Origin of the sequence: Streptococcus sp. S1, from assembly GCF_034137685.1 — a bacterium.
In the GTDB taxonomy this organism is placed as follows: Bacteria; Bacillota; Bacilli; order Lactobacillales; family Streptococcaceae; genus Streptococcus; species Streptococcus dentalis.
This window is the reverse complement of the sequence record NZ_CP139418.1, coordinates 1771879-1887221: the sequence shown is the minus strand read 5'-3', so window position 1 is coordinate 1887221 and position 115343 is coordinate 1771879. Positions and strand designations below refer to the sequence as shown.

At 43.1% G+C, this 115343-nt stretch carries 109 protein-coding genes, 11 tRNA genes, 3 rRNA genes, 6 pseudogenes and 1 other annotated feature (1 of these 130 running past the window's edge); of the genes and pseudogenes, 110 read left to right on the top strand and 19 right to left on the bottom strand.

Going from position 1 to position 115343, the window contains the following annotated elements:
* The 15 genes from hpf to SM121_RS09215 form a co-directional block, all read left to right on the top strand.
* Positions 1 to 352 carry the 3' portion of a ribosome hibernation-promoting factor, HPF/YfiA family gene (gene hpf / locus SM121_RS09285; protein ID WP_320910891.1) on the top strand. 191 nt of this gene lie to the left of the window's left edge, so the window shows 352 of its 543 coding nt (coding positions 192-543); the start codon falls outside the window, past its left edge; its stop codon occupies positions 350 to 352.
* 300 nt (positions 353 to 652) lie between these two features.
* Positions 653 to 2198 (top strand): 16S ribosomal RNA (locus SM121_RS09280).
* A 53-nt stretch (positions 2199 to 2251) separates the two neighbouring features.
* Positions 2252 to 2324, top strand: a tRNA-Ala gene (locus tag SM121_RS09275).
* 123 nt (positions 2325 to 2447) lie between these two features.
* Positions 2448 to 5347, top strand: a 23S ribosomal RNA gene (locus tag SM121_RS09270).
* Positions 5348 to 5426: 79 nt separating this feature from the next.
* Positions 5427 to 5542: ribosomal RNA gene (rrf, locus tag SM121_RS09265) — 5S ribosomal RNA — on the top strand.
* Together the 16S, 23S and 5S rRNA genes with 11 tRNA genes alongside form the textbook arrangement of a ribosomal RNA operon.
* A 133-nt stretch (positions 5543 to 5675) precedes the next feature.
* Positions 5676 to 5748, top strand: a tRNA-Val gene (locus SM121_RS09260).
* A 2-nt stretch (positions 5749 to 5750) separates the two neighbouring features.
* A tRNA-Asp gene (locus SM121_RS09255) sits at positions 5751 to 5823 on the top strand.
* Between the two features lie 24 nt (positions 5824 to 5847).
* A tRNA-Lys gene (locus tag SM121_RS09250) sits at positions 5848 to 5920 on the top strand.
* Positions 5921 to 5926: 6 nt separating this feature from the next.
* A tRNA-Leu gene (locus tag SM121_RS09245) sits at positions 5927 to 6008 on the top strand.
* A gap of 17 nt (positions 6009 to 6025) precedes the next feature.
* Positions 6026 to 6098, top strand: a tRNA-Thr gene (locus SM121_RS09240).
* A gap of 23 nt (positions 6099 to 6121) precedes the next feature.
* Positions 6122 to 6193: transfer RNA gene (locus SM121_RS09235), tRNA-Gly, on the top strand.
* 7 nt (positions 6194 to 6200) lie between these two features.
* Positions 6201 to 6286 (top strand) — tRNA-Leu (locus SM121_RS09230).
* Positions 6287 to 6305: 19 nt separating this feature from the next.
* Positions 6306 to 6379: transfer RNA gene (locus tag SM121_RS09225), tRNA-Arg, on the top strand.
* 36 nt (positions 6380 to 6415) lie between these two features.
* Positions 6416 to 6489: transfer RNA gene (locus SM121_RS09220), tRNA-Arg, on the top strand.
* Between the two features lie 19 nt (positions 6490 to 6508).
* A tRNA-Pro gene (locus SM121_RS09215) sits at positions 6509 to 6582 on the top strand.
* Positions 6583 to 6680: 98 nt separating this feature from the next.
* Here SM121_RS09215 and ntdP read toward each other — a convergent pair.
* Both ntdP and recX read right to left on the bottom strand, forming a co-directional pair.
* A complete protein-coding gene (ntdP, locus tag SM121_RS09210; RefSeq protein ID WP_003005798.1) occupies positions 6681 to 7214 on the bottom strand; it encodes a nucleoside tri-diphosphate phosphatase in 534 nt (177 codons plus the stop codon).
* A 95-nt stretch (positions 7215 to 7309) separates the two neighbouring features.
* Positions 7310 to 8092 (bottom strand): recombination regulator RecX, encoded by a 783-nt coding sequence (recX, locus tag SM121_RS09205; RefSeq protein ID WP_320910890.1) that lies wholly within the window; start codon positions 8090 to 8092, stop codon positions 7310 to 7312.
* A 37-nt stretch (positions 8093 to 8129) separates the two neighbouring features.
* Here recX and rlmD point away from each other — a divergent pair.
* From rlmD to SM121_RS09140, 13 genes and pseudogenes are all read left to right on the top strand, one after another.
* Positions 8130 to 9488, top strand: a pseudogene (rlmD, locus tag SM121_RS09200) (23S rRNA (uracil(1939)-C(5))-methyltransferase RlmD).
* Positions 9489 to 9514: 26 nt separating this feature from the next.
* Positions 9515 to 9751, top strand: a complete 237-nt coding sequence (locus SM121_RS09195; RefSeq protein WP_003014300.1) for a DUF1858 domain-containing protein — start codon at positions 9515 to 9517, stop codon at positions 9749 to 9751.
* Positions 9748 to 11094 (top strand): DUF438 domain-containing protein, encoded by a 1347-nt coding sequence (locus SM121_RS09190; RefSeq protein WP_155125432.1) that lies wholly within the window; start codon positions 9748 to 9750, stop codon positions 11092 to 11094. The genes SM121_RS09195 and SM121_RS09190 overlap by 4 nt, the downstream gene beginning before the upstream one ends.
* A gap of 2 nt (positions 11095 to 11096) precedes the next feature.
* On the top strand, positions 11097 to 11351 hold the full coding sequence (locus tag SM121_RS09185) for a DUF1912 family protein (protein WP_155125434.1): 255 nt from the start codon (positions 11097 to 11099) through the stop codon (positions 11349 to 11351).
* Between the two features lie 180 nt (positions 11352 to 11531).
* Positions 11532 to 11879 carry a helix-hairpin-helix domain-containing protein gene (locus SM121_RS09180; RefSeq protein WP_003011968.1) on the top strand — a complete coding sequence of 116 codons (348 nt, stop codon included), beginning with the start codon at positions 11532 to 11534 and terminating at the stop codon, positions 11877 to 11879.
* A 266-nt stretch (positions 11880 to 12145) separates the two neighbouring features.
* Entirely contained in the window at positions 12146 to 12724 is a 579-nt protein-coding gene (locus SM121_RS09175) for a flavin reductase family protein (RefSeq protein WP_155125436.1), read from the top strand.
* Complete coding sequence (locus tag SM121_RS09170; protein ID WP_155125438.1) at positions 12711 to 13280, top strand: GNAT family N-acetyltransferase; 570 nt, start codon at positions 12711 to 12713, stop codon at positions 13278 to 13280. The genes SM121_RS09175 and SM121_RS09170 overlap by 14 nt, the downstream gene beginning before the upstream one ends.
* A gap of 30 nt (positions 13281 to 13310) precedes the next feature.
* Entirely contained in the window at positions 13311 to 15962 is a 2652-nt protein-coding gene (locus SM121_RS09165) for a valine--tRNA ligase (RefSeq protein ID WP_155125440.1), read from the top strand.
* A 105-nt stretch (positions 15963 to 16067) separates the two neighbouring features.
* A complete protein-coding gene (locus tag SM121_RS09160; RefSeq protein WP_320910889.1) occupies positions 16068 to 16694 on the top strand; it encodes an AAA family ATPase in 627 nt (208 codons plus the stop codon).
* Positions 16695 to 16756: 62 nt separating this feature from the next.
* The gene (locus SM121_RS09155) at positions 16757 to 17806 is read left to right on the top strand and encodes an AAA family ATPase (protein WP_407073052.1); all 1050 of its coding nucleotides are present in this window, start codon (positions 16757 to 16759) and stop codon (positions 17804 to 17806) included.
* Between the two features lie 2 nt (positions 17807 to 17808).
* Positions 17809 to 18654: a DNA adenine methylase gene (locus SM121_RS09150; protein ID WP_155125444.1), complete on the top strand. Its 846-nt coding sequence runs from the start codon at positions 17809 to 17811 to the stop codon at positions 18652 to 18654.
* 86 nt (positions 18655 to 18740) lie between these two features.
* Positions 18741 to 19961, top strand: a complete 1221-nt coding sequence (dcm, locus tag SM121_RS09145) for a DNA cytosine methyltransferase (protein WP_155125446.1) — start codon at positions 18741 to 18743, stop codon at positions 19959 to 19961.
* Positions 19962 to 20038: 77 nt separating this feature from the next.
* Complete coding sequence (locus tag SM121_RS09140; RefSeq protein ID WP_320910888.1) at positions 20039 to 21613, top strand: hypothetical protein; 1575 nt, start codon at positions 20039 to 20041, stop codon at positions 21611 to 21613.
* Positions 21614 to 21679: 66 nt separating this feature from the next.
* Here the strand turns inward: SM121_RS09140 and SM121_RS09135 are convergent, their stop codons facing one another.
* The gene (locus tag SM121_RS09135; protein WP_320910887.1) at positions 21680 to 22294 is read right to left on the bottom strand and encodes a TVP38/TMEM64 family protein; all 615 of its coding nucleotides are present in this window, start codon (positions 22292 to 22294) and stop codon (positions 21680 to 21682) included.
* Between the two features lie 182 nt (positions 22295 to 22476).
* On the opposite strand from SM121_RS09135, the gene SM121_RS09130 reads away from it, so the two are divergent.
* The 12 genes from SM121_RS09130 to SM121_RS09075 all read left to right on the top strand — a co-directional run bounded on the left by SM121_RS09130 (position 22477) and on the right by SM121_RS09075 (position 30525).
* Positions 22477 to 23004, top strand: a complete 528-nt coding sequence (locus SM121_RS09130; RefSeq protein ID WP_320911330.1) for a YqeG family HAD IIIA-type phosphatase — start codon at positions 22477 to 22479, stop codon at positions 23002 to 23004.
* A gap of 2 nt (positions 23005 to 23006) precedes the next feature.
* Positions 23007 to 24113 carry a ribosome biogenesis GTPase YqeH gene (gene yqeH, locus SM121_RS09125; RefSeq protein WP_049472983.1) on the top strand — a complete coding sequence of 369 codons (1107 nt, stop codon included), beginning with the start codon at positions 23007 to 23009 and terminating at the stop codon, positions 24111 to 24113.
* Positions 24114 to 24336: 223 nt separating this feature from the next.
* Entirely contained in the window at positions 24337 to 24648 is a 312-nt protein-coding gene (yhbY, locus tag SM121_RS09120) for a ribosome assembly RNA-binding protein YhbY (protein WP_003005853.1), read from the top strand.
* A gap of 21 nt (positions 24649 to 24669) precedes the next feature.
* Positions 24670 to 25302 carry a nicotinate-nucleotide adenylyltransferase gene (locus tag SM121_RS09115; protein ID WP_003012335.1) on the top strand — a complete coding sequence of 211 codons (633 nt, stop codon included), beginning with the start codon at positions 24670 to 24672 and terminating at the stop codon, positions 25300 to 25302.
* Positions 25299 to 25895 carry a bis(5'-nucleosyl)-tetraphosphatase (symmetrical) YqeK gene (gene yqeK, locus SM121_RS09110; RefSeq protein ID WP_155125456.1) on the top strand — a complete coding sequence of 199 codons (597 nt, stop codon included), beginning with the start codon at positions 25299 to 25301 and terminating at the stop codon, positions 25893 to 25895. The genes SM121_RS09115 and yqeK overlap by 4 nt, the downstream gene beginning before the upstream one ends.
* On the top strand, positions 25896 to 26396 hold the full coding sequence (locus tag SM121_RS09105; protein WP_320910886.1) for a cysteine hydrolase family protein: 501 nt from the start codon (positions 25896 to 25898) through the stop codon (positions 26394 to 26396).
* A gap of 14 nt (positions 26397 to 26410) precedes the next feature.
* Positions 26411 to 26764 carry a ribosome silencing factor gene (gene rsfS, locus SM121_RS09100; protein ID WP_003005865.1) on the top strand — a complete coding sequence of 118 codons (354 nt, stop codon included), beginning with the start codon at positions 26411 to 26413 and terminating at the stop codon, positions 26762 to 26764.
* Between the two features lie 284 nt (positions 26765 to 27048).
* Complete coding sequence (locus SM121_RS09095; protein WP_320911329.1) at positions 27049 to 27789, top strand: class I SAM-dependent DNA methyltransferase; 741 nt, start codon at positions 27049 to 27051, stop codon at positions 27787 to 27789.
* A 6-nt stretch (positions 27790 to 27795) separates the two neighbouring features.
* Complete coding sequence (locus SM121_RS09090) at positions 27796 to 28890, top strand: nucleotidyltransferase (RefSeq protein ID WP_320910885.1); 1095 nt, start codon at positions 27796 to 27798, stop codon at positions 28888 to 28890.
* A 231-nt stretch (positions 28891 to 29121) separates the two neighbouring features.
* Positions 29122 to 29376: a type II toxin-antitoxin system Phd/YefM family antitoxin gene (locus SM121_RS09085; RefSeq protein WP_003014291.1), complete on the top strand. Its 255-nt coding sequence runs from the start codon at positions 29122 to 29124 to the stop codon at positions 29374 to 29376.
* Positions 29377 to 29379: 3 nt separating this feature from the next.
* Complete coding sequence (locus SM121_RS09080; RefSeq protein WP_155125464.1) at positions 29380 to 29634, top strand: Txe/YoeB family addiction module toxin; 255 nt, start codon at positions 29380 to 29382, stop codon at positions 29632 to 29634.
* A gap of 174 nt (positions 29635 to 29808) precedes the next feature.
* On the top strand, positions 29809 to 30525 hold the full coding sequence (locus SM121_RS09075; RefSeq protein WP_003005873.1) for a YebC/PmpR family DNA-binding transcriptional regulator: 717 nt from the start codon (positions 29809 to 29811) through the stop codon (positions 30523 to 30525).
* A 52-nt stretch (positions 30526 to 30577) separates the two neighbouring features.
* Here SM121_RS09075 and SM121_RS09070 read toward each other — a convergent pair whose 3' ends face one another.
* From SM121_RS09070 to SM121_RS09055, 4 genes are read right to left on the bottom strand one after another with little or no spacing between them, the layout of a single operon-like run.
* The gene (locus SM121_RS09070; protein ID WP_037606622.1) at positions 30578 to 30904 is read right to left on the bottom strand and encodes a DUF5960 family protein; all 327 of its coding nucleotides are present in this window, start codon (positions 30902 to 30904) and stop codon (positions 30578 to 30580) included.
* Positions 30885 to 31256 (bottom strand): hypothetical protein, encoded by a 372-nt coding sequence (locus SM121_RS09065; RefSeq protein ID WP_155125466.1) that lies wholly within the window; start codon positions 31254 to 31256, stop codon positions 30885 to 30887. The genes SM121_RS09070 and SM121_RS09065 overlap by 20 nt, the downstream gene beginning before the upstream one ends.
* The gene (locus SM121_RS09060) at positions 31253 to 32665 is read right to left on the bottom strand and encodes a Y-family DNA polymerase (RefSeq protein WP_320910884.1); all 1413 of its coding nucleotides are present in this window, start codon (positions 32663 to 32665) and stop codon (positions 31253 to 31255) included. The genes SM121_RS09065 and SM121_RS09060 overlap by 4 nt, the downstream gene beginning before the upstream one ends.
* Positions 32666 to 32667: 2 nt before the next feature.
* Positions 32668 to 33345, bottom strand: coding sequence for a helix-turn-helix domain-containing protein (locus SM121_RS09055; RefSeq protein WP_004219840.1), 678 nt, complete (start codon positions 33343 to 33345; stop codon positions 32668 to 32670).
* Between the two features lie 159 nt (positions 33346 to 33504).
* Between SM121_RS09055 and asnA the strand changes: the two genes are divergently transcribed.
* The 14 genes from asnA (at position 33505) to trpB (ending at position 46248) form a co-directional block, all read left to right on the top strand.
* Positions 33505 to 34497, top strand: coding sequence for an aspartate--ammonia ligase (asnA, locus tag SM121_RS09050; RefSeq protein ID WP_003005888.1), 993 nt, complete (start codon positions 33505 to 33507; stop codon positions 34495 to 34497).
* A 21-nt stretch (positions 34498 to 34518) separates the two neighbouring features.
* Positions 34519 to 35133, top strand: coding sequence for a 16S rRNA (guanine(966)-N(2))-methyltransferase RsmD (gene rsmD / locus SM121_RS09045; protein ID WP_371605830.1), 615 nt, complete (start codon positions 34519 to 34521; stop codon positions 35131 to 35133).
* Positions 35123 to 35611, top strand: a complete 489-nt coding sequence (gene coaD, locus SM121_RS09040) for a pantetheine-phosphate adenylyltransferase (protein ID WP_155125470.1) — start codon at positions 35123 to 35125, stop codon at positions 35609 to 35611. Before rsmD ends, coaD begins: the two co-directional genes overlap by 11 nt.
* The gene (locus tag SM121_RS09035) at positions 35595 to 36677 is read left to right on the top strand and encodes a SepM family pheromone-processing serine protease (protein ID WP_049517992.1); all 1083 of its coding nucleotides are present in this window, start codon (positions 35595 to 35597) and stop codon (positions 36675 to 36677) included. Before coaD ends, SM121_RS09035 begins: the two co-directional genes overlap by 17 nt.
* Before the next feature lie 162 nt (positions 36678 to 36839).
* Positions 36840 to 37550: a thiol-disulfide oxidoreductase-associated membrane protein CcdA2 gene (gene ccdA2 / locus SM121_RS09030; RefSeq protein ID WP_003012254.1), complete on the top strand. Its 711-nt coding sequence runs from the start codon at positions 36840 to 36842 to the stop codon at positions 37548 to 37550.
* A gap of 26 nt (positions 37551 to 37576) precedes the next feature.
* Entirely contained in the window at positions 37577 to 37912 is a 336-nt protein-coding gene (locus SM121_RS09025) for a hypothetical protein (RefSeq protein WP_003012061.1), read from the top strand.
* Positions 37913 to 37971: 59 nt separating this feature from the next.
* Positions 37972 to 38532 (top strand): redoxin family protein, encoded by a 561-nt coding sequence (locus SM121_RS09020; protein ID WP_320911328.1) that lies wholly within the window; start codon positions 37972 to 37974, stop codon positions 38530 to 38532.
* 11 nt (positions 38533 to 38543) lie between these two features.
* A complete protein-coding gene (gene msrB, locus SM121_RS09015) occupies positions 38544 to 39665 on the top strand; it encodes a peptide-methionine (R)-S-oxide reductase MsrB (RefSeq protein ID WP_004219819.1) in 1122 nt (373 codons plus the stop codon).
* A gap of 58 nt (positions 39666 to 39723) precedes the next feature.
* Entirely contained in the window at positions 39724 to 40458 is a 735-nt protein-coding gene (locus tag SM121_RS09010) for a response regulator transcription factor (RefSeq protein ID WP_003011571.1), read from the top strand.
* Positions 40455 to 42167, top strand: coding sequence for a cache domain-containing sensor histidine kinase (locus tag SM121_RS09005; RefSeq protein ID WP_155125478.1), 1713 nt, complete (start codon positions 40455 to 40457; stop codon positions 42165 to 42167). Before SM121_RS09010 ends, SM121_RS09005 begins: the two co-directional genes overlap by 4 nt.
* Positions 42168 to 42451: 284 nt before the next feature.
* On the top strand, positions 42452 to 43027 hold the full coding sequence (locus tag SM121_RS09000) for a YutD family protein (protein WP_045759156.1): 576 nt from the start codon (positions 42452 to 42454) through the stop codon (positions 43025 to 43027).
* Between the two features lie 6 nt (positions 43028 to 43033).
* A complete protein-coding gene (gene rlmN, locus SM121_RS08995) occupies positions 43034 to 44122 on the top strand; it encodes a 23S rRNA (adenine(2503)-C(2))-methyltransferase RlmN (protein ID WP_003005918.1) in 1089 nt (362 codons plus the stop codon).
* Positions 44109 to 44636 carry a VanZ family protein gene (locus SM121_RS08990; RefSeq protein WP_155125480.1) on the top strand — a complete coding sequence of 176 codons (528 nt, stop codon included), beginning with the start codon at positions 44109 to 44111 and terminating at the stop codon, positions 44634 to 44636. The genes rlmN and SM121_RS08990 overlap by 14 nt, the downstream gene beginning before the upstream one ends.
* Before the next feature lie 67 nt (positions 44637 to 44703).
* Positions 44704 to 44939 (top strand) — a binding site (T-box leader).
* 121 nt (positions 44940 to 45060) lie between these two features.
* On the top strand, positions 45061 to 46248 hold the full coding sequence (trpB, locus tag SM121_RS08985; protein ID WP_155125482.1) for a tryptophan synthase subunit beta: 1188 nt from the start codon (positions 45061 to 45063) through the stop codon (positions 46246 to 46248).
* Between the two features lie 7 nt (positions 46249 to 46255).
* Here the strand turns inward: trpB and SM121_RS08980 are convergent, their stop codons facing one another.
* Positions 46256 to 46915: a prepilin peptidase gene (locus SM121_RS08980; protein WP_155125484.1), complete on the bottom strand. Its 660-nt coding sequence runs from the start codon at positions 46913 to 46915 to the stop codon at positions 46256 to 46258.
* Between the two features lie 87 nt (positions 46916 to 47002).
* Between SM121_RS08980 and SM121_RS08975 the strand changes: the two genes are divergently transcribed.
* Together SM121_RS08975 and SM121_RS08970 are read left to right on the top strand one after the other, a co-directional pair.
* Entirely contained in the window at positions 47003 to 47221 is a 219-nt protein-coding gene (locus SM121_RS08975; protein ID WP_003017930.1) for a YqgQ family protein, read from the top strand.
* On the top strand, positions 47221 to 47604 hold the full coding sequence (locus tag SM121_RS08970; protein WP_049503555.1) for a rhodanese-like domain-containing protein: 384 nt from the start codon (positions 47221 to 47223) through the stop codon (positions 47602 to 47604). Before SM121_RS08975 ends, SM121_RS08970 begins: the two co-directional genes overlap by 1 nt.
* A gap of 43 nt (positions 47605 to 47647) precedes the next feature.
* Here SM121_RS08970 and SM121_RS08965 read toward each other — a convergent pair whose 3' ends face one another.
* The gene (locus SM121_RS08965; protein ID WP_155125486.1) at positions 47648 to 48373 is read right to left on the bottom strand and encodes a 16S rRNA pseudouridine(516) synthase; all 726 of its coding nucleotides are present in this window, start codon (positions 48371 to 48373) and stop codon (positions 47648 to 47650) included.
* A gap of 178 nt (positions 48374 to 48551) precedes the next feature.
* Between SM121_RS08965 and typA the strand changes: the two genes are divergently transcribed.
* From typA to ileS, 14 genes and pseudogenes are all read left to right on the top strand, one after another.
* Complete coding sequence (typA, locus tag SM121_RS08960) at positions 48552 to 50399, top strand: translational GTPase TypA (RefSeq protein ID WP_003011633.1); 1848 nt, start codon at positions 48552 to 48554, stop codon at positions 50397 to 50399.
* Between the two features lie 23 nt (positions 50400 to 50422).
* Positions 50423 to 50677, top strand: coding sequence for a DUF3165 family protein (locus SM121_RS08955; RefSeq protein WP_155125488.1), 255 nt, complete (start codon positions 50423 to 50425; stop codon positions 50675 to 50677).
* Between the two features lie 72 nt (positions 50678 to 50749).
* Positions 50750 to 52030, top strand: a complete 1281-nt coding sequence (locus SM121_RS08950) for a hypothetical protein (RefSeq protein WP_320910883.1) — start codon at positions 50750 to 50752, stop codon at positions 52028 to 52030.
* Between the two features lie 754 nt (positions 52031 to 52784).
* Positions 52785 to 54134 (top strand): UDP-N-acetylmuramoyl-L-alanine--D-glutamate ligase, encoded by a 1350-nt coding sequence (murD, locus tag SM121_RS08945; protein ID WP_320910882.1) that lies wholly within the window; start codon positions 52785 to 52787, stop codon positions 54132 to 54134.
* A gap of 1 nt (position 54135) precedes the next feature.
* On the top strand, positions 54136 to 55218 hold the full coding sequence (locus tag SM121_RS08940) for a UDP-N-acetylglucosamine--N-acetylmuramyl-(pentapeptide) pyrophosphoryl-undecaprenol N-acetylglucosamine transferase (protein ID WP_155171416.1): 1083 nt from the start codon (positions 54136 to 54138) through the stop codon (positions 55216 to 55218).
* Positions 55202 to 56425, top strand: a complete 1224-nt coding sequence (locus SM121_RS08935) for a cell division protein FtsQ/DivIB (protein WP_320910881.1) — start codon at positions 55202 to 55204, stop codon at positions 56423 to 56425. Before SM121_RS08940 ends, SM121_RS08935 begins: the two co-directional genes overlap by 17 nt.
* A 142-nt stretch (positions 56426 to 56567) precedes the next feature.
* Positions 56568 to 57956, top strand: a complete 1389-nt coding sequence (gene ftsA / locus SM121_RS08930; protein ID WP_150905500.1) for a cell division protein FtsA — start codon at positions 56568 to 56570, stop codon at positions 57954 to 57956.
* A 15-nt stretch (positions 57957 to 57971) separates the two neighbouring features.
* A complete protein-coding gene (ftsZ, locus tag SM121_RS08925) occupies positions 57972 to 59237 on the top strand; it encodes a cell division protein FtsZ (RefSeq protein WP_003005955.1) in 1266 nt (421 codons plus the stop codon).
* Between the two features lie 2 nt (positions 59238 to 59239).
* On the top strand, positions 59240 to 59908 hold the full coding sequence (locus SM121_RS08920; RefSeq protein ID WP_003011742.1) for a YggS family pyridoxal phosphate-dependent enzyme: 669 nt from the start codon (positions 59240 to 59242) through the stop codon (positions 59906 to 59908).
* A gap of 9 nt (positions 59909 to 59917) precedes the next feature.
* Positions 59918 to 60547 (top strand): cell division protein SepF, encoded by a 630-nt coding sequence (locus SM121_RS08915; RefSeq protein ID WP_003011597.1) that lies wholly within the window; start codon positions 59918 to 59920, stop codon positions 60545 to 60547.
* Between the two features lies 1 nt (position 60548).
* Positions 60549 to 60812: pseudogene (locus SM121_RS08910) on the top strand (YggT family protein).
* Positions 60813 to 60818: 6 nt separating this feature from the next.
* The gene (locus SM121_RS08905) at positions 60819 to 61610 is read left to right on the top strand and encodes a YlmH family RNA-binding protein (RefSeq protein ID WP_320910880.1); all 792 of its coding nucleotides are present in this window, start codon (positions 60819 to 60821) and stop codon (positions 61608 to 61610) included.
* Between the two features lie 9 nt (positions 61611 to 61619).
* On the top strand, positions 61620 to 62447 hold the full coding sequence (locus SM121_RS08900; protein ID WP_155125502.1) for a DivIVA domain-containing protein: 828 nt from the start codon (positions 61620 to 61622) through the stop codon (positions 62445 to 62447).
* Positions 62448 to 62700: 253 nt separating this feature from the next.
* On the top strand, positions 62701 to 65493 hold the full coding sequence (gene ileS, locus SM121_RS08895; protein WP_320910879.1) for an isoleucine--tRNA ligase: 2793 nt from the start codon (positions 62701 to 62703) through the stop codon (positions 65491 to 65493).
* A 102-nt stretch (positions 65494 to 65595) separates the two neighbouring features.
* Here ileS and SM121_RS08890 read toward each other — a convergent pair whose 3' ends face one another.
* The 3 genes from SM121_RS08890 to SM121_RS08880 all read right to left on the bottom strand — a co-directional run bounded on the left by SM121_RS08890 (position 65596) and on the right by SM121_RS08880 (position 68784).
* Positions 65596 to 65898, bottom strand: a complete 303-nt coding sequence (locus tag SM121_RS08890) for a DUF1827 family protein (RefSeq protein WP_003012157.1) — start codon at positions 65896 to 65898, stop codon at positions 65596 to 65598.
* Positions 65899 to 65965: 67 nt separating this feature from the next.
* Positions 65966 to 66415, bottom strand: coding sequence for an NUDIX hydrolase (locus tag SM121_RS08885; RefSeq protein ID WP_155125506.1), 450 nt, complete (start codon positions 66413 to 66415; stop codon positions 65966 to 65968).
* Positions 66416 to 66525: 110 nt separating this feature from the next.
* Entirely contained in the window at positions 66526 to 68784 is a 2259-nt protein-coding gene (locus SM121_RS08880) for an ATP-dependent Clp protease ATP-binding subunit (protein WP_320910878.1), read from the bottom strand.
* A gap of 248 nt (positions 68785 to 69032) precedes the next feature.
* Between SM121_RS08880 and SM121_RS08875 the strand changes: the two genes are divergently transcribed.
* The 20 genes and pseudogenes from SM121_RS08875 (at position 69033) to SM121_RS08785 (ending at position 86409) form a co-directional block, all read left to right on the top strand.
* The gene (locus SM121_RS08875; RefSeq protein ID WP_003011913.1) at positions 69033 to 69263 is read left to right on the top strand and encodes a DUF1797 family protein; all 231 of its coding nucleotides are present in this window, start codon (positions 69033 to 69035) and stop codon (positions 69261 to 69263) included.
* Between the two features lie 165 nt (positions 69264 to 69428).
* A complete protein-coding gene (locus SM121_RS08870) occupies positions 69429 to 70283 on the top strand; it encodes a bifunctional methylenetetrahydrofolate dehydrogenase/methenyltetrahydrofolate cyclohydrolase (protein WP_003012104.1) in 855 nt (284 codons plus the stop codon).
* A 13-nt stretch (positions 70284 to 70296) separates the two neighbouring features.
* Entirely contained in the window at positions 70297 to 71070 is a 774-nt protein-coding gene (locus SM121_RS08865) for an HAD-IIB family hydrolase (RefSeq protein WP_003012261.1), read from the top strand.
* A gap of 50 nt (positions 71071 to 71120) precedes the next feature.
* Entirely contained in the window at positions 71121 to 71996 is an 876-nt protein-coding gene (locus tag SM121_RS08860) for an NAD(P)H-hydrate dehydratase (protein ID WP_003011660.1), read from the top strand.
* A gap of 9 nt (positions 71997 to 72005) precedes the next feature.
* Positions 72006 to 73460: a glycoside hydrolase family 32 protein gene (locus tag SM121_RS08855; protein ID WP_003011892.1), complete on the top strand. Its 1455-nt coding sequence runs from the start codon at positions 72006 to 72008 to the stop codon at positions 73458 to 73460.
* A 236-nt stretch (positions 73461 to 73696) separates the two neighbouring features.
* Positions 73697 to 75037 carry an exodeoxyribonuclease VII large subunit gene (gene xseA, locus SM121_RS08850; protein ID WP_003011714.1) on the top strand — a complete coding sequence of 447 codons (1341 nt, stop codon included), beginning with the start codon at positions 73697 to 73699 and terminating at the stop codon, positions 75035 to 75037.
* The gene (locus tag SM121_RS08845) at positions 75015 to 75227 is read left to right on the top strand and encodes an exodeoxyribonuclease VII small subunit (protein ID WP_003006013.1); all 213 of its coding nucleotides are present in this window, start codon (positions 75015 to 75017) and stop codon (positions 75225 to 75227) included. The genes xseA and SM121_RS08845 overlap by 23 nt, the downstream gene beginning before the upstream one ends.
* Positions 75224 to 76099, top strand: coding sequence for a polyprenyl synthetase family protein (locus tag SM121_RS08840; RefSeq protein WP_003011916.1), 876 nt, complete (start codon positions 75224 to 75226; stop codon positions 76097 to 76099). The genes SM121_RS08845 and SM121_RS08840 overlap by 4 nt, the downstream gene beginning before the upstream one ends.
* A complete protein-coding gene (locus SM121_RS08835; protein WP_003011643.1) occupies positions 76092 to 76910 on the top strand; it encodes a TlyA family RNA methyltransferase in 819 nt (272 codons plus the stop codon). Before SM121_RS08840 ends, SM121_RS08835 begins: the two co-directional genes overlap by 8 nt.
* Positions 76900 to 77334: an arginine repressor gene (locus tag SM121_RS08830; protein WP_003012247.1), complete on the top strand. Its 435-nt coding sequence runs from the start codon at positions 76900 to 76902 to the stop codon at positions 77332 to 77334. Before SM121_RS08835 ends, SM121_RS08830 begins: the two co-directional genes overlap by 11 nt.
* Positions 77335 to 77340: 6 nt before the next feature.
* Positions 77341 to 78999, top strand: coding sequence for a DNA repair protein RecN (gene recN / locus SM121_RS08825; RefSeq protein WP_003012099.1), 1659 nt, complete (start codon positions 77341 to 77343; stop codon positions 78997 to 78999).
* 20 nt (positions 79000 to 79019) lie between these two features.
* Entirely contained in the window at positions 79020 to 79748 is a 729-nt protein-coding gene (locus tag SM121_RS08820; RefSeq protein ID WP_003012337.1) for a metallophosphoesterase, read from the top strand.
* A gap of 89 nt (positions 79749 to 79837) precedes the next feature.
* Entirely contained in the window at positions 79838 to 80671 is an 834-nt protein-coding gene (locus SM121_RS08815) for a DegV family protein (protein ID WP_003011558.1), read from the top strand.
* A gap of 110 nt (positions 80672 to 80781) precedes the next feature.
* Positions 80782 to 81057, top strand: a complete 276-nt coding sequence (locus tag SM121_RS08810) for an HU family DNA-binding protein (RefSeq protein ID WP_003006038.1) — start codon at positions 80782 to 80784, stop codon at positions 81055 to 81057.
* Positions 81058 to 81560: 503 nt separating this feature from the next.
* Complete coding sequence (locus SM121_RS08805) at positions 81561 to 82007, top strand: Fur family transcriptional regulator (RefSeq protein WP_195529680.1); 447 nt, start codon at positions 81561 to 81563, stop codon at positions 82005 to 82007.
* Positions 82008 to 82151: 144 nt separating this feature from the next.
* Positions 82152 to 82844 (top strand): phosphoglycerate mutase, encoded by a 693-nt coding sequence (locus tag SM121_RS08800; RefSeq protein ID WP_003012031.1) that lies wholly within the window; start codon positions 82152 to 82154, stop codon positions 82842 to 82844.
* Positions 82845 to 83107: 263 nt separating this feature from the next.
* A complete protein-coding gene (gene metG / locus SM121_RS08795) occupies positions 83108 to 85099 on the top strand; it encodes a methionine--tRNA ligase (protein ID WP_320910877.1) in 1992 nt (663 codons plus the stop codon).
* Positions 85100 to 85351: 252 nt separating this feature from the next.
* Positions 85352 to 85438 (top strand): annotated as a pseudogene (locus SM121_RS09745) (DUF6287 domain-containing protein); the annotation flags it as partial.
* 90 nt (positions 85439 to 85528) lie between these two features.
* Positions 85529 to 85678: pseudogene (locus SM121_RS09765) on the top strand (DUF6287 domain-containing protein); the annotation flags it as partial.
* Between the two features lie 275 nt (positions 85679 to 85953).
* Entirely contained in the window at positions 85954 to 86409 is a 456-nt protein-coding gene (locus tag SM121_RS08785) for a hypothetical protein (RefSeq protein WP_320910875.1), read from the top strand.
* A gap of 198 nt (positions 86410 to 86607) precedes the next feature.
* On the opposite strand, the pseudogene SM121_RS08780 reads toward SM121_RS08785, so the two are convergent.
* The 3 genes and pseudogenes from SM121_RS08780 to SM121_RS08770 form a co-directional block, all read right to left on the bottom strand.
* Positions 86608 to 87948, bottom strand: a pseudogene (locus SM121_RS08780) (IS1182 family transposase).
* Between the two features lie 192 nt (positions 87949 to 88140).
* Positions 88141 to 88347 (bottom strand): helix-turn-helix domain-containing protein, encoded by a 207-nt coding sequence (locus tag SM121_RS08775; RefSeq protein ID WP_003006064.1) that lies wholly within the window; start codon positions 88345 to 88347, stop codon positions 88141 to 88143.
* A gap of 10 nt (positions 88348 to 88357) precedes the next feature.
* Positions 88358 to 88879 (bottom strand): DUF2975 domain-containing protein, encoded by a 522-nt coding sequence (locus SM121_RS08770; protein ID WP_151379158.1) that lies wholly within the window; start codon positions 88877 to 88879, stop codon positions 88358 to 88360.
* A gap of 248 nt (positions 88880 to 89127) precedes the next feature.
* On the opposite strand from SM121_RS08770, the gene SM121_RS08765 reads away from it, so the two are divergent.
* The 4 genes and pseudogenes from SM121_RS08765 to SM121_RS08750 form a co-directional block, all read left to right on the top strand.
* On the top strand, positions 89128 to 90390 hold the full coding sequence (locus tag SM121_RS08765) for a DUF6287 domain-containing protein (protein ID WP_320910874.1): 1263 nt from the start codon (positions 89128 to 89130) through the stop codon (positions 90388 to 90390).
* A gap of 16 nt (positions 90391 to 90406) precedes the next feature.
* Positions 90407 to 91390 carry a Gfo/Idh/MocA family protein gene (locus SM121_RS08760; protein WP_320910873.1) on the top strand — a complete coding sequence of 328 codons (984 nt, stop codon included), beginning with the start codon at positions 90407 to 90409 and terminating at the stop codon, positions 91388 to 91390.
* Between the two features lie 353 nt (positions 91391 to 91743).
* Positions 91744 to 92679 (top strand): metal ABC transporter solute-binding protein, Zn/Mn family, encoded by a 936-nt coding sequence (locus SM121_RS08755; protein WP_320910872.1) that lies wholly within the window; start codon positions 91744 to 91746, stop codon positions 92677 to 92679.
* Positions 92680 to 92686: 7 nt separating this feature from the next.
* Positions 92687 to 95152: pseudogene (locus tag SM121_RS08750) on the top strand (pneumococcal-type histidine triad protein); the annotation flags it as partial.
* A gap of 853 nt (positions 95153 to 96005) precedes the next feature.
* Here the strand turns inward: SM121_RS08750 and SM121_RS08745 are convergent.
* Positions 96006 to 97190 carry a DUF2974 domain-containing protein gene (locus SM121_RS08745; RefSeq protein ID WP_155171453.1) on the bottom strand — a complete coding sequence of 395 codons (1185 nt, stop codon included), beginning with the start codon at positions 97188 to 97190 and terminating at the stop codon, positions 96006 to 96008.
* Positions 97191 to 97358: 168 nt separating this feature from the next.
* Here SM121_RS08745 and SM121_RS08740 point away from each other — a divergent pair, with 168 nt between their 5' ends.
* From SM121_RS08740 to SM121_RS08720, 5 genes are all read left to right on the top strand, one after another.
* Positions 97359 to 98036, top strand: a complete 678-nt coding sequence (locus tag SM121_RS08740) for a response regulator transcription factor (RefSeq protein WP_320910870.1) — start codon at positions 97359 to 97361, stop codon at positions 98034 to 98036.
* Complete coding sequence (locus tag SM121_RS08735; protein WP_155171457.1) at positions 98029 to 99003, top strand: sensor histidine kinase; 975 nt, start codon at positions 98029 to 98031, stop codon at positions 99001 to 99003. The genes SM121_RS08740 and SM121_RS08735 overlap by 8 nt, the downstream gene beginning before the upstream one ends.
* A 115-nt stretch (positions 99004 to 99118) precedes the next feature.
* Positions 99119 to 99247 (top strand): hypothetical protein, encoded by a 129-nt coding sequence (locus tag SM121_RS08730; protein ID WP_004219855.1) that lies wholly within the window; start codon positions 99119 to 99121, stop codon positions 99245 to 99247.
* Positions 99248 to 99262: 15 nt separating this feature from the next.
* A complete protein-coding gene (locus tag SM121_RS08725; protein ID WP_201089321.1) occupies positions 99263 to 100021 on the top strand; it encodes an ABC transporter ATP-binding protein in 759 nt (252 codons plus the stop codon).
* Entirely contained in the window at positions 100022 to 102007 is a 1986-nt protein-coding gene (locus SM121_RS08720; RefSeq protein ID WP_320910869.1) for an ABC transporter permease, read from the top strand.
* A 124-nt stretch (positions 102008 to 102131) separates the two neighbouring features.
* On the opposite strand, the gene SM121_RS08715 is transcribed toward SM121_RS08720, so the two are convergent.
* Positions 102132 to 102395 (bottom strand): SemiSWEET family transporter, encoded by a 264-nt coding sequence (locus SM121_RS08715; protein ID WP_003012241.1) that lies wholly within the window; start codon positions 102393 to 102395, stop codon positions 102132 to 102134.
* A gap of 287 nt (positions 102396 to 102682) precedes the next feature.
* Here SM121_RS08715 and SM121_RS08710 point away from each other — a divergent pair, with 287 nt between their 5' ends.
* The 8 genes from SM121_RS08710 (at position 102683) to SM121_RS08675 (ending at position 109116) form a co-directional block, all read left to right on the top strand.
* Complete coding sequence (locus tag SM121_RS08710) at positions 102683 to 102940, top strand: SemiSWEET family transporter (RefSeq protein ID WP_003006102.1); 258 nt, start codon at positions 102683 to 102685, stop codon at positions 102938 to 102940.
* A 259-nt stretch (positions 102941 to 103199) separates the two neighbouring features.
* A complete protein-coding gene (locus SM121_RS08705) occupies positions 103200 to 103577 on the top strand; it encodes a YbgA family protein (RefSeq protein WP_254732670.1) in 378 nt (125 codons plus the stop codon).
* A complete protein-coding gene (locus tag SM121_RS08700; protein WP_254732668.1) occupies positions 103578 to 103943 on the top strand; it encodes a TIGR02328 family protein in 366 nt (121 codons plus the stop codon).
* A gap of 126 nt (positions 103944 to 104069) precedes the next feature.
* Positions 104070 to 104408 carry a nucleotide pyrophosphohydrolase gene (locus tag SM121_RS08695; RefSeq protein ID WP_320910868.1) on the top strand — a complete coding sequence of 113 codons (339 nt, stop codon included), beginning with the start codon at positions 104070 to 104072 and terminating at the stop codon, positions 104406 to 104408.
* Positions 104405 to 106135, top strand: a complete 1731-nt coding sequence (locus SM121_RS08690; RefSeq protein WP_320910867.1) for a DUF2075 domain-containing protein — start codon at positions 104405 to 104407, stop codon at positions 106133 to 106135. The genes SM121_RS08695 and SM121_RS08690 overlap by 4 nt, the downstream gene beginning before the upstream one ends.
* An 81-nt stretch (positions 106136 to 106216) precedes the next feature.
* A complete protein-coding gene (locus SM121_RS08685) occupies positions 106217 to 107092 on the top strand; it encodes an Rpn family recombination-promoting nuclease/putative transposase (RefSeq protein WP_320910866.1) in 876 nt (291 codons plus the stop codon).
* A gap of 153 nt (positions 107093 to 107245) precedes the next feature.
* The gene (locus SM121_RS08680) at positions 107246 to 108169 is read left to right on the top strand and encodes an L-lactate dehydrogenase (protein WP_021152814.1); all 924 of its coding nucleotides are present in this window, start codon (positions 107246 to 107248) and stop codon (positions 108167 to 108169) included.
* 407 nt (positions 108170 to 108576) lie between these two features.
* On the top strand, positions 108577 to 109116 hold the full coding sequence (locus SM121_RS08675; protein ID WP_049518098.1) for an NADPH-dependent FMN reductase: 540 nt from the start codon (positions 108577 to 108579) through the stop codon (positions 109114 to 109116).
* Positions 109117 to 109144: 28 nt separating this feature from the next.
* On the opposite strand, the gene SM121_RS08670 is transcribed toward SM121_RS08675, so the two are convergent.
* Entirely contained in the window at positions 109145 to 109840 is a 696-nt protein-coding gene (locus SM121_RS08670; RefSeq protein WP_049473149.1) for a VIT1/CCC1 transporter family protein, read from the bottom strand.
* Positions 109841 to 110271: 431 nt separating this feature from the next.
* Positions 110272 to 111666 carry an MFS transporter gene (locus SM121_RS08665; protein ID WP_320910865.1) on the bottom strand — a complete coding sequence of 465 codons (1395 nt, stop codon included), beginning with the start codon at positions 111664 to 111666 and terminating at the stop codon, positions 110272 to 110274.
* A gap of 328 nt (positions 111667 to 111994) precedes the next feature.
* Here SM121_RS08665 and SM121_RS08660 point away from each other — a divergent pair, with 328 nt between their 5' ends.
* The 3 genes from SM121_RS08660 to SM121_RS08650 all read left to right on the top strand — a co-directional run bounded on the left by SM121_RS08660 (position 111995) and on the right by SM121_RS08650 (position 115331).
* Positions 111995 to 113287, top strand: a complete 1293-nt coding sequence (locus SM121_RS08660) for a PTS transporter subunit EIIC (RefSeq protein WP_320910864.1) — start codon at positions 111995 to 111997, stop codon at positions 113285 to 113287.
* Entirely contained in the window at positions 113274 to 114131 is an 858-nt protein-coding gene (locus SM121_RS08655) for an alpha/beta hydrolase (protein WP_023917525.1), read from the top strand. Before SM121_RS08660 ends, SM121_RS08655 begins: the two co-directional genes overlap by 14 nt.
* An 81-nt stretch (positions 114132 to 114212) precedes the next feature.
* Positions 114213 to 115331 (top strand): DUF4767 domain-containing protein, encoded by a 1119-nt coding sequence (locus SM121_RS08650; RefSeq protein WP_155125558.1) that lies wholly within the window; start codon positions 114213 to 114215, stop codon positions 115329 to 115331.
* The last annotated feature ends 12 nt before the right edge of the window (positions 115332 to 115343 follow it).

Genomic DNA, 115343 nt, shown 5'->3' with positions numbered 1-115343 from the left:
ACTGCGTGCAGAAGATGTCTCTCAAGATATGTACGGTTCAATTGATCTGGTTGTGGATAAAATTGAACGTCAAATTCGTAAGAATAAAACAAAAATCGAAAAGAAAAATCGTGTTAAATCTGGTGCAGGTAAATTGTTTACCGATGTAGTTGTAGAAGAAGCAACAACCACAGATAAAGTTGTTCGCTCAAAAACAATTGATCTAGAACCAATGGATATAGATGAAGCGATCCTTCAAATGGATCTATTAGCACACGATTTCTTCATTTATCGTGATGCAGAAGACAACACAACTAATGTTATCTACCGTAGAGAAGACGGAGATATCGGTCTATTGGAAGTAAAAGAATAGAGATCAAAAAGAGATTGAAAACATCAATTAAATTATAGAGGAATCAGGGGTATTGATGCTCCTGATTTTTTTATATAAACAAAAAACTTTCAAGAAAGTAAAAATTTTTGAAAAAAAGTGTTGACAGTAAGTGTAGGTCATGATATACTAATATAGTTGTCGCGCGAGAGCGACAAAGACCTTTGAAAACTGAACAAGACGAACCAATGTGCAGGGCGCTATAACTAAGGTTATAGTAACTGAACAATAAAGAAACAATAAATCTGTCAGTGACAGAATGAGTTTAAGACAAACAATTATTTTAATGAGAGTTTGATCCTGGCTCAGGATGAACGCTGGCGGCGTGCCTAATACATGCAAGTAGAACGCTGAAGGAGGAGCTTGCTCTTCTGGAAGAGTTGCGAACGGGTGAGTAACGCGTAGGTAACCTGCCTCTTAGCGGGGGATAACTATTGGAAACGATAGCTAATACCGCATAAAAGTCGACATTGCATGATGTTGACTTGAAAGGTGCAATTGCATCACTAAGAGATGGACCTGCGTTGTATTAGCTAGTTGGTGAGGTAACGGCTCACCAAGGCGACGATACATAGCCGACCTGAGAGGGTGATCGGCCACACTGGGACTGAGACACGGCCCAGACTCCTACGGGAGGCAGCAGTAGGGAATCTTCGGCAATGGGGGCAACCCTGACCGAGCAACGCCGCGTGAGTGAAGAAGGTTTTCGGATCGTAAAGCTCTGTTGTAAGAGAAGAACGAGTGTGAGAGTGGAAAGTTCACGCTGTGACGGTATCTTACCAGAAAGGGACGGCTAACTACGTGCCAGCAGCCGCGGTAATACGTAGGTCCCGAGCGTTATCCGGATTTATTGGGCGTAAAGCGAGCGCAGGCGGTTAGATAAGTCTGAAGTTAAAGGCTGTGGCTTAACCATAGTACGCTTTGGAAACTGTTTAACTTGAGTGCAGAAGGGGAGAGTGGAATTCCATGTGTAGCGGTGAAATGCGTAGATATATGGAGGAACACCGGTGGCGAAAGCGGCTCTCTGGTCTGTAACTGACGCTGAGGCTCGAAAGCGTGGGGAGCAAACAGGATTAGATACCCTGGTAGTCCACGCCGTAAACGATGAGTGCTAGGTGTTGGGTCCTTTCCGGGACTCAGTGCCGCAGCTAACGCATTAAGCACTCCGCCTGGGGAGTACGACCGCAAGGTTGAAACTCAAAGGAATTGACGGGGGCCCGCACAAGCGGTGGAGCATGTGGTTTAATTCGAAGCAACGCGAAGAACCTTACCAGGTCTTGACATCCCTCTGACCGCTCTAGAGATAGAGTTTTCCCTCGGGACAGAGGTGACAGGTGGTGCATGGTTGTCGTCAGCTCGTGTCGTGAGATGTTGGGTTAAGTCCCGCAACGAGCGCAACCCCTATTGTTAGTTGCCATCATTGAGTTGGGCACTCTAGCGAGACTGCCGGTAATAAACCGGAGGAAGGTGGGGATGACGTCAAATCATCATGCCCCTTATGACCTGGGCTACACACGTGCTACAATGGCTGGTACAACGAGTCGCGAGTCGGTGACGGCAAGCTAATCTCTTAAAGCCAGTCTCAGTTCGGATTGTAGGCTGCAACTCGCCTACATGAAGTCGGAATCGCTAGTAATCGCGGATCAGCACGCCGCGGTGAATACGTTCCCGGGCCTTGTACACACCGCCCGTCACACCACGAGAGTTTGTAACACCCGAAGTCGGTGAGGTAACCATTTGGAGCCAGCCGCCTAAGGTGGGATAGATGATTGGGGTGAAGTCGTAACAAGGTAGCCGTATCGGAAGGTGCGGCTGGATCACCTCCTTTCTAAGGAAAAGGAAACCTGTACGTTGGTCTTGTTTAGTTTTGAGAGGTCTTGTGGGGCCTTAGCTCAGCTGGGAGAGCGCCTGCTTTGCACGCAGGAGGTCAGCGGTTCGATCCCGCTAGGCTCCATTAACACTATAAGGGTGTTAAGATTGAACATTGAAAATTGAATATCTATATCAAATAGTAACAAGAAAATAAACCGAAACGCTGTAAATATTTAAAGAGTTTAGGTCGCAAGACCAAAAATAAGGTTAAGTTAATAAGGGCGCACGGTGGATGCCTTGGCACTAGAAGCCGAAGAAGGACGTGACAAACGACGAAATGCTTTGGGGAGCTGTAAGTAAGCGACGATCCAGAGATGTCCGAATGGGGGAACCCACTAGCTAATGGCTAGTACTCCTATCTGTTAAGGATAGGTAGAGGAAGACGCAGTGAACTGAAACATCTAAGTAGCTGCAGGAAGAGAAAGCAAAAGCGATTGCCTGAGTAGCGGCGAGCGAAACGGCAGGAGGGCAAACCGAAGAGTTTACTCTTCGGGGTTGTAGGACTGCAATGTGGACTTAAAGATTATAGAAGAATGACATGGGAAGGTCAGCCAAAGAGAGTAAGAGCCTCGTATTCGAAATAGTCTTTATACCTAGCAGTATCCTGAGTACGGCGGGACACGAGAAATCCCGTCGGAATCTGGGAGGACCATCTCCCAACCCTAAATACTCTCTAGTGACCGATAGTGAACCAGTACCGTGAGGGAAAGGTGAAAAGCACCCCGGGAGGGGAGTGAAATAGAACCTGAAACCGTGTGCCTACAACAAGTTCGAGCCCGTTAATGGGTGAGAGCGTGCCTTTTGTAGAATGAACCGGCGAGTTACGATATGATGCGAGGTTAAGTTGAAGAGACGGAGCCGTAGGGAAACCGAGTCTGAATAGGGCGCAATAGTATTATGTCGTAGACCCGAAACCATGTGACCTACCCATGAGCAGGTTGAAGGTGAGGTAAAACTCACTGGAGGACCGAACCAGGGCACGTTGAAAAGTGCTTGGATGACTTGTGGGTAGCGGAGAAATTCCAAACGAACTTGGAGATAGCTGGTTCTCTCCGAAATAGCTTTAGGGCTAGCGTCGACATTAAGATTCTTGGAGGTAGAGCACTGTTTGGGTGAGGGGTCCATCCCGGATTACCAATCTCAGATAAACTCCGAATGCCAATGAATTATGGTCGGCAGTCAGACTGCGAGTGCTAAGATCCGTAGTCGAAAGGGAAACAGCCCAGACCACCAGCTAAGGTCCCAAAATAATTGTTAAGTGGAAAAGGATGTGGGGTTGCACAGACAACTAGGATGTTAGCTTAGAAGCAGCTATTCATTCAAAGAGTGCGTAATAGCTCACTAGTCGAGTGACCCTGCGCCGAAAATGTACCGGGGCTAAAACAATTTACCGAAGCTGTGGATACCTTTATAGGTATGGTAGGAGAGCGTTCTATGTGTGGCGAAGGTGTACCGTGAGGAGCGCTGGAACGCATAGAAGTGAGAATGCCGGTATGAGTAGCGAAAGACAGGTGAGAATCCTGTCCACCGTAAGACTAAGGTTTCCAGGGGAAGGCTCGTCCGCCCTGGGTTAGTCGGGACCTAAGGAGAGACCGAAAGGTGTATCCGATGGACAACAGGTTGATATTCCTGTACTAGAGTATGTAGTGAAGGAGGGACGCAGTAGGCTAACTAAAGCGTGCGACTGGAAGTGCACGTCTAAGCAGTGAGGTGTGAATTGAGTTAAATGCTTAATTCTATAACATTGAGCTGTGATGGGGAGCGAAGTTTAGTAGCGAAGTTAGTGACGTCACACTGCCAAGAAAAGCTTCTAGCGTTAATCATACTCTACCCGTACCGCAAACCGACACAGGTAGTCGAGGCGAGTAGCCTCAGGTGAGCGAGAGAACTCTCGTTAAGGAACTCGGCAAAATGACCCCGTAACTTCGGGAGAAGGGGTGCTGGCTTTCAGTCAGCCGCAGTGAATAGGCCCAAGCAACTGTTTATCAAAAACACAGCTCTCTGCTAAATCGTAAGATGATGTATAGGGGGTGACGCCTGCCCGGTGCTGGAAGGTTAAGAGGAGTGCTTAGCGTAAGCGAAGGTATGAATTGAAGCCCCAGTAAACGGCGGCCGTAACTATAACGGTCCTAAGGTAGCGAAATTCCTTGTCGGGTAAGTTCCGACCCGCACGAAAGGCGTAATGATTTGGGCACTGTCTCAACGAGAGACTCGGTGAAATTTTAGTACCTGTGAAGATGCAGGTTACCCGCGACAGGACGGAAAGACCCCATGGAGCTTTACTGCAGTTTGATATTGAGTGTCTGTACCACATGTACAGGATAGGTAGGAGCCATTGATATCGGGACGCCAGTTTCGATGGAGGCGTTGTTGGGATACTACCCTTGTGTTATGGCCACTCTAACCCGGTAGGTTTATCATCTACGGAGACAGTGTCTGACGGGCAGTTTGACTGGGGCGGTCGCCTCCTAAAAGGTAACGGAGGCGCCCAAAGGTTCCCTCAGAATGGTTGGAAATCATTCGCAGAGTGTAAAGGTATAAGGGAGCTTGACTGCGAGAGCTACAACTCGAGCAGGGACGAAAGTCGGGCTTAGTGATCCGGTGGTTCCGTATGGAAGGGCCATCGCTCAACGGATAAAAGCTACCCTGGGGATAACAGGCTTATCTCCCCCAAGAGTTCACATCGACGGGGAGGTTTGGCACCTCGATGTCGGCTCGTCGCATCCTGGGGCTGTAGTCGGTCCCAAGGGTTGGGCTGTTCGCCCATTAAAGCGGCACGCGAGCTGGGTTCAGAACGTCGTGAGACAGTTCGGTCCCTATCCGTCGCGGGCGTAGGAAATTTGAGAGGATCTGCTCCTAGTACGAGAGGACCAGAGTGGACTTACCGCTGGTGTACCAGTTGTCTCGCCAGAGGCATCGCTGGGTAGCTATGTAGGGAAGGGATAAACGCTGAAAGCATCTAAGTGTGAAACCCACCTCAAGATGAGATTTCCCATGATTTTATATCAGTAAGAGCCCTGAGAGAAGATCAGGTAGATAGGTTAGGAGTGGAAGTTGTGTGAGCAATGGAGCGGACTAATACTAATAGCTCGAGGACTTATCCAAAGAGTCAGAAGATATTGACAACGAAAGGTTAACTTGTTAGAATATAGATGTTCAATTTTGAATGTTTAATCATTCAGAGTTAAGTGACGATAGCCTAGGAGATACACCTGTACCCATGCCGAACACAGCAGTTAAGCCCTAGAACGCCGGAAGTAGTTGGGGGTTGCCCCCTGTGAGATAAGGTAGTCGCTTAGCAAGAGATTGAGCCTAGTAGATACTAGGCTCATTTGGGAGTTTAGCTTAGTTGGAATGGAGAGGGAATCGAGATTCCAATCGGCGGAAAAGAGAAACGAAGTTTCTGACCGTTGGCTGAGTTAAACGACCATAAGGGAGTTTAGCTCAGCTGGGAGAGCATCTGCCTTACAAGCAGAGGGTCAGCGGTTCGATCCCGTTAACTCCCATAGGTCCCGTAGTGTAGCGGTTATCACGTCGCCCTGTCACGGCGAAGATCGCGGGTTCGATTCCCGTCGGGACCGTTAAGATAATGAAAATTATTTTAAGACTCGTTAGCTCAGTTGGTAGAGCAATTGACTTTTAATCAATGGGTCACTGGTTCGAGCCCAGTACGGGTCATATTTTGCGGGTTTGGCGGAATTGGCAGACGCACCAGATTTAGGATCTGGCGCTTTACGGCGTGGGGGTTCAAGTCCCTTAACCCGCATAATAGAATAATAATGAGCCGGCTTAGCTCAGTTGGTAGAGCATCTGATTTGTAATCAGAGGGTCGCGTGTTCAAGTCATGTAGCCGGCATTTTTTTATATAAAGAAAGCAATGCGAACGTAGTTCAGTGGTAGAACACCACCTTGCCAAGGTGGGGGTCGCGGGTTCGAATCCCGTCGTTCGCTTGAGGAGGCCGGGGTGGCGGAACTGGCAGACGCACAGGACTTAAAATCCTGCGATTGGTAACGATCGTACCGGTTCGATTCCGGTCCTCGGCATAGACAAAGGTTGAAAGAAGCACCCTTAGCTCAACTGGATAGAGTACCTGACTACGAATCAGGCGGTTAGAGGTTCGACTCCTCTAGGGTGCATGGTCGGAAGGCTATGTAATAATTGAATAGGAATGAGCACCCTTAGCTCAACTGGATAGAGTACCTGACTACGAATCAGGCGGTTAGAGGTTCGACTCCTCTAGGGTGCATAAAGCGGTAGCTTTAGATCGGGAAGTAGCTCAGCTTGGTAGAGTACTTGGTTTGGGACCAAGGTGTCGCAGGTTCGAATCCTGTCTTCCCGATAGTGTATCGAAAAAGTCTAATGGTTGTCATTAGACTTTTTTTTGTAGTTATTTTTTTATTAATTTAAAAGAAAAAAGAGCTTGCGCTCTTTCCAACTTTATTTATTTCGCAGTTCAACATAACGGTTATACCAAATTTTGATATATTCCTCAGAAAAGGGACCTTTGTTTTGGTTTATCCAATCTACTAGAACCTTAACATTTTCCTTTAAAATAAAGTCGATGTCATCTGAATAGTGCATTTTTTCTTTATGCTGCTCGTATTCTTCAACATCTAACAATTTTTTTTCACCATTGGTAAAGACCTTGACATCGAGATCATAGTCGATATATTTTAAGGCTTCTTGGTCAATGTGAAAAGGACTTGCTAGGTTACAGTAGTAAGACACACCATTGTCACGAATCATGGCGATGATGTTAAACCAATATTTTTTATGGAAATATACGATCGCTGGTTCACGTGTAATCCAACGTCTACCATCACTTTCAGTAACAAGTGTATGATCATTTACTCCAATAATTGCATTTTCGGTTATCTTTAATACCATTGTGTCACGCCATGTACGGTGTAAACTGCCATCATGTTTATAACTTTGAATTGTAATAAAGTCGCCTTCTTTAGGTAGTTTCATAACTTACCAACTTTCTACAATCTAAGTATATCCTCTATATTGTATCATATTTTTTCAAATTTTTTCTTATTTTTCTATTTAATTTTCAATTTGGTTTATGAATCTAAAAATTCTCTAATGGCTGATGTTATATCACTATAATCGTAGCCTTTTCTGGCCAGTGCTTGGGTTAAACGTTGTTTTAGGTCATAGCCTTCATATTTTTTACTGTATTTACGGTATTGTTTTTCTAACTCTTTTAGAATGAGCTCATTTGTTGTTTCTTCATCTGCTTCTAGTTCGAGATTTTGGGATGCTATCTTTGCTTGGTTGTAAGCAAAGCCTTTTGAAATGAGTGCTTGGATGATTTTCGTTTCAATAGCTTTTAACGGGTATTTTCCTTGGTATTTTTTTAGGAGTTTTATTGCGGTACGGTCGATCACTTCTGAGAAATCATAGTCTGCAAGAATTTCTTGAAGGATAGATTTTGGGATCCCTTTTTGTTGAATTTTTTGTTGTAATAAGGCAGGTCCCTTATCGCCGCTGAGAAGGTTGGCCTCTATCAGGGTTCTTGCATATTGACGATCATCTAACCACTTGTCTTCTTTTAGGTGTTGGACCACTTTATCAATCATGCTACGATCAATCTCATATTTTGTTAGGTAGTCTCGGACTTCTTTTGTTGTTCGGGCTTTAAAAGAAAGATGATAAAGGGCCAGGTTTTTACCATAGGAGTATTGTGCAAACTCTTGGATTTCTTTTAGTTCTTCTTCACTGATTTCTTTCTCTTTGGAAAGGAAATATTTGACGATGGTGTCTTCTGTAATATAAAGTTTTTGATCGTTGTCTAATTCAAGGAGGTAGAGTCTTTTTTTCTTTTCTAGTTTTGTAATTTTCATGTTTTTATTATACCGAAAAATGTGTTAAGATAGGGATATGAACGTTAAAGTAAAACAAAAAATTCCTTTGAAAATTAAACGAATGGGAATTAATGGAGAAGGGATTGGCTTTTATAAAAAAACACTTGTCTTTGTGCCAGGTGCTCTGAAGGGAGAAGATATCTTCTGCCAAATTACAAGTGTCAAGAAAAATTTTGCGGAAGCCAAACTCCTATCTGTGAATAAGGCCTCTAAGTTTCGTGTGACGCCCATGTGTGATATCTATGAGACCTGTGGTGGTTGCCAAATCATGCATTTGAAGTATGACAAGCAACTGGAGTTTAAGACAGATTTGTTGCAACAGGCCTTGAAGAAGTTCTCACCTGAAGGATTTGAACAGTATGATATTCGGCCGACAATTGGAATGCAGGAGCCGCTTTACTATCGGGCAAAATTGCAATTTCAAACAAGGAAATTCAAAGGTCAGGTGAAGGCGGGCCTCTATGCTCAAAATTCACATTATTTGGTGGAATTAAAGGATTGTTTGGTTCAAGATCCGGTTATTCAAGCTATCGCCAACGATCTAGCGGATTTACTGACCTATTATCAGATTCCGATTGCTGATGAACGTAAAGAACTGGGTGTTAGAACCATGATGATTCGACGGGCTCGGAAGTCTGGTCAGGTTCAGATCATTGTGGTTACCAGTCGTCAGATTAACCTAAATAATTTGGTGCAAGACTTGGTCACGAAACACCCTGAGATTGTCACAGTTGCTGTTAATAAAAATACGTCTCGATCCAGTGAAATTTATGGGGAACAAACGCAGATTATTTGGGGAGAAGAAGCCATTTTGGAAGGGGTTTTGGATTATGAATTCTCCCTTTCTCCTCGAGCCTTTTACCAGTTGAATCCGGAACAAACTGAAGTATTGTATAGTGAGGCTGTCAAGGCTCTAGATGTTTCTCCAGAGGATCATTTGATAGATGCCTATTGTGGGGTTGGAACGATTGGGTTTGCTTTTGCTAATAGAGTGAAAAGTGTTCGGGGGATGGATATTATTCCTGAAGCGATTGAAGATGCCAAATACAATGCTAAACGGATGGGATTTGAGAATACCCACTATGAGGCTGGTACAGCAGAGGAGATCATTCCTCGCTGGTACCAAGAAGGCTATCGAGCTAATGCTGTGATTGTGGATCCACCTCGTACGGGCTTGGGTACAAAATTAATCGAGACCTTGTTGCAGTATGCACCTGAAAAGATGGTCTATGTCTCTTGTAATGTCTCTACTTTGGCACGCGATCTAGTGGCTTTGACGAAGGTTTATTAGGTTGAATATATTCAATCAGTGGATATGTTCCCCCATACTGCACGCACAGAAGCAGTTGTGAAATTAGTGAAGAAGAGAAAATGAACAGAATGAGTGAAGGAAATAGGAAAATGGACAATGTTATTGATGTATCGATTCCAGTGGCTCAAGTCATTGATCAACATCCGGAAGTATTGGATTTGTTGGTGGAGTTGGGCTTTAAACCCTTAGCCAATCCGATCATGCGCAATACAGTTGGGCGCAAGGTTTCTTTGAAACAAGGATCAAAATTAGAAGGTACGCCTATGGAGAAGATTGTGCGAACGCTAGAGGCTAATGGCTATGAAGTAGTGGGGCTAGACCAATGAGTGATGAACGAATTCATGTCTTAAGAGATATCTTATTAGAGCTTCATCATGGAGCTTCCCCTGAATCGGTTCAGGAACGGTTTGATGCGACTTTTGCAGGGGTTTCTGCGATTGAGATCTCCCTTATGGAGCATGAACTGATGAACTCCGATGCAGGCATCACCTTTGAGGATGTCATGGAGCTGTGCGATGTCCATGCCAATCTCTTTAAGAATGCGGTTCAAGGGGTCGAAGTAGCAGATACCGACCACCCTGGTCATCCTGTTCAAATCTTTAAACAGGAGAATCTAGCCCTTCGTGCGGCTATGATGCGGGTACGCCGCTTGCTAGACAATTATGAGACGACTGAGGATCCTGAGATGATTCAGGAGATTCATAAGGGATTGTTACGTCAGCTGGGTTTGGTGGGTCAATTTGACCGGCATTACCGTCGTAAGGAAGAGTTGATGTTTCCGATTATGGAAAAATATGGGCATGATTCCCCACCAAAAGTGATGTGGGGAGTGGATGACCAGATTCGGGAACTCTTTGCGAAAGTTTTGGATGTGGCCAAGAAATTACCGGATTCTAGTATCTTAGAAGTCAAAGAGCTCTTTGAAGCCTTTGCGCAAGAATTTGAGGGCATGATCTTCAAGGAAGAGTCGATTCTCTTGATGATTTTGTTGGAGGCCTTTACCCAGGATGACTGGCTCTCCATTGCAGAAGAAAGTGATGCTTATGGTTATGCCATTATTCTCCCAAGTGAGAAATGGGTGCCGAAACGCGTGGACTTCAAGGAGGAAGCGTCTGAAGAGTCAGAAGGTTCAACTGAACCGCTTTCTTCTTCAAATGGAGACGAGCACCGTCAGGTCATTGAGACTCCTGAGGGACAGTTGACGATTACCTTCACGCCTAAGAAAAAAGAAGAGAATTTCGATCGCAACCAACCTCAACCGTTTGGTAATGGCTATTTGTCAGTGGAGCAAGCGAATTTGATCTTGAATCATCTGCCGATGGAGATCACCTTTGTCAATAAGGATGATATTTTCCAATATTACAATGATGCTGCGCCTTTTGAGGAAATGATTTTTAAGAGGACGCCATCACAGGTAGGACGTAATGTTGAGCTGTGTCACCCTCCGAAATACTTGGAGAAGGTCAAAGCCATCATGCAAGGGCTTCGTGAAGGGAAAAAAGACAAGTATGAAATGTGGTTCAAATCAGAATCGCGTGGGAAATTTGTCCATGTCACCTATGCAGCCGTGCGTGATGAAGCAGGGGATTTTCAAGGTGTCTTGGAATATGTTCAGGACATTCAACCTTATCGGGAGATCGATACGGATTTTTATAGAGGAATGGAGTAAAGATGAGTTACGAAACAGATTTTATGAAGGAGTTTGAGGAGTGGATCAAGACTCAAGTCATGATCAATGAAATGGCTCTCGAAGAAAGTAAGAAGGTTTTTGACGAAGACCAGGATGAGCGAGCTAAAATTGCTATGATTCGCTATGAAAGCCGTTTGGACGCTTATCAGTTCTTGCAAGGGAAGTTTGAAAATTTCCATGCTGGAAAAGGATTTCATGATTTACCAGATGGCCTCTTTGGTGAAAGAAAATATTAAAATGGCCTTATTGAAGGCGTTTTACTGGCTAGATTTACCTGAAAATTGAGCAATGACTTGATTTTTTAGGGGATTGTGATACAATAAAAAAGTTGAAATGACATCAACGGATTATTGAATGGAATTATGGTGATGAAACCTTGTTGCCTTAGGAATTGATCACTGAATTTAGGAGGAAAAATGGCAAAGAAGAACGTAAACCGTGCGAAACAATACAAACATCAAAATAGACATCTTTTGAAAAAAGCTGTCGCAACTGTAACTGCAGCTGTGAAAGAAGCACCTAAAAAGGTTGAGAAAGCTACAAAAGCAGTGGCGAAAGAAGTGAAACAAGCAGCTTCTTCAGTGGAAGAATTTGCTGCAAGTTTGGAAGGTGTGGCACTTGATCGTGCGCAAACATTCTATGATGAAGGTATTCGCTCTGTTGCGGACTTCGCAAACTGGACAGAAAAAGAGTTGTTGGCCCTTAAAGGAATCGGCCCAGCTACAATCAAGAAATTGAAAGAACTAGGCGTTAAATTTAAATAATCGCTTTTATGATTTCTTGCTATTTCCAGGAAAACTTGCTAAAATGAACCTATTAGAGGTGTTTTGAATCCCACATTTTACAGAAAGTGGCGGTGCTGAGAAGTCCACAAATGTGTCAGAACTAGTTGCTAATGGATGAAAATGAAATAAACAAAGTTGCGGGCATTGCCCGAAATTGGGTGGTACCGCGGATCAACACATTCGTCCCTGTCAGATTAATGACAGGGACGATTTTTCTTTTATCCCGCTAGCTGAAGGAGCTTGTCATGAAACAATCTTTTAACACCAGCAAACTCTACTACGGTTTTCCGATTTTCATCTTGGGGTATCAGGACCAGAACTTTGGGGACAATATCACGACTTGCAGTTCCTCTTATAGCTTGGGAGATTGGCTGGTCATCGGTGTTGGTAGTGAGGAAAATGCGGCTGACCAGATTAAGCATTATCAACAGTTCACTGTCAACATCCCTGATGAAAATCTCATGCTCCAGATGGAGCAGGCTGGTTTTATCAGCCATAGGGAGAAATTGAAACACTTGGGCCTTGACTATGAGATTTCTGAACGAACTCAGGCACCGATTTTAGAAGCTTGTCCAGTCGTTTTGGATTGTCAGGTGGATCGGATTATTGAGGAAGATGGCATCTGTCATATTTTTGCCAAGATTCTCGAGCGACTGGCTGATCCAGAGCTCTTAGATGACAAGGGGCATTTTAAAAATGACCGCTTTGCGCCAACTTACTTTATGGGGGACGGGCACCAGCGTGTTTATCGTTATCTAGATGACCGAGTCGATCCCATGGGGAGCTTTATGAAGAAAGCGAGGAAGAAGAATGACAAGAGCTGAGTTGCCAGATAAAATCGAAACGGATCGACTGGTCTTGCGAGTCCGAACAGTGGCGGATGTTGAAGATATCTTTGACTATGCTAGTCGTCCAGAAGTCTCTTACCCAGCAGGTTTTCCACCTGTCAAGACCTTGGAAGATGAGATTTATTACCTAGAACATATCCTTCCCGAGCGCAATGAAAAGGACAATCTCCCAGCTGGTTACGGCATAGTAGTTAAAGGGACCGATACAATCATTGGTTCTGTCGACTTCAACCATCGCCACGAAGATGATGTGCTGGAAATTGGCTATACCTTGCACCCAGACTATTGGGGCCGAGGTTATGTGCCAGAAGCAGCGCGAGCCTTGATTGACTTAGGCTTTAAAGAATTGGGGCTTCACAAGATAGAACTGGTCTGCTTTGGATACAACCTTCAAAGTCAACGAGTCGCGGAAAAGCTTGGCTTTACCCTCGAAGCTCGCATAAGAGACCGCAAAGATGCCCAAGGCAATCGCTGTGATGATTTGAGGTACGGCTTGCTGAAGAGTGAGTGGGAGACTCAAGATCAACACTAAAGAATAGAAATAACTAGAAAGGACACACACATGTCTAAAGAACTTTCACCTAAATACAATCCAGCCGAGGTTGAGGCTGGTCGTTACCAAAAATGGCTTGACGAAGATGTTTTCAAGCCTTCTGGCGATAAAAAGGCTAAGCCTTATTCCATCGTTATTCCACCACCAAACGTAACTGGGAAACTTCACCTTGGTCACGCTTGGGATACAACTTTGCAAGATATCATCATCCGTCAAAAACGTATGCAAGGTTTCGATACGCTTTGGCTTCCAGGGATGGACCACGCTGGGATTGCCACTCAAGCTAAAGTAGAAGCGCGTTTGGCTGAGGACGGCATCTCTCGTTATGACCTCGGTCGTGAGAAATTCCTCGATAAGGTTTGGGAATGGAAAGACGAATATGCGACGACTATCAAGGAACAATGGGGCAAGATGGGGCTCTCTGTAGACTACTCTCGTGAGCGTTTCACCCTTGATGAAGGGTTGTCAAAAGCCGTTCGTAAGGTCTTTGTAGAGCTTTATAAGAAGGGCTGGATCTACCGTGGTGAATTTATCATCAACTGGGATCCGAAAGCCCGTACTGCCCTTTCTGATATCGAGGTTATTCACAAGGATGTTGAAGGTGCCTTCTACCACATGAACTACATGTTGGAAGACGGTTCCCGTGCCCTCGAAGTAGCGACAACTCGTCCGGAGACTATGTTTGGGGATACTGCCGTAGCGGTTAACCCAAATGACGACCGTTATAAAGACTTGATTGGTAAAAATGTTATCTTGCCAATCTTGAACAAGCCAATCCCAATCGTAGGGGACGAACACGCAGACCCTGAATTTGGTACTGGTGTGGTGAAAATCACTCCTGCCCATGACCCTAACGACTTCTTGGTTGGTCAACGTCATAATCTTCCGCAAGTGAACGTCATGAACGATGATGGCACCATGAATGAATTGGCTGGCGAATTCAACGGTATGGATCGCTTTGAAGCTCGTAAGGCTGTTATCAAGAAGTTAGAAGAAATTGGTGCCCTTGTTAAGATTGAGAAGATGACCCACTCAGTTGGTCACTCAGAGCGTACAGGGGTTATGGTTGAGCCACGTTTGTCTACACAATGGTTTGTGAAGATGGATCAATTGGCGAAAAATGCCATTGCCAACCAAGACACAGATGATAAGGTTGAATTTTACCCACCTCGTTTCAACGATACCTTCCTTCAATGGATGGAAAATGTCCACGACTGGGTGATCTCTCGTCAGCTCTGGTGGGGTCACCAAATCCCAGCTTGGTACAATGCTGAGGGTGAAATGTACGTTGGCGAAGAAGCGCCAGAAGGTGACGGATGGAAACAAGACGAAGATGTCTTGGATACTTGGTTTAGTTCAGCCCTTTGGCCATTCTCAACTATGGGCTGGCCGGATGTCGACTCAGAAGACTTCAAACGTTACTTCCCAACTTCAACCTTGGTAACAGGTTACGATATCATCTTCTTCTGGGTGTCTCGTATGATCTTCCAATCATTGGAATTCACAGGTCGTCAGCCATTCCAAAATGTCCTTATCCACGGTCTCATTCGTGACGAGCAAGGACGCAAGATGTCGAAATCTCTTGGTAACGGTATCGACCCAATGGATGTTATCGAGAAATACGGTGCCGATGCCCTTCGTTGGTTCCTTTCAAACGGTTCCGCACCAGGTCAAGACGTGCGTTTCTCTTACGAGAAAATGGATGCGTCATGGAACTTCATTAACAAGATTTGGAACATCTCTCGTTACATCCTCATGAACAATGAAGGGTTGACCTTGGATGCGGCACGTGAAAATGTAGCCAAAGTGGCTGCTGGTCAAGCAGGTAACGTGACAGACCGCTGGATTCTCCACAACCTCAACGAAACGATCGGTAAGGTCACTGAAAACTTTGACAAGTTTGAATTCGGTGTGGCTGGTCACATCCTCTACAACTTCATCTGGGATGAGTTTGCGGACTGGTATGTTGAGTTGACTAAGGAAGTGCTTTATAGCGATAATGAGGCCGAAAAAGTCATCACTCGTTCTGTCCTTCTTTACACCTTGGATCAAATCTTGCGTCTCCTTCATCCAATCATGCCATTTGTGACTGAAGAAATCTATGGCCAAATCTCTGAAGGAACGATCGTGACTGCGGAATACCCAGTGGTTCGTCCAGAGTTTGAAAACGAAGAAGCAGCAGCCGGCGTTGAAGCTCTTAAAGATGTGATTCGCTCTGTTCGTAACTCACGTGCAGAAGTGAACGTAGCGCCAAGCAAATCAATCACTATCTTGATTAAGACAAGCGACAGCAAGCTCGATGCCTTCTTCAATGATAACGTCAACTACATCAAACGCTTCACAAACCCAGAACACCTGGAAATTGCAGCAGATGTAGAGGTACCTGATTTAGTTATGTCAAGCATCATCACAGGTGCAGAAATCTACTTGCCACTCGCTGACCTTCTCAATGTCGAAGAAGAATTGGCTCGTCTTGAAAAAGAATTAGCCAAATGGCAAAAAGAACTGGATATGGTCGGTAAGAAGCTCTCTAACGAACGCTTCGTAGCCAATGCCAAACCAGAAGTCGTCCAAAAAGAACGCGACAAACAAGCCGACTACCAAGCGAAGTACGATGCGACCGTAGCACGGATTGATGAGATGAAGAAGTTGGTGAAATAAATAAACCTTAAGCAGATTCTGATAAATTAGTCTAATATCAGAACTGCTTTTTTAGTTGATATATGTTATAATTACCGATGAAAACAATTATAACAGGAGTCAGATATGATAAAGATTTCCCGATTAAAAATTAGTAATTTTAGGTCATTTACCAATGAAGAGAATACAATTGACGACCTTGATGTTTTAAATATTTTTGCAGGTCGAAATAATGTTGGGAAAACGAATGTTTTAAGAGCTATTAATTTATTTTTTAATCCTAAGTCCTACAATCCAAGTATTGATAGAAATGCTATTAAGGAAATTACTAAAGGTGCTAGTAAAGATCCTGTTATTACCGTAGACTTTATTGATGATGAATTAGAAACTGGTAAAGAAAGTAAGTATCAAATTTATTGCAACCTTAATAAAGAAGAGTCGGAACTTTACAAGACGAATTCAAAACATGCAAAATTAAACTCGAGTAGCAAAATAAAAAAATATCTAAACGCCAAATTTAAATGTGTGTATCTAAGTACAACAGACCAAGACTTGTCTAGTCAGGCATTTTCTTTGTTAAACGATATGGTACTACAGTATTTTAAGAAAAAGCATAAAAAAATTAAACAAACTGTAGAAGAGTTTGAAAGACAGTATGATTTGTTACTAGGTACTTTTAAAGAACATATTAATGACATTGAATCAGATTTAGATAATGAGTTTAATTATTCAGAGAAAACCATATTGAAATAAAACCGAAATTAGTAATTGATGATCAAGCAAAAATTACAGAATTTCTCCTGAAAAATATTTCTTTGAAGTTAGATGATGATTACGCTCAGATTATTGATGCTAAAGGAGCAGGGGTACAAAGAACATCTGTCATTTTGTTAACATTCTTTTTACTAAATGAGATTTTTCAGACACATAATAAAATAATTCTATTAGATGAACCTGAGGCCTTTCTATACCCACTTTTAACAACAGGTTTAAAAGATTCTATTTTAGAACTAGTGAATAATGAAAACAATAAATCACAGTTATTCATAACTACTCATTCACGAGAATTTTTAAAAGAAGTGAATAATCCTATCTTTAGATTTTATAACATTCAGCAGAGTAAAAGGAAGCAATCATATCAACGAAGTAAGAATGATTTTGATATTGTGAAAAATTCTGTAGTTAGCAAGTTTACTAATGAAATTAAAAATCAAGTATTAAAAAATTATGGTTTATTAGATGAAGTAGATGACCACAGAGAAATTATAATATGTGAAGGAAAGACGGATAAAAATTATATTGAATATATTTTAGAGTCAAAACCATATCGACCGCAAATACGATATGAAAAATATAAGAACGATGAAAATGATTTAGATTTTAATTTTGTCGGAAGTGGAGCAGAATCAGTAGTATCAATTCTAGTGTATTTAGATAAAGTAAGTCAGGTACATAGAAAGATATTTATCTTGTTAGATGGTGATCCAGCAGGGGAGAAAGCAAAGAAAAAGATTAATAGCGAAAAAAGTAAATTTAGAAATTTTGAAATTGAAGTTTATAGTATTGATAGTGGTAAAGAAATTGAAGATATGGTATTTGATGAAAATTTACTGGTTGAAACATTAAAGAAGACTTCTGAAGATTTTTCTGCAAAACAGCAAGAATTTGTTAGGTTTTTATCTAGCAAACATGGACAGAAAAACCTTATGGATTTAACTAAAGAATTTATCTCGTATCACAGTATTAATTATCCAGAAGGAAAAATGAAATGTGACCTTTCTCAAAATATAGATAGAGAAAGAATGAATAAAAGTTGGCTTTTAGATAGACTTAATTCATTTTTTTATTCTGATGAGGTATTTTAGTGATGGGAACAACTCGATTAAAACCTATTTTAAAATGGGCAGGAGGGAAAAGACAGTTACTAGATGTAATCAGAGAGCATTTACCTACTGATATTACTGTTTATGTTGAACCTTTTTTAGGTGGAGGTGCCTTATTATTTGATCTACAGCCTAAGCGTGCGATTATTAATGATTACAATTCAGAATTAATGAATGTTTATAAAGTTGTTAAGGAAAATCCTCAGGCTCTCATTGATAATCTTTATAATCACAAAAATAATAATTCTAAAGATTATTTTTACAATATTCGAGAATTAGACAGGTTGGAATCTTTTAGTGAATTAACAGATGTAGAAAGAGCTTCTCGAATTATTTACTTAAACAAGACATGTTACAATGGCCTTTTTAGAGTAAATCAACTGGGTCAATTCAATACGCCCTATGGTAGACATAAGAATCCCCAGATAATAAATGAAGAAATGATTAACGGTATTTCTTATTACTTCAATACAGCTGATTTAAAAATGATGACGGGAGATTATAAGTTGGCACTAAAGCATCTAAGGAAAGGAAGTTTTGTATATTTTGATCCACCCTATTTACCACTTAATTCCTCTTCATTCACGGGATACACAGAATTAGGATTCCCAATTGAAAAACAAAAGGAGTTAAGAGATATTTGTATTAAGCTTCATAAAAGAGGGATTAGATTTCTAGTATCTAATTCATTTACTGACGAAATATTAGATTTATATAGTGATGATAGTATATTTAAAATAAAGCAAATTAATGTTCCTAGAAAAATTAATAGAAATGGATCTTGTAGAGTTCCAGCAAGTGAGTTAATTATTTATAATTACGATATTTAATGTGACTTCGTCATTTGAATTTTTTATTTTGCAATATATATTTTTAGTCTGATAAAAGTCAATATTTTTAGAAAGCAGGTTACTACATGACAAATTCTGTAAGTTCGAACCGCTCTGAGAAGTACAACATTGCAGCCTTCTTCTCAGGTGTTGGGGGAATTGAGTTGGGCTTTGAACAGACCAACGAGTTCAGAGTGGTGTATGCCAATGAATTTGATAAGTATGCGCGTCAGACTTATCGTTTAAATTATCCAAATACGTATTTGGATAGTCGTGATATTCATGCGGTACAGCCGGAAGAAATTCCTGCTGAGCGTGTGGATGTGATTATGGGAGGATTTCCTTGTCAGGCCTTTAGTATTGCGGGGTATCGCAAGGGGTTTGATGATGATCGTGGCGATCTTTTCTTCGAATTGCTTCGTATGATTGAGGGGCGCAAACCTCGCGCTATCTTCATCGAAAACGTCAAAAACATGGTCGGTCATGACCATGGGAATACCTTCAAAGTTATTCGTGAGGCCTTGACTGAGAATAACTACTTTATCAAGTGGAAGGTCCTCAACGGGAAAGACTATGGAAATATCCCACAAAACCGTGAACGGATCTACATTGTTGGTTTTGATACAAAAGAAGCCTATGACTTGTTTGAATTCCCAGAGGAAATAAAGCTGACAACGACTTTGAGTGATGTTATTGATTTTGGTGCCAAGCCAGATGAAGCCTACTATTATCGAGAAGGCAAGCAAAATTTCTATGCTGATCTCAAGGCCAATGTGACCAGTCAAGATACGGTCTACCAGTGGCGTCGTCAATACGTTCGTGAGAATAAAAGTGGCGTTGTTCCGACCTTAACGGCCAATATGGGAACAGGTGGGCACAATGTCCCTCTGATCTTAACGGATAGTGGGGAGATTCGTAAGTTAACACCGAAAGAAACCTTTAATGTACAAGGTTATCCAAAGACCTTTAAGTTGCCTGAAGGGGTTTCCAATGGTCAACTCTATAAACAAGCTGGAAATAGTGTGGTTGTCCCTGTGATTAAACGTATTGCAGAGCGGATTGCTTTTGCCCTTAATGAGAGCAATGGGGCGTCTCAACTGGATCGCTCCGGAAAATTCGCGATTATCTATACCAAGATGAATGGCCAGTTTGAAGGCCAGTCTTATGTGAAAGATTTTGTCTCCACTTATGAGGAAGCAGAGAAGAAGATTGCCTCTTATGAGGATGGTCTTGCCATTTTATCAGATGAAGATTATTTCAGATTGGTAAAAAAACGTGGCAATTTGGAGTTTTACAGCATTATTTAACGAATTATATAAGTAAGAGGACTGGTGAAAATCTAGTCTTCTTTTGATATACTTAAATAAGAAGTGAGGATGAATAGATGTGGGAACACTTAAAACAAGAACAAAAAGAGAAATATAAGACGCTCATTACCAATTTTGCTAGTCTGAGTGAAGCTTTTTCTCAAAAGGCAGAAGCCGAAGATTCTAATGATCGAGAAAACTACGTTGCTCCGATAGTCAATTCAAAATTCCAAGAGACTGTTTTTCAGAAGGCTTTTCATGCTGTTGGTGAGGATATTGCCAACACCTCTTATGATGCTTCGCTGGTCGTTGATGAGCAACATAAGTATTTAGTTGGGATTAAATCCTTTGGTTTGGATTCAGGGGATCAAAAAATTGCTCAATTCAAGAAAGATTCACAGTCTTGGAACGAGCTGTTGAGTGAAATTCGATTTCATGCTGATATTTCGCCGGACAAAGAAACAGCTGATAAAGAAAATAGAGCTCGCTATGAGAAAATGGCTAGGGAGATTGCGACCTTGCGAAATCAACGGATTGAATCATCTAAAGCTCTCATTAAGGGATTTCATTCTGATGCTAGTCATGTGGAAGCCGTCTATCATGTCTTGATGCCGACTTCGAAAGGACACAAGCCTCAGATCCATGTAGGAGAGACGACTTATCTGCCGGTTGACCTAGATAATCTCAAAATTCTAGGCTCAACGACTAAGAACAATCCGACAAATTTCCGTTTCACAGATGGTCATCATGACTACAAGTACACGGCCGCAGATAGTCAGCTCCATATGACCTTTAGGAATAAGGAGATTGTGGTTGATACTTGGGATGTGAATTATGTCGAAGATCCCTTTTATCTCTTTGAACACCTTCACTTATTGACCTCAGAAAAAAGTGATTCAGAGATTCTTGAGACGGTGTCGTGGGTGATCACAGACAAGCATGGAAATGTAGAAGAAAATTCTGGCTTTAATGCTTTTAATGGTGGATCAAAGTTGGCCAAAAAGGATCGCTTGCCACGGATTTTAAAGATTCAGGACAAATTTAAAGATAGCCTCGCTCCAGAAGAACTAGCTTTTGTGACCTTTTCTTTAGAAGAAATCCTCTTGAAAAAATGGTCTACCAAGGAAGAAAAAGCCCAGATGAAATCTATTCGCGAGGACTTGATTCGCTTTGTACACGAGACGGGGAATGAAAAACTAATCAAAGAAATTGAACAGCTGGTGTATCGTCCAGTCAGTGAAGTGTATATTCCTCTTCCAGACTCCAAACATTTTCATGAGGAGCGTCCAGACTTTTTTGGTAAAGATATTGGAAGGTTTGAGCCAGGTACAAGTAAACTTGTGCTCCCAAAAGAAGAACGGACCTTTAAGCTACGATTTCTATCATCAGGTGATGTGATTACTGCCTATATCAACCAAGAAGCTGGGAAGGCCATTCAATCAACTGATAAGCAAGAAATTCTTGGCAATTGGATTCTTCGTGGGGTCTTTCAACTAAAAGATAGAGAGATCTTAACGGGTAAGAAACTGTCTCAACTAGAAATCAATGGTATCCGTCTTTCCAAATTCAAAAACGGTGAAATCGGCATTGACTTCATCTGGATTGATGTGGACAATCCTCCTGCAGATGCGATTGGTTGGGTTGCGAAATAGAGAGTAAGAAACTATTCATAGGACTACAAAAACACCACCTCCTAGTCTTAGGGGTGGTGTTATGCTTTAGACCATTTTCCAGAAATAATCGATGATATAGGTCAGACCATAGGTGTAGATGACGAGGGTGATGGGTTTGCAGAGGATGATGATAGTCATGTAGCGTTTGAAGGTCATATTGGTCAGACCTGCCAGCATACAGATGAAGTCGGCAGGACTAACTGGCCAGATCATCATGAAGATAAAGAAGCGATCGAACCGCTTGCCTTCATTGAGCCAGCCAATGTACTTGTCATAGGTCTTCTGACTGACCATGGATTGGACGAATTTAGGCCCGTACATTCTCGCAAGGTGGAAGATAATGGCACAGCCAATCACGATCCCGATGTAGTTGTAGATGGTCCCAATGATGTGGCCATAGATAAAGACACCAGCGACAGATGTCAGGGCGCCAGGAATAATAGGGACCACTGTCTGAAGGATCTGAAGAAAGATAAAGAGAGGTGGTCCAAAAATACCTGCTTGCAAAATAAAGGCAGACAGAGTTTCCTTGGATTGAAGGATGCCAGAAAAGTAGGCCCAGATGCAGAATGCAAGGGTTGCGAAGGCCCCAATGATGGATGACCAATTGATGATACGCTGGAGAAGAGGTGAGACCTCTTTTAAGCTTGTTTGTTTCATAAAAAATTCCGAATTCTTTTTCTTCTACTATACCATGTTTTTGGAACTTTGTAAGGATTTTGTCTATTTTTTGAGTAGTGAAAGCGACCTGATTGGAGTCTGTAGCTGTTTTAGTCGTGAAGCGGGTGCAAAATGGGCCTTTTTATGCTACAATGAAAGGAGTATAAAAAATGGAGAAAAACGTGTCAATCGAAAATTACAAACCAGATTTTGCGGTGGAAGCAGCCTATGATCTCACCGTTGCAGACTTGAAAAAACAGGGTATCAAGGCGGTCCTTGTGGATTTGGATAATACCTTGATTGCTTGGAATAATCCGGATGGAACTCCTGAGATGCGCCAGTGGTTGCATGACCTTCGTGATGGAGGGATTCGGGTTATCGTGGTGTCTAATAATAGTCCTAAACGGGTCAAGCGCGCTGTTGAGAAATTTGATATTGACTATGAAGCCTGGTCGCTTAAGCCCTTTACCTTTGGGATTGATCGTGCCCTCAAACGTTTCCGCTATGAGAAAAATGAAGTGGTAATGGTCGGGGATCAACTAATGACGGATATCCGAGCTGCCCATCGTGCAGGAATTCGTTCGATTTTGGTCAAGCCTTTGGTTGAGCATGACTCCATCAAGACCCAGATCAACCGGGCGCGTGAACGCCGTGTCATGAAGCAAATGGCCGAAAAATATGGTCCAATTGTATATAAAAAAGGAATTTGAGAATGGAAGAATTATTCTGTATTGGCTGTGGAGCCCCCATTCAGACAGAAAACAAAGAGGGGCTAGGCTATACTCCCCAATCAGCTCTTGAAAAGGGCTTGGAAACAGGAGAAGTTTATTGCCAACGCTGTTTTCGTCTCCGTCACTATAATGAAATCACAGATGTGCATCTGACAGATGATGATTTCCTAAAACTCCTTCACGAGGTAGGAGATAGTGATGCTCTCGTGGTCAATGTAGTGGATATTTTTGATTTTAATGGATCCGTTATCCCTGGCCTACCACGCTTTGTAGCAGGGAACGATGTCCTCTTGGTCGGAAACAAAAAAGACATCTTGCCCAAGTCTGTCAAGGACAGCAAAGTAACCCATTGGTTGATGGAGCGGGCCCACGAAGAAGGCATGCGTCCTGTCGATGTGGTCCTCACCTCTGCTCAAAACAAGAGTGCTATCAAGGACTTGATGGAAAAGATTGAACAGTACCGCAAGGGCCGCGATGTCTATGTGGTGGGTGTGACCAACGTTGGGAAATCGACCCTTATCAATGCAATCATCCAAGAAATCACTGGAGACAAGGATATCATCACGACCTCTCGCTTCCCAGGGACGACACTGGACAAGATCGAAATCCCACTGGACGATGGATCCTACATCTATGATACACCAGGGATTATCCATCGCCACCAGATGGCTCATTACTTGACGGCGAAAAACCTCAAGTATGTCAGCCCTAAAAAGGAAATCAAGCCCAAGACTTATCAGCTCAATCCAGAGCAAACCCTCTTCTTGGGTGGCTTGGGACGCTTTGACTTTATTAAGGGGGAAAAGCAAGGCTTCACTGCCTTCTTTGATAACGAACTCAAGCTTCATCGAACCAAGCTAGAAGGAGCGACCGCCTTTTATGACAAGCATGTTGGTGGCTTGCTAACTCCACCTAATAGCAAAGAAAAAGAAGAGTTCCCACCCTTGGTTTCTCATGAGTTTACCATTAAGGACAAGACAGACCTCGTCATCTCAGGCCTCGGCTGGATCCGCGTCAATGGAGAAGCCAAAGTAGCCGTCTGGGCACCAGAAGGCGTCGCCGTCGTTACCCGCAAAGCTATCATTTAAAAAAATAGGAAAAAATATATCTGAAGAGCGAACAAAGTGAGCTCATAAAGAGATCGTTATTGCCGTGGTGTAGTTGCCAATCGTGAGATTGGCAAGGGCAAAATGGAGACCAAGGCTCCATTTTGAGGTGAGGAAATCCATTTTTCAAAGATGAGATCTTTGAAAAATTAGTTCCGGCCGTCCCCACCACTTAAAATAACGATCAAAAAAAGGAAGTAAAAACATGACATTAACATCTAAACAACGGGCTTTCCTCAATAGCCAAGCCCACAGCCTCAAACCCATTATCCAAATCGGGAAGAATGGGCTCAATGACCAAATCAAAACCAGTGTGCGCCAAGCGCTAGATGCGCGCGAACTGATCAAGGTGACCCTTCTTCAAAATACGGATGAGAATATCCATGAAGTAGCAGAAATCTTGGAAGAGGAAATCGGTGTGGAGACGGTCCAAAAGATTGGTCGGATCCTCATCTTGTTCAAGCAATCGAGCAAAAAAGAAAATCGTAAAATTTCAGCGAAGGTAAAAGAAATTTAGGACATCGAGGAGAGCAAACCTATGGCAATTGAACTATTGACTCCCTTTACCAAGGTAGAGTTAGAGCCAGAGATCAAAGACAAGAAACGCAAACAAGTTGGTATTTTGGGTGGAAATTTCAATCCGGTCCACAATGCCCATTTGGTCGTTGCGGATCAAGTGCGCCAACAATTAGGGTTAGATAAGGTGCTCTTGATGCCTGAGTATGAGCCGCCGCATGTCGATGCCAAGGGGACGATTGCAGAGCATCATCGCCTTAAGATGCTGGAATTAGCCATTGAAGGCATTGAAGGTCTGGAAATCGAGACGATCGAGCTCGAACGAAAAGGGATTTCCTATACCTACGACACCATGCTCTTGCTCAATGAACGGGATCCAGACACCGATTATTACTTTATCATTGGTGCAGATATGGTGGATTATTTACCAAAATGGCACCGCATCGATGAATTGGTGGAGATTGTGCAATTTGTCGGGGTACAGCGACCACGCTATAAAGCAGGGACTTCTTATCCGGTGATCTGGGTGGATGTTCCTCTGATGGACATCTCCTCTAGTATGGTGCGTGATTTTGTGGCCAAAGGCCGGACGCCGAATTTTATGTTGCCAAAACCAGTCTTAGACTACATCAAGAAAGAAGGATTGTATCAATGACCTATGAAAACTATCTAGGCTTTTCTCGTGAGGTCTTGCTTGAAAAAATGCGTCAAATCCTGCCAGAAAAGCGACTCACTCACTGTTTAGGGGTTGAGAAGGCTGCGCGTGACTTGGCCAAACGCTATGGGGCTGACGAAGAGCAGGCTGGCCTAGCAGGTCTCTTACATGACTACGCCAAGAAATTATCAGATCAAGAATTTCTGGACTTGATTGATCGCTATGAGCTGGATCCAGCATTAAAAAACTGGGGCAACAATGTCTGGCATGGGATGGTCGGGATTTACAAGATCCAAGAAGACCTCGGACTGACAGATTCAGCCATTCTTCGCAGTATTGAGATTCACACCGTGGGGAGTGGACAAATGTCAACCTTAGACAAGATTGTCTATGTGGCAGATTACATTGAGCACAACCGGGCCTTCCCGGGAGTGGATCAAGCACGTGATATCGCCCAAGTCTCCTTGGATCGTGCCGTGGCCTATGAGACGGCTCGCACAGTCGAACACCTGGCCCACCAAGGATTGCCCATTTATCCCCAAACCCTTGAAACCTACAATGCCTTTGTGAAGTATTTGAAAGAGGAGCAATGAGTGAAAACAGCTTTAATCATTATTGATGTACAAAATATCCTCGTGGAAACAGGTTTTGAGACAGAAAAGCTCTTAGAGAAGATTGCTTATTTGCAAGATCAGGCTAGAAAAGAGCAGATTGAAATTATCTACATGCAGCATATTGAAACGCCAGAGGCTTTAACTTCAGAAGATTGGCAATTATCGCCCCTGTTGAAGAGGCAGGCAGATGAGAAGGTATTTCAGAAGCGATACAATAGCATATTTAAAGAGACAGGATTAAAAGAATACTTGGATCAACTAGGGATTGAACAACTGGTCCTGTGTGGTATGCAGACAGAATATTGTGTCGATACATCCGTCAAAGTGGGGTTTGAATACGGCTACAAGCTGGTCATTCCAGAAGGAGCTGTCACAACCTTTGATGGAGAGGATATTCCGGCAGAAACGCTTAATGAATTTTATGAAAATATTTGGGCAGAACGTTTTGCGGATGTCTTAGATTACAAATCAATTTTTTAAGGAAAGAGGATTACATGAAAGAAAAAGAACTACTTGAACTAGTTGTCAAAGCAGCAGATGAAAAGCGTGCGGAAGACATTGTCGCTTTGGATGTTCAAAGCTTGACTAGCGTGACAGACTACTTTGTCATCGCAAGCTCTATGAATAGCCGCCAGTTGGAAGCTATCGCTGAAAATATTCGCGAGAAGGTCGTTGAAGCTGGTGGCAATGCCAGCCACGTCGAAGGTGATTCAGCTGGAGGTTGGGTCCTTCTTGACTTAGGTAGTGTGGTGGTCCATGTCTTCTCAGAAGAAATGCGTGCCCACTATAACCTAGAAAAGCTATGGCATGAAGCAAGTGCTGTCGATCTTTCAGCGGCCCTAGCATAAGCAGGTGAACTCAGTTGGTAGCAACTGAGTTTTGTTGGTTAAATTGAAATTCTATGGAAAGAAAGGATGGGGCCTCGTGTTTGGTTAATTTGATAATTGAACACGAGCTAAAAGCTGTGAGAAAGAGAAAAATTTTCTCTTTGCTTTTAACGCTCTTTGTATCTTAGAAAGGATTTGAACCCGTCCTGTAATCCTCGGAAAATAGATAGCTCTCCTTGGAGCTTAGCTCCATCGTCGTGCTCCTAATTTTCGATCGGATTACGGGCGGACTTGGTATCATGAATATGGCGACTTATGAAACGTTTGCGGCGGTCTACGATGCGGTCATGGATGATAGTCTGTATGATTTGTGGACGGATTTTTCTCTCCGGCATCTCCCTAAAAGCAAGGACCGGAAAAAATTGCTAGAACTGGCTTGTGGGACAGGGATTCAGTCTGTTCGCTTTTCTCAAGCTGGGTTTGATGTGACAGGGTTAGACCTGAGTGCTGACATGCTGAAAATTGCTGAAAAAAGAGCTGCTTCAGCCAAGCAGAAGATTGATTTTATCGAGGGCAATATGCTGGACCTGTCGCAAGCAGGCACTTATGATTTCGTGACCTGCTATTCCGATTCTATCTGCTACATGCAGGACGAGGTGGAAGTAGGAGACGTCTTTAAAGAAGTTTATAATGCCCTCAATGAGGACGGAGTCTTTATCTTTGATGTCCATTCGACCTACCAGACGGATGAGGTATTCCCAGGCTACTCTTACCACGAAAATGCAGAAGACTTTGCCATGCTCTGGGATACCTATGAGGATGCAGCCCCTCACTCGATCGTCCATGAGCTGACCTTCTTTGTGCAAGAAGAAGATGGTTCCTTTAGTCGGCACGATGAAGTTCATGAGGAACGCACCTATGAAGTTTTAACCTATGACATTTTATTGGAGCAGGCTGGCTTTAAATCTTTTAAATTGTATGCAGATTTTGAAGATAAGGCGCCAACAAAGACCAGCAAACGTTGGTTCTTCGTAGCACAGAAGTAGGACAGCATGACAGTTACAGGAATTATTGCAGAATTTAATCCCTTTCATAATGGACACAAGTACCTGCTGGAACAGGCAGAGGGGCTGAAGATTGTGGCCATGTCCGGAAATTTTGTTCAACGTGGCGAGCCTGCCATTGTAGACAAGTGGACACGGGCGCAGATGGCTCTGGAAAATGGAGCGGATCTAGTGGTCGAGCTCCCCTTTCTCGTGGCTGTTCAGTCGGCTGATCATTTTGCCAAGGGAGCGTTAGAAATCTTATCCCGTCTGGGAATCGACCAATTGACCTTTGGGACAGAAGCGGTCTTAGATTACCAAGCGATTGCGACTGTTTATTCGGAGAAAGAAGCGGAAATGGAAGCTTTCCTGCGAAGTCTTCCAGAAGATTTATCCTATCCACAAAAGACCCAAAAAATGTGGGAAACCTTTGCTGGAGTGGAGTTCACAGGAGATACTCCCAATCATATCCTGGGATTGGCCTATGCCAAAGCTTGTGCTGGGAAGGGGATTGTGCTCAAGCCTATTCAACGCCAGGGAGCAGGCTACCATTCGGAAGAAAAAGAGGTAGTTTATGCTTCTGCCACTAGTCTACGCTTACACAAGGAAGATCAGGACTTTGTCGCTAGATTCATGCCTAATAGCCAACTCTTTCAGTCGGCTCCACAGGTATCTTGGGAGGATTATGACCAACTGCTCCGTTATCAAATCTTAACCCATCCAGATCTGTCACAGATTTTTCAAGTCAATGAAGAACTGGCCCATCGGATAAAGGATGCGGTTCGAAGTGCTAGCTCTGTGGAAGAGCTGGTGGAGAAAGTCGCAACCAAGCGCTATACCAAGGCACGTGTGCGCCGCATCTTGACCTACATCTTGGTAGGGGCGATGGATCAAGCTCTTCCCGATGCCATTCATGTCTTAGGATTTTCCGCAAAGGGACAAGCTCACCTCAAAGGCTTGAAAAAATCAGTAGAAATCGTGACTCGAATCGGTAAGGAACCTTGGGAAGACTTGACCCAGCAAGCCGATCAGGTGTATCAACTAGGCCATCCCCAATTGCCAGAGCAGATCTGGGGTCGGGTGCCAGTGAGAGTGGAAGAATAAATGGTTTTACCTACCCTCTCTGCCCACATTCACGTAAGGCAAGAAAGTGATGATGTGCGGAAACAGTGTTTATCTACTGTCTAAAAAATCTTTTTAGACAGTAGATTTTTTTACCAAATTTAGAAACTTTTTACGAATAATTAAGTGAAGAGGGAAAAACTTGTACAAGTTCCTGACAAGTTTTTCTTTTTCATGTATAATAAAAGAAAAGAGGTAGAATGAGGTATGGTCATGGAAGCAGTCGTTTATTCAACATTCCGCAATCATTTGAAGGATTATATGAAGAAGGTGAATGATGAGTTTGAGCCTTTGACGGTTGTAAATAAGAATCCAGACGAAGATATTGTGGTCATCTCTAAGAGCGAGTGGGATAGCCTACAGGAAACCCTGAGACTAGCTCAGAACAAGGAATTGTCAGATAAGGTCTTGCGGGGCATGGCAGAAGTCCGAGCTGGTCAGGTTCAACTCCATGAGATTGAGGGGTAACGGATGTTACTCAAGTTTACAGAAGATGCCTGGAAGGATTATTGTTACTGGCAAAGTCAGGACAAAAAGACATTGAAGCGAATCAATAGACTTATCAAAGAGATACAGAGGGATCCATTTGCTGGGATTGGTAAGCCTGAGCCCTTGAAATATGACTTTCAAGGAGCATGGTCAAGACGGATTGATGCAGAGAATCGCCTGATTTATATGCTAGATGAGTCAGGTGTCGCTTTCCTCTCTTTTAAAGATCATTATTAAGTCTTTAAAAGAGGATCTTTTTGATAGTTAGGATAGCTCTTTAAAGTTTCCAGCTCGAAGAAAATTCCTATAAAATCCCCTTTCTAAAAATAGAAAAATCTAGTCTAACTTTGATGATTTGTGATATAATGTTAAAGATTGAAAATAATTTGAAAAAATTTAAGGAGAATCCTCATGGGACGTAAATGGGCCAATATTGTTGCCAAGAAAACTGCCAAAGATGGTGCCAACTCAAAAGTGTATGCCAAATTTGGTGTGGAGATCTATGTAGCTGCTAAAAAGGGTGAACCAGATCCAGAACTAAATACTGCTTTGAGATTCGTTATTGACCGTGCGAAACAAGCGCAAGTGCCAAAACACGTTATTGATAAAGCGATCGATAAGGCAAAAGGAAACACTGACGAAACCTTTACAGAAGGACGTTACGAAGGGTTCGGACCAAATGGTTCGATGTTGATTGTTGATACTTTGACTTCAAACGTTAACCGTACAGCTGCCAATGTCCGTGCTGCTTTTGGTAAAAACGGTGGGAACATGGGAGCGTCCGGTTCTGTATCTTACCTCTTTGACAACAAGGGTGTTATCGTCTTTGCTGGTGATGATGCCGATGCAATCTTTGAACTTTTGCTTGAAGCAGATGTGGATGTAGATGATGTCGAAGCAGAAGAAGGAACGATCACCGTCTACACTGCTCCAACTGATCTTCACAAAGCAATCGTTGCTTTGCGTGAATCAGGTGTCGAAGAATTCCAAGTAACAGAATTGGAAATGATTCCTCAATCAGAAGTTGAGTTGTCAGGTGAAGATTTGGAAACATTTGAAAAACTTTACAGCGTTCTTGAAGATGACGAAGACGTACAAAAAATCTACACAAACGTAGATGGATTCTAATCACTCGTAAGGACTGTAGTGAATCCCATAAATCAAGAAAAAGGATAGCTTCTTAGATCAAGCTATCCTTTTTCTCTGTCTGATGAGGATCTATCTTTTGTAAGTGATGTCCTGTATAAGCGTAAATACGGGTCAGGGGTGATTGGGAGAGTGTGGAAACTTTAAAATAGAAATAATGGTCTCGATGATCCCGACTTTTGGTGTGGTGAAGACGAAAGTAATTTCGCTGGCCTGCTGCCATGGAGTGGAGAATATCATCTTCTAAAAAGACGAGCGGTGTAGAAGTAGCTGCCCACTTGTAAAACTCTATCTCAAATTGGTGGTAATTCTCCGAAAAATAATCAAATTGTAATTCGTGTTTAGTCTGAATAGGTTTCATAGGATGTTTCCTCAGATTCAATAAAAATGATAGAGTCTACGAGGAGACGGTGATAGTGGCCATCGCTTTTGAGAAGAACCTCAGAAGCAGATAAGGTGTGAATCGAAGCTGTGTAGGTTGCAAATTGATTCCCCTCTAGAGTTGTGATCGAAATCGTCGTTTGTTGTTGAAAGGCCTGCTCCAGGAGCTGGATCTGTTCAGCAAGTGGAAGAATTGTGAGCTGACTGCGGTCAATTTCTTTTGTATGCAGGGCAGTTGTGTGCTCGGATAAAAAGAAGCCAGCCCATTTGGCCATGCCACGATCTTGAAATTCGCGGGCGGATTGATAAGGGAGATAAGAACGGTCGATCATGTTAATCCATCTAAGCCTCCTGCGGAATGTCCGCCTGTTAGTTTACTGCGTGCAATGGCGCGTGAGTTTTTTAGTAATGAGGAGCCTTTCTGAAGAGAGGTAAAGCCAAATTGATCCCGAATGCGGTCAATGGTCTGCTGGAGTTTCTCCTCTTTTTCCAAGTCTACTGGGTCATCGAAGAGAGAAAGGAGTTGAAGAGACTCCTCGACAAGTTCTCCATAAAAAACACCAATCTGCCGAATGGCGCCTCCTTCGTACTTGGAGCGAAAGAGCCGCAGAACCGTATCGGATAAAACCTTGGTGGATTGGGTAGGCTCAATCTTTTGCTGGCAGTGAATGGACGGAAGCCCCTCGATTTTGGAGTAGGAGGCATGAATGGAGACCAGTTGGGTCTTCTTTTTTTTCCGTCGCAAGCGAATAGCCACCTGTTCAGCCATCTCCCGAAATACCAGTTCAATGTCGGTTTGTAGATGGTAGTCATAGGGCAAGATTTGAGAGTTACCAATACCTCGTGACTTCGGATGATAAGGCTTGTGGACATTGCTTTCATCAATGCCATGAGCATGGAACCACAGTTGAAGGCCCATGACTCCAAATTCTTTCTTTAAGAGATCGGGGTGAGTTTGAGCCAGTTCGGCAATAGACGTGATCCCGATCTTTTGCAATCGTTTTTCAGTGCGACGTCCAATGCCCCAAAAATCAGTAAGCTGGGGCAGTTTCCAGACCTTACTTTCTACATCTTCATAAGACCAATTGGAGCGCATATTTCGGCAATGCTTAGCTTCATTGTCCAAGGCTAGCTTGGCAAGAAGGGGATTGGCATTGCTGAGGCCGATGGTAGAGTAGATTCCAGTTTCCTGCCAGATCCTTTTTTGGATTCTGGCAGAAAGGAGATCCAGTTTTTCCTTTCGAGAGAGGGAGGGATCTGGAATAAAATAATTTAAGGAAGAAGTCAGATCGATAAAGCCTTCGTCAATCGAGTAAGGAAAAATATCATCTGGTGCCGCAAATTCCTGAAAGACCTTCTGAATTTCCATATTGACCTGAATATAGGCATTCATCCGAGGAGGTACAATCAGGGTCCTCTTGGCCCAGGATTCAATGGATGCAATAAAGGCTGGATCTGTGGGCAATCCTTGCTTTTTAGCGACGTAGCTATTAAATTTTCTGGTTTTGATGTCAAAAGGTAGGTCGTAGCTACGGCTGACATTTTTCTTGCCAAAGACTTGTTTGAAAACGGGAGAGCTCGCCAAAATCAGGCCAGCAGAATTGTCGCTTCGACTCATGACGCAAAGAGAAGTCGTCAAGGGATTGAGCCCTAGACGGACACATTCACAACTGGCATAAAAACTTTTCATATCCACAAAAGCAATATCAGAATGAGGCTCACGTGAATAATCAAATAGCATATTTAAACCTCAAGTGGGAGAAAATGCCCGACCACAATACCGACGATTTTGGGCTCGTCTTCATAGGGAGCAAATAAATCATCATAGTCAGGGTTGATGGATTCTAAGCGCAATCCTTCAGCTTCCCGATAGACTTTCTTGATGTAGGTTTTTCCATTCCAGATGAGGGCGTAGACAGCCCCATCATAGTCAAAGCCAGTCTGCTTCATGAGGGCAACAGAGCCGTTGGGATAGAGAGGTTCCATCGAATCACCTGATACCCAAGAAGCGAAATCGTGCTGGATCTCTTGGTCAAAATAGACGGTTTCATAGTCCGTTTCGTTGTCATAAAAGGTGTGTCCTAAACCGGCTGCTAGCTCAATTGAAAGAACCTTATAAGCTGTTAAGGAAACAACTTTTTGCTGCTGTTCCAATAACTGGCTGGCCAACTGGTCGACTTTCTTTTGATGAGGTGGGGTTAATAAAGGGTAGGTGTAGAGTGCGGAGTCTTTGTTAATAAAGTAGTCCTCTTTAACGGAGAGGCGCTTGGCCAACCTCCTGAGATTTTTTTCGTGTGGCTCCGCTAAGCCATTCTCCCAACTGGAGTAAGTCTTGCGAGAAATCTTGAGATCCTCGTAGACATCTGCTTGGGTCAAGCCTTTTTCCAGGCGTCTTTCTTTTAGTTTTTTTGCATCAAACATGTCAGTTCTCCTATGTAACGTTTTAAAAGTTACATATAGTTTATCAAAAATGAATCCTTTTTGCAAGAGAAAAATTCAGTTGAAAACGAATGAAAAGACTTGATTTTGATTGAAAAAAGAGTATAATCATTTCTAAAATGTCTATAAATGAGGAACTATATGAAAAAAAGTTTTATCCACCAACAAAAAGAAATTTCATTTGTTAAAACGACGTTTACGCAGTATTTAAAAGATAAATTGGACATCATTGAAGTCCAAGGACCGATTTTGAGCAAGGTCGGAGACGGGATGCAGGATAACCTTTCTGGGATTGAACATCCGGTATCTGTAAAGGTCCTTCAAATTCCTGATGAGACTTATGAAGTCGTGCATTCACTTGCAAAATGGAAACGCCATACCTTGGCACGTTTTGGTTTTGGCGAAGGAGAAGGTCTCTTTGTCCATATGAAGGCTCTTCGTCCAGATGAAGATTCGCTAGACGCTATCCACTCTGTTTATGTAGACCAATGGGACTGGGAAAAAGTCATCCCAAATGGTCAACGCAACATCGCCTACCTCAAAGAAACGGTTGAAAAAATCTACAAGGCGATTCGTTTAACAGAACTAGCAGTAGAAGCGCGCTATGATATTGAGTCAGTTCTTCCAAAACAAATTACCTTCGTTCACACAGAAGAGTTGGTGGAACGCTATCCAGATTTAACTCCAAAAGAGCGTGAAAATGCCATTGCCAAAGAATTCGGAGCTGTCTTCTTGATCGGGATTGGTGGAGAGCTTGCAGATGGCAAACCACACGATGGACGTGCACCTGACTACGATGACTGGACAACAGAGTCTGAAAATGGCTACAAGGGCTTGAATGGCGATATCCTCGTCTGGAATGACGTTCTAGGTTCAGCCTTTGAGCTGTCTTCAATGGGAATCCGTGTCGATGAAGATACGCTTCGCCGTCAAGTTGCGATTACAGGGGACGAGGATCGTCTCCAATTAGAGTGGCACAAAGCTTTGTTAAATGGTCTTTTCCCACTTACAATTGGTGGAGGGATCGGACAATCTCGTTTGGCGATGTTCTTGCTTCGTAAGAAACATATCGGTGAAGTCCAAACCAGTGTCTGGCCTCAATCTGTCCGTGATGAATATGAAAATATCCTATAAGGAAAGAAAGAGTCGAGCAGAGTGCTCGGCTCTTTTAATTGTCGCTTGACCATATCAAATTGCAATTTTCTGATTTTTTTTGGTATAATGGTCCCTATGAAAATAGTATCTGGAACCTATGGAGGACGTCCCCTCAAAACACTTGAAGGAAAAACAACCAGGCCGACTTCTGATAAGGTCAGAGGGGCCATGTTCAATATGATTGGTCCTTACTTTGATGGTGGAAGAGTGCTGGATCTCTATGCAGGAAGCGGTGGGCTCTCTATCGAAGCAGTTTCTCGAGGCATGTCAGAGGCCGTTCTAGTGGAAAGAGATCGTAGAGCGCAGGAGATTGTAGCAGCCAATATTGCCATGACCAAGGAAAAGGAACGGTTTCAACTGCTAAAAATGGAGGCCAAGCAGGCCTTAGGGCTTTTAACGGGCACCTTTGATTTGGTGTTCTTAGACCCTCCTTATGCCAAGGAAGAGATTGTTCGCGATATCGAAACCTTGTGCGAGCGACAACTCTTGTCAGAGGAGATCATGATTGTGTGCGAAACTGATAAACACGTAGAACTTCCTGAGGAAATCGGACAAGTGGGAATCTGGAAAGAAAAAATCTATGGAATTAGTAAGGTAACAGTATATGTCAGATAGAACTGGATTGTTTACAGGATCGTTTGATCCGATTACCATTGGGCATGTGCAATTGATCGAGCGAGCTAGTCGCTTGTTTGACTGTGTCTATGTCGGAATTTTTTATAATCCGGAAAAAGTCGGACTCTTTTCCATTGAGCAGCGCGTGCGCATGGTGAAAGGGGCCTTGGCTCATTTGGAAAATGTTGAAATTGTGACGTCGACTCAAGAGTTAGCTGTGACAGTGGCGCGCAATCTTGGGGTCATCACCTTGATCCGGGGCTTGCGCAATGCACAGGATCTAGTATACGAAGCCAATATGGATTATTTTAATCACCAGTTGGCGCCTGAATTGGAGACGGTTTATCTCTATACCCAGCCTCCTTACCAGGCCATTAGTTCAACACGTATTCGAGAGTTGCTGGCTTTTCAGCAGGATATCTCACCTTATGTCCCAAAGAGTGTAATGGAGGAAATCAAAGATGACACAAGCGAATAAACCAAGCTTGACCACTAAAAAGAAAAAGGGACGGTTGAAAGAATACCGATGGCCGATTGCAGGCGTTCTTTTCTTGCTCCTTTTGCTAGCTGCTTTTGTGATTCGCCTTCCCTATTATATTGAGATGCCAGGAACGGCAGAAGATATTCGATCCGTCATGACAGTAGATGGAAAAATGGATACCAAGTCAGGGTCTTATGACTTTGTAACCGTGGCAGTGAAAGAAGCGACTCCGGCTGATTTGATCTATGCTTGGGCGACACCTTTTACAGATATCTACTCTGCAAAGGATATGACAGGTGGTAGTTCGAGCCAAGAATTTACGCGGATTAACCAATTCTATATGGAAACCTCGCAAAATATGGCCATCTACCAAGGATTGAAGACAGCTGGGAAAGAAACCCAGATGGACTTTCTAGGTGTTTATGTCATGCAAGTGGCAGATGATTCGACCTTTAAGGGAATCTTGAACATTGCAGATACCGTCACAGGTGTGAATGGCAAGACCTTTAAGAGTTCCAAAGAATTGATTGACTATGTTGGTTCTCAAAAAATTGGCGATCCCGTTTCAGTGACCTATATTGAGGATGGACAAACCAAGACAGCAGATGGAAAGATCATCAAATTGTCCAACGGGAAAAACGGAATTGGGATTAGCTTGATCGACCGGACTGAAGCCAAAGGCGATGTTCCTGTCCAGTTTGCGACCCAAGGGATTGGTGGACCAAGTGCCGGTATGATGTTTAGCCTAGCCATCTACACCCAAGTGGCTGATCCAGATCTTCGTCAGGGACGCCATATTGCGGGGACAGGAACCATTAACCAAGATGGAACGGTTGGCGATATCGGTGGGATTGACAAGAAAGTCGTTGCAGCCGATAAAGAAGGAGCAGAAATTTTCTTTGCCCCTAATAATCCAGTTTCCAAAGAAGAAAAGAAAGCCAATCCCAAGGCCAAATCAAACTATGAAACAGCGAAAGAAGCCGCGAAACAAATTCATTCGAAGATGAAAATCGTTCCCGTCAAAACCCTTCAAGATGCTATTGATTATTTGAAAAAGAAGTAGAAGTATCTTGTTAGATCAGTCTCGTACTTGAAAGTACGAGGTAGAGTTGGCAGATAGGAAGATTCACCTTCTAATCAAATTCAAGTTTTTGCTTATCAATCTCTCTATTTTTAGAGGGATTTTTTCTTTATACTGGTATCAGAAAGAAAGGGAGGTAGTGAAATGATTCAAAGCAGTTTGTTTTCCATTTCAGTATTCTTAGCGGGAGTTCTATCCTTTTTCTCCCCATGTATTTTGCCACTGATGCCAGTCTATGTAGGGATTCTATTGGATTCTGAACGCGTGAAGACGGTTCGAATTTTTGGAAGAGATATTTCTTGGTATGGTCTGGTGAAGACGCTTTGTTTTATCGCAGGTCTATCAACTGTTTTCCTGATTCTAGGATATGGTGCAGGGGCCCTTGGCCAGGTGCTTTATGCTCCATGGTTTCGCTATCTGCTAGGAGGGATTGTGATCTTATTAGGGATTCACCAAATGGACGTAATCAATCTAAGACAACTCCAAAAGCAAAAGACCATCCAACTCAAAAAGAATCAGGAACGCAATGAATTCTTCAATGCTTTTCTGATAGGGGTCACCTTCAGTTTTGGTTGGACCCCTTGTGTCGGACCAGTTTTGAGCTCTGTTTTAGCCATTGCAGCTTCTGGAGGAGATGGTGCATTGCAAGGTGCTCTCCTGATGCTGGTCTATACATTAGGCTTGGCTCTTCCTTTCTTGCTTTTGGCCTTGGCTTCTAGCTGGGTTCTACAACATTTTGCTAAACTCAAGCCCCATATGGGAACCTTGAAAAAAATTGGTGGTGCCCTCATCATCTTGATGGGCATCTTGCTGATGCTAGGAAATCTTAATAGCCTCGCATCCCTGTTTCACTAATCTTGAATGATTAAAGGAGAAAAATCATGAAAAAAATTCTTGCACTTTCTATTGCTACACTTAGCATCGTCACTTTAGCAGCTTGTTCTGGACAGAAATCAGATTCAGACATGAAAAAAACGGACGATAGTAGTATGATGAAGAAGGACGATATGAAGAAGGATGACATGAAGAAGGATGACATGAAGGATTCGTCCATGTCCGATGATAAAATGAAAAAAGAAGACATGAAAGATTCATCTATGATGTCTGACAGCAGTTCTGAAATGAAGGACGACATGAAAAAAGATGAGATGAAATCTAGCGATTCAGAAATGAAAGATGAAAAGAGTGAATCATCTGATATGAAATCAGACAACTAATGAAAGAAGGGAGAGGTCATCTGAGGATGACTTTCTCCTTATTTAAAGAGGTAATAATGATGAAGAAATTAGCTTTAGTAGCTGCAGGATTCTTGTGTACTGGACTTTTGGGGGCTTGCTCTAATCAAGGAATGGGATCATCCAACAAAAGTGAGACTAAGCAGACATCCACAACGGGACCTTCAGAGCAAGCTGGAAAGAAGGTTCAAGAGTTTAACCTGCAAGGAGTAGACGGTAAGACCTACCGCTTATCCGATTACAAGGGAAAGAAAGTTTACCTCAAATTTTGGGCTTCCTGGTGCTCAATCTGTCTTTCAACATTAGGCGACACAAATGATTTAGCAAAGGCAGAGGAGGGTAAGGATTATGTGGTCTTATCCGTTGTAGCTCCAACCTTTAATGGTGAAAAATCGGAAGCAGATTTCAAAAACTGGTACCAGTCTTTGGATTACAAGGATTTCCCGGTCTTGCTAGATAGTAAAGGGGAACTGCTAAAAGAGTATGGGATTCGTTCATATCCATCGGCGCTCTTTATCAATAGTGATGGGACTTTAGCAAAGAGTCATATTGGCTATATGAATAAAGAGGATATCCTCAAGACCCTAGAGAACATGCAGTAAGGAGATAGACAATGGAAACAAAATGGAAAGTGTTTGCTATCCTTCTCGTTGGCTTACTATTCATTGGTTTCTTTTTCTTTAGTAAGGGATCAAACGGAATGGATCAATCAGAAACAAGCACTGAGATGATTAAAAAAGCATCGATGAGTCAGACTCCAGTAGCCAAAAAGGAAACAAATGAAAAGGTTGATCCAAAGGATCAGCGTGAAATTTATTTGGCTGGTGGTTGCTTCTGGGGCGTAGAGGAATATTTCTCCCGTGTTCCAGGTGTGATTGATGCTGTATCAGGCTATGCCAATGGAAAGGGAGAAACAACCAAGTATGAATTAGTCCCTCAAACAGGCCATGCTGAAACAGTTCATATCACTTACAATGTCAAGCAGGTATCTCTGAAAGAATTGCTCCTGCATTATTTCCGGATTATCGACCCAACGTCGAAGAATCGTCAAGGAAATGATCAAGGAACTCAATACCGAACAGGTGTCTATTATGTCTCCCAAGAAGACCTTCCAACTATTAACCAAGTCTTTGAAGAGGTAGCAAAAAAATACGACAAACCGTTAGCGGTGGAAAAAGAGCCACTGACTAATTTCATCAAGGCTGAGGACTACCACCAGGATTATCTAAAGAAACATCCGAATGGGTACTGCCATATCGATGTCAATCAGGCTTCTTATCCTGTTATTGATGCTAGTCGCTACTCTAAGCCAAGCGATGAGGAAATCAAAAAGAAGTTATCTCCTGAAGAGTATGCGGTGACACAAAAAAATGATACCGAACGGGCCTTCTCCAATCGTTACTGGGATCAGTTTGATGCCGGTATTTATGTAGATGTCGTGACCGGTGAGCCACTCTTTTCCTCTAAGGATAAATTTGATTCTGGTTGTGGTTGGCCAAGTTTCAGTCGTCCTATTAGTCCTGATGTGGCAATCTATAAGGAGGATAAGAGTTTCAATATGACGCGGACAGAAGTTCGGAGCCGTGTGGGAAATTCCCATCTGGGCCATGTTTTTACCGACGGTCCCAAGGAAAAAGGCGGCCTTCGCTATTGCATCAATAGTTTGTCTATTACCTTTATTCCCAAAGCAGAAATGAAAGAAAAGGGCTACGGTTATTTATTGGACTATGTCTGAGACATTTGGAACCACAATTTGCTATAATAAGTATAGCAAAGACAAGTAGGTAAAAGACATGTATGCGATCATGATTGTGGAAGATGAAGAGCTTATCCGGCAGGGTCTGACTTCCTTAGTAGATTATGAACAGTTTGGAATGACTGTCATCAACCAGGCAGAAAATGGCCGTGAGGCTTGGGAAAAGTTTAAAGAGCAACCAGCCGATATCCTTCTAACCGATATCAATATGCCACAAATGAATGGCCTGGATCTGGCCCATCTCGTCAAAGAGCAGTCTCCGTCTTGTCATATCATTTTTTTGACAGGTTATGATGACTTTGAGTTTGCGAGGAAAGCCATCAAGTTAGGTGCAGATGATTATTTGCTGAAGCCTTTTTCAAAAGATGATATTGAAGAGATGTTAGCAAAGGTGAAAGGAAAACTTGATCAAGAGCGTAAGAAAGCGCAAGTCGAAGATTTGGTCAGTCATGGTTATTCGACAGACTTGGAAGAAGCCATTCATGCTCGTTTAGCAGACTCTCAGTTAACTCTAAAGGATCTGGCCAATCAACTTGGTTTCAGTGCCTCTTATTTAAGCGTATTGATCAAGAAAAAATTGGGACTCCCCTTCCAAGACTACCTCATCCAGGAGCGAATGAAGAAGGCTCAACTCTTGCTTCTTACGACAGATCTAAAGATTTATGAGATCGCCGATCAGGTTGGTTTTGAAGATATGAACTATTTTTCTCAACGCTTTAAGCAGGTTGTTGGGGTGACACCAAGGCAGTACAAAAAAGGAGAGCATGAATGAAACGATATCCCTTGCTGATTCAGCTGGTCCTCTACTTTTTTCTCTTCATTCTCTTGCTGTTTGGTCTTATTGGTAGTCTTTACTATCAAACTAGTTCAGGGACGATCCGCCAGCAAACAGAGCGGACGACAAGAAATAGTATCGATCAAAGCAGTCAGTTCATCACCTCCTATCTAAAAAAATTAAAGCAGACTACCACGGTTCTTAGCAAAGAGCAGGCTGTTCGCCAATTTGCACAAGACAAGAGTGCGAATCAAGAAACGGTTCAACACCTGATGCGAACGATGATTGAAACGGATCCGGACCTAGTCTCAGCGGTCTTGGTGACCAAGGATGGACGTCTGGTAGCGACAGATTCCAAAATCAGCATGCAGACTTCCTCAGATATGATGAATGAAAGTTGGTATCAAGAGGCGATTAAGGAAAGAGCCATGCCGGTCTTGACGCCAGCTCGAAAGGAATCCTTGACCTCGGAAAAAGAAAAATGGGTGGTTTCTATTACCCAAGAAGTGGTCGATCAGACTGGCCAAAATCTCGGAGTAGTACGCTTGGATATTGGTTACGATAGTCTTCAGGCTTACTTGGATCACCTTCAACTAGGGAAACAAGGCTTTAGTTTTATCATTAATCAAAAGCATGAGTTTGTCTACCATCCCAAAAAAGCGGTTTATTCTTCCAGTCAAGAAATGCAGGCCATGCAGCCCTATATTGCTGTGAAAGATGGTTATGGCAAAGGAGAGAAGAATTTTATCTATCAGGTTCCGATTCCAGATAGCGATTGGACCTTGATTGGAGTGGCTTCACTTGAAGGACTTCAGATGCTACAGTCGCAGCTCCTATACTCTTTCATTGGCCTAGGATTACTAGCTTTGATCATGTGTTTAATAGGGATTGGCTTTGTTCTGCGTTTGTGGATCAAACCCTTACGAGACCTTCAAACCATCATTTTGAGGATTGGAGCAGGAGATGCCCACTTGAGGGCTGTAGCCAAAGGATCTCCAGAATTGGTGGACCTCGCTCAAGCTTTTAATGCCATGTTGGACCAAATCGATCACCTTATGCAACAGGTCAAGGAAGAGGAACAGAACGCACGGCGGTACGAGTTGCGGGCACTTTCGGCTCAGATTAATCCGCATTTCCTCTACAATACCTTGGATACGATTGTCTGGATGGCGGAGTTTAATGATAGTCGGCGCGTGGTCGACATCACTAAGTCTCTGGCTCAATATTTTCGACTGGCTCTTAACCAAGGCCAGGAACAAATCCTACTGAGAGATGAAATCGACCATGTCCGCCAGTATCTTTTCATTCAAAAACAACGTTATGGTGAAAAGCTCAACTATGAAATTCTAGAAGATGAACGGTTGGGCGACTATCAGCTTCCAAAATTAGTGCTTCAGCCTTTAGTGGAAAATGCGATTTACCATGGCATTAAAGAGATCGATCGGCCAGGTCTCATTCGAGTGACAACTGAAGTCAGTGGAGACTACGCCTGCGTATCGATTTTTGACAATGGACGAGGGTTTGACCGATCAGGATCAACAGACCAAACCCTTCTTCGTTTAGGAGGTGTTGGCTTGAAAAATGTGGACCAACGATTGCATCTTCAATTTGGCGAAGCCTATCATATGGAGATTGATTCTAAGGCAAATAGCTATACCAAAATTACTCTTTTTTTGCCACTTGCATCCGGCAATGAATATTCATAGAGGCTGGGACAAAAGTCCTAGCCTCTCAATTATTTTTGGATTGTCGAGCAAGACGCAGTGGTTGAGTGGGCTCTACTACGCTGATTTCATCAGCTTTTACAGCCCTACTCAACTGTGCGGAGGTGGGACGACGAAATCGAATTCTAACGAGTTACCGATTTCTATCCCACTCTCTTTTTGCTCTCAAAGGAATTTCAACTCTTTTCTAGTCAAATCTGACGCAAGTCATCAAATTTATGATAAAATAAAGTGTTACAGTAAATAGATTTTGATGAAGGAACACTATGCGAAAAGAGATTGACCCTGAATTATATAATTACAATAAATTTCCTGGACCTGTCTTTCATCAGGTAGGAGACCAAATCCGTTCAGAAAACCTCTCCTTTGAGCTCTTGAAAAATGAGAAGGAAGCTTTTGATGCGACTGTTTTTGGTCAGCGATTTTCTGAGATTTTAACCAAGTTTGATTACATTGTTGGTGATTGGAGCAATGAGCAGTTGCGCTTGCGTGGCTTCTATAAGGAAGAGCGCGATGTTGCAACGATGGATAAACTAAGTCGTTTAGACGATTATTTGTTAGAATATTGTAGCTATGGTTGTGCTTATTTTGTCCTTGAAAATAAGGAACCTCATCGTGCTTCTTTTGATAAGAAATCACCGGTCAAAAAAGCTCAATCAGAAGAAAGAGAGCCCAAGAAGCGTTCGCGCAATCGCAAACAAAAAGATCGTTTCCAAAAACGAGAACGCGACAAGGGACAACCAGCCAAAAACTCGAAAAAAACAAGACCGTCTGCTGAGACTAAAAAGACAACGAAGACAGACAACAAACGTCATTTTGTGATTCGACAAAAAGAGGAGTAAGAAAGAATGAAACCATCCATTTATAGTTTAACACGCCAAGATATGATTGATTGGGCGGAAGAAAACGGCGAAAAGAAATTCCGTGCAGCACAAATCTGGGAATGGCTCTATCGCAAACGCGTCCAGTCTTTCGAAGAAATGACCAACCTTTCTAAGGATTTGATTGCAAAGTTAAATGATCAATTTGTCGTCAACCCACTTAAGCAACGGATCGTGCAAGAGTCAGCAGATGGAACGGTCAAGTATCTTTTTGAATTGCCAGACGGCATGTTGATTGAAACCGTCTTGATGCGTCAGCACTATGGATTATCTGTCTGTGTAACGACTCAGGTCGGATGCAATATCGGTTGTACCTTCTGTGCTTCTGGTTTGATCAAAAAACAACGCGATTTGAACAATGGGGAAATCGTGTCTCAAATCATGTTGGTCCAAAAATACTTTGACGAACGTGGCCAAGATGAACGGGTCAGTCATATCGTTGTCATGGGGATCGGAGAACCATTTGACAACTATAACAATGTCTTGAAATTTATCCGGACGGTCAACGATGACAAGGGATTAGCGATTGGTGCTCGTCATATTACCGTGTCAACTTCTGGTTTGGCTCATAAAATTCGTGACTTTGCAAATGAAGGTGTGCAAGTCAATTTGGCAGTGTCTCTTCATGCTCCAAACAATGACTTGCGCTCTAGCATCATGAAGATCAACCGGGCCTTTCCAATTGAAAAATTGTTTGCGGCGATTGAATACTATATTGAGACTACGAACCGTCGGGTGACCTTTGAGTACATCATGCTCAATGAAGTCAATGACGGGGTCGAGCAAGCCTTAGAGTTGGCAGAATTGCTCAAGAATATCAAGAAATTGTCTTATGTTAACTTGATTCCTTACAATCCTGTCAGTGAGCATGACCAATATAGCCGGAGTCCCAAAGAACGGGTCATGGCCTTCTATGATACCTTGAAAAAACAAGGTGTTAACTGTGTAGTGCGTCAAGAGCACGGTACGGATATTGATGCAGCCTGTGGCCAATTGCGTTCAAATACCATGAAACGGGATCGGGAGAAAGCGATTGTTGAACATGCGCAACCTTAAACAAGGGCTGATCGATCATACAGAACTAACAAAAAGAGGAAGAAGGCTGTTACGGAGTGGCAGCTTCTTCTATTTTATCCTTTTGTGTCTGATGTGTTTTTTGCCCCAACAGCCAGAGCCGGGTATGGAAACACCGGGTATTCAACATTTCGGTCGCATCGTCGTCCTGCTGGTTCCTCTTAATTCGGTGATGAATCTTGGTCAGATCACCAGTGTCATCCAACTCATTAAGGTCATTCTCCAAAATATAGCCAATATCTTTTTGTTAAGCCCGCTGGTCTTTCAACTTCTCTGGCTATGGCCCTGGTTGAGGAGTCGCAAACGGGTCTTGTGCTTCGGTTTTGCCATGAGCTTGTGGATTGAATGTAGCCAAGTTCTGTTAGATCTCTTGTTTGATGCCAATCGTGTCTTTGAGCTAGATGATTTGTGGACCAATACCTTAGGCGCTTATCTAGCTTATTTAGGCTTTCAGTATTTCCGAGCACGATTGCTAGCAAAAAATGGTGAAATGTAAAATCCGAACATTTTAGTGTCTTTTTGAAATTTTTGTTGACAAAATCAGAAGCGGGAGCTATAATATCTTCAAGACATCAGAAAAGTAGAGATTTTTCTCACTTCCAGGGAGCTTGTGGTGATTGCGAACAAGCAGTGGTGAATCTTGAAATGGGCTGATGTGTTTATGATGATGAATTTGAAACAATAAAAATTCGGTGAGCACACCTTATCGTGCACCCTGTTGTTAGACAGGTCAGAGATGTAGGAGAAAGAATAGCTTCCTACAATTGAGGTGGCACCGCGGTATCGAATCGTCCTCACACAGATTTTTCTGTGTGAGGTTTTTTGTATCTCAAAGGAACCCAATGAGACTGCAGCTCAAAGGGCCCGCGAGAGAAAAAGATCATAAACAGGATTAAAGATATAGAAAAGAGGACACAATCATGACAGAAACAAAAGGCTATTTCGGACAATTTGGTGGATCTTTCGTACCAGAACCGATTCAAAACTTGCTCAATCAATTAGAGGAAACCTTTGAACAGTATAAAAATGATCCAGAATTTATTGCAGAATACAAACATTATTTGAAAGATTATTCTGGTCGGGAAACACCGCTCTACTTTGCGGAAAGTTTGACAGAACATTTAGGTGGGGCAAAAATTTATTTGAAGCGCGAAGACTTGAATCACCTAGGTTCGCATAAATTGAATAACGTTTTGGGGCAAATCCTCTTGGCCAAACGCATGGGCAAAACGCGTGTGATTGCTGAAACAGGGGCTGGTCAACACGGTGTAGCTACAGCAGCTGCGGCAGCTAAGTTCGGTATGGCCTGTGATGTTTACATGGGAGCAGAAGACGTTGAACGTCAACGTCTCAATGTCTTCCGCATGGAAATGATGGGGGCAACCGTCCATGCGGTTGAAACCGGGACTAAGACCTTGAAAGACGCCGTTGATGCTGCCTTTGGAGCATGGATGGCGGATCTGGATGCCTTTTACGTTTTGGGTTCTGCTGTTGGCCCTCACCCTTACCCAACCATTGTGCATGAATTCCAAAAAGTGATTAGTGAAGAATCTAAACGTCAAATCTTGGAAAAAGAAGGCCGTTTGCCGGATTATGTGATTGCCTGTGTCGGTGGTGGCTCTAATGCCATCGGTGCCTTTTCTGAGTATGTTGCAGAAGAGGAAGTCGGCTTGGTTGGGGTAGAAGCAGCTGGACATGGCTTGGACACCGATCAACACGCAGCGACCATGACCAAAGGGACTATCGGTGTGGTTGATGGGATGAAGACCTATGCAGTCTTTGGCGAAGATGGAAAAGTAGCGCCAGTGTACTCGATCTCTGCTGGTTTGGACTACCCAGGGGTTGGTCCAGAGCATGCTTTCTTTAAAGATTCTGGTCGTGTCAAATATGTAGCAGCGACAGATGATGAAGCAGTAGAAGCTCTTCTTCTTCTCAGTAAGACAGAAGGGATCCTCCCAGCCATTGAAAGCTCACACGCGATTGCAGAAGCGGTCAAACGTGCTCCACAATTGGATAAAGACAAGATCATTATCATCAACGTTTCCGGACGTGGGGATAAAGATGTGGCTGCCATCGCCGATTATCTAGAAGCGAAGGCTGCAAAATAAAAAGAATTTATCTGCAAAACATCGTATAAAGCAGTAAAGCGTGATAACTGAGAAAGAGACAGGGAACAAAGGGAATCCGGTCTCTTTCTTTTTTGAGAGCAAAGACGAGAATGCCTAAGATGGATGCGATCTGAATGAGAATGAGGATCTGGGTAGAAGAAAAGCTTAGCGAAAAGGTAGCTAGTAAGAGAAAATCTCCTGCTCCCATTCCGATAAAGAAAAAGTGAGCTCCGATCGCAAGGAGTAAAAAGACCAGCATGAGGAGATTACTACCGGATAAAAAGAGGACCAGGGCATGGAGACAGCACCAGATGAATAAAGGGTATTCCATAAAGCGAAGGTCATAGATGGCTAAAACGGCAGCTCCCAGTAGTGTTAGAAGTTGAGGCAGGGAAAGGTAACCATTGGCGCAGGCTAAAAAGAGCAGGCCACTCCAGACCTCAAAAAGGCAGTACCAAAATGGGTAGATCTGATGACAATAGCGACAGCGAAAGCGATGCAGGAGTTGCGAGAGGATAGGGATGAGGTCCCAAACTCCAAGGACGTGCTGGCATTGATCGCAATGACTGCGAGGAGTGAGAATGGATTGGTTTGGAAAACGATCGACTACTAGTCCCAAAAAAGAGGCGATGCAAGTACCGATGGTAAAAAAATAAAAGTTGATCATACTTATTTATTCGTAAAGCAATCGGAAAATTTCATCATTTGCTTGAAAATCTTGTAAAGCCTTTCTAAATTTGATACAATAATGAACATGAAAAACCTGTATGATGTTCAACAATTTTTAAAACGTTTTGGAATCATCATTTACGTAGGGAAGCGCCTCTATGACATCGAATTGATGAAAATTGAGCTTCAACGTCTTTATGATGCAGGCCTGATGGAGCGGCTCGATTATTTAGAAGCCGATACCGTTTTAAGAAGAGAGCACAAGCAAGAATTAGAATTTTTGAAAAAGAGTGAGGTAGAGTGATGGGAAATATCATTTTTTGGTTGGTTGTTTTAGGAGCATTTGGATGGATGGCGTTTAATTATTTCCGCATCCGTAAAGCTGCTAAATTTGTGGACAATGCTACTTTTGAAGAGCTGATTCGTAAAGGTCAGTTGATTGACTTGCGAGAGCCAGCTGAGTTTCATGCCAAGCATATTTTAGGAGCACGCAACATTCCTTCAACTCAGTTGAAATTGAGTCTTGCAGCCTTGCGCAAAGACAAACCAATTTTGCTCTATGAGAATAGCCGTAGTTCTCGAGTAACCAATGCGGCTCTCTATCTTAAGAAACAGGGCTACACAGACATTTATGTCTTGTCTTATGGTCTTGATTCTTGGAATGGGAAAGTGAAAAAAGATGCTTAATAAAAAGAGCTCTAACTGCACCAGCTGTGTAGTTAGAGCTTTTTTATCTCGTTTTTTCAAGGGACTCTTTGACCCATGTGAGCTCCACCTCATTCAAAGGTCGGCTTTCTCCAGGGGCTAACTGAGGATCCAAGGTGAAGGGACCAAAAGACAAGCGGTTTAAGGTCATTACTTTGACCCCTATGGCTAAAAACATTTTTTTCACTTGGTGGTATTTTCCTTCTGAGATCCGGATCTGGGCCTTGCTGTAGCTGAGGGTGCTTTCTAGAATGGTTAAGGAGGCGGGCTTGCAGATAGGACCGTCTGTGAATGAAATTCCATTCTGAAATTGCTCGATGTGGGCTGCATAGAGCGGACCATTGACTTCTACCTCATAGACCTTCTCCACATGGTATTGAGGATGGAGCAGTTGAAAGCCTAAGGGACCATTATCTGTGATGAGGAGCAGACCACTGGTGTCGCGATCGAGGCGACCAAGAGGATAGAGGTCTGGGTACTCTTGCTGGGGGTCCACTAGCTCGATCACCGTTGGATGGTGGGCGTCTCTTTTGGCGGTCACGGCCCCGATTGGTTTGTGGAGCATGTAGTAGTGGTGACGCGGTTCTTGAATGATCCGATCCCCTATTTGAATCTGTTGGAGTCCAGGGTCGATGTTTTGGGATAGCTTTTGAGCTGGTAGGTGATCGACCAAGATTTGCCTTCGAGCCAGAAGTTGTTTGATGTCTTTGCGAGAGTACTGATGGTCTGCCATCAATTGATCTAATCTCATGGGAGCCTCTTTTTCTGTAAGTCTTATCATTAGTGTATCATGAAAAGAAAAGGAAATCGAGTCGGAGAAAAGAAATGAAGATGAAAACATTTACAACTAGCTGAACTGTGTTTTTTAGATAGGACTGTGGTATAATTGTTCAGTTAGAAATATTATTTAAAATTTTATAGAGGAAATCATGACAAAATTAAGAGAAGATATTCGTAACGTTGCGATCATTGCCCACGTTGACCATGGTAAAACAACCTTGGTAGACGAATTGTTGAAACAATCGCACACCTTGGATGAACGTAAAGAATTGCAAGAACGTGCAATGGACTCAAACGATCTTGAAAAAGAACGTGGGATCACTATCCTTGCTAAAAATACAGCCGTTGCTTATAACGGAACTCGAATCAATATCATGGACACACCAGGACACGCGGACTTCGGTGGAGAAGTGGAACGGATCATGAAAATGGTCGATGGGGTTGTATTGGTCGTTGATGCCTATGAAGGAACCATGCCTCAGACGCGTTTCGTATTGAAAAAAGCCTTGGAACAAGATCTTGTTCCGATCGTTGTAGTCAACAAAATCGATAAACCATCTGCTCGTCCAGAAGAAGTTGTAGACGAAGTTCTTGAACTCTTCATCGAATTGGGTGCGGATGACGACCAATTGGAATTCCCAGTTGTTTATGCATCAGCGATCAACGGAACCTCTTCACTTTCAGATGATCCAGCTGATCAAGAGCACACAATGGCACCGATCTTTGATACCATCATTGATCACATCCCAGCCCCAGTTGATAACTCAGATGAGCCACTTCAATTCCAAGTATCCCTGCTTGATTACAACGACTTCGTTGGACGTATCGGTATCGGACGTGTCTTCCGTGGTACTGTAAAAGTTGGGGACCAAGTAACCCTTTCTAAATTGGATGGAACGACTAAGAACTTCCGTGTTACCAAACTCTTTGGTTTCTTTGGTTTGGAACGTCGTGAAATTCAAGAAGCTAAAGCGGGTGATTTGATCGCTATCTCTGGTATGGAAGATATCTTCGTTGGAGAAACGATCACACCGACAGACGCAGTTGAAGCTCTTCCAATCCTTCACATCGATGAACCAACGCTTCAAATGACCTTCTTGGTTAACAACTCACCATTTGCTGGTCGCGAAGGAAAATGGGTGACCTCTCGTAAAGTTGAAGAACGCTTGCAAGCGGAATTGCAAACAGACGTCTCTCTTCGTGTTGACCCGACTGACTCACCTGATAAATGGACAGTTTCAGGACGTGGGGAATTGCACTTGTCTATCTTGATCGAAACCATGCGTCGTGAAGGATACGAATTGCAAGTATCTCGTCCAGAAGTTATCATCAAGGAAATCGATGGTGTTAAATGTGAACCATTTGAGCGCGTGCAAATCGATACACCAGAAGAATACCAAGGATCTGTTATCCAAAGCCTTTCTGAACGTAAAGGTGAAATGTTGGATATGATTGCAACAGGAAATGGTCAAACTCGTTTGGTCTTCCTAGTTCCTGCTCGTGGTTTGATTGGCTACTCAACAGAGTTCTTGTCAATGACACGTGGTTACGGAATCATGAACCACACCTTTGACCAATACTTGCCAGTGATTCCAGGAGAAATCGGTGGACGTCACCGTGGTGCTCTTGTCTCAATCGATAACGGAAAAGCAACCACATACTCTATCATGTCTATCGAAGAACGTGGTACGATCTTTGTCAATCCAGGTACAGAAGTTTACGAAGGAATGATCATCGGGGAAAACTCTCGTGAGAACGACTTGACCGTAAACATTACGAAAGCCAAACAAATGACCAACGTTCGTTCAGCTACTAAGGACCAAACAGCGGTTATCAAGACTCCTCGTATCTTGACCTTGGAAGAATCTCTTGAGTTCTTGAACGACGATGAGTACATGGAAGTAACGCCTGAATCTATCCGTTTGCGGAAACAAATCTTGAACAAAGCAGAACGCGAAAAAGCAAATAAAAAGAAAAAATCAGCAGCTGCTGAATAATACGGAAAGAAAGGAGAAACAAAATGGTCTATTTTATCTTAGGAATTTTGATTCTCCTTTTTTACCTTTTTATGACACCAAAAAGCATTCGTGGCACGTTAGATAGTGTGGTATTGGTTATTTTGATCGTCTCGATTATCGTATTAACCTGTCTCGCTGTTTTTCAGATATTCCAATTACCATCTGAGTTTTTTGTCGGCGCCTTACTAGCCTTCGTTGGCTACCTGGCTTTGGTGGATATTTCAAGATTACCAACCGAGTTAAAAAAACGGAAATAGTAGAAGCTCAATATAAATCGTTAGAGTTATAAAAGGGAAATTCTTCTCTTTTGTAACTCTTTTTTCTTTGGTATGAGCCAAAAAGTACTTCAAACAATGAAAAAGGAGCACACCTTGATCGGTTTGCTAATTGATTGTGCTAAGGGTATAATAAAGGAAAGAAATAAGGAGGGAATAGAGATGAAATCAAAAATGATTCGAAATCTGTTTCTGATTCTTGGTGGGATTAGTGTTTTACTCTTAGGATCTTGTAGTTGGAACTCTATACCAAAAAAATCTTCTGACGAGTTTTCACAGTATGACTATGCTGTTAGCTTTTATTCCTATCGCCCAAAGGGCAAAAGGGATATCCTAACGAAGATTTTTTTCATTGACAAAAAAGGAGAACAAAAAGAATATTCTCTAAAAGGGTATAATGTTGGTACGCTTTTCCAAAAAGGAAATGAACTCTATGCCTACTCTTTTGGAACTAGACCTCATTTGGTGTTCAAGTCCCCTTCTACTTATTTCGTTTATCCAAGTCAAATTTTCTCTATGGGTTCGACTACCTATTCTGTTCGATTTGTTTCAAAGGGACAGAAAGGGCCGATTGAAGGATTATCTGTGGAGGATGGGAAGGTAGGTGTGTTGCGAAGTCGCATCCGCTACACCAACTCTAAAAACAAGCAGGTACTGTCACCAGAGGTTGATCTGAGCCTTGATAAAGGAATCGAAGTCAATTCAAAAATTTTTGTTACAGGATTTGATTTAGTTGGTGATGATATGCGTTTTCTCTACCTAGATGAGGAAAAGAACGAATTTGAGTTTATTGAGTTGCAGGATCCGTCTCAGTCTGATTTTCAGGAACTTTTATTGGTAGACGGGAAAGTGATAACCGTTGGGAATCCTAAATTTACTCGCTTTGATGATGAGGAGAAGCGAGAGGAAAAGAAAAATAAAATTAGCCTGACAAGTGTTGATCCAGAGACGTTAGAAGTAAGCGAAGAGACCTTTGAAGCTGAGAGAGTCCTCACTGCTTATCCTATTCATAATCACTTTCGCTTTGTGACATCAGATCATCGATTGCTAGAATATACAAGTGACTTAAAACTTGTTTCGGAAAAAGATTTATCCGGAACTGATTTTATCAAGCTTTTTAGTGATAAAGGTCTAAAAGTCCAAAAAGTTTGTTATACGGATGATAAGGTCGTAGTCTTAGCAACTCCAGCAAAAGCTTCCACTAAAGAAATGGGGACCATTGTCGAATTTGATGCTGCAACCTTAGAGGTGAAAAAACGGATTATGATTCCACTCTCTGAAAAAACAGAATGGGAGACGGATTCCGCTGATTTGCTTCTTATTGATCATCCCTAAAATTTTTTGCCAAGAAATATAGAAAAGAAAGACGGGCTAGAGTAGACGGAGCTTTAACTTTCATTTCTAATATAGACAACACCTACCGGTAAGTAATCACTTATTACTTTTCGGTGGGTGTTGTTTGACTCGGACTGTAGGAGTCGAAGCCAATAATAATGGTTTACGTTTTCTTTATTGATCTAGCCTTAGATGATTGAGGTTATCCTACCAATTCGCATGAATTGTCCTACTCATGGGATTATCTAGTTGCCTTTAACAATCATGGACGATGGGATGATACAAGAGCAAAGTTCTATGTATATATGATGCCTGAAAGCTCTTATATGCCTGCAATATCCTTTAACCTCAACTTTTCTTTTGATGAAAGATAGATTCTACAAGGGACACCTTTAAAAAAATCTAAGCAGAGTAGATTTGATGTTCTCTATCGTCTAGACAATATAGGAATGGGGTATAGTTGAGGATTGTCAGAAACTGAAACAAGCTATTTACAAGGCTTATCTCAAGGAATCTAATGAGTTTAGAGGAGTCTGTCTATACTTCATAAAAAACAAAAGAACCTTGTAACAAAGCAGAAATTAAACTAGGAATGCCTCTTAGATAGTTAGTGAAATAGATAGAGGTATAAGAATGAGAAATAACATCAGTTGAATGGATTTAATCGGATGTTGTTTCTTTTTCTGTCTTTGGGCTTTTTAATTTTGCTAAAAAAAGGTAAAATAGAGAGTGATAAAAATGGAGCGAAGAAATCATGAAATTTGTGAAACAATTTGAAAATAAAAAGGTTCTTGTGTTGGGTTTGGCTAAGTCCGGCGAGTCAGCTGCTCGTTTGTTGGATCGCTTAGGAGCGATTGTGACCGTCAATGATGGCAAACCTTTTGAAGAAAATCCAGCAGCACAAAGTTTACTGGAAGAAGGGATTAAAGTCGTGACAGGAGGTCACCCTCTGGAATTGTTGGATGAAGACTTTGCAGTCATGGTCAAAAATCCAGGGATCCCTTATTCTAACCCGATGGTCGAAAAAGCGCTTGAAAAAGGCATTCCAGTCCTTACTGAAGTAGAATTGGCCTATCTGATTTCGGATGCGCCAATTATTGGGATTACAGGATCAAACGGAAAAACGACGACGACAACCATGATCGGGGAAGTCTTGACGGCTGCCGGCCAAGGTGGTCTATTGTCTGGGAATATCGGTTTTCCAGCTAGCCAAGTTGCACAAACAGCGACCGAAAAGGAAGTCCTGGTCATGGAATTGTCTTCTTTCCAATTGATGGGAATTGAATCCTTCCATCCAGAGATTGCAGTGATTACCAACCTCATGCCAACCCATATCGACTATCATGGTTCTTTTGAAAATTATGTAGCTGCCAAATGGAATCTTCAAAAGAATATGACAGAAAAAGATGTCATTGTCTTGAACTTCAACCAAGACCTGGCCAAGGAACTGGCTACAAAAACCAAAGCAAGGGTCCTTCCATTTTCAACGGTCGAAAAGGTGGACGGTGCATATTTGGAAGATGGACTTCTCAAGTTTAAGGGAGAAGTTGTTATGCGTGCAGATGAACTGGGTGTTCCAGGTAGTCACAATGTAGAGAATGCCTTGGCAACGATTGCTGTTGCAAAAGTCCGTGGTGTGGAGAATGAGGTCATTAAAGAAACCTTGTCAGCCTTTGGAGGAGTGAAACACCGTCTTCAATATGTGGATGAAATTCAAGGTGTCAAATTCTACAATGACAGTAAGTCGACCAATATTTTGGCGACACAAAAAGCCCTTTCTGGTTTTGATAACAGCAAGGTGATCTTGATTGCAGGAGGGCTCGATCGTGGCAATGAATTTGATGAATTAGTGCCTCACATTACTGGCCTAAAGGAAATGGTGATTCTCGGGGAATCAGCTCCTCGAGTGAAACGCGCAGCCGATAAAGCAGGCGTCCCTTATGTCGATGCGGCAGATGTAGCAGATGCTACAAAGAAAGCCTTCGACTTGGCTAGCCCTGGCGATGTTGTACTACTAAGTCCTGCCAATGCTAGCTGGGATATGTATCCGAATTTTGAAGTGCGTGGGGATGAATTCCTTGCTACAGTAAAAGGGTTGAAATAAGATGAAAAAAATAATGTTTACTGGTGGGGGAACCGTGGGACATGTGACCCTTAATCTCCTCTTGATTCCAAAATTTATCGAAGATGGATGGGAAGTCCATTATATTGGGGACAAAAAAGGAATCGAATACCAAGAGATCAAAAAGTCTGGCTTAGACGTACGCTTCCATTCAATTGCAACAGGGAAATTGCGTCGCTATTTCTCTTTCCAAAATATGATGGATGTGTTCAAGGTGGCTTGGGGAACGCTCCAGTCCATTGCAATCCTGCTTCGTGTGCGCCCACAAGTTCTCTTCTCAAAAGGGGGATTTGTCTCGGTGCCACCAGTGATTGCGGCTAGACTCACGCGTGTACCTGTCTATATCCATGAGTCCGATCTTTCTATGGGATTGGCCAATAAAATTGCTTATAAATTCGCTACCAAGATGTACACAACTTTTGAGCAAGCACATGGTTTGACAAAGAGTGAGCATATCGGTGCGGTAACCAAGGTCACAGATCATATTCCGACAACTTCTGAAGAATTAGAAGAAAAAACAAAAGGTTTCCGAAAAGACTTGCCGACCCTTCTCTTTGTCGGAGGATCAGCCGGTGCGCGTGTCTTTAATGAATTTGTGACAGAGCACAAAGCAGAGCTCTTGCAGCACTACAATATCATCAATTTGACGGGTGATTCAACATTGAATCAGGCTGGGGGCGGCTTGTATCGAGTGGATTATGTAACCGATCAGTATTTACCCATGCTCCAGAAGGCTGATTTAGTGGTGACTAGAGGTGGAGCCAATACCTTATTTGAACTCTTAGCCATGAACAAACTCCACCTGATCGTACCGCTAGGAAAAGAAGCCAGCCGTGGCGATCAGATTGAAAATGCCCAATATTTTGTGGATAAAGGTTATGCAGAGCAATTGCAGGAAGATCAATTGACGCTCGAAACCTTCAATGAAACCATTCAAGAAATGTTGAAGCAAAGCCAAGTCTACCACCAAGCAATGGAAAAATCGACAGAACTCCTTTCACTAGACGATTTTTATGGCCTGCTTCAAAAAGATATCAGTAAGGGAAAAGATGACGGACGACAATAAAAAAACGCCAACGGATGACAAAATTACAGAATTGTCAGCCTGGCAAAAAAGAAACAAAGAATATTTAGAAAAAAAAGCGCTTGAAAAAGCGGAAGAAGCTGAAACAGAGGGAACTGAAAGCGAAGAAGCAAAAGAAGACGAAGACCTTTCAGAAAAAGAGACAGCTTCCGTCTCAGAGGAAGAATCTGACGAACGAAAAGAGTCTGAAGAAGAAGATGAATCTGAGGCCGAAGAGGATCCAGAAGCAGATGGAGAAAGTTCAGAAGGAGAAGAGGATGATCCGGCTGTAGAGGAGCTAGGTCCTTCAGAGGAGCAAGAGAAAAAACCTTCATTTTTTAAAGGCTTGAAGACGAAAAAACCAAAGAAGGAACCGACAGTGGCAAAACGCCACATCTATCGTGCCCTTCCGGTTATCGGAATCAGCTCGATTGTCGCCCTTCTCTCGATCTACTTTTTAAGCCCCTTATCCACACAGAAAGTCATTGAATTTTCAGGGAACAAGGCGGTTGACCAGCAACTCTTGTATGAAAAAAGTCGCATCAAAGAAGAAGATTATACTCTGACGACTTTCCTTCATAAATCGGTCTATGAACAAAATATGAAAACGGCTAGTCCATGGATCAAAGAGGTTCACATGCATTATCAATTCCCGGTGACCTTTAAAGTCAATATCGTGGAACACAAAGTGGTTGCCTATTATGTGACCGGAGAAGACCACTATCCAGTATTGGAAAATGGAGAAGTCGTTGAGACAGTAACTCCAACTTCGGAATTGCCGTCCTCCTATATTAGTTTAAAATTCTCAGATCGAGAATTAGTTAGACAATTTGTCCAAGAAATGAAGTCTATTTCTTCTTCCATTACGGATAAAATTGTTTCGGTTGATCTGACACCGAGCAAGGTCACCAAGGATCTGGTGACCATCACCATGAAAAACGATAATAAAATCTTGGTGCCTGTTTCCCAAATTACCCGCAAGCTTCCTTACTATAAGGCGATCAGTAAGCAATTAGACGATGCTTCGACTATCGATATGGAGGCTGGAGTTTTCAGCTATAGTGAACAATCCATCGCAGATGCCAAAGAGCAAGCTGAGAAAGAAAAGGCTGAAAGTACAGAAAATCAGAATGAACATTCTGAGGAAGCAAGCCAAGAACAGAATCAAGAACAGAATCCAGAAGGGGAGAATTCTTCTGGGAATGAGTAAAGCCCATAAATTATCTCAAATAATTGAAGAAAAAATGTCCATTTTAGGCTTCTTTGTGATATAATGAAGTTTGGATAGTTCCAACTTAAAGGGCTATAAATAGATGTAAAGTGAAAACAAATAAAGAGAGAGGACTGGTGTAATGGCTAGAGACGGCTTTTTTACAGGTTTAGATATCGGTACTAGTTCAATAAAAGTATTGGTGGCAGAACATGTCAATGGAGAAATGAATGTAATTGGAGTCAGCAATGCAAAAAGTGCTGGCGTCAAAGATGGAATTATAGTAGATATCGAAGCTGCTTCAAATGCAATTAAAAATGCAATCAGCCAAGCTGAAGAAAAAGCAGGGATTTCAATCAATCTAGTCAATGTTGGGTTGCCTGCAAACTTACTACAAATCGAAGCAACTCAAGGAATGATTCCAGTCACAAGTGATTCGAAAGAAATCACAGATGCAGATGTTGAAAATGTTGTCAAATCTGCACTCACAAAAAGTATGACACCGGATCGTGAAGTAATCACCTTCATTCCTGAAGAATTCACAGTAGATGGTTTCCAAGGAATCCGCGATCCACGCGGAATGATGGGGATCCGACTTGAAATGCGTGGCCTTCTTTATACAGGACCTCGTACAATCTTGCACAATTTGCGTAAAACCGTTGAACGTGCAGGCTTACAAGTTGAAAACATCATCATTTCACCGCTTGCGATGATCAAAACAGTCTTGAATGAAGGCGAACGTGAATTCGGAGCAACGGTGATCGATATGGGTGGTGGCCAAACAACGGTGGCATCTGTTCGCAGCCAAGAACTTCAATTTACAAATATCTATCAAGAAGGTGGCGATTATGTTACCAAAGATATTTCTAAAGTATTGAAAACTTCTCAAAAATTGGCTGAAGGCTTGAAGTTCAACTATGGTGAAGCCTATGTGCCATCTGCTGGAAACGAAGTCTTCCATGTGGAAGTCATCGGTGAAGTAGAGCCAGTTGAAGTGACTGAGAAGTACTTAGCTGAAATCATTTCAGCACGTATCAAACACATCTTTGAGCAAATCAAACAAGACCTTGAGAGAAGACATTTGTTGGATCTTCCTGGTGGTATTGTGATTATCGGTGGAGGTGCGATCCTTCCTGGTGTTGAAGAATTGGCTCAAGAAGTCTTTGGTGTAAATGTGAAATTGTTTGTTCCAAATCAAATTGGAATTCGCAATCCAGCTTTTGCCCATGTGATTAGCTTGTCTGAATATGCAGGCAATTTGACAGATGTGGATATTATTGCTCAAGCTGCGGTTCATGGAGACGAAGTCTTGCGTCAACAACCGATTCAATTTGATCGTCCAGTGCAACCACAAGTACAACCACAACCTGCTACTCCAGCACAACCGGTAGTACCTGCATACAATGCTGAGAAGATTGAATCTCCAGTGGATGCTCAAGAAATTCCAGCAGCAAGCAATGATAGCAAACAAGAACCAAAAACTACATTCACAGACCGAATGAAAAATTTGATCGGTAATATGTTTGATTAAGGAGTGTAAGTATTTATGACATTTTCATTTGACACAGCAGCGGCACAAGGTGCAGTAATTAAAGTAATCGGTGTCGGTGGCGGTGGCGGAAACGCCATCAATCGTATGATTGACGAAGGCGTTGCCGGTGTAGAATTCATCGCAGCTAATACAGATGTTCAAGCACTTTCAAGTGCAAAAGCTGAAACAGTTATCCAATTGGGTCCAAAATTGACTCGTGGATTGGGTGCTGGAGGTCAACCTGAAGTTGGTCGTAAGGCGGCTGAAGAAAGCGAAGAAGTATTAACAGAAGCTTTGCAAGGTGCAGATATGGTCTTCATCACTGCAGGGATGGGTGGAGGATCTGGTACAGGTGCTGCACCAGTCATTGCTCGTATTGCCAAAGCTGTAGGTGCTTTGACAGTAGCCGTTGTGACTCGTCCATTCGGGTTTGAAGGTTCAAAACGTGGCAACTTTGCTATTGAAGGGATCAACGAACTTCGCGAGCATGTAGATACCTTGTTGATTATTTCTAATAACAACTTGCTTGAAATTGTAGACAAGAAGACACCGCTTCTTGAAGCTTTGAGTGAAGCAGATAACGTTCTTCGTCAAGGTGTTCAAGGGATCACTGACTTGATCACAAGTCCTGGATTGATCAACCTTGACTTTGCAGATGTGAAGACCGTTATGGAAAACAAAGGAAATGCCCTCATGGGTATTGGTGTTGGTAGCGGTGAAGAACGCGTTATCGAAGCGGCTCGTAAAGCAATTTACTCTCCACTTCTTGAAACTACAATTGATGGTGCAGAAGACGTGATCGTCAACGTAACAGGTGGTTTGGATATGACATTGATCGAAGCTGAAGAAGCTTCAGAAATTGTGAACCAAGCTGCAGGTCACGGAGTGAACATCTGGTTGGGTACATCTATTGATGAATCTCTTAAAGATGAAATCCGCGTGACAGTTGTTGCAACTGGTGTCCGTCAAGACAAGGTAGAACGCGTTAGCGGAATTGCTTCCTCACAACGTCCTTATAAAACAGGACCACGTGAACAACGTCCACAAGCTGCACCATTTGACCGTGAATTTGATTTGAAACAAGATGTTGAATTGCCAACAACTCCAAGTCGTCCAGCGGTAGAACCAAACCGTGGCTCAGCCTTTGGTGATTGGGATATTCGTCGTGAGAATATCGTTCGCCAAACTGAACCAACATCAACACATCAAGTTGATCGTTACGTAGATTCATCTTCAGATGATGATGAATTGGAAACACCACCATTCTTCCGGAATCGTTAATCATGAATCTGGTAGAGAATGCTGATCTTGTTCGGCAACAAGTAGAAACAGCAAGAAACAAAGCTAACCGTCAAGATCAAGTTAATGTGATAGCTGTCACCAAGTATGTGGATGTTGCTACAACAGAAGCACTGGTGAAAACAGGTATCCAACATATCGGTGAAAATCGTGTCGATAAATTCCTAGAAAAGTATCAAGCTTTAAAAGAGTATGACCTCACTTGGCACTTGATTGGGAGCCTCCAACGGCGGAAAGTAAAAGACGTGATCAATCTCGTCGATTACTTTCATGCCTTGGATTCGGTGAAGCTGGCTCAAGAAATTCAAAAGCGAGCAGAACACCCAATCAAGTGTTTCCTCCAAGTGAACATTTCTGGTGAAGAAAGTAAGCATGGATTTGCACCCGATGAACTGGATGATGTTTTAGCGGAAATCGCACAGCTGGACAAAATTGAAATTGTTGGTTTAATGACGATGGCTCCTTTTGAGGCTAGTCAAGAAGAGTTGCAGGATATTTTTTCAAAAACTCACCAACTTCAGAAACAACTAGAAAAGAAACAATTAAAAAATATGCCTTTTTCAGAACTAAGTATGGGTATGAGTCGTGACTTTGAAGTAGCCATTGCGAACGGAGCGACTTATGTTAGAATTGGGACATCATTTTTTAAATAGGAAAGAACTATGTCATTAAAAGATAAATTTAACAACTTTATTGACTACTTCACAGAAGACGGTGAAGAAGTAGAAGTTCATGAGGCAAAAGCAGCTGGGGCGGAAACACAACCAGTTCCACAGCCACAGCCGACTCCTCAAGTGACTTCTCCACGTCCGCAGATTAGTCAAAGAGAACCAGTAAAACCAAAACCGACTCCTGTCGCACCTGTTACGAATCCAGTGTCTACAGCGGCAGTGAAGGAACCTGTTTCAACAACGAAAAATACATCTGAGAATATTACTCGCTTGCATGAACGTCAACGTGAATTGGCTGCTAATCGTGCGAATACAGATGAAAAGATTACCATTGATGTACGCTATCCCCGCAAATACGAGGAAGCGACTGAAATTGTTGATCTATTACTATCTAATGAGAGTATCTTGATTGACTTCCAATATATGACTGAAGTACAAGCACGTCGTTGTTTAGATTATTTGGATGGGGCTCGTTATGTTTTAGCAGGAAATCTTCGTCGTGTTGCTAGTACCATGTACTTGTTGACTCCAATTAATGTAGTCGTTAACATTGAAGATATCCGCCTTCCAAATGATGTGGAAGTGACAGAATTTGACTATGATATGAAACGTAATCGTTAAGATGGTTATCTTTCAATACTTATCAAATATCATTCAAATCTATTCCATTATTCTTGTCATCTATGCCTTACTATCTTGGTTCCCTGGGGCACCTCAGAGTACTCTTGGATAAATGGTTCACCGCCTAGTTGAACCATTTTTGAGCCTTTTTAGAAAGTTACCATTGCAATTTGGGGGCTTGGATTTTACAGTTCTAGTAGCACTTTTGGTCTTGAACTTGATGAATCAGTTATTAGCCCGCTTGTTCCTACTTTTGATTGGATAGAATACGATGGGACAGACAGAGATTTACCAACATTTCAATCGCGAAGATCACGAATTCATTGATCGCTGTATTGAATTGTCTGAAAGAGTGGTGGAACGCTATTCTGTTGAGGTGACGGGTTTTTTAAACCCTCATCAGGTCACTATTTTACGAAATGTCGCGGCAAGCTACCAGTTACAGGTCTTTGCTTCCAGTGATGAGCAGAAAATGGAGTATGCTAAGGTTATTGTTGCTTCAGATTATTACCAATTAGATCCAAGTGACTTTGATCTGGCCTTATTGGAAATGGTCTATGCTTCAAAATTTCATCACTTGACCCATTCCCAGGTACTGGGGACCATTGTTCACCAATTAGGTGTGGAGCGCAAGTCCTTTGGAGATATTCTGACGAGTGATGGAAAGATCCAAGTATTTGTTGAACAGCGTTTTGTTCACTATTTCATGGATCACATCCAGAAAATTTCTCGGGTACCTGTTAAGCTGAGGGAAGTTCCTCTATCTGAACAAATGATCGTAGAGGAAGAAAGCCAGCAGCGAGATATTCTCGTGTCGAGTTATCGGTTAGATAAGGTGATTGCTGGGACCTTCAAGCTTTCGCGCTCACAAGCTAGTCAGTTGATTAGTTCTGGTCTAGTGAAAGTTAACTATGCGACTACTTCCAATGTTAGCTATTCTGTAGGTCTGAATGATTTAGTCAGTGTCCGACGCTTTGGGCGTCTTAAAATTGTTTCTGAAAATGGTATTTCAAAGAGTGGAAAATATAAAGTAACTGTTGAAGTACTCTTAAGTAAAAAATGAGGAGGAGTTATGGCTCTTACTGCTTTAGAAATTAAAGATAAAACTTTTGGCGTTAAATTTAGAGGGTATGATGCGAACGAAGTAGAAGAATTTCTAGATATCGTTGTTCGCGATTATGAAGATCTTGTTCGTTTAAATCATGATCAAGAAGCAAAAATTCAAGCTCTTGAAGAACGCTTAAACTATTTTGATGAAATGAAAGATTCATTGAGTCAATCTGTTTTGATTGCACAAGATACTGCGGAACGTGTGAAACAAGCAGCTAACGAACGTTCTGAAAATATTGTTCGTCAAGCTGAACAAGATGCACAGCACTTAGTAGATGAAGCAAAACAAAAAGCAAATGAAATCCTTCGTCATGCAACGGATAATGCCAAGAAGGTTGCCGTTGAAACAGAGGAATTGAAGAACAAGACACGCGTCTTCCATCAACGTTTGAAATCAACCATCGAAAGCCAATTGAGTATTATCGATACACCTGAATGGGATGAAATTCTTCGTCCAACAGCTATGTACATTCAAACAAGTGATGAAGCTTTCCGTGAAATTGTGGAGAAAGCTTTGGGTGAATCAGTTCACCATCATCATGCAGAAGATGATAACATTGATTTGACTCGTCAATTCTCTCCAGCTGAAATCGAAGAATTGCAAAAACGAATCGAAGCTGCTAATTTAGAATTGGGTGCAACACAAGCGTTTGAAGGTTTGAATGAAAAAGTTCAATCCGCTTTAGAAGAAGCAGAGCACACTCGTCATGAAAATGAGGAAGTCGTTGAGGTTGAAGAAACTGTTCAACCTGAAGATGATGCAAATCGTGAATCTGTCAATATTTTATAATTTTGTAAAAACAGGTCCATTAATGATAGGTCTAGCGAGCAGATGATGGTGGAAGATCTGCACTCCCTCTTAATGGATGATCCTTTTACAGTATTCGTTCTGAACCCTTGAGTAAGAACGGACGTTTCCCTCGTTACGGGATGAGAGGAGAAGGTCGCTTGCGACTTCTCGAACAAAGGTGGTACCACGAGCAATCGTCCTTTTTAGGATGCTCGTGTTTTTTTTATAGCTTTTAAATCAATAAGGAGACACAATGAAACTCAAAGAAACATTGAATCTTGGGAAAACAGCTTTTCCAATGCGGGCTGGGCTTCCAACGAAGGAACCAGTTTGGCAAAAAGAATGGGAAGATGCAAAATTGTATCAACGCCGTCAAGAGTTGAATGAAGGAAAACCGCATTTTACCCTTCATGATGGCCCTCCCTATGCTAACGGAAATATTCACGTAGGGCATGCCATGAACAAGATCTCAAAAGATATCATTGTTCGTTCTAAGTCTATGTCAGGCTTTTACGCCCCTTATATTCCAGGTTGGGATACCCATGGTTTGCCAATTGAGCAAGTCTTGGCCAAACAAGGTGTGAAACGTAAAGAAATGGACTTGGTTGAGTACCTGAAACTCTGCCGTGAATACGCTCTTTCTCAAGTAGATAAACAACGCGAAGACTTTAAACGCTTAGGTGTTTCAGGTGATTGGGAGCATCCTTATGTAACCTTGACGCCTGACTATGAAGCAGCGCAAATCCGCGTCTTTGGTGAAATGGCCAATAAAGGCTATATCTACCGTGGGGCTAAGCCAGTTTACTGGTCTTGGTCTTCTGAGTCAGCCCTTGCTGAAGCAGAGATTGAATACCATGATTTGGTATCAACGTCTCTTTACTATGCGAACAAGGTTAAAGATGGTAAGGGTGTCCTAGATACAGACACTTACATCGTTGTCTGGACAACAACTCCATTTACTGTTACAGCTTCTCGTGGATTGACGGTGGGGGCAGAGTTTGATTATGTCGTAGTGAAACCTGCTGGATCTGACCGCAAGTATGTCGTAGCATCTGAGCTCTTGCCAAGCCTTTCTGAAAAATTCGGTTGGGAAAATGCTGAAGTCCTTGCGACTTACCAAGGGAAAGAATTGAACCATATCGTTACAGAACACCCATGGGATCCTGAAGTGGATGAATTGGTGATCCTTGGTGAGCATGTAACCCTTGATTCAGGTACTGGTATCGTCCATACTGCTCCTGGTTTTGGTGAGGATGACTACAATGTAGGGATTGCCAATGGTCTCGAAGTTGCTGTTACTGTTAACGAACGCGGAATCATGATGGAGAATGCTGGCCCTGACTTTGCAGGTCAGTTCTATGACAAGGTTGTTCCAACGGTTATCGAAAAACTTGGCGATTTGCTCCTTGCTCAAGAAGAAATCTCTCACTCCTACCCATTTGACTGGCGGACGAAAAAACCAATTATCTGGCGTGCAGTTCCACAATGGTTTGCCTCAGTATCGAAATTCCGTCAAGATATCTTGGACGAAATTGAAAAAGTTAAATTCCACTCAGAATGGGGGAAAGTCCGTCTTTACAACATGATTCGTGACCGTGGTGACTGGGTCATCTCTCGTCAACGTGCCTGGGGTGTGCCTCTTCCAATCTTCTATGCAGAAGATGGAACACCAATCATGACGGCTGAAACCATCGAACATGTAGCGCAACTCTTTGAAGAGCATGGTTCCATTATCTGGTGGCAGCGTGAAGCGAAAGACCTCTTGCCAGAAGGATTTACGCATCCAGGTTCACCAAATGGCGAATTTACAAAAGAAACAGATATCATGGACGTCTGGTTTGACTCAGGTTCATCATGGAATGGGGTTGTCGTTAACCGTCCTGAACTCAAATATCCAGCGGATCTCTACCTAGAAGGTTCAGACCAATACCGTGGTTGGTTCAACTCATCTCTTATCACATCTGTGGCGAACCATGGTGTTGCACCATACAAACAAATCTTGTCTCAAGGTTTTGCTTTGGATGGGAAAGGTGAGAAGATGTCTAAATCTCTTGGAAATACCATTGCTCCAAGTGATGTTGAAAAGCAATTTGGTGCTGAAATCTTGCGTCTCTGGGTAACTAGTGTAGACTCAAGTAATGACGTGCGTATCTCAATGGATATCTTGAGCCAAGTGTCTGAGACTTACCGTAAGATCCGGAATACTCTTCGTTTCTTGATTGCCAACACTTCTGACTTTAACCCAGCTGAGGATGCAGTTGTTTATGACGAGCTTCGTTCAGTTGACAAGTACATGACCATTCGCTTTAACCAACTTGTTAAGACCATCCGTGATGCTTATGAAAACTTTGAGTTCTTGACGATCTACAAGGCGCTTGTTAACTTTATCAACGTTGATTTGTCTGCCTTCTACCTTGACTTTGCCAAAGATGTTGTCTATATTGAAGGTGCAAAATCACTTGAACGCCGTCAAATGCAAACAGTCTTCTATGATATCCTTGTGAAAATCACGAAACTCTTGACGCCAATTCTTCCTCACACTGCTGAAGAAATCTGGTCCTATCTTGAGTTTGAAGCAGAAGACTTCGTTCAGTTGTCAGAATTGCCAGAAGCTCAAACGTTTGCCAACCAAGAAGAAATCTTGGATACTTGGTCAGCCTTCATGGACTTCCGTGGTCAAGCTCAAAAAGCCTTGGAAGAAGCGCGGAATGAAAAAGTGATCGGTAAATCACTTGAAGCTCATTTGACAGTTTATCCAAATGAAGTTGTGAAAACACTTCTTGGAGCTGTTGATAGCAATGTTGCTCAACTCTTGATTGTTTCTGAATTAATTATCGCAGAAGGCCCAGCTCCAGAAGGTGCAGTGACCTTTGAAGATGTAGCCTTCACGGTTGAACGTGCCGCTGGTGAAGTTTGTGAGCGTTGCCGTCGCATCGATCCAACAACGGCTGAACGTCACTACCATGCAACCATCTGTGATCACTGTGCAAGCATCGTCGAAGAGAACTTTGCAGACGCAGTCGCAGAAGGATTTGAAGCTAAATAAAATACATTAAAAGAAGTTCCATAAAGGAACTTCTTTTTTAATGGCTAAAATGGTGTATAGATTCATGCATTAAGGAAATAAAAAAAGTAAGGCAAATTGGCCTTACTTTGTAATTGGAAAGGAAATTTCAATTAGTTTATCGGAGTAGAGGGTTTTAATAGCGGATTGGTCAATGATTTGAAGATCAATCTTACGTTTTAAAAAGAACTCACGAATTTTTTCTACTTCAGTTTCACGAATAGCTCGGTGTTTGTTACTGATCAATAATTCATAGTGTGTCGGGGCCTGTGTAAAAACAACATCGGTATTGCCCGCGGAATAAACCTCGACAAGCAAGGCGTCAGTGCTGGCAAGTTGGCTTTTGACCAGTGCAGCATGACTATTTGTGGTATTAATGAGCTTCATATGAGTTCCTCCTAACCTCTATCTTCATTTATTATAGCACTTTTTTAATTTTTGTGAAAGAATTCCTTTATTTTTTGTGGGTATTTTTCCACTGTTCAATGCCCCATTTGTGACTGCCACGTTTGAGTTTTTCAATAGCTTCCTCTACAGGAAACCAAGCAAGATTGTTAAAATCTTCCAGTGGTTTTTGAGCCTCTGTATAATCCACTACTTCATAAATATAGGCAGGATTGTAGTAGTAGGTGTCGCGATGACTGGAATAGAAATACTCATCTGCTTGGCCATAGTATTGCCCTAAAACAGCGGTAAAGCCTAATTCTTCGATCAGTTCCCGTTTCAGAGCTTGCAAGTGATCTTCACCTGCCTCGATTTCCCCGCCAGGCAAGAACCAAGCCCCATTTGGAGCTTGAACGAGGATGATCTGATCCTTGTCCTTATTGGGAATAACAGCGTAGACACCATAGCGATTGACGTAGGTCACATCTTGTTTTTTTTCACCAAAACTTGGAATGGTCATGGTTTTCTCTTTTCTTATTTTTTCATCATTATATCATATTTTTTAGCAAAAATCTGGAGGGAAAAAAGAAAGAGACTGGATTTTCCAGTCTCTGAATGTACCTTTACTGATTATGATTCTGACTTCTTTTCAGCCGTCTTGTGAACAGCTTTGATGCTAATATTCCCATTGCTGGTCATGGCGGCTTTGAGTTGTTTCTCACTTGGATGTTCCAGGTAATAATCGGTAATGGCATCTTCGATATGGTCTTGGATGGTACGACGGAGTGGGCGGGCCCCCATTTTTGGATCGTAACCCAGATCGACCAATTTTTCTTTGACCTTCTCTGTCACATCCAGATGAATCTCATTTTGTGCGAGACGTTGATTGACTTCATCCAGCATGAGGGTAACGATTTGGAGAAGGTTTTCTTTTGATAGAGGTTGGAATTCAATGATGCCATCAAAACGGTTCATGAATTCAGGGCTAAAGAAGTTACCGAGTTCTCCAAGTACAGAGTTGGTTCGACCTTCGCGAGCAGCTCCAAAACCAACATTGGCCTCAGCTTTGCCAGTTCCAGCGTTAGAGGTCATGATGATAATGGTATCTTTGAAGCTGACGGTACGGCCTTGACCATCTGTCAAACGGCCATCATCCAAGACTTGCAAGAACATGTGCATGACATCTGGATGGGCTTTTTCCACTTCATCCAATAACACGAGGGAGTAAGGATTGCGACGAACCTTTTCCGTTAGTTGTCCAGCTTCATCGTAGCCAACATAGCCCGGAGGAGCTCCGACTAGTTTCGCTACGCTATGTTTTTCCATGTATTCGCTCATATCAAAGCGGATCATATTGTCTGCAGAGCCAAAGAGCTCGATCGCTAATTGTTTAGACAACTCGGTCTTTCCGACACCAGTTGGTCCGACAAAGAGGAAGCTTCCGATTGGACGGTTAGGCGATCCTAAGCCGACACGATTGCGTCGAATGGCTTTCGCGATTTTATCTACTGCATCGTCTTGACCAATCACATGAGCTTTCAAATCAGAAGCCAGATTGATCAATTGAGACTGTTCTTTTTCTTTCAAATCGCCAACAGGAATATTGGTCTTTTGTTCAACGATGTGTTCAATAGTTTTTTCACTGATGACAGGGGTCTCTTGATCGGTGATATGTTGACCTTGCATTTCCTTGTATTTCGCGATTTGATCGCGGAAGTAGGCTGCTTTTTCAAAGTCTTCTTCGCGCGTCGCTTGGGCTTTGAGGTTTTCAGCTTCAATCAAGCGCTGGTCGATCACTTTTGGATCCACAAAGTTTAGGGTCAGGTTCATCTTAGATCCCGCTTCATCCAACAGATCAATGGCCTTGTCTGGCAGGAAGCGATCTTGGATGTAACGGTTTGACAGAATAGCTGCCGCTTCGATGGCCCCGTCTGTATAGTGGACGTGGTGGTAGTCTTCGTATTTTTTCTGGATGCCCTTGAGGATGGTGATGGTTTCTTCAACCGTTGGCTCATCGACCTTAACGGGCTGCATCCGACGTTCCAAGGCCGCATCTTTTTCAATGATACGGTATTCATTGAGGGTAGTAGCCCCAACTAATTGGAGTTCACCGCGCGCCAAGGCTGGTTTGAGGATATTTCCAGCGTCCATATTGCCCTCACCAGCAGATCCTGCACCAACAATTTCATGGATTTCGTCGATGAACAGGATAACATCTTCGCGTTGACGAATTTCATCCATTAATTTTTGCATGCGTTCTTCGAATTGACCACGGATGCCTGTACCCTGAACGAGGCTCACAACGTCTAGGCGGATGACTTCTTTTCCTTGCAATTTATGAGGAACGTCGCCATCGACGATTTTTTGAGCCAGGCCTTCCACAACGGCAGTTTTTCCGACCCCAGGCTCTCCAATCAGAACCGGGTTGTTCTTGGTTCGACGGTTGAGAATTTCGATGACACGGATAATCTCCTCGTCACGGCCAATGACAGGGTCAATATCCCCTTTGCGGGCAATTTCTGTAACATTGATGCCGAACTCCTCTAACAGTCCTTTTGGCTTTTGAGGGCGTGCTTGACGAGGCTCTTGACCGTCGCCACGGTTATTGTTTTGACCGTAGCCACCACCTCCATAACTGCCTCCGGGTTGAGTTGGAGGGGTTTGAGGTTCTTGCGGACTTTGGAAGTTTCCAAGGTTATTGAAGAAATCTTCAAAAGGATCTCCAGTGAGTTGACTCCGTTGGGTCATGCCTTTCAAGAAGCTGTTATTTGGGTCTGTTTTCATAATTTTATAGCAATTTTGACAGAGGTCTACTTGCTGCTGACGTCCATTTACATTTGTATATAAATGGATGGTTGATTCATTTATTTTACAATTTTGACAAAGCATATACATACCTCACAGTAGGTTTTTGATGGTTTTCCATCAAGAGACGAGCCTATTTTTAAAAGGTCAAAAATAGTCAAAGATTTATAGTTTCATTATATCAGTATTCTAGAAGTTTGCAAGAATTTGCTACGGAATGTCGCTAAGGATTGAAGAAGAGAGCAAATCAAAGGAAAAATGTGAATTTTTATTGGAAGAGCTTTCTCTTTTATGATAAAATAGGAGAGTAGAAAGTAAAGAGGAGAAATAAAATGGAATCACATTTAGTACGGATTATTAACCGTTTGGAGACGATGACAAAAGACGGTGGAAACTTAAAACGTAATTTTGAACGTGACGGTGTTGTTGTCGCTGAAGTAGCCTACAACCACAATGAAGAAGAAGGTTCAACCTTTACACTTCGTGATGTTAAAGCGCGTGAAACCTATACATTTGATAGCATTGATTTAATTGCAATGGAAATTTATGAATTACTTTACTAAGTAGCTGAGTGGATGAGTTTGGGGTGGTCTCAAGCTCATTTTTTGTCCATCTGGTTATAGTTTTCGTCTATAAGAAATTCTAAGCAGGAACAGTTAGGTTTGAGAGTTGAAATCTGCTATAATAGAGAGGACTATTTTCATTACTTGACTAGAAAGAGAATTGACATGACGACAATCATTGATGGGAAGGCGCTCGCTACAAAATTACAGGGTGAGATTGCGAAGAAAACAGCACGATTAAAAGAAGAGACAGGAGTTGTGCCTGGCCTCGTTGTAATCGTGGTAGGAGATAATCCAGCTAGCAAAATCTATGTAAGAAATAAAGAGCGTTCTGCTATTGCGGCAGGCTTTCGGAGTGAAGTGAGACGACTTCCTGAAAGCATCAGCCAATCTGAGTTATTAGAAGTGATCGAACACTACAATCAAGATCCCCTTTGGCATGGGATTTTGGTGCAGTTGCCACTGCCTAAGCATATCGATGCGGATGCAGTCCTTTTAGCCATTGATCCGACAAAAGATGTGGATGGCTTTCATCCATTGAATATGGGACGCTTATGGGCTGGAAATCCTCTCATGGTGCCATCGACTCCTGCTGGGATCATGGAGATGTTCAAAGAGTACGGGATTGATCTAGAAGGGAAGCGAGCAGTCGTGATTGGTCGTTCCAATATCGTTGGAAAACCAATGGCGCAGTTGCTCCTTGCTAAAAATGCGACGGTAACCTTGACCCATTCCCGGACCCATCATCTGCCTAAAATTGCTAGAAGAGCAGATATCTTGGTTGTTGCGATCGGTCGTGCGAAATTTGTAACAGCAGACTTCGTGAAAGAAGGTGCCGTCGTCATTGACGTCGGAATGAATCGTGATGAGAATGGCAAATTGTGTGGGGATGTCGATTTTGACTCCGTTGCCCCTTTGGCCAGTCATATTACCCCGGTACCAGGAGGAGTTGGTCCTATGACCGTCACCATGCTGATGGAGCAGACCTACGAAGCAGCTGTTCGTGCCTTAAAAAAATGAAAGTGTGAACAAGATGAAGTTTGTATTTGATTTAGATGGAACTCTGTCATTCGATGGTGTCACAATCGATGATGAAATCAAACAGGTCTTATTGAGAGCAGAAGAATTTGGCCATGAAGTTGCCTTTGCTTCTGCACGTTCTTACCGGGACTGCTTGGACCTTTTAGGGGATCCATTGAGTCAACAACTCGTGATAGGCTTAAATGGTGGATTGGCCTATCGTCAGGGACAATTAGTATATGAGGAACAATTGGACAAGGATGTGTATCGGGAAGTCCTTGGCTTTTGTCACCATTACAATCTACCATTTTTTGTGGATGATACCTTTGATTATAGCGGACAGATTTTGGAAAAGATTCCTTTTGTTGTTAATGTAGACCCTCTCAAGAAAGCCCAGTATCGTTCGTTAGAGGAGCTGACAGATCCGATTAAGGTTGTGATCTATATGGGTGGCCATGAGGAGCTCGTGGATGAGATCATCGAGCGAATCGAAAAGACAGACAAGGCCCATATCCGCTATCATGCGCATGAAAAATGCATCTATCTCAATCCAGCAGATACGCATAAAGCAACAACCGTAGAAGAACTCTGTGGAGAGAATTTCGTGGCTTTTGGCAATGATCAAAATGATATCGAGCTCTTTGAAAAAGCTCTTTATGCAGTTCAGATTGGTGATTTTCCAGCCCTTCAGCCTTATGCGGATGATCAATTGGTAGCCAAACAAAATCAACCACAAGCTGTGGCTGCTAAGATCTTGCAAGTCTTTGCAGAATTCAGAGGAAAATAAAAGAAGGGGGGAGTCGTGGCTTCTCCTTTTTCGCTAGAAATGAGGATGGTATGAGAAGAGTTGAGAAAGAAGAGATCCAGCGAGTCATTGTGCAGCGAGAGGCAAAGTCTTATAAGGGTGATTTTGGCCGTCTGCTCTTGATTGGCGGGACTTACCCCTATGGGGGAGCTATTATTATGGCGGCGCTTGCTGCGGTTCATAGTGGAGCGGGTCTAGTCACTGTTGCAACAAATCCTGATAATCTGACAGCCCTTCATAGCCATCTTCCTGAAGCCATGGGCTTTGATTTGGCAGATCACGAACTCCTTTGTGAGCAGCTCCAAAAAGCCAGCGTGATTCTCGTAGGACCTGGCTTAAAGGAAGTAAGAGAAAACCAAGCAATCTTGCACATGATTTTTGAGCAAGTCTCTAGCCAGCAGGTCTTGATTTTGGATGGAGGAGCTATTAGTCTTTTTGCAAGCTCTCAGTTTGACCTGCCAGAGGCTCAGTTGGTCTTTACCCCTCATCAAAAAGAATGGGAAAAACTGTCAGGGCTTGAGCTAGCAAGCCAGATTGAAGACAAGAGTCGAAGAGCAGTACAGAACTTTCCTAAAGGGACTGTCATTGTAGAAAAAGGGCCTCACACCCGCATTTGGACAAGTGGGCAAGAAGAGGGCTATCAGCTAGATGTTGGTGGCCCCTATCAAGCAACAGGGGGCATGGGGGATACCTTGGCAGGGATGATCGCAGGATTTGCGGGTCAATTCCCACAGGTCAGTCTCTATGAGCGCGTGGTGGTTGCGACCTATCTCCATTCAGCCATAGCAGAAGACTTGAGCAAGGAGGATTATGTGGTTCTACCCACGACTATCAGCAAAGAAATCCCCAAATGGATGAAAAAGTGGAGTGACAAAGATCAGGTTACCAGCACTGAAAATAGAAAATAGGTAAAAAAGATGAAGGAAAGCATTCGGAAAGCAAATCAGTATATCAATGAAAACAGGGAGAAGGTTGACCAGCAATATAGAGGGGCATTTCATTTGCTGCCTCCAATCGGCTGGATGAACGATCCAAATGGTTTTGTTTATTTCCGTGGGGAATACCATTTGTTTTACCAATTCTATCCCTATGATAGTGTTTGGGGTCCCATGCATTGGGGGCATGCCAAATCAAAAGATCTTCTCCATTGGGAAGAATTACCAGTAGCTATAGCACCAAGTGAAAGCTATGATAAGGATGGTTGTTTCTCAGGTAGTGCTATTGTGAAAGATGACAAGCTCTATTTGCTGTATACTGGTCATGTAGACGATGAGGAAAAGCGCGAGGAGACTCAGTGTCTTGCGGTGTCGACAGATGGCATTACCTTTGAAAAGTTGCCTACTAATCCAGTGATCCATGCTCAACATATTGAGGGGATCGCAGATATTGCAGATTTTCGTGATCCTAAAGTATTTGAATACGAAGGAAGCTATTACGCTGTCGTTGCTTCTAAGACGCCAGATGACAGTGGTCAAATTCTCCTATTTGCATCAAGTAATCTAGTAGATTGGGACTTTACATCAGTCCTTCTAGAAGGTGAAAAAGGGCAAGGGATTATGTGGGAGTGTCCTGATTTCTTCCCTTTAGATGGCAAATGGGTCTTGATTCTGTCTCCCATTGAAATGGAAAGGCAGCAAGAAAAATACTGGAATTTAAATTCGACGGTTGCCTTTATCGGTGACATGAATTGGGAAACAGGGCGCTTTCATGTCGATTCTTATGATGAATTGGATGGTGGTTTGGATTTCTATGCCCCTCAAACTAGTCAAGGACCAAATGGCGAACGATACATGGTTGCCTGGATGCAAATGTGGCACCGGTCTATCCCCAGTCATGATTTAGCCCATGGGTGGGCAGGTAGTATGACTCTTCCAAGAAAATTGTCCTTGAAAGACGGACGATTGGTTCAGGAGTTACCTGAGTCAGTGAAAGAACACTTTCTTGTAGAACATGCATCAGAAACCATTGTTCAGGGCAATCAGATTACGATCCCAGCGAGAGGGAAACAAACCTTGTTTGAGCTAGATACCAAACCGGGTCGCTCCTTTATCCTTGGATATGGCGATGAAACCGATCCTGATAGTGTCTTGCAATTGGTTTACGACGCCTCTCAAAAACGCTTTAGCTTAAGTCGAGACCAATTTGGGCACCCCATTTCTGGAAAAGAAAATCCAGCATTTCAATCGAGATGGATTCAGTTGGATGCTGAAAAGGATCATCATTTTTTGATCATTCGCGATACCAACTCAATCGAAGTATTCGTGGATGGTAAAACTCTCTCGATGACCTTTTATGAAACGACTGAGAATCCTGTCTATACCCTCACGGCAGATGAAGGAGTTGATTGGGTCGTAAAAACCTATCAAAAATAGGAAAGCAATAGCCTCCTAAAGAATAAAAAGACAAGTACTGTGACTTGTCTTTTTTGTGTATTCCAACTTGGTCTTGAGTTTTAAGGATGCTGGTGTCAAACAGACAAGTAGAGAGCAACTTGAATAAAATGAGGCCTGTAGAGAAAGGAAATTCATGATTTCGCTTTGTCTGCCAGCCTTTTTTGGTGTTTTTTGGTATAATTAAACTTGATCATATTCTGCAGAAAGGAGTTCCTATGTCCAACTATTTATCCGTATCAAGTTTGACCAAATATTTGAAATTAAAATTTGATAAGGATCCCTATTTGGAAAGGGTTTATCTGACAGGGCAGGTCTCCAATTTCCGAAAACGTCCCAACCACCAGTATTTTTCATTAAAGGATGAAAAAGCGGTCATTCAGGCAACGGTCTGGGCTGGGGTTTATCGAAGCTTTGGTTTTGAGCTAGAAGAAGGCATGAAGATCAACGTCATCGGTCGCATTCAGCTCTATGAGCCAAGTGGGAGTTATTCCATTGTCATTGAAAAGGCTGAGCCAGATGGGGTAGGGGCCTTGGCCATCCAATTTGAGCAACTCAAGAAAAAGTTGACCGAAGAAGGGCTCTTTCAGGATCGGTGGAAGCAAGCTCTGCCACAATTTCCTAGAAAGATCGGGGTCATCACCAGTCAAAGTGGGGCCGTGATTCGCGATATTATCACAACGGTGAGCCGACGCTTCCCTGGTGTAGAGATTGTGCTCTACCCGACCAAGGTTCAGGGTGAAGGAGCATCTAGTGAGGTGGTTGCTAATATTCAAAGAGCCAACCAACGGGATGATTTGGATGTCTTGATTATCGGTCGTGGGGGTGGTTCAATTGAAGATCTCTGGGCCTTTAATGAAGAAGCAGTGGTGCGAGCCATTTTTGAATCGCGGATTCCGATTATCTCCAGTGTTGGACATGAGACAGATACGACTCTAGCCGATTTTGTAGCAGATCGACGAGCTGCTACTCCGACAGCAGCTGCTGAATTGGCTACTCCAGTAACGAAGTTGGATCTCTTGTCGCATTTACAAAAGCAGGAAAATCGCATGGCAACAGCCATGTCCAATCGCTTGGCCTATAATCGTGAACGCTTGGCCAAATTAAGTCAATCGGTTATTTTTAGACAGCCTGAAAGACTCTATGATGGCTACCTGCAAAAGATTGACCAGTTGCAATTGCGATTGAAACAAGGGATGCGCGATGCTTATGGGCAAGGGGCCAATCAGCTGCAAGGTCTGCGTCATCGCCTAGAAGCTATGTCTCCTTTGCATCGCATCGAGCGCTACCAAGATCGCCTGCTCCAAAATAAGAGAATCTTAACCAGCCGAATGGAACAAGTCCTAAAAGAGCAAAAGATCAAGGTGAAAGGCTTATCAGAAGCCCTCTTGATGCTCGATACCAGTCGGATTATTGCGCGTGGCTATGCCATGGTCAAGGAAGGAGATCAGGTTCTAGACTCGGTTGCGAAAGTAACAGAAGGGGACCCGCTGTCACTCATCATGAGAGATGGTCAGTTAGAAGTAGAGGTAAAACATGTCGAAAGAAAAGAAATTTGAAGAAAATTTAGCAGATTTGGAAGCTATCGTCCAAAAATTGGAGAGTGGTGATGTGGCTTTAGAAGAAGCTATTACAGAATTCCAAAAAGGAATGAAGTTGTCAAAAGAATTGCAAGATACCTTGGATCAAGCAGAGAAAACCTTGGTCAAGGTCATGCAAGCAGATGGTACTGAAGCGGATCTAGCATGAGACAAGAAGAAAAACGAAATAGAGTAGAGCAAGCAGTTCGCTCTTTTTATGAGGAAAAATCTGTTGCCCCCCATTTAGTGGAGTCGGTCCTTTATTCGATCCAGGCAGGAGGAAAACGCCTGCGCCCCTTGCTTCTTCTAAAATTGTTAGAGGCCTTTGGACAGGAATTGACGGAGGCTCACTTTCAAGTGGCAGGGGCTTTAGAGATGATCCACACAGGAAGCCTTATTCACGATGATTTGCCAGCCATGGACAATGATGATTACCGTCGGGGGCAATTGACCAATCATAAGAAATTCGGAGAAGACCTGGCGATTTTAGCAGGGGATGCGCTTTTTCTCGATCCCTTTGGGATGATAGCTGCGAGTGCCCTTCCAGATGCGGTCAAGGTCTCTTTGATTCTTGAATTGTCAGATGCTTCCGGTAGTCGTGGAATGGTAGCTGGCCAAGTCCTTGATATGGAAGGGGAGCACAAACAGCTCACACTAGCAGAGTTGCAGACTATCCATGCCAATAAGACAGGACGCCTCCTTGCCTATCCTTTCATCGCAGCTGGTTTGATTTTAGAGTTGCAAGCAGACATTGCTCAGCTTTTAGAAAAAATCGGGAAAAAATTAGGCCTGGCTTTTCAAGTGAGGGATGATATTTTGGATTTGGTCGCTGATTTTGAGGCTTTGGGGAAGACCCCTCAAAAGGACTTAGTGGCTGAAAAATCGACCTATCCAGCCCTGTTGGGATTGGAAGAATCAAAAGCTTTGCTGACAAGAGAATTAGATGCTTGCGAGGACTTGTTGGATCAGATTACAGCCGCTTGCGACTTTGATCCGCAAGCGATCAAGAAATTAATAGAAGGATTACGAATAGATGGCTAAGGAAAGAGTGGATGTATTAGCCTATAAACAAGGCCTATTTGATACCCGCGAACAAGCCAAAAGAGGGGTAATGGCAGGTCTTGTCGTTGCCGTTATCAATGGTGAGCGCTTCGATAAACCGGGTGAAAAAATTGATGAAGCAACCGAGTTGAAATTAAAGGGCGAAAAGCTCAAATATGTCAGCCGGGGCGGTCTTAAATTAGAAAAAGCCCTGAACCAATTTGGTTTATCTGTAGAGGGTAAAATTGCGATTGATATTGGAGCTTCTACAGGTGGCTTTACAGATGTCATGCTGCAAAATGGAGCCAGCCAGGTCTTTTCGGTGGATGTCGGGACCAATCAGTTGGCCTGGAAATTGCGCAATGATCCTCGGGTGGTCTCGATGGAGCAGTTCAATTTCCGCTATGCCGAGCCAGATGATTTTGAAGCGACACCGAGCTTTGCGAGCATCGATGTCAGCTTTATTTCCTTAGACTTGATTCTGCCAGCCCTTCACCGGATTTTGGCAGAAAATGGACAAGTCGTAGCCTTGGTGAAACCTCAGTTTGAGGCAGGACGCGAACAGATCGGGAAAAATGGGATCATTAAGGATCCTAAGATTCATTTCGCCGTTCTTGAAAAGGTCGCTGCTTTTGCAGGGACACATGGCTTTGCGGTAATGGGAGTGGATTATTCCCCTATCCAAGGAGGCCATGGCAACATCGAATTTTTGATGTATCTAGAAAAAAAAGAAGAGAAAACAAAGCCAACTACAGAGCAGCTGGAGGCTGTTGTGGAGCTGGCACACAAGGAATTTAAACATGAAGAGTAAGAATATTAGATTAGAAAAAATTCGCCGCTTCATTCGCGATCATGAAGTGGGGACCCAAGAAGAGATCGTCGAGCATTTGAAAGAAGAAGGCATCTCAGCAACCCAAGCTACAGTATCACGGGATATCAAAGAATTGGGTATCGTAAAACGTCCTCTGAAAGATATGACTTATGTCTATGAATTGCCACGCAAGCACCACCAAGGGATCGGGATGATCGAAAGCAATATTTTGTCTCATCGTCGCATGGGAGAATATGTCAATTTCACCATGGTTCCAGGGACAGCTCCTTTAGTTAAACGGCGCTTGCGGGAGATTTATAAGGATCATATCTTTAGTATTGTCGCAGATGATGATACAATCTTGCTGATCGCCTATTCAGCTCCAGAAGCAGAGAATATCCTCAAATCAATCTTTGGGTGGTAAGAGCCTATGCTATTAGAAATTTCGATTAAGAACTTTGCCATTATCGAAGAGATTTCCTTAAATTTTGAAAAGGGAATGACGGTACTGACAGGGGAAACAGGTGCTGGTAAATCCATCATCATCGATGCCATGAACATGATGCTGGGAAGCCGTGCAACGACGGATGTCATTCGACACGGAGCCCCAAAAGCGGAAATCGAAGGTCTCTTCACCGTTGAGAGCAATCGTCACTTGACGGCTCTCTTTGAAGAGCAAGGACTAGAGTGGACCGATGAATTGATCATTCGCCGAGAGATCTTGCAAAATGGACGAAGTGTCAGCCGGATCAATGGACAAATGGTGAATTTGTCTGTCTTAAAGGCAGTTGGGCAACATTTGGTGGACATCCATGGCCAGCATGATCAGGAAGAACTTATGCGGCCCCAATTGCATATCGCTATGCTGGATGAATTTGGGGATGCAGCCTTTTTCCAAACTAAAGATGCTTATCGTCAGACCTTTGAAGATTACAAACGCCTGCGCAAACAAGTGATGGAACTCCAGCGCAATCAGCAGGAAAACAAGGCCCGTATTGAGATGTTGGAGTTTCAAATTGCAGAGATTGAGGCTGCTTCCTTGGAAGTGGATGAGGACCTGCGTCTGGAGCAAGAACGCCAACGCCTGCTCAATCACAAGATGATTGCAGATACCCTAACCAATGCCTATACTATGCTGGATGCAGAAGAATTTTCGAGCCTCTCCAATGTTCGCTCAGCCATGAATGATCTGGAAAGCATCGAAGAATACGATCCCAGCTACAAAGAGCTCTCAAGCCAGTTATCTGAAACCTTTTATGCCCTTGAGGATATTACCAAGCGCTTAGAAGATGTGGTCGATGGTCTGGAGTTTGATGGCAATCGCCTCATGCAGGTGGAATCACGTTTGGATTTGATCCACTCTATCACGCGCAAGTATGGTGGTCAAGTCAAGGACGTCTTGGAATACCTGGCGCAAATCACCAAAGAATATAGCCTCCTCACCGGAAGTGACCTCTCGTCTGAGGATTTGGAAAAAGAACTGAAACGTTTGGAAAAGAGTTTGGTCACCTTGGCTCAAGATTTGAGTGATCAGCGGCATGCCCTGGCCCAAGCTTTGGAAAATGAAATCCAGCAAGAATTGGCAGATCTCTACATGGACAAGGCGCGTTTTCAAGTGCGTTTTAGCAAGGCTAAGTTTAATCGTGAGGGAAATGAAGCCGTCGAGTTTTACATTTCGACCAACCCAGGTGAGGACTTTAAACCTCTTGTCAAGGTGGCATCTGGCGGAGAATTGTCACGCTTGATGTTGGCCATTAAGTCTGCTTTTTCTCGAAAAGAAGGAAAAACCAGTATTGTCTTTGACGAGGTGGATACAGGAGTCTCTGGGCGCGTGGCTCAAGCCATCGCAGCGAAAATTCATAAGATTGGTCAAAATGGCCAAGTGCTTGCTATTTCTCACCTGCCTCAAGTCATCGCTGCAGCAGATTATCAATTCTATATTGAGAAAATCAGTGATGAACACTCAACTGTATCTACTGTGCGTTTGCTCAATAGAGAAGAACGAATCGAAGAAATTGCCAAGATGCTGGCAGGAGAGGATCTAACGGAAGCTGCCCGTCAACAAGCAGAGCAACTTCTCAAGCGTTAAGAGAAAGAAGGTTTGAACCAATGTCAACATACTTTGTAGTCGGAGATATTCACGGAAAAGCACAAATGCTAGAAGAGCTCATGACAGAGTGGGATGGAAAAGCTCAATTGGTCTTTTTAGGGGATTTGATAGATCGAGGCGAAAACAGCAAACGATCGATTGAAATCGTAAAAGACTACGTAGACCACCACGGAGCTGTCTGCCTTTCTGGGAATCACGAGTACATGTTTTTAGCTTGGTTGGACAATCCAGAAGAGCGTTATGACCACTATCGAAGAAATGGTGGCGATACGACCATCAACTCTCTTTTAGGCCGGCCGCTCGATGCTCCTGTGGATGGCATTGCGGATGCACAAGCCGTAGAGAGTGCCGTCCCTGACTTGGTGGCCTTTATCCGCAGTTTGCCCTTTGACTACGAGACAGAGACCTATTACTTTGTTCACGCTGGTGTGGATCTAACCCTTGAAAATTGGCGGGAAACCAGTGATTACCAAAAAGTCTGGATTCGTAAACCATTCCATGAAGCGGAGAATCATACAGGCAAATGGATCGTCTTTGGCCATACGCCGGTTTATGGACTGCTCAATGAGCCGGTCGGTACCGAAAATCTTTGGATTTCAGATCAGAAGATGGGCGTCGATGGGGGCGCTGTCTATGGTGGAGTCCTCCATGGATTGCTCTTGGATGATCAAGGCATCGTCCATGACCATGTCCTTCATAATACAGGTTTTTCTGCCGCAGACGACTGAGGAAGCAGGAATGGATATCTTTCACTGCAAAACCCCGTGTTTTTTGATATAATGAAAACAGAACATTCTTAGGAAGAGTATAGAAATATATGGCAAATATTAAAATAGTTACAGACTCATCTATTACAATTGAGCCTGAAGTGGTTGAAGAATATGGCATTACCATTGTGCCGCTTTCTGTTATGGTGGATGGAGTCCTTTATTCTGACAGTGAGTTGGGCGAAGGGGACTTCTTGCGCTTAATGCAGTCTAGCAAAAATCTTCCAAAGACCAGCCAACCACCTGTTGGAGTCTTTGCGGAAATTTATGAAAACCTAGCAGCAGATGGAGCTCATATCGTTTCAATTCATATGTCTCATGCCTTGTCAGGAACCGTAGAGGCGGCTCGTCAAGGGGCAACCTTGTCAGGGGCAGAAGTAACTGTGATTGATAGTGGCTTTACAGACCAAGCCATGAAGTTCCAAGTGGTTGAGGCAGCTAAGTTGGCTAAAGAAGGAGCAGATCTAGACACCGTTTTAGCTCGTATTGAAGAAGTCAAAGAAAAGACAGAGTTGTATATCGGCGTATCTACCTTGGAAAATCTAGTTAAAGGTGGTCGGATTGGCCGTGTTACCGGACTTTTGAGCTCGCTTCTCAACATCCGTGTGGTAATGGAAATGAAGGACCATCAATTGGAACCAATCGTCAAGGGACGTGGAAACAAGACCTTTAAGAAATGGTTGGATGAATTAGTAGAAAAACTATCCCACAGCAAGGTGGCTGAGATCGGGATTTCTTACGCAGGGACACCAGAGTGGGCCAATGAAATGAAGGCTCAGTTGCAATCACTCGTCGAAAAAGCAATCCCAGTTCTCGAAACTGGATCGATTATTCAAACCCATACAGGTGAGAATGCATTTGCAGTTTTGGTGCGCTACGAATAAGCTAAATAAATGTTTAAAAAAACAGGTTTAGTACTTGACCTAAAGGCTTTTTTTAGATATGATAGTACTGTTAAGGTGTAAAGCCTAAAAAAAATTGGAGGATTTGTTAAATGGCTAACAAACAAGATTTGATCGCAAAAGTGGCAGAAGCTACAGAATTGACTAAAAAAGATTCAGCAGCAGCTGTTGATGCTGTATTCGCAGCAGTTTCAGAATACCTTTCAAAAGGTGAAAAAGTTCAATTGATCGGTTTTGGTAACTTTGAAGTTCGTGAACGTGCAGCTCGTAAAGGTCGCAACCCACAAACTGGTAAAGAAATCAAAATCGCAGCTTCTAAAGTTCCAGCATTCAAAGCTGGTAAAGCTCTTAAAGAAGCAGTTAAATAATTGCATTTTGAAAAGCCATCCTAGATTTCTAGGGTGGTTTTTTTGTTGGACAGCTCTATAGGATAAGGGTATAATAGGAAAAAAGAAAGAGAGAAAAGACCATGCGATTCATTTTAGGCCTCTTTGCCTTGTTGTTTATCCGACCTATTTTGTATCTATTGAAAGGGCTGTGGTTTGTACTGGAATTTTGCTTTATGATCCTCGTGGTCAAAATGATCCTAGGAACCGTGCGCTGGATGACCAGTTGGATCGGCTGAGAGTAGATGAATCTATTTCGGGCTCGTGAATCAATGTCCCTCGGACATGAACTCGCTTTTTCATTTTCAGGCTCGTGAATCAATGTCCCCCGGACAAAAACTCGCTCTTCCATTTTCAGGCTCGTGAAAAAAATGTCCACTGGACATTTTTTTTAATTAAAAGCATTCTAAATAGTGATTTATTTTGAAACATGATATAATAAGGGTAACGAATCGATTAAATCATATTGGAAAGGGGGAATCATAGTGAACGCATTGCATCGTCATGAAGAAGAGCGCGTGGAAGAAGTCTTGCAAAATTTGCGTGCTAAGGGCATTCGGATTACCGATACCCGCAGAGCAGTTCTTTCTTATTTAGTGGCGAGTCATGAACATCCAAGCGCTGAGAAGATCTATCGCGATTTATTGCCTCAGTTTCCAAGCATGAGTTTAGCAACTGTCTACAACAATATCAAGGTTTTGATTGATGAGGGGGTTGTTTCTGAGATCAAGGTTCGCAATGATACCACGACCTATTTTGATTTCATGGGGCATGACCATTTGAATGTGGTGTGTGAAAAATGTGGCCGTATCGCAGATGTGGACATTGAAGTCCCAGATCTTCGCAAAGAAGCAGCCAGTCAAAGTGGCTACCAGATCACCAAGACCCAGATGACCGTCTATGGCATTTGCCCCGACTGTCAGAAAAATTAATGGGAGAGAAACCAGAGCCGTCAGGCTCTTTTTTGTGAGAAATTGCACTTTTCTATGGTCGCCACTAGATTTTTCACTGAAAATCTAGTAGAATAGAATAGATAAACGGGGGAAACCTCGGAGAATAAAAAGGAGATCCATCTAATGGTAAAATTGGTTTTTGCTCGCCACGGTGAGTCTGAATGGAACAAAGCTAACCTTTTCACTGGTTGGGCTGATGTTGATTTGTCTGAAAAAGGTACACAACAAGCGATCGACGCTGGTAAATTGATCAAAGAAGCTGGTATCGAATTTGACCAAGCTTATACTTCAGTATTGAAACGTGCGATCAAAACGACTAACTTGGCTCTTGAAGCTTCTGACCAATTGTGGGTTCCAGTTGAAAAATCATGGCGCTTGAACGAACGTCACTACGGTGGTTTGACTGGTAAAAACAAAGCAGAAGCTGCTGAACAATTTGGTGATGAACAGGTTCACATCTGGCGTCGTTCTTACGATGTATTGCCTCCTGCAATGGACCGTGATGATGAACACTCAGCACACACTGACCGTCGTTATGCTTCACTTGACGATTCAGTGATTCCAGATGCTGAAAACTTGAAAGTTACTTTGGAACGTGCCCTTCCATTCTGGGAAGATAAAATCGCTCCAGCTCTTAAAGACGGTAAAAACGTATTCGTAGGAGCACACGGTAACTCAATCCGTGCCCTTGTAAAACACATCAAACAATTGTCAGACGACGAAATCATGGATGTGGAAATCCCTAACTTCCCACCATTGGTATTCGAATTTGACGAAAAATTGAACGTTGTAAAAGAATACTATCTTGGAAAATAAAAATATCCAGTGGATATTTTTATCCCGAGCCTAGAAATGCCAAAGCGAGGCTTATCCAGTGGATATTTTTATCCCGAGCCTGAAAACGCAAAAGCGAGGCAATTATAACGGGATTTGTTATCAATCATAGAAAGCTGACTTCGGTCAGCTTTTTTGCTTGTCTTCCTTAGATCCTAGCTGGTTTTGGGTTTTCAGGGTCTCCTAAAAATGTTATAATAGAGTGTTACTAAATTGGGTTCCATTAGCCCTGAAAGGAAAAGAAAATGACAAAATCATTCTACATCACAACCCCTATCTATTACCCATCTGGTAAATTGCATATTGGTTCAGCTTATACAACGATCGCCTGTGACGTCTTGGCGCGTTACAAACGCATGATGAACTACGATGTCTTCTACCTGACTGGTCTCGATGAGCATGGTCAAAAGATCCAACAAAAAGCAGAAGAAGCTGGGATTACGCCGCAAGCTTATGTAGATGGGATGGCCGTTGGAGTGAAAGAACTCTGGCAATTACTTGATATCTCATATGATAAATTCATCCGTACGACAGACGACTACCATGAAAAAGTGGTGGCCCAAGTCTTTGAACGTTTGCTAGCGCAAGACGACATCTACCTTGGTGAGTACTCTGGTTGGTATTCAGTCTCTGATGAAGAGTTCTTTACAGAAAGCCAATTGGCTGAGGTATACCGTGATGAGAATGGCAAGGTTATCGGTGGGGTAGCCCCATCAGGCCACGAAGTAGAATGGGTTTCTGAAGAATCTTATTTCCTTCGTCTCAGCAAATACCAAGACCGCTTGGTGGAATTTTTCAAATCCCAACCTGATTTCATCACACCAGATGGCCGTCTTAATGAAATGTTGAAAAACTTCATCGAGCCAGGTTTGGAAGACTTGGCGGTATCTCGGACCACCTTTACCTGGGGTGTGCCAGTTCCATCCAATCCAAAACACGTGGTCTATGTATGGATTGATGCCCTTCTCAACTATGTGACAGCTCTTGGTTATGGTCAAGAAGATCATGAAAACTTTGACAAGTTCTGGAACGGAACCGTCTTCCACATGGTCGGAAAAGACATCCTTCGTTTCCACTCGATTTACTGGCCAATCCTTCTCATGATGTTGGATGTTAAATTGCCAGAACGTTTGATTGCCCATGGTTGGTTTGTCATGAAAGACGGCAAGATGTCTAAGTCTAAAGGGAATGTCATCTACCCAGAAATGTTGGTGGAACGCTTCGGCTTGGATCCACTTCGTTACTACCTCATGCGCAGTTTGCCAGTTGGTTCAGACGGTACCTTCACACCAGAAGACTATGTGGCCCGCATCAACTATGAATTGGCCAATGACCTTGGAAACCTCCTTAATCGGACGGTAGCCATGATCAATAAATACTTTGGTGGTCAAGTTCCGGCTTATGTCGAAAATGTCACTGCATTTGATGTTGATTTGGCTAAGGTAGTTGAAGAAAACATCGCTGAATACCACAAGCAAATGAACGCGGTTGATTACCCACGCGCTTTGGAAGCCGTATGGAACATCATCTCTCGTACCAACAAGTACATCGATGAGACTGCTCCTTGGGTTCTCGCTAAAGAAGATGGCGACAAGGAACAATTGGCAGCAGTCATGGCTCACTTAGCTGCTAGCCTTCGTGTCGTGGCTCACTTGATCCAACCATTTATGATGAACACCTCAAATGCCATCATGGAACAACTTGGCTTGGGCTTGGACTTCGATCTTGAAAACTTGACCTTAGCAGGTTTCCCTGAAAATGTCACAGTGGTTGCCAAAGGAACTCCAATCTTCCCACGTCTCGACATGGAAGAAGAAATTGCCTACATCCAATCTCAAATGACTGCAGGCAAGCCACAAGAAAAAGAATGGATTCCAGAAGAAGTGGAACTCAAATCTGAAAAAGATGAGATCAAATTTGAAGACTTTGACAAGGTTGAAATCCGTGTAGCAGAAGTCAAAGAAGTGGAACGCGTCGAAGGATCAGACAAATTGCTTCGCTTCCGTCTTGACGCTGGTGACGGTGAAGATCGTCAAATCTTTTCTGGAATCGCGAAATTCTATCCAAACGAACAAGAATTGGTCGGCAAGAAACTCCAAATCGTGGCCAACCTCAAACCACGGAAGATGATGAAGAAATATGTCAGCCAAGGAATGATTCTTTCCGCAGAACACGGAAATCAATTAACAGTCTTAACGGTTGATCCATCTGTACCAAATGGAAGTATCATTGGTTAAACGAATGTCCAATTTGTCCTCAACAAAGATAAGAAACCTCGGAAAGCAGGCTCTACCTATCAGGTTTATTTTGTGCAAGAAGGTACGAAAGGAACTAGTCCTGGACAAGAGCTGATCATGACCTGGATTCCTGAAAATGTTTAAGGGCCAGACGGTGTAGTTTCTCCTTTGAGACGCATCTTTTATCATCAAGCTCCTTTCCAAACCTACCAAGACAAGTGGTGGGAAGCTTATCCTGCTCTAAAGAAAGAAGTGGATCTGGATATTTCTGCGATTAATAGTGGAGACTTTTCAAGTCTAGTGGGTACCTGGCGCAATGCGAAGGGGCAGGAAATGATCATTCAGGCGGATAGTACAGTCAAAGGACAAGGAAGGATTAAAGCAGTAGCAAATTCAGATAAGACTAGCAAAATCCCTTATGTCGAGTTGAGAGTGGGAGAAACTGGTGCAGCTGTTGGTCTCTTTAAGATTGGGTTTGAAAACCCTGATGGAGACCAGTCAGACACGAGAAAGCCTCGCTTGGTCATTACCCAATCAGCTGGGAACTATTCAGCGGATCAATACTTCTATCGTCAATAAAGAAAAATAAGGATAGGATTTCAGTTGGTTTCCGATGCTAGAATGGGATCTATTCATTCTCTAGTGATTATGATTGATTGGTGACTTCATGGTTCATGCATATAGTGTAGCGGATGATGGGGCAAATCATGAAATAGGTCGTCACTAAGAATAAGGTGACAATTACCTGATAGGAATCGACCTCATTTTGGAGTATGATGGAAACGAAGTTCATAGGTCCTATCGTATGTAAAGGAGAAAGAAATATGATAATGTTTTATATGGTGCCTAGACGTATGGTATTGAAAAAACATGAAATCCAAGAGTTTCGTGGTATTGCAGAAGGTTTAGTAGGGGAGAGTGGGATTGATGCAGACTTCCCATCAGAGACCCCACCCGCAAGAGGAATGAAAGTTGTGGGCTGGATTCTTGTCCTGTCTATGCTAGGTTTGCTTGGAATAGCAGTGCATGTCATCCGTTTACTTGGATTTAAAGCAGAAGAATCGCTTGTAGTGATTGGAAGTTGGATGTTATTGTTCTTGCCAGTCCTTCTTTTATGGACAGTTGGAGTCGGAGTGTGGAGCTATTTGTTCCGTCGTTACCAAGATAAATTATGGCTTGAATTAGGTGATTTATTAGATATTGCTGATGAGGCAACCATTGCTTTACATGAGCAAAACCGTTCAGACATCGCTGCAGAGATCAAACGGGTAGAAAGACTTGTTAAAAAATACAGAAGATACGGAGTATAGAACCTAGAAAAACTATCTTGGTGGTCTGAAAAGAGAACAGTTAAAGTCCTAAAATGGATGGAAAATGGACTTCTAGCCGTAAGGGAAATCGGGAAAAATACTTTGACTTCAAAGGAAAACCAGGAAAATTAATTTTCCTGGTCAGAACGTAGACAAACGTCATTTTTGGCGTTTGTCTTTTTGTATTTTCGAAACTATTTACTTTATGATCCGGTATTTCCATCCAAAAATCTGATTTAGGGCAAAATAAAAAGGGATATTCGCTATCCATTTCACCAGTTTTTTGATATTTAAACATGCCAAAGTAAGCCCAACCTTATCCTCCATTTTGGACTTTCCTTTTTCTCTAGTGTATCTCAAGTTATGATATTCCTTAGCAGTCCCAAAGAGTCGCTCAATTGTTTCTTTGCGCTTCTTATAAAGCTCCTTCATCCCTCTTTGGTGGTGAATCTCTTCACAAAATTCAAGATCATCTTTCCATACATGTCTCGTGATTACTTTTTGGTGATTTTGGCTTTGGGTACAAATGGATAATAGGGGACAAGAAGCACATACTTTGGGATTACTCTTATACTCACGATAACCTTCTCGAGTCGTGGTGCGATAGCTTAACACTTGGTTCTCTGGACAAAGGTAACAGTCATAGAAAGTATCATAAACAAAATCATTGGGCCTTAAGTTCCCCTTTACTCCCTTTGGACGAGTATAAGGGAAGACAGGGATGATATTTCGCTATAATAAATAATGGGCAATAGCCGGTGTCTTATAGCCTGAATCCGCAATAATATAGTGTGGGGAGAAGGGTTCTAACTTTGAAAAAAGATCAGGGAAGGCTTGACTATCATGGACATTTCCTGCTTCAACCGTATAAGCCAAAGCCCCACTATGCTTATCACAAGCTACTTGGGCAGAATAGGCAAACACTTCCTTATGTTCACCCTTGTGGAACCAACCACTCTCAGGATCTGTTGTTGAAATTTTCTTTTCTTTAGCCTCGCTTTCTGTTACGGGCTTTAAGGACTTTTTTTCGTGTTTTCTCCTATCCAAATCAATCTCAACTTCCAACCGGTTACTCATAAATTTAGCTTCTTGCTCTACCATTTCCTTACGATACTTGTGGCTGTTAGCTGAAGCTTTGATATGGGTACCATCCAAAAATAGTTCAGAAGGATCAATTAAGCCAGCACATAAAGCTTGATTGAGCACTCGCGAAAATATCTTTGAAATTAGTTCTTTATCTTGAAAACGACGACTGTAATTCTTTTCATAGGTGGTAAAATGAGGGACCTTGTCATCTAAGGTTAGTCCAAGAAACCAACGATAGGCAACGTTTACTTCAATCTCTTTAATCGTTTGGCGTATGGAATGGATACTATAAAAACATTGAATCAAAGGGATTTTGACTAACATGACAGGATCTAGACTAGGACGACCGTTATCTGGACTATAGCTATCTTCTACCAAATCATAGATAAAGTCAAAATCAACCTCTTTATCCACTTGTCGAAGAAAGTGATCTTCTGGGACTAATTCGTCTATCGTATAGAAGCCTTATTGGCATCGATTATAATCTGGTTTTTCTTTGTGAAACATAGCGAACACCTTACAACTCTTCCTACCTCTATTATACGACTTTACACAAAGAAAAGCCCTTAGAAACTTATGTTCCAAGGACTTTGTCTTCAATCTGAAGCACTCCTGTGGAGTGCTTTTCTTATAACAATACATGTCCTATTCATCTGGCCGGTATTCTAGGATATCTCCTGGCTGGCAGTCGAGTTCTTTGCAGATGGCTTCAAGGGTGGTGAAGCGGATGGCTTTGGCCTTGCCGGTTTTGAGGATGGAGAGGTTAGCAGTCGTGATGCCGATTTTGTCGGCTAGCTCGTTGGATTTCATTTTCCGCTTGGCCAGCATGACATCTAGATTGACGATAATCATGGCACCCTCCTTAAATGGTTAGCTCATTTTCTTCAGCAATCTCAATCCCTCTCTCTAAAATCTTGCCAGAGACCCAGACGATTGGAACGGCAAGGAGAAGCCCTGTATTAAAGGTAAATTGGAAAGTGAAGGGAAGGAGATAAGCATTTCCACTGGTTTCAAGTGTGCCAGACATAAAAGACAAGACCAAGAGAATCTTCCAAGCTCGGTTGCAAAGATTAATGTTGGAGTGAGAAAAGATCTTTTCTTGGTAGAGATTTTGGAGGAAGCTACGAATAGTGATGAGAAGGTAAATATAGATAGCGCTTGAGGCTAGTGGGAAGAGCAGCTGCCAGAGGGGTTGTGGATGTTGGGGAAAGAGCTGGATGCCATTCGCATCAAAGGACAAGCGACCTGATTGAATGAGATCTTTGAAAAGGCCCATGCGGGAAAGCAGATGGACGACCAATGCAGCCACGGTCATAAAGCCACAGAAGTAAATGAAAGCCGTTAAGACTTCAATGACATTTTTTAAGGTTTTTGAGTTTTTCATCGCAAGCCTCCTTGAAGTTTATTTATTTTTCACTTATAGTATACTCTTTATAAAAAATTAGTCAATAAAAAAGTATCGAAAAACGATAAAAAAATAACGATAAACAAAATATTGTTTTTGAAAAACAGGTATTCTCTGCTCAAACTAGTCGGTTTAAGACGGGGAAACCACTACATAGAGGGGAATTTTACTATACTGTCGATTTAGGGTATACTAGTGTAAAGATCTTATTCCATGGAGGTAGTGAAATGAATCTTAAGTGGAAGAAAAAATACCTGGGGCCGATTTTGGGGCTGGTCGGAGCAGTTGTTCTGATCGGTGGAGTCTATCTCTACTCTAGTTCCAACATCCAACCAGACCATCAAAAGGAATTTAACCAGACCAGTAAGAAGGTCACCAAGCCAAAAGAAAAAGCTATTGACCTGAGTGGTGACTACGTCTCTAATGAACGGGATGAAGCCAAAATCGAGAAAAAAGGCAAGGCCTGGAAGATCGATTACCAAACGGCTGACGGCAAGGTATCTGCTGAATTTAGTACGGATTGGAAGGTCGAAGGGTCTAATAAAGTTTCGACAGGCAAGATGAAAAAGTCCGATGGCAATACAGACTTTACAGTCACTGTTCGTGTCTTTAAATACAAGACAGATAAGAAGCCTTTGATCACGATCACCATGTCTGACAAAAATCCCGACCACGAGATGGTCTTTGCCAATCGAGAGGATTTTTTCAAATCGACAGATCCAAATGATGTCGTCCTTGATGGCAATCTCTCACCGTTTGAAGGGGCCTATTCCAATGATACCTATGAAAAGGAAATCGCAGCTTCGGGTTTTAAACTCTATGGCTATACTCCTGAAGAGTATTACCAAAACAAGACCAGCGCCTTTCCAAGCATTGTAAATAGTGAGACCGGCTGGATTTTCTGGAGTGGAGGGACTCGGGCGAGTTATCTTTTCAATAAAGAAAAAGAGCCCAAAAAGCGAAAAGGCTATTATGAAGTTTATTTCACTGGGGCAAATGGGACTGCGATCCAAGGGCAAGAGCAAACCTTGTACTTGATCCCAGTAGGTGTGACAGGTCCTGATGGAGTGGCTTCTCAAGGACGTCGGATTCTCTTTGGTGACGCAGCTTTCCGTGATTACCATCTAGAGTGGTGGAAAGCTTACCCGCAACCGAAAAAAGAGAAAGACTTGGATATTGCGGCCATTAACGGAGGCGACTTCTCAAGCTTAGCTGGAACCTGGCGCAATGGCAAGGGTGCTGAAATCGTCATCCAAGCAGACGGAAAAGTCAAGGGACAAGGCAACCTCAAGGCTGTTGCGGACTCGGATAAGAAGAGCAAGATCCCTTATGTTGAGATGAAGATGGGTGAGACCGGTGCTGCGATTGGACTTCTGAAAATCGGTTTCCAAAATCCAGATGGAGACCAGTCTGATACCAGCAAACCACGTCTAGTGGTCACTCAATCTGCAGGCAACTACCCGGCTGATCAATATTTCTACCGTCAATAAAAAAGGAGATTAAACCATGGGTCATCACATCAACTATAAGTGGGCTAGTCTTGGAACAGGCGTCATTGCCAATGAATTGGCGCAAGCCCTTGAAGCGCTTGGTGGGAAACTCTATTCCGTTGCCAATCGTACCTACGATAAAGGTGTAGCCTTCGCTGAGAAATACGGGATCGAAAAGGTTTATAAAGAGATTGATGAAGTCTTTGAAGACCCTGAAGTGGATATCATCTATATCTCAACGCCTCACAATACTCATATCCAGTATCTTCGTAAGGCCCTCGCAGCTGGCAAGCACGTGCTCTGCGAAAAGTCCATCACCCTCAACAGTGAGGAATTGGCAGAAGCGATAAAGCTTGCTGAAGAAAACCATGTCAAACTAGCAGAAGCCATGACCATTTTCCATATGCCTATTTATCGGAAACTCTCTGAAATTGTAGCAAGTGGCAAGCTGGGACCCCTTAAGGTTATCCAGATGAACTTCGGTTCCTATAAGGAATACGACATGATCAACCGCTTTTTCAATCACAATCTGGCAGGTGGAGCTCTACTGGACATCGGTGTCTACGCCCTATCTTTCGTCCGTTGGTTTATGACCTCACAGCCGACAGAGATGGTTTCACAGGTCAAGCTGGCACCGACTGGTGTCGATGAGCAAGCGGGGATCCTTCTTACGAATCGTGAAGGGGAAATGGCAACGGTGACGCTGAGTCTTCACGCCAAACAACCGAAACGTGGGACGATCGCTTATGACAAGGGCTATATCGAACTCTACGAATACCCGCGTGGGCAAAAAGCGGTCATCACCTATACGGAAGATGGATCACAAGAAGTGATCGAAGCAGGAGAAACCGCTAAAGCCCTCCAGTATGAAGTCCTTGATATGGAAGCAGCAGTCGCAGGAAGGGAAAATCTTCTCTACCTAAACTACAGACGCGATGTCATGGACCTCATGACTCAACTCCGCAAAGACTGGGACTTGGTTTACCCAGAAGAAGAATAACGAAAGGAAAAGAGGCTGGGACAAAAGTCCTAGCCTCTCAATTGTTTTTGGATTGTCGAGCAAGACGCAGTGGTTGAGTGGGCTCTACTACGCTGATTCCATCAGTTTTACAGCCCTACTCAACTGTGCGGAGGTGGGACGATGAAATCGAATTCTAACGAATTACCGATTTCTGTCCCACTCTCTTTTTTTACTGCAAGGAAGGCTCGTGGAGTCTAGGCAACTGTTAGTTTCTAGCATTAAAAGGAAAAAAATGGAAAAAAGGCTTGACAAAGCAAATAATTAGCAGTATGATTAACTAGTTAATTAACTGATTAATAAACTAGTTAACGAAAATAAAAAAGAGGTGAAGGATGAATAGGAGAAGAATGAAGGTTCTGGGACTCTTGTTTCTCGGTTTCTTTCTGCTTGCAGCTTGTGGAAGTCAAGGAAATGCGGGCAAGCCCCCTTCTAAAAAAGGTCTTAAAATTGTCACGAGTTTTTATCCTATCTATGCCCTGGTCAAGGAAATCTCTGGCGATCAAAATGACATCTGGATGGTTCAGTCAGGTGCAGGGATCCATGATTATGAACCCTCAACCAAGGAAGTGGCCCAGATCTATGATGCGGATGTATTTGTCTATCATTCTCAGACCCTGGAATCTTGGGCCGGTCGCTTAGATCCCAATCTTCAAGGTTCCAAGTTGCGAGTGATCGAAGGCAGCCAAGGAATGACCCTTGATAAGGTGGCTGGATTAGAGGATGTTGAGGCTGGTCAGGGAAAAGAAGCCAAGCACTTGTATGATCCACATACTTGGTTGGATCCTGTAAAAATCGCAGAGGAAGGAAAGATCATCGCCCAGCGCTTGGGAGAGATCGATCCAAAGAACAAGGAACTCTATCAGGCCAATGCTCAAAAGCTTGAAAAGCGCTGTGAGGACCTGGTAGCCCACTACCAGCCTCTCTTTGACAAGGCCAAGCAAAAGACTTTTGTGACCCAGCATACGGCCTTTTCTTATCTGGCCAAACGCTTTGGTCTCAAGCAGTTAGGGATTGCAGGGATATCCCCAGAGCAAGAACCGACTGCTCGGCAATTGGCCGAGATCCAGCAGTTTGTCAAAGACTATAAGGTGAAAACAATCTTTGTGGAAAAGCACACGTCATCAAAAGTGGCAGATAGTATCGCTAAGGCAACAGGGACGCGTGTCAAGGTCTTGGATCCACTGGAAGCCGATCCACAAAACGATAAGGATCTACTAGAAAATTTAGAAGAAAATATGGCGACTTTAGCCAAGGAATTAGAGGAGTAAATCAAGAATGAAGAAAAAGGGAACGATTGGAATTGTAGCGACATTGGGGCTAGGACTCTGTGCCTATGCGCTCAGTCAGCAACCACAAGTCAAGGAAGAGAAAAAGAATCAGATTCAGTATTTGCAAGCGGACAAGAAATCGTCATCGTCTGCCTCCAGTAAAAAGGAAGACAGCATCGAAGCGGTCAATGCCAAGGAAAAGACCCAGGCAGAGCAGATTGTCATCAAGATTACAGATGAAGGCTTTGTCACTTCTCATGGGGATCATTTTCATTACTACAGCGGCAAGGTTCCATTTGATGCCATCTTTAGTGAAGAGTTGATTTTGCGGGATCCAACTTATCAGCTGAAAGAAGCAGATATCGTGAGCAAGGTCAAGGATGGCTATATCATCAAACGCGCTGGGAAATACTATCTCTACTTAAAGGATGCCCAACATACGGTTAATGTGCGCTCGATCGAGGAGATCGCCCAACAACAAAAGGGAGGCACCAAAGAAGAAGGAGAGACGGGAGCGGTGCAAGCGAGCTCCTCGCACAAGGCAGGCAAGACCCGTGACTTCCGTCAACCGAGTCAAGCGCTGAAAGAAGGAAAGACTCTAGAGATGCTGACGGCTAAGAACCATACAGGTGGTGGCTACCGTACGGACGATGGTTATGTCTTTAGCCCTGGAGATGTCATTTCAGATACAGGGGACGGCTTTATTGTGCCCCATGGCGGCCATTTCCATTTTATTCCAAAGAGTGCCTTATCTGCTGGAGAGTTAGCAGCAGCTCTCTCTGTCTTAGGTGGTCAAGCTGGCCATCAGGCAGGAAGTTCACACCTAGCTGGAGCAAGTACAGAGCAAGGAACTCCGGATCAAGCCTCTCCAAGCCTTGGGAAGCAAGCGAGCAACCAGCCGTCATCCAGTCCAAGCAATACACAGACAACCCCAACGACTTCTAAACCGGCTGACTCTAAACCGAGTCTAACCCTGACCAACTTGATCGAAGAATTGCAGAAAGCCCCGTTGTCTTCTCGTCATGTGGAGTCTGATGGTTCTGTCTTTGATCCAAGTAAGATTACCAAGTGGACCGATCAAGGGATTGTCTACCCTCATGGGGATCATTTCCACTTTATCCCATACAGCTCCCTATCTCCTTTAGAGCGTGAGCTGGCGCGGCAATTCCAACTGCTTCGTGCTCAAGGAACTGATAGTTCAACAGAAGAAAGTCCAAGCTTGCCTTCAAATCCAAGCACAAGACCAGTTGAACATGAGCATGATCATGAGCATGGCGACAGTCACGAGCACGAAGAGGAGCACGATCATGGTTTCCACGCAGACAAGGTCATCAGCAAGGACGAGGAAGGCTATATGGTCGCTCATGGCAACCATGCCCATTATTTCTATAAAAAGGACCTCTCTCCACAAGAGATTGCAGCAGCGGAGGCAACTCTAACTGGTAAGAAAGAAGAAGACAAGGGTCAGCCCCTGACAGATGATGTTGCGACCTATTCTCGTGATGCCTCAGATGAGGAAAAGATCCAGTACATCAGTAAGACCTACGGTGTCCCTCGCGAGGCCATTAAAATTTCCAATGGTTTCTTTGTCTTTAATAATCCAGACCAAGAATACGATCCGACCCACATCCATCCTTATGCCGTTCGGAAGGAACATGTCCGCATCCCACTTGAAACTGGCAATCCTGAACTAGACTTTATCAATGAACTCTATGCAACAGCGCTTCGTTCGGGGATTTCTCCTTATAGCCTCCAGATTGAAAATGGTCAGTTTGTCATCCCGCACGGCGATCACAACCACTACATCAAGGTGCGTTCAGCAGGACTAGCAGACTACTTAGCCCACCGTCTTCCAACCATCCAATCTCCTTACAAAAAAGGAGACTTGGACAAGAAAGTTGTAGAGGACAGGGTCAACCAGCTCTTAGCAGAAAGCCGCAGTCTCTATGCTTCTGATCCATTGCAACAACGACGGATTGAGCTGATCTTGGGCCACTTCTTGGAAAATGTCAAGAGCTTCCCAAGTAACTCAACAGAGGGCTATCTAGCCAGTCTCAAACAGGTTGATGAGCAGTACATTCATGCGACCCAAGCGGTCAAACCAAAAGAAGAGACAGCCCTAGATCGTCGTTACCAAGAATTGCTGGAACAAGTGCGCTTGCTAGACACAGAAGCCTTCCAATTGAAGAAGGAAGAGTTGGTCTCTCAACTGCAGGAAGCCTATGCTGCCAAGGACAGTAAGCGTCTAGAGCAGGAAGGGAAGCTATTAGAAGCTGTTCAGGAGATGCAAGATCGGACGGGTGTGACATCGGTCGACTATCTCAAGTACTTCTATCAAAGCTTGAGCGATGCGCGCTTGACACCAGAACTGCGCACCAAGGCGGCAGATCTAGCTTTGAAACTCTATCGAGCTCAAGCCTTTGAAGAAGCCTGGGATGCTAAGGCTCACTTTATGGAACTCTACCAAACCAAGCAAGCAATTGACCAGCTCTTCTCTCAAGAAAAAGGCCAAACCTATCCTATTGAAAAAACTGTTTTGGATCAAAAAGGAAGTCAGGCCCCATCTTATAACTTAGCGGTCTATGATTTCCTCAAGGGCTTATATGGAGAGTTGGACAAGGCGACAGAATCCCGTCAACGAACCAGCATCCTGACAGCCCTCTCAGAGCAAATCCAGTCGCTCTTGCCACAAGTCGAAGACCAGGCCAAACGAACTGCCTTTGAAGCAAGTTTGGCTCAGCTTGGAAATGAGACAGATCCAGACAAGGCTCTTGCAAGTGGACAAGCTCTGTTACGCGAAATCAGTGACACCATTGAAAAGCAAAAACAAAAGCAAACAGAAGAGCCTCAGATTGGGGATGTCGCCCTTTATCAACAGCTCTATAACCAATTGATGGCGCTTCACCAACAATTGCAGGAAAAGGGGGCTAGTGATGCTGTATTTGATCGCTTAGAAGCTCTCTTTGACCAATTGGCTAATCCTAAGAGTGACAAGGCAGCCTTACTACAGGCTATCCAAGCCTTTCAGGCAGAGTTAGCAGCGGTGCCATCTGCAACCGAAGTGACCAAACCAGCTACCACAACTGAAACGCCTGTCACTGCAGAAACTCCGGTAGAAAAAGAAGCAGCAGCTTCAGCAGGGAACAAACCTGCCACAACTGAGACAGAAACAGAGCTTGCAAGCCCAGCTTCCATAGAAGAAGGCACGCCAGATGCTCCATCTTCTCAGGACCAATAGAAAATAGAAAATCATCTGAAAGACATTTCAGATGATTTTTGCGTTCTAGTGAATAGAAGAGGTGGTCTCTTTTTTCAGTTGTTGAGTCTCAATCTTTGTGCTCAAGGAGCAGAGGTGAGGAGGACTCGACTGCTTTTTTTCGCTTAAAAAATGCTGCCATTTGAACCAGAATGCGGGGAACCGTCTGCCATTTTTTCCAAGCTTGGACACGGGTATCGAGGAGTTGCTTGGCTAGACGTTCCAGCATTTCCCTTTCTGTAGGATCTAGGTCTTGAGCATTTTGAAAGATCTCTTTGATCTTGGAGAAATTTTTCAAGTTCCTCAAATCATTGATTGAAGTAATGCCTGCATCTAAGAAGAGGCCGAAGAAGGTATCAAAGAACTTCTTGCGCTCATCCGCCGATGTTTCGCGAACCCACTGCTTCAAGGTCTCGACGGTCTGCTGGCTATCGGGACTGGTTTGATCTAGGGTCACAAATTTATCTTTCTCAATCATCCAAGTAAAAGCGTCATGCTGGACAAAGCCACCAAAAGCTCGGCTTTTGACAATCGTAGCAGGCTCAGGGACTTCTAGCATCATGCCGACGATGGATCCTTGGGGGACAAAGCGACGAATGTTTGGGGATGTCCGCTGGTAGCCTTCGGTCTCGATAATGGCCCTGTTGAGGCCAGGAGCATCGTAGCTGTAGATGGCATCGACTCGTTCAAATAAGGAATCCGGCAGGTAAGTGCAGGCATAGGTTGCGAGATTGCCCCCTTTGGAGTGACCGGCTACTAAGAAGCGCCCTTTAGGAAATTCCTTCATGACGTTTTGCAGGTAGCTGGCTGCGCGCCTCTGAGCTGGGACATGATCCATATAGGTCATGTGGAAGTCTTCCTTCCAGCCGATCAAGGTGTCATCCGTCCCTCTGAAGACAACTAAATAAACATCCATGGTAAGACGATAGGTCATAGCCGCAAACTGCTTCTGAACATCGGGGTCATATTCGTTGACATAGTTGAGGAGTTTGATGTTCTTAAAACGCTTTGAACTAGCTAAGTCATCGACTAATTGCAGGTGTTGGTCTGTCACGGTGAAATCGGTGGTTCGATCGACTAGCTTTGCAGCATCAGATAAGCGGACTTCAATATTGGTCGTATCCCCTTGGGGCACGATCCGATCAAAAGGAAGATAGGTCAGCTCTGTCAGTGCCAGGACATCCAGTTCATTGAAAGGACGGTCGTATATGGAATCGTAGGTCACTTCTTTTAGGTAATCAAAAATAGTTGACATCTGTGCCTCCCGTGTCTTATTTCTTTCAGTATAGCACAAAAATGGATGGAGAAAAAGCGCCTTCCATCAAGACAGTAGGAGTGAGATCTTATTTCCCTCTGAAACAGCCTTTTTCTCTGCTTCTTAATCTGTTATAATAGGAAGAAGAAAAAGGAAGGAAAGAAAGCCATGCATAAAATTCTCTTAGTCGAAGACGATGACATTATCCGCCAACAGGTCAAACAATTATTGGAACAATGGGGCTATAAAGTGGTCGCAGTCGAGGATTTTATGGATGTCCTCGGGATCTTTGTCGAAACCGACCCCCACTTGATCCTCATGGATATTGGACTGCCTCTCTACAATGGGTACCACTGGTGCCAGGAGATTCGCAAGGTTTCAAAGGTTCCGATTATGTTTCTTTCCTCACGGGATCAAGCCATGGATATTGTCATGGCCATCAATATGGGTGGAGACGATTTTGTCACCAAGCCTTTTGATCAAAATGTCCTCCTTGCTAAGGTCCAAGGGCTCTTGCGCCGCTCTTACGAATTTGGGACGGATCAAAATCTGCTGGAGCACCGGGGAGCCATCCTCAATCTCAAGTCTACGGACTTGGTGTATGAAGGGGAAGTCATCAAGTTGACCAAGAATGAATTTCAGATCCTGCGCGTCCTGTTTGAGCATGCGGGCAGTATCGTGGCGCGCGATGATATGATGAAAGAGCTCTGGAATAGCGACTTCTTTATTGATGACAATACCTTGTCTGTCAATGTGGCCCGCCTTCGCAAGAAACTAGAGGAGGCTGGCTTGTCAAACTTCATCGAAACCAAGAAAGGCATCGGTTACGGGTTGACCCATGAATAAATTTGGAACGATCTTCTGGCAGTATGTGGTATCCCGCAGGCGCTTGCTCTATCTAGTGCTTATCTTTTTGATCGTCGATTTGGTCTTTGCCTATCTCTTTCCAGAGACGGGGAATGTGTTCCTCTATGCGACTCTAGTACTAGGCTTTTTTAGCCTCTGTGTCTTGGTCTGGGATTTCGTCATAACCTTTCAAGACTATCGCAAAGTAGCCCTGTATGAGGAAATAGAAGTTGCTTCGCCTTTGGAACATCTCCTTTATGAAAAATACACGGAAGAACAGCAGGCGCGCTTGGAGGAAGGGAAGACAGCTCAGGCCAAGTTCAATGACCTGATGGACTACTATACCCTCTGGGTTCACCAGATTAAGACGCCCATTGCGGCCAGCCAGCTCTTGGTGCAAGATGTCGAGACACCCATTGTCAAGCAGCAGATGGAGCAGGAGCTTTTCAAGATTGACTCCTATGCCAATCTGGTTTTGCAGTACTTGCGACTGGAGAGTTTTCATGATGATCTGGTCTTAAAGCGCGTGTTGGTAGAAGATTTGGTCAAAGAAGTAGTCCGCAAGTACGCCCTCTTTTTTATCCAAAAGAACTTGACCGTGGATCTGCATGATTTGGAAGAGGAGGTCATCACCGATCGTAAGTGGCTCCTGGTCATTATCGAGCAGCTCTTGTCCAATAGCCTCAAGTACACCAGTACCGGTGGAATTGAAATCTATTTTAAAGACCAGACTCTCTATATAAAAGATAGCGGGATTGGGATCAAAAATAGTGATGTGCTCCGCGTCTTTGAGCGGGGCTTCTCCGGCTACAATGGCCACCTGACCCAGCAATCTTCAGGGCTGGGGCTCTATCTATCTAAGAAAATCGCAGAGCAATTGGGCCACAGGATCACCCTCCACTCAGAGGTCGGCCAAGGCACGACGGTTGCCATTCACTTTGAAGAGAAGAAGTTGGTCATGGATTAAGATTTCCCCATCTTACAAAAATGTAAGAAATAAAGGTCAAAATGAAAGGTTAGGTTATGGTAGCCGCCTTTTATTTTTTATACAATAGTCTCATCAAATGAAGGAGGTCAAGAAAATGAAACTCTTGAAATGGATGAAACAACCTAAAAAGATTAAGAAACCAAATGAGCAAACCGATCTGGAAAAGACGGAATTTGGTCTCCAAGTCCTGCAACAAACCCAAGAATTTTTCTTGATCTACTAGTAAAAGGAGAAAAGCATGTCATTACTAGATGTTCAACATATCAAAAAGATCTACAAAACCCGCTTTCAAGGAACGCAGGTTGAAGCCTTAAAGGATATCCATTTTACCGTTGAGAAGGGTGAATACGTCGCCATCATGGGGGAATCAGGATCCGGGAAATCCACCCTCCTCAATATCCTGGCTATGCTGGACCAGCCGACGGAAGGGCGGGTCTACCTAAATGGCACGGACACCTCCACCATCAAGAACAAGGATGCCTCCAGCTTCCGTCGCGAAAAACTAGGCTTCGTGTTTCAAGATTTCAACCTGCTGGATACCTTGTCTGTCAAGGATAATATCCTCCTGCCTCTAGTCCTCTCACGCAGACCGGTCAAGGAAATGATGAGCAAGGTCGATAGCGTGAGTCGGGAATTGGGCATTCACCAACTCCTTGAGAAATATCCCTACGAAATTTCTGGTGGGCAAAAGCAACGGGTGGCTGTAACACGGGCCATCATCACCTCACCTGAAATTCTCCTTGCTGATGAGCCAACAGGGGCGCTGGATTCTAAGTCTTCAGCTGCTTTGCTGGACGTCTTTGAGGATATCAACACTATGGGCCAAACCATTCTTATGGTGACCCACTCAACCGCAGCGGCAGCACGTGCCAAGCGCGTGCTCTTTATCAAGGATGGGATCCTTTACAACCAGATTTTCCGTGGGGAAAAGACGGAGCGTCAGATGTTTCAAGAAATCTCAGATACTCTGACAGTCATGGCAAGTGAGGTGGAGTAGATGTTTCGATTAACCACTAAACTAGCTTGCTCCAATCTGATCAAGAACCGCAAGCTCTATTATCCCTTTGCGATTGCGGTCATTCTCGCAGTGACCATCGCTTACCTCTTTGACTCCCTGACCTTTAATCCCCGCATTTCCGAGCTTCGAGGGGGCTCTTCTATAGTGTTCACTCTCAGCTTGGGATTCTTCGTGGTCAATGCGGCGGGAGCTATCATCGTGCTCTATGCCAATAGCTTCGTCATGAAAAATCGCTCCAAGGAGCTGGGAATCTACAGCATGCTGGGTCTTGAGAAACGCCATCTCATCAGCATGATCTTCAAGGAACTCTTGATGTTTGGCTTTCTAACCATCTCAGCCGGAGTCTTGATTGGAGCCCTCTTTGACAAGCTGATCTTTGCCTTTCTCTTGAAACTCATGAAGATGAAGGTCCAGCTAGTATCTACCTTCCAACCTGGGATTGTCATCTTGGTCTTTGTCACCTTTGGTCTCATCTTTGGACTTTTGATTCTTCTCAATGCTTGGCGCATTCTTCGTTTGAATGCCTTGCAGTTGACGCGTGAGAAATCTAGTGGCGAAAAGAAAGCCCGCTTTTTGTGGCCTCAAACCATCCTGGGCTTAGCAGCTCTTGCTTTTGGCTACTACCTAGCTGTGTCTGTCAAAGACCCCATTATTGCGCTTGTGACCTTCTTTCTAGCCGTTATCCTGGTCATGATCGGAACCTACCTGCTCTTTAATGCTGGGATCACCGTCTTCTTGCATCTGCTTAAGAAAAAGAAGAGCTACTATTACCAGCCCAACAATATGATCTCGGTCTCTAACCTCATCTATCGCATGAAGAAAAATGCAGTGGGGCTTGCGACCATTGCCATCCTCTCGACCATGGTGCTGGTAACCATCTCTGCAGCAACCAACATCTATGTCGGTAGCGAAATGGTCAAGAAAATCATGGCGCCTCATGATTTCTCTGTCCAAGGAAAAGGGGTTGAGCTGGAGCAGATCAATCAGAAATTTGATGAATTTGCCTCTGAGCACCATCTCGAGATCAAGAATCGGGACCTGATGATCTATGCCAACTTTGGGGTTAAATCACAAAAGGGCACAGACTTGACCGTCTATCCAGCTGATGAACGCAGCGTCACTCCTAAAACCGTCTTTATGGTCTTTGATGTAGCTAGTTATGAACACATGACAGGAGAAAAGATCAATCTGACAGGCAACCAAGTCATCCTCTTTGCCCATAACAAGGATCTTAAAGGGCAAAAGCAGTTCACTATCAACGGGCAAGACTTCCAAGTCAAAGAAGAGGTGAGCAAGGATTTTATCACCGATCATGTGCCAAACCAGTTTAATATGCTGACAGAGGATTTCAATTACTTGGTCGTGCCAGACCTTTCAGCCTTTGTCGCTCAGTTTCCGGATCTTGCCATCAATACCAATATCTATGGTGGCTTCAATGTCAATGTTGACGAAGACCAGCAACTCAAGCTGGCAGCCAGCTATGACAAGATGATCGATGAATTGAGTAGCCAACAGGCCCAAGGAACATTTATCTATGGAGGCAACCGAGCCAATGATGTGGCAGAGTTGAATAGCCTCTTTGGCGGCATCTTCTTTATCGGTATTTTCTTGTCATTGATCTTTATGGTCGGAACCGTCATCGTTATCTACTACAAGCAAATCTCAGAAGGGTATGAAGACCGTGATCGCTTCGTCATCCTCCAACAGGTGGGGCTCGATGAACACGAGGTCAAACGGACCATCAACCGTCAAGTGCGGACCGTCTTCTTCCTCCCACTTATCTTTGCCTTTATCCACCTGGCCTTTGCCTACCATATGATCCGCCTCATTCTTAAAGTGCTCGGTGTCATCAATAGTGGTCAAGTCCTCGTCGTGACCCTCAGCGTCTGCGCTGTCTTTCTTATCACCTACCTGATCGTCTTTTGGATCACCTCTCGGAGCTATCGTAAGATTGTGCAGATTTAGGAAAAGAGAAGCTCGCTTATAGCGGGCTTTTTCTTGTAAAGTCCGATCGCTATTGTCAATTGGTGTTCAAAGGGATACACAAAAAAGACTGAACCAGTCGAGTTCAGTCTTTGATCGATTTCTATTAAAGTGATGTAAGGAAAGTCAATCCCCCTAGGATGACACCTGCTGAATTTGGAATGATCAAAATCCAGTCTTTTTTAGGTTCCTTTGTCCAACCATAAATGACCCAGATCAAGCAAGAAATAGCAGCTGACAAGGGTTGGAAAGGTTGGGCCTTATTTCCCTGTAAATTAGCAATAATTTGTGGGATGTAGGCAATGAAAACGATAATCCCAATAAAGGCACCGATCGAGCCAACGATTTGGTTGATTTTTTGTTTATTCATAAAATTTTACCTCTGTGTATCAAAATAGCATAAGTAGGAAGAAAATGCAATTAATTTGCATGCTATGCAAGATGAAAATGATTACATTCGCACAAAATTAGACAATGTGTCAAAAAATGGCAACTAGAGAGAAGACTCTCTCGAAAAGAAATCCATCTTCCTGCAAAATCACAAGATTGTGACACTTTACAGTTCGGTAACATTTGAAAAAAAGACTTGAATTTGTAAAGGACAAAAGGTAGAATAGTGCATACTTTAAAAAAAGAAAAGGAAATGGTAGTTTCAAAATGAATGAAAAACAAATGAAAATTCTTGGTTGGGTTGCGACCTTTATGTCTGTTATGATGTATGTGTCTTACTTCCCACAAATCATGGATAACCTCGCAGGTCACAAAGGGAACTTTGTTCAACCCCTTGTCGCAGCCATCAACTGTAGCCTTTGGGTTTACTACGGACTCTTCAAAAAAGAACGCGATATTCCACTTGCTGCAGCCAATGCACCAGGGATCATCTTTGGTTTGATCACAGCCATCACAGCCTTGTAATCAATGAAAGAGAGAGTAGGACAGAAATCGGTAATTCGTTAGAATTCGATTTCGTTGTCCCACCTCCGCACAGTTGAGTAGGGCTGTAAATACTGATGAAATCAGCGTAGTAGAGCCCACTCAACCACTGCGTCTTGCTCGACAATCCAAAAACAATTAAGAGGCTAGGACTTTTGTCCCAGCCTTTTTTTGATGGAATGAATCATTTCCATGGTATAATGGGAGGACTATTCATAGAGAAGATCAAAAGGAGACAAGAGTGGATCAAAAACATCACTGCCAAGTCCTATGGGCGAAAAATAAATACCTGGTGCTGAGTCGTTCCAGTAATCTCTACAAGGAAATCCGGGAATACCTCAAGCAAGACCAGGTAGAGGTCAGTCACGTCGAAGGCTTGATCCAGCAAGCGCTAGCCCTACCAGAAAATCGTGGCCAGGTCTCCAATGCCTTTCAGCATATCTGGGGCTATTTCAAAAAGCAGGCGACTGCAGAGGAAAAGGCGGACTTTATGTTGCTACTTGAGAAGTACCAGCATGGCCAAGCCCAGCAAGAAGATCTGATCAAGGGGATCCAGACGCTCCTTGAGCGCTACCCTAATCGATACTTACAAGACTCGACGCTACTAGGAGGTCAATAGATGAGACTCTGGCACCAAGACTTGATTCCCAAACTCCCTCGTCCCCAGCTCCTGGGCCAACACCGGGAATGCTGCGCCCTTCGAGGCAATGGCTGGGGCAAGAAGCACGCGACGGTCAACTATGTCTTTGACTACTCGCCCTATCGTCTCTATGCCTATCACCGCCTGATTATGGAGGAGATGACTGCTCGCGGTTACAAGGTCAGCCCAGAGTGGTGGGAGCCGACCTACCGAGGCAAGACCTGCCCAGCCTATCCCGAACTGGAAGAGGAAGCTTTTAGTACTCCCATCTATCCTGAGCATCAGGCTACTTATCTCAAAGAATGCCTGGAGAATCTAGCAGAAAAAGGGATCCAACTAGACTAAGAAAGAACGAACCAGACCTGGTTCGTTTTTTTGCGCGAAAAACCAACAAAATGCTTTGAAAGCGTTAATTTCTTTCTCAAACATGCTATAATAATAGGAGATTATGCACAGGAAAAGGATAGACGGATGAAGGAATTAATCGACTTAATTAATCAATTTAGAGATGAACGTGACTGGAGAAAGTTTCATAATGAAAAAGATCTAGCCATTTCAATTTCATTAGAAGCAAGCGAATTGTTGGAACTATTTCAGTGGAAACAATCAGAGGAAGTAGTTGAAAAGTCATTACAAGAAATCAAAGAAGAACTTGCGGATGTTTTTATGTATTCTTTCATGTTAGCAGATAATTTGAATCTGGATGTAGAAGAAATTATAAAAGAGAAAATGGACATAAATTCAAAAAAATATCCTGTAGAATTAAGCAAAGGAAATAATAAAAAATATACGGACTTGGAGAAAAAATGAGCAACATTCAATCACCCGTAGTTATAGAAATCGACTATTCAAGTCGAACGTTTGACCAATTAAAAGAAACGATTGCCCCAAAACATTCTAAGCTTATTTTTGATTATCCAACTGTATACATCGTAAACGATGAGAATAAAAACAAGTATAGTGTTTATGTCGGAGAAACAACAGATATCATTCGTAGAACAAATCAGCATTTGTCAGATGATATAAAGAAGGATAGAGAAGACTGGCGACAATTTGAACAATCTAAAACCTCTAAAATGTTTGTTATTGGGCATAACCATTTCAATAAATCTTTGACATTGGATATTGAGAATAGGTTAATGCTCTACCTATCAAGTGTTGAACAAGTTGAAAGGGTTCAGAATAGAAGAGGAAATCCTCAAAATCAATATTATACTTCTGAAGAGTTAGACGAAATTTTCTCAAAGATATGGAGAACCCTAAATCGGAAAAACCATTATTTATTCCCAGCAGAAAGTTTTATTCGAAATTCAGCGATATTTAAATCTTCTCCATTTCACAAGTTAACGGATGAACAAGTAAAGGCTAAAAATGAAATTTTGCTAAAAATCACCTCTGTTATCAGTAGAAATGAAACAGGAGTTTTAATTTTAGTAAAGGGTGATGCTGGTGCAGGAAAAACAGTTTTGATGAGTTCTCTCATCGATGATTTGTTGAATTCAGAAGACACACAGATGATTCGTGAAAACAATGATATCAATTTGGTTGTGAATCATGATGATCAACTCAGTGTTTACCAAGAAATTGAGAAAAAATTAGAATGGAAGAGTGGATCAAATATTAATGTTGTGATGAAACCAACTCAATTTTTGAATGCTCTGAAAAAAGAAAATAGCGATGCTGGAATTGTAGTGGTTGATGAAGGCCATTTATTATTGACTGCAAAAAATCAGGCTTATCTAGGAGGGAATCATTTAAATGATTTACTTGCGAAATCAAAAGTAGTCGTACTTGTTTATGATGAGAATCAGATTATGAACAAATCTCAAATATGGACAGATGATTCTTTCTTGAAATTGGAACATGAAGCCAATTTAAAAGGAAATCTCATTACACTACATAACCAAATGCGTATCCATGCGACAAAGGAAACAGTTGAGTGGATAAGAAATCTGATTGATGTTGGAGTTGTGAATGAGGTTCCAATTGATAATGATTATGATATTAGAGTTTTTGACTCTCCTAAGGAACTTCAAAGTGCAATCATGGAAAAAAATGATGATCAGAGTTTAGGAATTTCACGCTTAACAGCAACATATGATTGGGAATATAGTAGTCAATCAAAACCAAAGGATTCTGACTATTGGTGTGTCCGTATCGGAGACTGGTCTTGTCCGTGGAACAGACAACTTGCAAAAGAAAAAGAATCTAAACATTTATCCTGGATAGAACAGTCCCAAACGATTCATGAAATTGGCTCAACGTTTACGGTTCAGGGATTTGATCTAAATTATGTGGGAGTTATCATTGGCCCATCTGTCAAATATAGAGACGGGAAAATTATTTTTGATATAAGTGAAAGCAAAAATAAAAGTGCTGTTCAAAACAGAAAACTTGAATCAGGTGAAATGATTAATTACGGAGAAACATTATTGCGAAATGAGTTAAATGTTTTGCTGACACGTGGAGTAAACGGTTTATACGTCTATGCCGTAGATGAAGAACTCCAACAAGCATTAAAAAATGCGACAAAATAAGATGTTTCTTATTCCCAAATTTTTTTCGAATTATAGAAGTAGAGGGACATTCCCTCTATTTTTTATCGAAAAGGAGCAGGGATGCAAAAAAGACACGCGCATGTATCGCCGACCTTGGACATCATGGCCAAGAAGATTTTTAGTTTGCCGGAGGTGACGACGGCGTTTATTCGAGATATTTTGGAGCTGGATGTAGCGGATGCTCAGATTGTGGAAGGAAACCAGCCCCACAGCATGGCCTATGAGGAGGATGACTTGTTCTCCACTGCGGTGGATGTGAGGGCCAAGCTCCATGACGGGACCGAGGTGATCATCGAGATCCAGATTCGCAAGCAGCAGTATTTCTTGAATCGGTTCCATTACTATTTGGCCAATCAGCTGGTGGAAAATGTGCAAAAACTGCGCCAGCAAGGTCAGACACATAAGATGTACGAGCAGATGGAGCCCGTCTATGGGATTGCGATTTTGGAGAAGTCGCTCTTGCTAGACGAAGAGGCCACCATCAATAAATACTGGCTGACCAATAGCCGGTCCGGCAAGCAACTTAAGGCCTATTATAAAAATGGCAAGCACCAAAATCTTCTGCAGGTTGCCTTTTTAGAGCTAGACAAGTATAATAAAGATGAGAACCTGACAGATGCAGGCAGACAGTGGCTAGAGTTTTTTGGGAATCTTCCCTTCACAAAAGCTCCCAGTCAGGCCGTTGCCCACGCAGATTCATTATTAGATTCATCTAGCTGGACCAAGGAGGAGAAGACCATGATAGACGAGCGGATTCGTATTCAAGAAAATTATGATATGACCCTGGAGACGGCTATAGACGAAGCGCGTGAAGAAGGTTTAGTACAAGGTCGTAAACAGTTGGTATGCGAGATGATCTCACGAGGAATGAAACCTGATCTGATATCGGAGATGACGGGCTTATCGCTTGAAGAGATTGAGACTCTTCTTTCCTGAGTCGTTAAAAGAGGCAGTGCCTCTTTTATTTTTTGAAAAAACTTGAAAATTTTCCCATTTTTTCAATCCGCCTTTCTAGAATTGTGGTAGAATAGAGTCAACAAAGAGCTATCCTCACCAACAGTGTGATCGATACTAGAAAAGAGGATTCTGATGACAAGAAAAATTGGTATTATTGGTTTGGGGCATGTGGGTGCCACCTTGGCCCACAGCATGATTTTGAAACACACCTGTGATCACTTGGTCTTGATTGATACCAATGAGAAAAAGGTCAAGGCAGATGCCTTGGATTTCTGTGATACGGTTGCCAATACGGGGTATCCAGTTCATATCACGGTCAATGATTACGCAGCTTTAGAAGATGCGGATGTCGTGGTGTCGACTCTTGGAAATATCGAGTTGCAGGCTAATAACACTGATGACCGTTTTGCGGAGCTTCCCTTTACCAGCAAGCAAGTGGTGCAAGTAGCGCGTGATCTGAAGGCTTCTGGCTTTAGCGGGGTCTTATTGGTAGTGACCAATCCGGTCGATGCCGTCACTCAACTCTATCAACAATATACTGGCCTTCCAAAAGAGCAGGTGATTGGGACAGGGACGTTACTGGATACAGCTCGGATGAAGCGTGCAGTCGCTGATCGTTTGCAGGTTTCTCCTGCTAGTGTATCAGGTTACAACCTCGGTGAGCATGGAAATTCTCAATTTGTTGCTTGGAGTCAGGTCCGTGTCAAGGGACACGCTATTACCGATCTCTTCTCTCAAGAAGAGCTTGACGCCATCAACTACGAGTCCTTGCGCGGTGGTCACACGGTCTTCTTTGGTAAATTCTATACTAACTTTGGGATTGCAGCAGCAGCCCAACGCCTGGCAGAAGCTGTGATCAATGATAGCCACGAGGAAATGCCAGTGTCTAACTATCGTCCAGAATATGGAACCTATCTTGGCTATCCAGCAATTGTAGGTCGAAAAGGAATTCTTGAACGATTGGATTTGCATTTGACAGAAGAAGAAAAAGAAAAATTGCTCCATTCAGCCGAAACCATTAAGGAAAACACACGAAAAGGATTGGAGCATGCATAAAAGCAAAGAGAGTGGGACAGAAATCGGTCATTCGTTAGAATTCGATTTCGTCGTCCCACCTCCGCACAGTTGAGTAGGGCTGTAAAAGCTGATGAAATTAGCGTAGTAGAGCCCACTCAACCACTGCGTCTTGCTCGACAATCCAAAAATAATTGAGAGGCTAGGATTTTTGTCCCAGCCTCATTTTCTGCAATTTTTTCGAATAGTATAAGTGAGGGGATTCCCTATACGAAATCATCGGAGGTTGGAGACATTTGTCCAACTTTTTTATCTCACTTCTTTTGACCTTCCCTTAGTAAAATGGAGTAAAAGTTAAAAAATCCGAGTTGTAATCCTTGACATTACATTCCGATCCTGTATAATAGCTATTGTAACAAATAATCTTACAACAGAAAGAGGAAATAACTATGAAAAACATTTTATTTATCGTCGGATCTCTTCGTCAAGGATCATTCAACCACCAAATGGCTAAGAAAGCAGAAAGCCTTCTTGAAGGGAAAGCAACGGTGACTTACTTGGACTACAAGGACATTCCAATGATGAACCAAGATTTGGAAACACCAACCCTGCCATCTGTGCAAGCAGCGCGTGATGCGGTTCTTGCTGCGGATGCCATCTGGATCTTCTCGCCAGTCTATAACTTTGCTATTCCAGGTGTAGTGAAAAACCTGATTGACTGGCTTAGCCGTGCCCTTGACCTGTCAGAAACTCGTGGTCCATCTGCCCTTCAAGATAAGATCGTAACGGTTTCTTCAGTAGCTAATGCCGGACACGAACCAATGTTTGCGGCTTATCAAGCGCTCTTGCCATTCGTTCGGACTCAAGTGGTTGGAGAGTTTACTGGAACAACCGTTAACCCAGAAGCCTGGGAAACAGGTGAATTAGTCTTGACAGATGAAGCGGTCGCAGGACTGGAAAAACAAGTACAAGCCTTATTAGAAGCATAAGAAAAGCTGAGACAGAAGTCTCAGCTTTTTAGATACTAAAGAGTTGCCCGAAGAAGTATGTCACACCCATGGTGAGAAGGCCAATGATGAGGTTGCGAAGCATGGCTGGCTTGGTTGGTGCTTTTCCCAGTTTCGCACTGGTATAGCCAGTGAAGATCAAGGATAGTCCAACAACGAAGACTGTCACCGGAATGCGATAGGCAGTTGGAAAGAGAATGATCGAGAGCATTGGAGGAAGGGAACCAACAGAAAAAGCAAGGAAGCTAGATGCAGCAGCATGCCAAGGATTGGTAAACTCCTCGTATTCGATACCATATTTCTCTTCGACCAGGGCTTTGAGGGGATATTTCAGAAAGGCCCGTTCTGTCAAAATCTTTGCGGAAGTTTCGCATTCTCCATTTTGAAGATAAGCATTGTAGAGAGAGTCTCTTGCTAACTTTGGATCGCGATCCAACAAGGCTTGTTCGCGGTTCACAGCGGCTTCTTCCGTGTCTTTTTGTGTGGAAACAGAGACATACTCACCGCCTGCCATCGAAAAGGCACCTGCCAGAATCGCCGATAAGCCAGATAGGAAAATGATCCAGATGTTTGGTGTGGCACTGGCCACCCCGATCACCACCCCAGCAATAGAAATGATTCCATCATTGGCCCCGAGAACAGCAGCTCTCAAGATATTCAATCGGTCGTTAAATGATTCATCTACTCCATGTTTTATTTCAGTCATACAATATCTCCTTTGTCTTATTTAGAATGATTATAAATAAAATACAAAAAGAAAGCAAGGATTTTAACTCAAATGATAAAAGTTCGACAATTTAATGAAATTTAAGTTATAATCTTTGACATTGCAAGCAAAAAAGAAAGAATAGGGCATACGCCTATTCTAGCAAGGTTTATTTAGCGGAAGTGGTCTTACCATTGAAGATCCTGATGGCATTGTCACACGGGTCAGAAAAGGATAATAAAAAGGGAGTGGGAAAGAACTCCAACTAATTAAGAAGAGTTCGTTTTCCCACCCCCGCACAGTTGATTAGGTCATCTTTGGAGCTTAATCAAGCGAACAAAGATGCCAATCGACCACTGCGTCATACAGTTATTTCTATCAAAGATCGAAGGCTGGACAGTTTATTCCCAGCTTTTTTTTGATGAGATAAATTAGTTGGTTTCATTTTCTTTCCCAACAACCCAAAATAAGAGAAGGAGTTGGAAGATGCCCAAGGCAAATAAGACCATAAAACCGTTGCGACTTCCTTTAGCAGTGGCTTGAGTAAAGTCCATCTTTTGATTAGCTTGGCTCATGGCAACGATCAGCGAAGCCAGGGTTGTTCCGACAGCGCCTGCAAATTGTTGCAGGGTGTTAAAGATCGCGTTCGCATCGGGTTGCTCTTCCAGAGAGAGTTGTTTTTGTCCGTTGGTCATGATATTGCCAAAGGCCAGTCCCATACCAGTCATAAAGATCATGTAAAAGATAAGAATCAAGCCATTTGTCAGCTTCAGGGCAAAAAGGGTGAAGTGGAAATGGGCCAGAAGGATTAAAGCAGCTCCAAGGAGAATCGGTTTACGGGCGCCCAACTTATCTAGAATGAGACCGGAGAAAGGAGCAAAACCTGCTCCAATGATGGCTCCTGGAAGCAGCATCAAGGCCGCAAGCGTGGTGCTCGAGTGGTTGACCAATTGGACATAATTGGGCAAGAGGAAACTCATGGCCAGAGAACCTAATTGGAAGGTGAAAAAGGCAAGAACATGGCCAGTGAGGAGATGGTTCTTTAAGATGGCAAGGTTGATAATGGGAGTCTCCAAGCGATTAGACCGCCAGACTAAGAGAACCAGTCCCAAGAATCCGATCACCAGCCAACCAAGGACAGAAAAACTAAAGAAAGCATGGTCAGAGAGTCCGTGAATGCCTAGAATCAAGCCTAAAAATAAAGCAATAATGGCGAGAAGACTCATGATATCAAGCCTTTCTCGCTTGACTGTACTGATTTGTTTAATGGAGCGAAGTCCTGCAACCAGAGAAGCTAGAAGGATCGGGAATTGAACCAAAAAGATGGACCGCCAACCGAAGTTAGCCGTCAAGAGACCACCGACAGTAGGCCCAATAGCGGGAGCGATGGCTGTTATCAGGGTACCCACTCCCATCATGAGACCGATCTTGCGTTTTGGGACCTGCTCTAAAATGATATTAAACATCAGAGGAAGGGCAAAACCAACCCCCATTCCTTGGACCAATCGACCCAAAACCACAAAGCCAAAACTTGGAGCTAGGAAGTCAATGAGAACACCTAAAACAGATAGGAGATTTCCAACTAAAAAGATGGACTTCATTTTAAAAGAGCGTTTGAGATAAGCAGACAAGGGGACCACACAGGCAACCACTAGAAGATAGATGGTGGTGACCCACTGGACGGTTGCGGTATTGATCTCAAATTCCTTCATCAATATTGGGAAGGTGATATTCATGGCAGTTTCTCCAGCCACCCCGCAAAAGGAAAGGATCCCTGTTGCAAAAATAGCATACAGGACCTTGGCTGAAATTTTTTCTTGTGACATCGGTGTCTGATTCCTCCTAAATCTTCCTAAAGATATGGAATTTGGTATAAAATCGGATGAAAATTCATGGTTACGATCTGATTTTCCGTCAGCTCCAATCGCTATGAGCATAGCAAGACCAACGGTAACCTGATTCATCGTTTTGTTAGCTAACAAATAGTATAGAGGAAATGAAGACCCCTGTCAAAGAGTTTTTGAAAAGTTATGAAAATAATAGCATTCTCAACTGATGACGTCTCTACAAACGAAAGGAAAGGCTCGCCAGTATGGTATAATAATAGAAAAGTAAACAATGTGAATAAGTCAATCAACTCGAACAGGAGGCCCCATGACCAAGTATTTAGTCCAGAAGTTTTTCTGGTTACGAGAAAAAAGTTTGATTCAAATTTCCCAGAAAACCCTGGTTTCCTTATTTCCTTTTTTCCTATTTTCAGGAATCATTCGGGTGATCGCTCTATCGGTCTTCTCCGATCGAGGCTATATCCATCAGCTCTTTTCGATGGATAGTTGGTTGCCGTGGGATCAAGCTATTAGTCAAGTCCTTATCAATTTTTCCAACTTTCTAGGAGGTCTAGCTGGACCGTTAGCAACCTACTTCGCTGGAAAATACACAGCTGGGCACTATGGCAGAAGTACAGGAACAGCTGGAGTGACAGCTCTTTTGGTTAGCCTGGTGGTGGGGTCCCAGGAATTATTGGTGGGTCCACTCCATGACGGGCAACTGACGCGTATCAACTTACCTGCGACGACCAATATCCTCTTAGCCATTGTTTTAGGCTATCTTATCGGACAGATCTTTCGTCTATCCAAGGCCAGTGACGACCAGATTGTGGATAAGGATTTCATCTATCAGCCCAAGACGGTGCGTCCCATTTTCTTATCCTTAGTTCTAGGGGTCAGCCTCAATCTTCTTTTGGTTCTTGGAAATCAATTTAATATTTTTCAGACTATCCGACAGTTCTTGGCTTCTCTAATGGTAAGCAGTCATCATCTGCTGTCCACCTTTGTCATGGGACTATTTAGTGGGCTATCTGCTTGGTTTGGTAATAGTCAATCCTTTGCCTTGAACTCAATTGCGGATGATAACTTTGCTTTGGAAAATCTTACCTACGCTGTGACGCATCATACAACGACAGGCATTCCTCATCTCTATACCTTGACCAATTTGTACCGCAGTTTTGGTCTGGTAGCTGGAATTGGTGCAGTTCTAGCCTTATTGGTAGCGATCCTGCTGGTTTCACGAAGTCAAAAGGACAAGAAAGTCAGCCTCCTCAGTCTGTTTCCAAGTCTCTTTAACAATGGGGCGTCTTTCATGGTAGGGATACCGGTCCTTCTCAACCTGCTTTATGTGATTCCTTTCTTGTTGATCCCTTTGGTGAATATGGCGATAGCAGCTCTAGCTTTGTGCCTCAAACTGATGCCAGCAGCCGTCTATCCGGTGCCAGATGGGACTCCTAGCCTTTTCTATGCTTTTATTGGAACAGGAGGTAGTCTGAGAGCCTTAGCTGTAAGTATATTTTGTTTTGCCGTCGATGTGCTCCTTTATCTACCATTTGTCCGCATGGGAAATCGTATCCGAAAAGATTTAAAAGTGAAAGGAGAAAGCGGTGAAACAATCTAAAAAAACAGCAATCGTCCTTACTTTGGTCAGTCTTTTCTTAATCGCTTTAGCCATTCCATCTTATAGCTGGACTCGGACCAATGTTTCAAAAATTGAGAAATTTTATAATTCAAAATTGTCTCCCATCATCATGATCCCGGGAAGCTCTGCGACAGAGAACCGCTTTGATGGCTTGGTGACCAAGCTCAACCAAGACCGCCAAGGAACTAAACACAGCCTGCTCAAGGTCAAAGTTTGGAATGATGGGCATATCACCTATAGTGGAAGTATTGATGCCAAGGACAATGAGCCAGTAATTGTGGTTGGTTTTGAAAACAACAAAGATGGCTATAGCAACATTAAAAAGCAAGCTAAACTATTTAATCAAGCCTTCGAAGCCCTTCAAGAAAAATACAATTTTAATAATTTTAAGGGCTTGGGTCATTCCAACGGTGGCTTGATTTATACAGCCTTTATTGAAAATTATCTAGGGGATTATGATGTGGATCTCAAGACCCTTATGACCATCGGAACTCCCTATAATTTCACGGAGACCAATATCAAAAATAAATCTGAGATGTTGGCCGATTTTATCAAGGGAAAAGAAGCCATCCCCACAACTCTTCATATGTATTCAGTAGCAGGGACCATTACCTATGATTCAGATGAGTTGGTCCCAGATGCCAGTGTTTCTGCTGGGAAGTATATCTACCAAAACCAAGCAGCTAGCTATACGGAGATTACGGTGACGGGGGAAGATGCCCAGCACTCGGACCTTCCAACAAATGATGAGGTGGTTGCCTTGGTGAAAGAGCATATTGAAAGTCAAACGGATCGTCGAGCCAAACCGAATAAAATAAACTAAGTGTGAAGAAGGGATTCCTTCCTCACCTTTTTTTTAGTATAATGAAGATCAGTGAAAACAAGGGAGACTAGAGGAGATCAGATGAAAAGAAAAAAATGGATGCAATTGGGCTTAGTGGCTTCGAGTATGGTCATGTTAACAGGATGTTACCAGAGATACCAACGCCAGTCCAGTCCCAAAAAAGAGGCTGCAACAAGCCAGACTTCAGCAAAGAAACAAGCCAAAAAAGCAGATAACAAACAATTATACCAGTCTGTTTTTTCAGACTACCAAAAGATTTTTGCCACTTCAAAAGATTTAGATGCCATTTCCAAATTGAATGATGCATTAGCCAAAGAAGATCGGATGATCAATAGCTGGGTGATCGAGACCGTGATCAATCAGCCAGAAGCCGTTCGCTATGCCTTTAAGGACTTAAATAACGATGGGGTAGATGAGATGATCGTCGCCAATCAGCAGACCGATGGAAGCTACTTTGTGACGGGAGTCTACTATCTAAAGAACCAAAAACCGACTCTGCTAGCTGAAGGTTTCGTCGCTGGACACGGTGGAGCGCGCAATGCGACGACCCTCTATCAGGGAGGAGAAGTCTTAGAAGTCAGCTGGATGTCAGGAACTGGCCGTGGTGTAGCTGTGCTCTCACGGATAGAAAAGGCACCTCAAGCCGCGACCAAAGTCCAGGAAGAAGAAGTCCAAGTACCGGGGTCAGATCTGAATGCCCTCTTTGGAAAATCGGATGAGGAAAAATGGGATCTCAAGAGGTTTGACTGGCAAACTTTTGACAGCACACCATCAGCGGGAAATAGCCAAAGCCAGGAAAAAACGCCTTGGAACGCAGAAAAATCAGCAAAATTAGCAGAATTTATGAAGACCTGGGGTGAAAAGATGGGACAACCCAACTATCAAAAAGGTATTGCTGGCGGTGATGTAGGACCAGACAACCTCTATACTCTAGGGGAAAATAGCAAGATGGATGCCATTTATACAGAAACTGGTCAGGGAAATGCAAAATACAGAATCGTGGAACGCTATAGCAATTGGGACAAGTATCCAGATGTGCATAGTTATTTCTTTGCCATTACAGATACAGGAGAAGGCATTGTCTTTCATTCTCCCACGACCAATGGTGGAAAGATGTATCTAAAACCAACGAACAACAAGGAACTTCAAGAAGAGTTCAATCAATTACTTCATCAATGAAAAAAAGAAATA

What these genes read in the sequence shown, in the direction of transcription:
- ntdP (WP_003005798.1), bottom strand. Translation starts at nt 7,214, where the DNA reads ATGAAACTACCTAAAGAAGGCGACTTTATTACAATTCAAAGTTATAAA.
- recX (WP_320910890.1), bottom strand. Translation starts at nt 8,092, where the DNA reads ATGAAAATTACAAAACTAGAAAAGAAAAAAAGACTCTACCTCCTTGAA.
- SM121_RS09195 (WP_003014300.1), top strand. Translation starts at nt 9,515, where the DNA reads ATGGACAATGTTATTGATGTATCGATTCCAGTGGCTCAAGTCATTGAT.
- SM121_RS09190 (WP_155125432.1), top strand. Translation starts at nt 9,748, where the DNA reads ATGAGTGATGAACGAATTCATGTCTTAAGAGATATCTTATTAGAGCTT.
- SM121_RS09185 (WP_155125434.1), top strand. Translation starts at nt 11,097, where the DNA reads ATGAGTTACGAAACAGATTTTATGAAGGAGTTTGAGGAGTGGATCAAG.
- SM121_RS09180 (WP_003011968.1), top strand. Translation starts at nt 11,532, where the DNA reads ATGGCAAAGAAGAACGTAAACCGTGCGAAACAATACAAACATCAAAAT.
- SM121_RS09175 (WP_155125436.1), top strand. Translation starts at nt 12,146, where the DNA reads ATGAAACAATCTTTTAACACCAGCAAACTCTACTACGGTTTTCCGATT.
- SM121_RS09170 (WP_155125438.1), top strand. Translation starts at nt 12,711, where the DNA reads ATGACAAGAGCTGAGTTGCCAGATAAAATCGAAACGGATCGACTGGTC.
- SM121_RS09165 (WP_155125440.1), top strand. Translation starts at nt 13,311, where the DNA reads ATGTCTAAAGAACTTTCACCTAAATACAATCCAGCCGAGGTTGAGGCT.
- SM121_RS09160 (WP_320910889.1), top strand. Translation starts at nt 16,068, where the DNA reads ATGATAAAGATTTCCCGATTAAAAATTAGTAATTTTAGGTCATTTACC.
- SM121_RS09150 (WP_155125444.1), top strand. Translation starts at nt 17,809, where the DNA reads ATGGGAACAACTCGATTAAAACCTATTTTAAAATGGGCAGGAGGGAAA.
- dcm (WP_155125446.1), top strand. Translation starts at nt 18,741, where the DNA reads ATGACAAATTCTGTAAGTTCGAACCGCTCTGAGAAGTACAACATTGCA.
- SM121_RS09140 (WP_320910888.1), top strand. Translation starts at nt 20,039, where the DNA reads ATGTGGGAACACTTAAAACAAGAACAAAAAGAGAAATATAAGACGCTC.
- SM121_RS09135 (WP_320910887.1), bottom strand. Translation starts at nt 22,294, where the DNA reads ATGAAACAAACAAGCTTAAAAGAGGTCTCACCTCTTCTCCAGCGTATC.
- yqeH (WP_049472983.1), top strand. Translation starts at nt 23,007, where the DNA reads ATGGAAGAATTATTCTGTATTGGCTGTGGAGCCCCCATTCAGACAGAA.
- yhbY (WP_003005853.1), top strand. Translation starts at nt 24,337, where the DNA reads ATGACATTAACATCTAAACAACGGGCTTTCCTCAATAGCCAAGCCCAC.
- SM121_RS09115 (WP_003012335.1), top strand. Translation starts at nt 24,670, where the DNA reads ATGGCAATTGAACTATTGACTCCCTTTACCAAGGTAGAGTTAGAGCCA.
- yqeK (WP_155125456.1), top strand. Translation starts at nt 25,299, where the DNA reads ATGACCTATGAAAACTATCTAGGCTTTTCTCGTGAGGTCTTGCTTGAA.
- rsfS (WP_003005865.1), top strand. Translation starts at nt 26,411, where the DNA reads ATGAAAGAAAAAGAACTACTTGAACTAGTTGTCAAAGCAGCAGATGAA.
- SM121_RS09095 (WP_320911329.1), top strand. Translation starts at nt 27,049, where the DNA reads ATGGCGACTTATGAAACGTTTGCGGCGGTCTACGATGCGGTCATGGAT.
- SM121_RS09090 (WP_320910885.1), top strand. Translation starts at nt 27,796, where the DNA reads ATGACAGTTACAGGAATTATTGCAGAATTTAATCCCTTTCATAATGGA.
- SM121_RS09085 (WP_003014291.1), top strand. Translation starts at nt 29,122, where the DNA reads ATGGAAGCAGTCGTTTATTCAACATTCCGCAATCATTTGAAGGATTAT.
- SM121_RS09080 (WP_155125464.1), top strand. Translation starts at nt 29,380, where the DNA reads ATGTTACTCAAGTTTACAGAAGATGCCTGGAAGGATTATTGTTACTGG.
- SM121_RS09075 (WP_003005873.1), top strand. Translation starts at nt 29,809, where the DNA reads ATGGGACGTAAATGGGCCAATATTGTTGCCAAGAAAACTGCCAAAGAT.
- SM121_RS09070 (WP_037606622.1), bottom strand. Translation starts at nt 30,904, where the DNA reads ATGAAACCTATTCAGACTAAACACGAATTACAATTTGATTATTTTTCG.
- SM121_RS09065 (WP_155125466.1), bottom strand. Translation starts at nt 31,256, where the DNA reads ATGATCGACCGTTCTTATCTCCCTTATCAATCCGCCCGCGAATTTCAA.
- SM121_RS09060 (WP_320910884.1), bottom strand. Translation starts at nt 32,665, where the DNA reads ATGCTATTTGATTATTCACGTGAGCCTCATTCTGATATTGCTTTTGTG.
- SM121_RS09055 (WP_004219840.1), bottom strand. Translation starts at nt 33,345, where the DNA reads ATGTTTGATGCAAAAAAACTAAAAGAAAGACGCCTGGAAAAAGGCTTG.
- asnA (WP_003005888.1), top strand. Translation starts at nt 33,505, where the DNA reads ATGAAAAAAAGTTTTATCCACCAACAAAAAGAAATTTCATTTGTTAAA.
- coaD (WP_155125470.1), top strand. Translation starts at nt 35,123, where the DNA reads ATGTCAGATAGAACTGGATTGTTTACAGGATCGTTTGATCCGATTACC.
- SM121_RS09035 (WP_049517992.1), top strand. Translation starts at nt 35,595, where the DNA reads ATGACACAAGCGAATAAACCAAGCTTGACCACTAAAAAGAAAAAGGGA.
- ccdA2 (WP_003012254.1), top strand. Translation starts at nt 36,840, where the DNA reads ATGATTCAAAGCAGTTTGTTTTCCATTTCAGTATTCTTAGCGGGAGTT.
- SM121_RS09025 (WP_003012061.1), top strand. Translation starts at nt 37,577, where the DNA reads ATGAAAAAAATTCTTGCACTTTCTATTGCTACACTTAGCATCGTCACT.
- SM121_RS09020 (WP_320911328.1), top strand. Translation starts at nt 37,972, where the DNA reads ATGAAGAAATTAGCTTTAGTAGCTGCAGGATTCTTGTGTACTGGACTT.
- msrB (WP_004219819.1), top strand. Translation starts at nt 38,544, where the DNA reads ATGGAAACAAAATGGAAAGTGTTTGCTATCCTTCTCGTTGGCTTACTA.
- SM121_RS09010 (WP_003011571.1), top strand. Translation starts at nt 39,724, where the DNA reads ATGTATGCGATCATGATTGTGGAAGATGAAGAGCTTATCCGGCAGGGT.
- SM121_RS09005 (WP_155125478.1), top strand. Translation starts at nt 40,455, where the DNA reads ATGAAACGATATCCCTTGCTGATTCAGCTGGTCCTCTACTTTTTTCTC.
- SM121_RS09000 (WP_045759156.1), top strand. Translation starts at nt 42,452, where the DNA reads ATGCGAAAAGAGATTGACCCTGAATTATATAATTACAATAAATTTCCT.
- rlmN (WP_003005918.1), top strand. Translation starts at nt 43,034, where the DNA reads ATGAAACCATCCATTTATAGTTTAACACGCCAAGATATGATTGATTGG.
- SM121_RS08990 (WP_155125480.1), top strand. Translation starts at nt 44,109, where the DNA reads ATGCGCAACCTTAAACAAGGGCTGATCGATCATACAGAACTAACAAAA.
- trpB (WP_155125482.1), top strand. Translation starts at nt 45,061, where the DNA reads ATGACAGAAACAAAAGGCTATTTCGGACAATTTGGTGGATCTTTCGTA.
- SM121_RS08980 (WP_155125484.1), bottom strand. Translation starts at nt 46,915, where the DNA reads ATGATCAACTTTTATTTTTTTACCATCGGTACTTGCATCGCCTCTTTT.
- SM121_RS08975 (WP_003017930.1), top strand. Translation starts at nt 47,003, where the DNA reads ATGAAAAACCTGTATGATGTTCAACAATTTTTAAAACGTTTTGGAATC.
- SM121_RS08970 (WP_049503555.1), top strand. Translation starts at nt 47,221, where the DNA reads ATGGGAAATATCATTTTTTGGTTGGTTGTTTTAGGAGCATTTGGATGG.
- SM121_RS08965 (WP_155125486.1), bottom strand. Translation starts at nt 48,373, where the DNA reads ATGAGATTAGATCAATTGATGGCAGACCATCAGTACTCTCGCAAAGAC.
- typA (WP_003011633.1), top strand. Translation starts at nt 48,552, where the DNA reads ATGACAAAATTAAGAGAAGATATTCGTAACGTTGCGATCATTGCCCAC.
- SM121_RS08955 (WP_155125488.1), top strand. Translation starts at nt 50,423, where the DNA reads ATGGTCTATTTTATCTTAGGAATTTTGATTCTCCTTTTTTACCTTTTT.
- SM121_RS08950 (WP_320910883.1), top strand. Translation starts at nt 50,750, where the DNA reads ATGAGCCAAAAAGTACTTCAAACAATGAAAAAGGAGCACACCTTGATC.
- murD (WP_320910882.1), top strand. Translation starts at nt 52,785, where the DNA reads ATGAAATTTGTGAAACAATTTGAAAATAAAAAGGTTCTTGTGTTGGGT.
- SM121_RS08940 (WP_155171416.1), top strand. Translation starts at nt 54,136, where the DNA reads ATGAAAAAAATAATGTTTACTGGTGGGGGAACCGTGGGACATGTGACC.
- SM121_RS08935 (WP_320910881.1), top strand. Translation starts at nt 55,202, where the DNA reads ATGACGGACGACAATAAAAAAACGCCAACGGATGACAAAATTACAGAA.
- ftsA (WP_150905500.1), top strand. Translation starts at nt 56,568, where the DNA reads ATGGCTAGAGACGGCTTTTTTACAGGTTTAGATATCGGTACTAGTTCA.
- ftsZ (WP_003005955.1), top strand. Translation starts at nt 57,972, where the DNA reads ATGACATTTTCATTTGACACAGCAGCGGCACAAGGTGCAGTAATTAAA.
- SM121_RS08920 (WP_003011742.1), top strand. Translation starts at nt 59,240, where the DNA reads ATGAATCTGGTAGAGAATGCTGATCTTGTTCGGCAACAAGTAGAAACA.
- SM121_RS08915 (WP_003011597.1), top strand. Translation starts at nt 59,918, where the DNA reads ATGTCATTAAAAGATAAATTTAACAACTTTATTGACTACTTCACAGAA.
- SM121_RS08905 (WP_320910880.1), top strand. Translation starts at nt 60,819, where the DNA reads ATGGGACAGACAGAGATTTACCAACATTTCAATCGCGAAGATCACGAA.
- SM121_RS08900 (WP_155125502.1), top strand. Translation starts at nt 61,620, where the DNA reads ATGGCTCTTACTGCTTTAGAAATTAAAGATAAAACTTTTGGCGTTAAA.
- ileS (WP_320910879.1), top strand. Translation starts at nt 62,701, where the DNA reads ATGAAACTCAAAGAAACATTGAATCTTGGGAAAACAGCTTTTCCAATG.
- SM121_RS08890 (WP_003012157.1), bottom strand. Translation starts at nt 65,898, where the DNA reads ATGAAGCTCATTAATACCACAAATAGTCATGCTGCACTGGTCAAAAGC.
- SM121_RS08885 (WP_155125506.1), bottom strand. Translation starts at nt 66,415, where the DNA reads ATGACCATTCCAAGTTTTGGTGAAAAAAAACAAGATGTGACCTACGTC.
- SM121_RS08880 (WP_320910878.1), bottom strand. Translation starts at nt 68,784, where the DNA reads ATGCTTTGTCAAAATTGTAAAATAAATGAATCAACCATCCATTTATAT.
- SM121_RS08875 (WP_003011913.1), top strand. Translation starts at nt 69,033, where the DNA reads ATGGAATCACATTTAGTACGGATTATTAACCGTTTGGAGACGATGACA.
- SM121_RS08870 (WP_003012104.1), top strand. Translation starts at nt 69,429, where the DNA reads ATGACGACAATCATTGATGGGAAGGCGCTCGCTACAAAATTACAGGGT.
- SM121_RS08865 (WP_003012261.1), top strand. Translation starts at nt 70,297, where the DNA reads ATGAAGTTTGTATTTGATTTAGATGGAACTCTGTCATTCGATGGTGTC.
- SM121_RS08860 (WP_003011660.1), top strand. Translation starts at nt 71,121, where the DNA reads ATGAGAAGAGTTGAGAAAGAAGAGATCCAGCGAGTCATTGTGCAGCGA.
- SM121_RS08855 (WP_003011892.1), top strand. Translation starts at nt 72,006, where the DNA reads ATGAAGGAAAGCATTCGGAAAGCAAATCAGTATATCAATGAAAACAGG.
- xseA (WP_003011714.1), top strand. Translation starts at nt 73,697, where the DNA reads ATGTCCAACTATTTATCCGTATCAAGTTTGACCAAATATTTGAAATTA.
- SM121_RS08845 (WP_003006013.1), top strand. Translation starts at nt 75,015, where the DNA reads ATGTCGAAAGAAAAGAAATTTGAAGAAAATTTAGCAGATTTGGAAGCT.
- SM121_RS08840 (WP_003011916.1), top strand. Translation starts at nt 75,224, where the DNA reads ATGAGACAAGAAGAAAAACGAAATAGAGTAGAGCAAGCAGTTCGCTCT.
- SM121_RS08835 (WP_003011643.1), top strand. Translation starts at nt 76,092, where the DNA reads ATGGCTAAGGAAAGAGTGGATGTATTAGCCTATAAACAAGGCCTATTT.
- SM121_RS08830 (WP_003012247.1), top strand. Translation starts at nt 76,900, where the DNA reads ATGAAGAGTAAGAATATTAGATTAGAAAAAATTCGCCGCTTCATTCGC.
- recN (WP_003012099.1), top strand. Translation starts at nt 77,341, where the DNA reads ATGCTATTAGAAATTTCGATTAAGAACTTTGCCATTATCGAAGAGATT.
- SM121_RS08820 (WP_003012337.1), top strand. Translation starts at nt 79,020, where the DNA reads ATGTCAACATACTTTGTAGTCGGAGATATTCACGGAAAAGCACAAATG.
- SM121_RS08815 (WP_003011558.1), top strand. Translation starts at nt 79,838, where the DNA reads ATGGCAAATATTAAAATAGTTACAGACTCATCTATTACAATTGAGCCT.
- SM121_RS08810 (WP_003006038.1), top strand. Translation starts at nt 80,782, where the DNA reads ATGGCTAACAAACAAGATTTGATCGCAAAAGTGGCAGAAGCTACAGAA.
- SM121_RS08800 (WP_003012031.1), top strand. Translation starts at nt 82,152, where the DNA reads ATGGTAAAATTGGTTTTTGCTCGCCACGGTGAGTCTGAATGGAACAAA.
- metG (WP_320910877.1), top strand. Translation starts at nt 83,108, where the DNA reads ATGACAAAATCATTCTACATCACAACCCCTATCTATTACCCATCTGGT.
- SM121_RS08785 (WP_320910875.1), top strand. Translation starts at nt 85,954, where the DNA reads ATGGTATTGAAAAAACATGAAATCCAAGAGTTTCGTGGTATTGCAGAA.
- SM121_RS08775 (WP_003006064.1), bottom strand. Translation starts at nt 88,347, where the DNA reads ATGATTATCGTCAATCTAGATGTCATGCTGGCCAAGCGGAAAATGAAA.
- SM121_RS08770 (WP_151379158.1), bottom strand. Translation starts at nt 88,879, where the DNA reads ATGAAAAACTCAAAAACCTTAAAAAATGTCATTGAAGTCTTAACGGCT.
- SM121_RS08765 (WP_320910874.1), top strand. Translation starts at nt 89,128, where the DNA reads ATGAATCTTAAGTGGAAGAAAAAATACCTGGGGCCGATTTTGGGGCTG.
- SM121_RS08760 (WP_320910873.1), top strand. Translation starts at nt 90,407, where the DNA reads ATGGGTCATCACATCAACTATAAGTGGGCTAGTCTTGGAACAGGCGTC.
- SM121_RS08755 (WP_320910872.1), top strand. Translation starts at nt 91,744, where the DNA reads ATGAATAGGAGAAGAATGAAGGTTCTGGGACTCTTGTTTCTCGGTTTC.
- SM121_RS08745 (WP_155171453.1), bottom strand. Translation starts at nt 97,190, where the DNA reads ATGTCAACTATTTTTGATTACCTAAAAGAAGTGACCTACGATTCCATA.
- SM121_RS08740 (WP_320910870.1), top strand. Translation starts at nt 97,359, where the DNA reads ATGCATAAAATTCTCTTAGTCGAAGACGATGACATTATCCGCCAACAG.
- SM121_RS08735 (WP_155171457.1), top strand. Translation starts at nt 98,029, where the DNA reads ATGAATAAATTTGGAACGATCTTCTGGCAGTATGTGGTATCCCGCAGG.
- SM121_RS08730 (WP_004219855.1), top strand. Translation starts at nt 99,119, where the DNA reads ATGAAACTCTTGAAATGGATGAAACAACCTAAAAAGATTAAGAAACCA.
- SM121_RS08725 (WP_201089321.1), top strand. Translation starts at nt 99,263, where the DNA reads ATGTCATTACTAGATGTTCAACATATCAAAAAGATCTACAAAACCCGC.
- SM121_RS08720 (WP_320910869.1), top strand. Translation starts at nt 100,022, where the DNA reads ATGTTTCGATTAACCACTAAACTAGCTTGCTCCAATCTGATCAAGAAC.
- SM121_RS08715 (WP_003012241.1), bottom strand. Translation starts at nt 102,395, where the DNA reads ATGAATAAACAAAAAATCAACCAAATCGTTGGCTCGATCGGTGCCTTT.
- SM121_RS08710 (WP_003006102.1), top strand. Translation starts at nt 102,683, where the DNA reads ATGAATGAAAAACAAATGAAAATTCTTGGTTGGGTTGCGACCTTTATG.
- SM121_RS08700 (WP_254732668.1), top strand. Translation starts at nt 103,578, where the DNA reads ATGAGACTCTGGCACCAAGACTTGATTCCCAAACTCCCTCGTCCCCAG.
- SM121_RS08695 (WP_320910868.1), top strand. Translation starts at nt 104,070, where the DNA reads ATGAAGGAATTAATCGACTTAATTAATCAATTTAGAGATGAACGTGAC.
- SM121_RS08690 (WP_320910867.1), top strand. Translation starts at nt 104,405, where the DNA reads ATGAGCAACATTCAATCACCCGTAGTTATAGAAATCGACTATTCAAGT.
- SM121_RS08685 (WP_320910866.1), top strand. Translation starts at nt 106,217, where the DNA reads ATGCAAAAAAGACACGCGCATGTATCGCCGACCTTGGACATCATGGCC.
- SM121_RS08680 (WP_021152814.1), top strand. Translation starts at nt 107,246, where the DNA reads ATGACAAGAAAAATTGGTATTATTGGTTTGGGGCATGTGGGTGCCACC.
- SM121_RS08675 (WP_049518098.1), top strand. Translation starts at nt 108,577, where the DNA reads ATGAAAAACATTTTATTTATCGTCGGATCTCTTCGTCAAGGATCATTC.
- SM121_RS08670 (WP_049473149.1), bottom strand. Translation starts at nt 109,840, where the DNA reads ATGACTGAAATAAAACATGGAGTAGATGAATCATTTAACGACCGATTG.
- SM121_RS08665 (WP_320910865.1), bottom strand. Translation starts at nt 111,666, where the DNA reads ATGTCACAAGAAAAAATTTCAGCCAAGGTCCTGTATGCTATTTTTGCA.
- SM121_RS08660 (WP_320910864.1), top strand. Translation starts at nt 111,995, where the DNA reads ATGACCAAGTATTTAGTCCAGAAGTTTTTCTGGTTACGAGAAAAAAGT.
- SM121_RS08650 (WP_155125558.1), top strand. Translation starts at nt 114,213, where the DNA reads ATGAAAAGAAAAAAATGGATGCAATTGGGCTTAGTGGCTTCGAGTATG.